A 113199-nucleotide genomic window follows, 5' to 3' on the forward strand; every position below is an offset into this window, starting at 1 on the left:
GCACCGCGGTGAGCCTTCAGATCAGCGCCAGCTCCACCAACAGCGGCACGCTGACCTACGCGGCGACCGGTCTGCCCACGGGCCTGTCGATCAGCAGCTCGACCGGGGCCGTCTCGGGCACACCGACCACCGCCGGTACGTACAGCTCGACCGTCACGGTGACCGACAGCACCGGCGCGACCGGCACCGCCTCCTTCACCTGGACCGTCAACTCCAGTGGCGGCGGCGGCAGTTGCACCTCGACCCAGCTGCTGGGCAACGCGGGCTTCGAGTCCGGCAACACCACCTGGACCGCGACCAGCGGCGTCATCACCAGCTCCAGCAGCCAGGCCGCCCGCACCGGCTCGTACAAGGCGTGGCTGGACGGCTACGGCGCCACCCACACCGACACGCTCTCCCAGTCGGTGACCATCCCGAGCGGCTGCACGGGCACGACGTTCACCTTCTATCTGCACGTCGACACGGCCGAGACCACCACCAGCACCCAGTACGACAAGCTGACGGTCACCGCCGGTTCGACCACCCTGGCCACCTACTCGAACCTCAACGCGGCCTCCGGGTACGTCCAGAAGTCGTTCAGCCTGTCCGCCTTCGCGGGCCAGACCGTGACGCTGAAGTTCTCCGGTGTCGAGGACTCCTCGCTCCAGACGAGCTTCGTCGTCGACGACACCGCGGTCACCACCAGCTGAGCCCCACGGTTCAGTGGCGTGCGAACTGGACGCCGGTCTGCTGCACGGCGTCCGGTCGCACGGCGATCCCCTCCACCGTCAGCTGCTCCCCGTAGATGTCGGTGATCCGGATCGCGGCGCCGCACCCCGCACCACCCTCGGACAGGAAGTAGTTGAACTCGGCCCGGGGCAGAACGGTCCAGCCGCTACCGGCGCGCACCTCCAGTCGCGCCACCGGATTCCGGTGGCCGAGCACCTGGATGCCGCACCAGTAGCGGCTGGACCCCGTCTTGTAGCGGACGGAGAGCGCGGCGGGAGCGTCGGCCGGGCTCAACAGGCTCCAGGTGATGGGTATTTGGCCCTTCACGGGCGCGGCGAGCTTCGCGAAGGCCGGGGCGCTGAGGTCGATGTGGCCGGGCTTGCACTCCGGGCACTCGTTGGTGACGCGTACGGTGATCGAGGCCCCGTCCGCCGCCCTGACCCGCACATACGCGCCGCACGCCTTGGCCGTCTCGTAGTCGGTGTGGTTCATCGCGGCGGTCATGACGTCGCTGGTCGGGCCGAAGGTGCAGGCGCCGTCGCCGTTCCCGGCGTCGTAGAAGGTGGCGATACCGGTGTAGGTGACGCCGGGCTTGATGCGTCCGGCCGACGACCCGCCGGAGACGGGTGACTTGGGGGCACTCGTGGTCTTCGGCCGCTTGGCCGCGGTGGCCTTGGGCGTGGCCTTCTTGCTCGGCGAGGCGGACGCCGAAGCCGTCGGAGTCGCCGACGGTGACGGGCCGGCGGACGACGTGCCCGTCACCGCCCTGGACCCGGCGGTCGCCGAACCGCCCCCGTCCGCCACGGACACCGCCTCCCCCGACCCCCCGCCGGAGCCGCCGCCGGGCCGGAACGCCACGATCACGGACGCGATCAGCGCGACCGCCCCCACCGCGACAGCGATGAGAAGGGCACGCGACTTGCGAGGACGTCGATGCGAGGAGGGATGCGCCACGGCTCAGGTCCTTGTGTGTCGGGTGGGGCTTCGGTGCCGGAAGCCTTCGACGTACAGTCGCCGCAGGATCCCAGAAGGTTGCCGGGCGGGAGGCGCGAATGACGACAACGGTGACGCTCCTGCATCCGGGGGCCATGGGCGCCCCGGTCGGCGGCCAGGCGACCCGCACCGGAACCCGCGTCCTGTACGTCCCGACCGGCCGCGGCCCGGCCTCCGTCGAACGGGCACGTCAGGCGGGCCTGGAGGCGGCCGACTCCCTCGAATCGGCCCTGTCCGTCAGCGACTTGGTCCTCTCCGTCTGCCCTCCGCACGCCGCGGAGGACGTCGCCCACGAGGTCCTGGAGCACGGCTTCCGGGGCGTCTACGTCGAGGCCAACGCCATCAGCCCGGACCGTACGATCCGCATCGGCAAGGCCTGTGCCGAGCGCGGCGCGGTGCTGGTCGACGGCTCGATCATCGGCGGCCCTCCGGCCGGAGGGAGCGGCCCCCGTCTCTATCTGAGCGGCGACGCGAGGGCGGTGGCGATGACGGCCGCGCTCTTCGAGGGCACCGACGTCCCGGCCCGCCCGCTCGACGCCGGGATCGGCGCGGCCTCGGCGCTCAAGGCGGCGTACGCCTCGTTCCAGAAGTCGGCACGTGTCCTGGCGGCCGTCTCGCACGCCCTCGCCGCGGGCCATGGCGTCGGCGACGAACTGATGCGGGAGGGGCGGGAGTTGACGGCGCGCATCCTCGCCGAGGCCGACCACTTCCCCAGCGTGGCCGCCCGTGCCTGGCGCTGGGCACCGGAGATGGAGGAGATCGCCGCCGCCCTGGACGCCGTAGGACTGCCGCCGGACCTGGCTCAGGCGTCGGCGGCGGTGCTGCGGCGCTGGAGCGGTGACAAGGACCGGCTCGATCTGCCGCTGGAGGAGGTGTTCGCGCATCTGCGCACGCCCGTGGGCCCCGCCACGGACGACGCGACGGGGCCCACGGGATGACGGGAACGGTGTGTCACCGGTGGTGCGGTGACGTCAGGTAGTGCTGCCTGAGGAGCTCCCTTCCGTAGTCGTTGCCGTTGGGGGTCCGGATGATCGAGTGGACGTGCAGCTGGGTCGCGCCGCCGCCCTGTGTGGCGCCGTACGCGCCCGCCAGCGGGCCCGGGCCCTGGCAGTCGACCTCCACCCATACGACGGGGCTGTGCACCCGCACGTAGAAGGCGTCGTCGTCGCCGGTGCCGCCGGCCCAGGTGACATAGGTGTCCGAGAGGTGCTGGGCGACCTCGGACATCCGCACCTTCGCGGCGTCCGCCTTGGCACGGCCCACGAAGGCCTCGACGATCGCGAGGAGCTTCTTCTTCTGGGCGGCGTTCAGCTTGTTGCCGCGCAGGCCCGTGTACTCCTGGACCGCGTTGTCGGAGAAGGCGCCCGCCTTCATCGACTCGTTCGACTTGGTGGCCGACTCGACGGCGACCGCCTGCTGCGCCGAGGTGAGGGAGTTGATGAAGGCGAGGGAGGCGACGACCTCCTCGTGGCACACGGTCACGGTCTCGCCGTCGATCTCCATGGTCGTCGGCTCCGAACCCCAGAAGCAGGGGCTCATCACGACCTGGTCGCCGAGGACGAAGTAGTTGACGACCAGGTGGTGCCCGTCGAACTGGAAGCCCCAGGGCTCGGTCGCGGACGGAGTGCCCATGACGGTCCAGTAGTAGGCGTCCTCGTTGAAGGCGGTGGTGTTGCCGATCGCCTCGCCCGCCGCCTGGTTGATCTTCCGGATCTTCTCCGTGGTCTCCAGACCGTCGGCACTGAGCGCGGCCTTCAGCAGGGCGGTGCCGAGGGCCTTCTGGTCGTCGCTCAGGTCGGCGAGCGAGACACCCTGGCGCTCGTAGGAGTCGACGTTGCTCCACAGCCGCCACTCGGTGGAGTGCACGGTGAAGACGGTCGAGGTCTTCTGGTCGTCGCTCAGTCCGGCGAGGAAGGCGTTCGCGGCGGTGATGACGGGGGCGGTCGCCACGCCCGTCGAGTGGATCGTGAACAGGTCGTCGATCCGGTTGCCGTCGGTGGTCAGACCGAAGAACTCCTCGGTGATCGACTGGTTGCCGGGACCTCCGGTGCCCCCGCCGGGGCCGCCGCTGGGCGCACCGCTGGGCGTGGCGCTCGCGTCGGCCGTCCCCGTGCTGTCGTCGGCCAGCGCGGCCCAGGCACCGGCGCCACCCATCGTGGCGACGGCCGTGGCACCGGACGCGAAGAAGACCTTGCGCATGAAGTTGCGGCGGCTCGCGTGGGCGCGCCGCGCGACCTCGGCCTCCTGCTGCGGCTGCCCACCGGTGTCGAGCTCGGCCATCGTGGTCCGCTCCCTTCGTCCTGGCCACGTCCCCTGCGGACCGGCCACCGGACAACCACCCTGAGGGCCCTAACTGAGGCTCCGCTGAAGCGAGTTCGCCGACCGGGCCGTACACAGCCGCTACGACGGCACTGACCAGGCTTTCTATGAGGAAGCCGTGGATCGTGCGCCGGCCGTGGGCAACGTCACCCTGAACTCCGTGCGCCCCGCCTCGCTCGCCACCTCGATCCGTCCGCCGTGCGCCTCCGTGAGCGCCGCGGCGATGGCGAGGCCGAGCCCCGAGCCGCCGCCCTGACCGGGGGCGCGGGTGCGGGAGGCGTCGGCGCGGGTGAAGCGCTCGAAGACGGCCGGGAGGAGCTCCGCCGGGATGCCGGGCCCGTCGTCCCGGACGACGACCGCGCACGCGGTACGGCTCGCCGCCACCTCCACCTCGATCCGGGTGCCGGGCGGGGTGTGGGCGCGGGCGTTGGCGAGGAGGTTGGCGACCACCTGGGTCAGCCGGGCGGTGTCGCCGGTCACCACGGCCGGTTCGTCGAGGCGCAGCGCGAGCTGCCAGTCGTGGCCGGCCCCGGCGGCCCGCGCGTCCCACACCGCCTCGGCGACCAGCGTCGCGAGGTTGACGTCGGTCTCCTCCAGGGGCCGTCCCTCGTCGAGGCGGGCCAGCAGCAGCAGGTCCTCGACCAGCCCGGTCATGCGGGCGGACTGGGCGGAGACCCGCTGCCAGACGAGCGCGGGCTCGATCCGCGCGGCGCCCTGGTCCATCAGCTCCGCGTATCCGGCGATGGAGGCGAGCGGGGTGCGCAGTTCGTGGCTCGCGTCGGCGAGGAAGCGGCGCATCCGGTCCTCGCTGCGCCGCAGTTCGGTGAGGGAGGACTCGACGCTGTCGATCAGGACGTTGAGAGCGGCGCCCACCTGGCCGACCTCGGTGCCGGTGTCGGGGTGCGGGACGCGGGTGAGTTCGCCGGTGCCGAGCGGTCCGTCGGCCACCTCGACGGCGATGGCGGCGACCTGCCCGAGGGGCCGCAGCTGCCGCCGTATGACCCAGGCGCAGACCGTGCCCACGCCGGCCAGGCCGACGACGGCGATCACGGCCTCCGCCACGACGAGGTCGTCCACGGTGTCCTTGAGTTCGGCGGCGGGCAGTCCGGCGAGCACCGCGGGGCCGTCGCCGCTCGCGACGGTGAGCCGGTAGGTGCCGAGGCCGGGGATGGTCCGGGTGTACAGCCTGCCCGCCTCGGTGAGCCCGGCGAGGGCCGCGCGCTGGGCGGCGGTGAGGACCCGCTGGCCGCCCTCCTCGGTGACCACCTCGGCGGCGACCACCTTCCCGTCGGTGAGCCGGGCGGCGACGGTCCCGGTGGGCTGGCCGCGCTCGTTGAGGAACCCGAGGTCCGTGGCGTCACCGGGACGCCGTTGCAGGCCGCCCTGGCTGCGGTCGGCCGTGTCCCGGACCCGCTGGTCGAGATCCGCCTGGAGGTGCGCGCCCTGGACGAGGACGGTGGCCACCGCCATCGTCGTACAGACCACGACGAGGGCCAGGGACACGAACAGCACCAGGCGGGCCCTCAGGGTCTTCATCTGCCTTCGCCCGCCGCCCTGATGACATATCCCGCGCCGCGCACGGTGTGGATCATCGGCCGGCGCCCTTTGTCGAGCTTCCCGCGCAGGCTGTACACGTACACCTCGACCAGGTTCCCCTCGCTCTCGAACGAGCTGTTCCACACGTGGTCGAGGATCTGCGTCTTGCTGAGCACCTGGCGGGGGTGGCTCATCAGGAAGTGCAGCAGGTCGAACTCCTTGGCGGTGAGCGCGATCGGCTCCCCGCCGCGCCGCACCTGACGGGTCTTCTCGGCGAGGACGAGATCGCCGAGCACGCGCACGGACTCGTCGGCGGCGGCCTCCTCGGCGCCGGAGCGGCGCAGCAGTCCGCGCAGCCGCAGCATGACCTCTTCGAGGGAGAAGGGCTTGGTGACGTAGTCGTCGGCACCGGCGGACAGCCCGTCGATACGGTGCTCCAGCCCGTCGCGGGCGGTGAGCATCAGCACGGGCAGTCCGGCGTTCTCGTAGCGCAGCCTGCGCAGCACCTGGACGCCGTCGAGGTCGGGCAGCATGCCGTCGAGGACGACGGCGTGCGGGGCGCAGCCGCGGGCGAGGTCGAGTGCGCCGTGGCCGTCCGCGGCGAGGAACGGCTGCCAGCCGGCCTCGGTGACGGCCCACGACAGCAGTTCGGTGAGTTCGGGTTCGTCATCGACGATCAGGACCCGGACCGCGCCCTGACGGGCTGCGGGTACTTCACGGCCTTCACGGACTTCGCGGACGGCAGACATGCCGTGAGCGTGCCGGGTGCGGCTGGGAGATTCCTGTGAACCGGCTGGGCGGAAGCCAAGACGCCGTCGATGGATCGTTTCTTCGACCACATCGAGTGGTGGGGCGGGTGGGACTCGAACCCACGGCCGACGGATTATGAGTCCGCTGCTCTAACCGGCTGAGCTACCGCCCCATAGCGGCGTGTCGCGTACAGGTGTGCGCGCCGTCTGCCGCAGCATAGCCGCTCATACGATCTCCTGCTTCGTATGGTCGACTTCGCATGCCCTGAAGGACTCCGCCGTGACCTGCGCGGTTCCCGGTTCAGGGGTGATCACATGAAAAAGGACCCCTTCGGGGGTCCTTGTCCAAGACGCTCTCCCGACTGGACTCGAACCAGTAACCTGCCGGTTAACAGCCGGCTGCTCTGCCAATTGAGCTACGGAAGATCGAAGCTCCCCCGACTGGACTCGAACCAGTAACCTGCCGGTTAACAGCCGGCTGCTCTGCCAATTGAGCTACGGAGGAATGCCTCGTTGCATCGAACGTACCTCCCTGGGTATTCGCCAGGGGGCGGGCGTCCGCTGCGACACATACATTAGCGCAAGCAGGGGGGTGCTCCGCCAATCGGTTCCCCCCGGCACCGACGCCGCACCGCATACCTACGCAAGGGAAGGGTGGCAGCCATGCGCTACAAGCTCACTTTCGTCGCCGGGCTGACTCTGGGTTACGTGCTGGGCACGCGTGCCGGGCGCGAGCGTTACGAGCAGCTGAAGAAGTCCGCGCGGCAGGTCTCGCAGAACCCCGCGGTCCGCAACACCGCCGAGTCGGCCGCCCAGCAGGGCCGCCAGTTCGCGGGCAAGGCGTACCACGTGGTGAGCGACAAGGTGGGCGACCGGGTGCCGGACTCGGTGGCCCAGCGGGTGCGTTCCCTGCGGGACCGGAACACCAACGGCGCCGCCGAGGACGACTGGGGAACCAGCAACACTTGAGTGCCGGGCGGGGTGACGTCGTCCGGCCCATAGAATTTTCGCCATGGGGATAGTCGCCGGGTTGGACAGTGCGCCCGATTTCACTCGTATCGTCGTCTGCGACGCGGACACGGGCGCCGTGCTCCGGCAGGGCTATGCCCCGCACCCGGTGGAGGGCCGCCCCTCCGACGTCGACCCCCAGGCCTGGCTGCTGTCTCTTGGTGAGGCCGCGGGCGGCGGGCTGCTCGAAGGCGTGCAGGCCATCGGCGTGTCCGCGCAGCAGAACGCCGTCGTGCCGCTGGACGCCCAGGGCAACACCGTCCGCCCCGCCCTCGTCGGCAGTGACAAGCGGGCCCAGGTCGCGGCGGCCGACCTCATCGACGCGCTCGGCGGGCGCGAGGCGTGGGCGCAGGCCGTGGGCTGTGTGCCGCAGGCGCCGCAGCCGGTGACCAAGCTGCGCTGGCTGGTGAAGAACGAACCGGACGCGGCCCTGCGCACCGCCGTGCTGCTCCAGGCCCACGACTGGCTGGTCTGGCAGCTCCTCGGGCGGCCCGTACGCCGGACCACCGACCGCGGCGGCGCCTCCGGCACCGGCTACTGGTCCGCCGCCACCGGCGCCTACCGCACCGACCTCGTCGAGCTGGCGCTCGGTCACCAGGCCATGCTGCCCGAGGTGATCGGCCCCTCGGAGGCGGCCGGTACGACCCCGGAGGGGCTGCTGATCTCCGCCGGGACCGGCGAGACCATGGCCGCCGCCTTCGGCCTCGGCATCGGGCTCGGCGACGCCGTCGTGTCGCTCGGAGCCTCCGGCTCCGTCATGGCCGTGCACCCCGAGGCGCTCGTCGACAGCTCCGGGATGATCACGTCGCTGGCCGACGCGACCGGCATGCACCTGCCCGTCGTCACCACCCTGAACGCCGTACGGACCCTGCGCGGCACCGCCGAGCTGCTCGGGCTGGCCGATCTGGAGGCCCTGTCCGAGCTGGCGATGAAGTCGACGCCGGGCTCGCACGGTCTGGTGCTGCTGCCCTATCTGGAGGGCGAGCGGACACCGAGCCTGCCGCACACCGCGGGGACGCTCGCCGGGCTGCGGCGGGAGTCGATGAAGCCCGAGCATCTGGCGCGGGCCGCGTTCGAGGGCATGCTGTGCGGGCTCGCCGACGCGCTCGACGTGCTGCGCGGTCGGGGCGTGGAGGTGCGGCGGGTCTTTCTGCTGGGGGCCGCCGCCGAGCTGTCGGCCGTGCAGGCCGCCGCACCGGCGATATTCGGCGCGCAGGTCGTCGTACCGCAGCCCGCGGACTACGCGGCGATCGGCGCCGCCCGGCAGGCGGCCTGGGCGCTCGGCGTGTCGCAGGGATCGCTCGACCCGCGCACCCCGCCGGCCTGGCAGGGCGCGGCGGCGCAGATCCTGGAGCCCGGCGAGGAGCTGGCGGTGGGGCAGGCGGTGCGGCAGCAGTTCGTGTCGGTCCGTGAGCAGACCCACCCGAACGCCTTCCGCGGCTGACCACGTGGGCGCACCTTCCGCCCATAAGACGGTAAAGAGCACTGCTGTCGGCTTAATCGGTTGAGGTAACGCGGGGGGAGTGTCCGACGATAGGGGCCAGGGGCAACCACCTCCGGCCCCTGTCGCCGACTCCGAGAGACGTAGCGTGCTCATACGACTTCTGCGGACCTATCTCAGGCCCTACAAGAAACCCATCACCGTCCTGGTGCTGTTCCAGTTCCTCCAGACCTGCGCCACCCTCTACCTGCCCACGCTCAACGCCGACATCATCGACAAGGGCGTGGTGAACGGGGACACGGGCTACATCCTGTCCTTCGGCGCCCTGATGATCGGGATCTCGCTGGCGCAGGTGGTGTGCAACATCGGGGCCGTCTACTACGGCGCCCGAACGGCCGCGGCACTCGGGCGGGACGTGCGGGCCGCGGTCTTCGACCGGGTGCAGTCGTTCTCGGCCCGCGAGGTGGGCCACTTCGGCGCGCCCTCGCTGATCACCCGGACCACGAACGACGTCCAGCAGGTGCAGATGCTGGCCCTGATGACGTTCACCCTGATGGTGTCGGCGCCCATCATGTGCGTGGGCGGCATCGTCCTCGCCCTCGGCCTGGACGTGCCCCTGTCGGCGGTGCTGGTCGCCGTCGTACCGACGCTGGGCATCTGCGTGACGCTGATCGTACGGCGGCTGCGACCGCTGTTCCGGACGATGCAGGTGCGCCTGGACACCGTGAACCGGGTGCTGCGCGAGCAGATCACCGGCAACCGGGTGATCCGCGCCTTCGTCCGGGACGGGTACGAGGAGGAGCGCTTCCGCAGGGCCAACGGCGACCTCACCGCGATGTCGCTGGCCACCGGCAACATGCTGGCGCTGATGTTCCCCGTGGTGATGACGACGGTGAACCTGTCGTCGATCGCCGTGGTGTGGTTCGGCGCCCACCGCATCGACAGCGGCGGGATGCAGATCGGTGATCTGACCGCGTTCCTCGCCTATCTGATGCAGATCGTGATGTCCGTGATGATGGCCACCTTCATGTTCATGATGGTGCCGCGCGCGGAGGTGTGCGCCGAGCGCATCCAGGAGGTCCTCGACACGGCGTCGAGCGTGGTGCCGCCGGTGGCGCCGGTCGTGGAGCTGCGTCGGCACGGGCACCTGGAGATCCGGGACGCGGGCTTCCGCTACCCCGGGGCCGAGGAGCCGGTGCTGAAGGCGGTCGAGCTGGTGGCCCGGCCCGGTGAGGTGACGGCCGTGATCGGCTCGACCGGCAGCGGCAAGTCGACGCTGCTGGGGCTGGTGCCCCGGCTGTTCGACGCGACCGAGGGCGAGGTGCTGGTCGACGGGGTCCCGGCCGCGGACGTCGAGCCGACGCTGCTGGCCAAGACCGTCGGGCTCGTGCCGCAGAAGCCGTATCTCTTCGCCGGGACCGTGGCGACCAACCTGCGCTACGGCAACCCGGACGCCACGGACGAGGAGCTGTGGCACGCGCTGGAGGTGGCGCAGGCCAAGGACTTCGTGGCGGGTCTCGAGAACGGCCTCGACTCCCCCATCGCCCAGGGCGGGACGAACGTCTCCGGTGGTCAGCGGCAGCGGCTCGCGATCGCCCGGACGCTGGTCCAGCGGCCCGAGATCTATCTCTTCGACGACTCCTTCTCCGCGCTCGACTACGCCACCGACGCGGCGCTGCGCGCGGCGCTCGCGGCGGAGACGTCGGAGGCGACCGTGGTGATCGTCGCCCAGCGGGTGGCGACCATCCGCGACGCCGACCGGATCGTCGTCCTGGACGAGGGCCGCGTCGTCGGCACCGGCACCCACCGTGAACTGATGGCGGACAACGAGACCTACCGGGAGATCGTGCTCTCCCAGCTGACGGAAGCGGAGGCTGCCTGATGGCCGGGCCCATGGGGCGGATGATGGCCGGGGGCGGCCCGGACAGCCGTTCGCTGGACTTCAAGGTGTCGGGCCGCCGGCTGATCGGCCAGTTCCGGCCGGAGCGGTTCACCATCTACGGGCTGCTGGCCTGCGTGGTCGTCAGCGTCGGCCTGAACTCGATCGGGCCGTGGATCCTCGGCAAGGCCACCGACCTGGTCTTCGCCGGCATCATCGGACGGCAGATGCCGGCCGGGGCCTCGAAGGAGGAGGTCCTCGCCGGGATGCGCGAGCGCGGCGACTCGGCGATCGCCGACATGCTCGGCAGCACCGACTTCACCCCCGGTGAGGGCATCGACTTCACCGCCGTAGGACATGTCCTGCTCCTCGCCACCGGCGCGTTCCTCGTCGCGGGGCTGCTGATGGCGGTGGCGACCCGGCTGGTGAACCGGGCCGTCAACCGCACGATGTTCCGGCTGCGGGAGGACGTGCAGACGAAGATGTCGCGGCTGCCGCTGTCGTACTTCGACAAGCGCCAGCGCGGCGAGGTCCTGTCCCGGGCGACCAACGACATCGACAACATCGGGCAGACCCTCCAGCAGTCGATGGGCCAGCTCATCAACTCCCTGCTGACGATCATCGGTGTGCTCGCGATGATGTTTTACGTCTCCTGGCTGCTGGCGCTGGTCGCGCTGGTGACGGTGCCGCTGTCGTTCGTCGTCGCCACCCGCGTCGGCAAGCGCTCGCAGCCGCACTTCGTGCAGCAGTGGCGCACCACCGGCAAGCTCAACGCGCACGTGGAGGAGATGTACACCGGGCACGCCCTGGTGAAGGTGTTCGGACGGCAGGAGGAGTCGGCGCAGCAGTTCGCCGAGCAGAACGAGGCGTTGTACGAGGCCGGGTTCAAGGCGCAGTTCAACAGCGGCGTCATGCAGCCGCTGATGATGTTCGTGTCGAACCTCAACTACGTCCTGGTCGCGGTCGTGGGCGGTCTGCGGGTCGCCTCGGGCGCCCTGTCCATCGGTGATGTGCAGGCCTTCATCCAGTACTCACGCCAGTTCTCGATGCCGCTGACGCAGGTCGCGTCCATGGCGAACCTGGTGCAGTCCGGTGTCGCCTCCGCCGAGCGCGTCTTCGAACTGCTCGACGCCGAGGAGCAGTCGGCGGACCCGGAGCTGGCCGAGCGGCCCGAGGAACTGCGCGGCCGGGTCGCGCTGGAGAACGTGTCCTTCCGGTACGACCCCGAGAAGCCGCTGATCGAGGGCCTCTCCCTGAAGGTGGAGCCGGGTCACACGGTCGCGATCGTCGGCCCGACGGGCGCCGGCAAGACCACGCTGGTCAATCTGCTGATGCGGTTCTACGACGTCTCCGGCGGCCGGATCACCCTGGACGGGGTGGACATCGCCAAGATGTCCCGGGACGAACTGCGGGCCGGCATCGGCATGGTGCTCCAGGACACCTGGCTGTTCGGCGGCACCATCGCGGAGAACATCGCCTACGGGGCGTCCCGCGACGTCACCCGCGGCGAGATCGAGGAGGCCGCGCGCGCCGCGCACGCCGACCGGTTCGTCCGGACGCTGCCCGACGGGTACGACACCGTGATCGACGACGAGGGCACGGGCGTCAGCGCGGGTGAGAAGCAGCTCATCACCATCGCGCGGGCGTTCCTGTCCGACCCGGTGATCCTCGTCCTCGACGAGGCCACGTCCTCCGTCGACACCCGCACCGAGGTGCTGATCCAGAAGGCGATGGCCAAACTCGCCCACGGCCGCACGTCGTTCGTGATCGCCCACCGCCTCTCCACCATCCGGGACGCGGACACGATCCTGGTGATGGAGAACGGCGCGATCGTGGAACAGGGGGCGCACGGGGACCTGTTGGCGGCGGATGGCGCCTACGCACGGTTGTACAAGGCGCAGTTTGCGCAAGCGGTAGCAGAGGTGGACTGATCAGGGCGGGGGGCTGGACCCACCTAGGGGCGCGGGGCTGTGTCAATGTGCGGCTCCGCCGCGCGGGCGCGACCAGCCCCCACCCACCCGCACCCGGCATCAGTCGAGATATCCCCTCAGCTGATCCGCGAAAGCGTGATCCCGCAGCTTGTTGAGCGTCTTCGACTCGATCTGCCGAATCCGCTCCCGAGTCACGCCGAAGATCCTGCCGATCTCCTCCAGGGTCCGGGGACGACCGTCAGCCAGCCCATACCTCAGCTGTACGACCTTCCGCTCCCTCTCCCCCAGCGTCGACAGCACCGCCTCAAGGTGCTCCCTGAGCAGCAAGAACGCCGCCGACTCCACCGGTGACGTCGCGTCGCCGTCCTCGATCAGGTCGCCCAGTGCGACGTCGTCCTCCTCGCCCACCGGCGCGTGCAACGACACCGGTTCCTGCGCCAGCCGCAGCACCTCGCTGACGCGCTCCGGCGGGAGGTCGAGGTGGCCGGCCACCTCCTCCGGCGTCGGTTCGTAGCCGCGTTCCTGCAACATGCGGCGCTGGACGCGGACGACCCGGTTGATCAGCTCGACGACATGGACCGGCACGCGGATGGTGCGGGCCTGGTCGGCGAGGGCGCGGGACATGGCCTGGCGGATCCACCAGGTGGCGTACGTCGAGAACTTGTAGCCGCGGGCGTAGTCGAACTTCTCGACCGCGCGGATCAGACCCAGGTTGCCCTCCTGGACCAGGTCGAGCATGGTCAGCCCGCGGCCGACGTACCGCTTGGCCACCGAGACGACCAGCCGCAGGTTCGCCTCGATGAGGCGGCGCTTGGCCATGCGGCCCATCACGACGAGGCGGTCCAGGTCGAGGGCGAGCCCGCTGTCCAGGCCGGGGGTGCCGAGCCTCTCCTCGGCGAACAGGCCCGCCTCGACGCGTCGGGCGAGTTCGACCTCCTCGGCCGCGGTGAGGAGCGGGATGCGGCCTATCTCGCGGAGGTACTGGCGGAACAGGTCGGAGGACGGGCCGCTGGTGTCGGGGCGGGTGCGGGCGGCCGGTTCCGGAGCCTCGACCGGCTCGGGCGCCTCCGCGGCCTCAGGGGCCTCCGGGGCTTCCGGGGCGTCCAGGGCGTCGGCGGGCGGCTCTTCCGACTCGGTCTCGGGGTGGTGCACGACACGGTTCTGCGGGGGGACCGCGACAAGAACGTCGGTCTCGGCGTCCGGCTCCGTGGCGTCCGTACTGTTCTCGGTCTGGGTCAGGGTCTGCACGGGGGCGACCTCCAGGATGATCGCTGCAGAGGAGTGCGGCAGCGCTGTTTCGGGGGCGGAGTCGGCGGCCTCGCCGCTGTCCGTCCCGCACGCGATGAGCGGAACCGCGGGGGTCTGGGACCCGCTGGGGACGGATCGGCCGCGCTCCGAGGACTCAGGCACCGGAACCCAGTGTGGAGTACGACACATCACCGCCACGAGGGGCGTGCGGTGACTTTTTGAGTCCGGTCCGTGACCGGGTGGTTACCCTGGCGGACGCGACACGCTCAGAGAGCTGCGGCTCCGTGCTCGCGCAGCGCCTGGTCGTACTGCTGGAGCACCCACAATTCGTTCTGCACGGCGGCCAGTTCGGCCGGGTCTCCGTGGGTGCCGAGGCGGGTGAGGGTGCTCTGGATGTCGCGGACGCGGCGCTCCACGGCCCGGCGGCGGACCGCCACCAGCTGGATGCCCGCGTAGATCTCGTCGACGGTCTTGCGCATGATCGCCTCGACGGCGAGCTCCGTGACCATCGCGCGCACCGCGTCGTCGGGGGCGGCCTCGCGGACCCGGACGAGATAGTCCTGCGCGTCCTGAGTGCCGTACTCGGCGCCGCCCGCCTCCATGATCGCCAGGCGTACGGCGGCATAGGGCGCGGCGGTGAACTCGTCGATGCCGTAGGCGTCGAACGCCGGGGAGACCAACTCGGGGCGCTGGAGGGCGAGTTTGAGGAGTTCTCGCTCGGTGGCGTAGACGGGGTTGCGGAGCTGGAGTGCCGGGCCGCCGGCGGTGGGGCGCTGGGTGGGCTCGTACGGCTGCTGCGGGCCGCCGCGGGAGGGGGCGGGGGCACCCTTGCCGCCGCGGTCGCGGGCCCAGCGGGCCAGCTGGGCGACGCGCTTGACGACGAACTGGGTGTCGAGGATGCCGAGCATGCCGGCGAGCTGGACGGCGACCTCGTGCTGGGCGCCGCTGTTCTTGATGCGGGCGACGATCGGGGCGGCCTCGTCCAGCGCCGAGGCACGGCCCGCCGGGGTGTCGAGGTCGTAGCGGACGACGATCTGGCGGAGCGCGAACTCGAAGAGCGGGGTGCGGGGCTCCACGAGGTCGGCGACCGCCTCGTCGCCCTTCGCCAGGCGGAGTTCGCAGGGGTCCATGCCGTCGGGGGCGATGGCGATGTAGGTCTCGGCGGCGAACTTCTGGTCGTCCTCGAAGGCGCGCAGGGCCGCCTTCTGGCCGGCCGCGTCGCCGTCGAAGGTGAAGATGACCCGCGCGCTGCCGTTGTCCATCAGCAGTCGGCGGAGGATCTTGATGTGGTCGCCGCCGAAGGCGGTGCCGCAGGTGGCGATGGCGGTCGTCACCCCGGCGAGATGGCAGGCCATGACGTCGGTGTAGCCCTCGACGACCACGGCGCGGCTGGCCTTGGCGATGTCCTTCTTGGCGAGGTCGATGCCGTAGAGGACCTGGGACTTCTTGTAGATCGCCGTGTCGGGCGTGTTGAGGTACTTGGGGCCGTTGTCCGCCTCGTACAGCTTGCGGGCGCCGAAGCCGACGACCTCTCCGCCGATGTCTCGGATCGGCCACATCAGCCGGCCGCGGAAGCGGTCGATGGGGCCGCGGCGGCCCTCCTGCGACAACCCCGACAGCAGGAGTTCCTTGTCGCTGAAGCCCTTGCCGCGGAGGTAGCGGGTGAGGTGGTCCCAGCCCTGGGGGCTGTAGCCGACGGAGAAGTGCTCGGCGGCGGACTGGTCGAAGCCCCGCTCGGCGAGGAACTTGCGGCCGGTGTCGGCCTCCGGGCTGGTGGCGAGCTGTTCCACGTACCAGTCGGCGGCGATCTTGTGGGCCTCGACCAGGCGGATGCGTTCGCCGCGCTGGTGGGCGGGGTTGTAGCCGCCCTCCTCGTAGCGCAGCGTGATGCCGGCCTGGGCGGCCAGGCGCTCGACCGACTCCGAGAAGGTGAGGTGGTCGACCTTCATCACGAACGTGATGGTGTCGCCGCCCTCCTGGCAGCCGAAGCAGTGGAAGAGTCCCTTGCTCGGGCTGACCTGGAAGGACGGCGACTTCTCGTCATGGAACGGACACAGGCCCTTGAGGTTGCCACCGCCCGCGTTGCGCAGCTGGAGGTACTCGGACACCACGGCGTCGATCGGGACCGCGTCCCGTACCGCCTTCACGTCCTCGTCGTTGATCCGTCCTGCCACGCGTGAATTCTACGGGGACGGACTGACAGCTAAGGGACCAGGTTTTCGAGCGGAACGTGTGGGTCCGCCAGCGCCTCCGTGTCCACCTGGGTCTTCGTGCGGATCAGCTGCTGGATCGGGTCCGTGACGTCCCACACGTTCACGTTCATCCCGGCCAGCACCCGGCCCTCCTTCACCCAGAACGCGATGAACTCACGCTTTCCGGCGTCCCCGCGGATCACCACTTCGTCGTACGACCCCGGGGGCGCCCAGCCGCTGTACTCCATCCCCAGGTCGTACTGGTCGGAGAAGAAGTAGGGCACACGGTCGTAGACGAGGTCCTGGCCGAGCATCGCGCGGGCCGCGGCGGGGCCGCCGTTGAGGGCGTTGGCCCAGTGCTCCACGCGCAGCCTGCTGTCGAAGAGGGCGTGGTGGAAGGAGGCGACGTCACCGGCCGCGTGGATGTCGGGGTCGGAGGTGCGCAGCCGTTCGTCGACCGCGACGCCGCCGCCGTGCGCCCGGTCGGCGAGTTCCAGTCCCGCCGCCTCCGCGAGGGCGGTGCGCGGGGCCGCGCCGATGGCCGCGAGGACGTCGTGCGCCGGGTGTTCCTCGCCGTCGTCGGTGCGGGCGGCCAGCACCATGCCGTCCTGGCCGACGATCTCGGTGAGCTGGGCACCGAAGTGGAAGCGGACGCCGTGCTCCCGGTGGAGGTCGGCGAAGAGGCCGCCGAGCTCGGGGCCGAGGACGTTGTGCAGCGGGGTCGCGGAGGGCTCGATGATCGTGACCTCGGCGCCGTACTCCCGGGCCGCCGCCGCGACCTCCAGGCCGATCCAGCCGGCTCCGGCGATCACCAGATGGCCGTTGTCCCGGCCGAGCGCGGCGAGGACCCCCTTGAGGCGTTCCGCGTGGGCGAGGCGGCGCAGATGGTGGACGCCCGCGAGGTCGGTGCCGGGGATGTCCAGGCGGCGAGGTTCGGCGCCGGTGGCCAGAAGCAGCTTGTCGTAGTGGACGAGCGTGCCGTCGTCGCCGAAGCGGACCGTCTTCGCCGCGCGGTCGATCGCGTCGACCGTCTGGCCGAGGTGCAGCTCGATGTCGTTGCGCGCGTACCAGGCCGGTTCGTGGACGAAGACGCTGTCGCGTTCCTCCTTGCCGAGCAGGTAGCCCTTGGAGAGGGGCGGGCGCTCGTAGGGGTGGTCGCGTTCGTCGCAGATCAGTATCACGCGACCGGTGAAGCCCTCCGCTCGGAGCGTCTCGGCCGCCTTGGCGCCGGCGAGACCGCCTCCGACGATCACGAATGTCTGGTCCGCGTCGACCACTTGATGCCTCCTACCGGGGGGTCTGGGGAGTGTCGCCCCAGAGAACACAGCGGGTGCCGCCACATGGGAGCGTCCCGCACGCAGCGTGATGGGGGAAGAGGGAGTGGCCCGATCAGGCCACGGAGGGTCACATTCGGGCGCGTTTCGCTTCACCCATGGCACATCTGTCTCACATATGCCCTGTCAGACGCGCATGAAGCGACCTCGCCGACGCGTCCGTGAGGGACGCGATCTGGTCGACGATCACGCGCTTGCGGGCGCGGTCGTCGGGCGCCTGGTCGAACAGCGCGCGGAACTGCGGGTCCAGCCCGTCCGGGGCCCGGGCCGTGAGCGCCTCGGCGAGTTCCGCGACCACGATCCGCTGGTCGGCCCGCAACCTCTCCTGCTCGGCGCGCTGCATCACGTACCGGTCGGCGACGGCCTTGAGGACCGCGCACTCCAGCCGCGTCTCGTGCGGTACGACGAGCTCGGCGGCGTACCGCGTGAGCGGGCCGGCGCCGAACGCCGCGCGCGTGGCGCCCTCGGCGGCGAGGCAGAAGCGGCCGATGAGCTGGCTGGTGGCGTCCTTCAGCCGGGCCTGGGCGACGGCCGTGCCGTCGTAGCCGTGCGGCCACCAGGGCTGGTCCTGGAGCCGGTCGAGGGCCGCGGCGAGTTCGGCGGGGTCGGTGTCCTCGGGCACGTACCGGCCGAGGGCGACCTCGAAGACGGCCTGCCGTTCCGGTTCCGCGTGCAGGCAGTTGGGGTCGATGTGGCCCGCGTGCAGGCCGTCCTCCACGTCGTGGACCGAGTACGCCACGTCGTCCGACCAGTCCATGACCTGCGCCTCGAAGCAGGTGCGGGTGCCGGGGGCGTCCTTGCGGGCCCAGTCGAAGACGGGGCGGTCGTCCTCGTAGACGCCGAACTTGGGCGAGGCCTGCGCTCCCGCTCCGCGGGGCCAGGGGTACTTGGTGGCCGCGTCGAGGGTGGCGCGGGTGAGGTTCAGCCCCACCGAGCCCTCCTCGGTGAAGCGTTTGGGTTCGATGCGGGTGAGGAGGCGCAGGGACTGGGCGTTGCCCTCGAAGCCGCCGCAGTCCTCCGCGAACTCGTTGAGGGCCTGTTCGCCGTTGTGACCGAACGGGGGGTGGCCGAGGTCGTGGGCGAGGCAGGCGGCTTCGACGAGGTCGGGGTCGCAACCGAGGGCCGCGCCGAGCTCTCGGCCCACCTGGGCGCACTCCAGGGAGTGCGTGAGGCGGGTTCTGGGGCTGGCGTCCCAGGCTTGATTGCGGGTGCCTGGCGTGACGACCTGCGTTTTGCCGGCGAGCCTTCGGAGCGCGGCGGAGTGGAGGATGCGGGCGCGGTCTCGTTGGAAGGCGGTGCGGCCGGGGCGCTTGTCCGGCTCTGGGGCCCAGCGGTCTGTTGAGGGCAGGTCGTACGACATGACTCGACAGTACGGGCAGGGACTGACAATTCGCCGGTTCGTCCGCGTTGTTCTGTCAGACGGCGAGTGCGGGTTGTGTGGGGCTGGTCGCGCAGTTCCCCGTGCCCCTGAGGCCGATCATCTGGTCGTACCTGTGAAGGATCAGGTCGGCCATCGAGGGGTGCGTGCCCAGTGGGGCCGACGCCATCCACGGTGCTGCCTCCGCGCACTCCGTTGCGAAGCGGCCGGGAGCCGTGAAGTACGAGGCGACTGCTACTCGGGCGAAGCCTCGGGCGGTCAAAGCCTCTATGGCCGCGGGGACCGTGGGGGCCGCCGTCGTTGCGTAGGCCGGGACCACCGGGACCTCCAGGCGGGTCGACAGCAACGACGCCATACGGGCCATGTCGACCTTCGACTCGGGGTCGCGGGAGCCCGCCGCCGCCAGGACCACCGCGCTGCCCGCGCGCGGCGACTCCTCCCAGCCCGCCTCCACCAAGCGAGCGTGCAGGGCCTCCACCAGCAAGGGGTGCGGGCCCAACGCCGGCGCCACGCGTGCGCGTACCTCTGTCTCGGCGGCCATCTCGGGGATGTCCCGCTTCACGTGGTAGCCACGGCTGAGCAGGAGCGGGACGAGGATCGCCTCGCGGTTGCCGAGGGTCTTGAGGGTGTCGGTCAGCAGTGGGGCGTTGAGCTCGATGTGGCCCAGGTGGACCGCGAGGCCGGGGCGCTGTTCGCGGACCTTGTCGAGGAGGCTGCTCACGGTGCTCAGGGCACGCGGGTCGCGGCTGCCGTGGGCCACGACGACGAGCGCGGGCGGTTCGGAGCGTCGTCGGCCGTCGAGCGAGACGAGGCTGAGCTGGCTGGCGAGCTGGCTGCTGATCCGGTTCATGAGGTGCGCCGTACTGTCGAAGTGGACCGTCTTGGACTCGTCGGGTAGAGAGTTCGACGCTGTCATGAACCGATGGTGGCGGGGGGAGGTTGCCGTCCCGTTGCATGAAGATAACGGGGATTTTCCGTGGGTTCACCGCGCCCCGGTAGGCCGGTGTGAGGTGGGCTGACCTGCGTTTTCCTGCGTGTGCGTGAGGCTGGTCACGTCGGCGGCGGCGAACCGCGGCGGCTTACGGCACGTCCCTGACTGTCGAAGGACGACCTGGGAGGGACCCCGTGAGACTGCGCAGACCCCGTCTGCCGCGCACCCGTACCGGGCAGCGGCGGCTGGTGCAGGCCGTGATGGCCGGGTGCGTGCTGGCGCTGCTTCCGGCGACCTGGATGTACGTCGTCACGGGCGACCGGCTGCGGACGACCGCGGACGTGCCGCGCACCGAGGTCGCCGTCGTCTTCGGGGCCGGGCTGTGGGACGGGGAGCCGTCGCCGTATCTCGCGCACCGGCTGGACGCGGCGGCGAAGCTGTACCGGGAACAGAAGATCAAGGTCGTCCTGGTCACCGGCGACAACAGCCGGAAGGACTACGACGAGCCGGACGCCATGCGGACCTATCTGACCAGGCACGGGGTTCCCGACTCCCGCATCGTCAGTGACTACGCCGGGTTCGACACCTGGGACTCCTGCGTCCGGGCCAAGAAGATCTTCGGCGTGGACCGGGCCGTGCTGATCAGCCAGGGCTTCCACATCCGGCGGGCGGTCGCGCTGTGCCAGGCGGCGGGCGTGACGTCGTACGGCGTCGGCGTGGACGCCAAGCACGACGTCACCTGGTACTACGGGGGCACCCGCGAGATCTTCGCCGCCGGCAAGGCCGCCCTGGACGCGGTCTTCGAGCCCGATCCCCGGTTCCTCGGGCCGAGGGAACCGGGGGTGAGCAAGGCGCTCGCTAGCGGCCGGTGAAGCGAGGCGGGCGCTTCTCCAGGAACGCCGTCATGCCCTCCTTCTGGTCGTGCGTCGCGAACAGGGCGTGGAAGACCCGGCGTTCGAAGCGGATGCCGTCGCGCAGGCCCGTCTCCAGGGAACGGTCGACGCATTCGCGGGCGGCCCTGACCGCCGTACGGCCGTAGGAGGCGATCGTCTCCGCCGCCGTCAGGGCCTCGGGGAGCGTCCGGTCGTCGGGAACCACCCGGGACACGAGCCCCGCGCTCTCCGCCTCCCTCGCGTCCATCGCGCGGCCGGTGAGGACCAGGTCCATCGCCTTGGCGCGGCCGATCAGCCGGGTGAGGCGCTGGGTGCCGCCGATGCCGGGGATCACGCCCAGCTTGATCTCCGGCTGGCCGAAGACGGCGGACTCCCCCGCGATCACCAGGTCGCACATCATCGCCAGCTCGCAACCGCCGCCCAGGGCGGGGCCGTTGACCGCGGCGATCTTCGGGGTGCGCAGGTCGGCGAAGTCCTCCCAGGCCGCGAAGTAGTCCTCCGCCGCCATGTCGACGGCCGTCATCCGGGCCATCTCCCTGATGTCGGCGCCGGCCGCGAAGCAGCGGTCGCCGCCGGTGACGACGACGCAGCCGACCCCGGGGTCCGCGTCCAACGGGCGGAGAACGGAGAGGAGTTCGGCCAGGAGTTCACCGCTCAGCGCGTTGCGGACGTGTGGGCGGTGCAGGCGTACGGTGACGATCGCGCCGTCGCGTTCCAGCTTCAGGTTGTTCATGCGCATCCCCTTCTACGAGTCCCAGATCGCGCCGTACGCCGGGATCCCCCGCCGCTCCAGGCCGTGCACGACCTGCCAGGTCAGCTTCTTGTTGGAGATGCAGATCACCGCCTCGGCCCCGAAGTCGCGGTAGGCCTCGTGGGCGAGGCGGACCATGTCGGGCTTGCCGTGCCGGGAGGTGTCCCAGATCAGGGCGTGCGGCTGGACGGAGAGGATCTCGTCGACGAGGGCGTCGCCGTAGGTGGTGCGGGGGTCACGGGTAGCCCAGACCAGGCGGGAGGGAACCTCGGCGGCCAGCAGGTGGGGCAGGCAGGGGCCGATGCCGCTGCCGGTCGCGACGTAGACGACCTTGGTGAACAGGGTCTCGATGTTGGCGACGCCGGCGGTGGTGATGCCCTTGACCCAGACCCGTTCCGGCAGGTCGTCGATGAAGGCGCCCGTCCAGTCGCCCGCCCGGGAGATCGTCAGACGGAAACCGGGCTCCCCGGGCGCCGGAACGTTGGCGAAGGAGTGCCACTCCTTGAGCGGGTTGCGGCTGATCGCCGTGGAGGAGCCCGCGAAGGGGGTCTCGCCGTGGTCGAAGCGGGCCAGCACGACGTGTGGGGAGGGGCGTTCCAGGCGTACGGCGACCTTGCGCAGCCTGAGCCAGGGCAGGGCGACGCTGAAGGTGACGATCGCGAGGACCGTGACCGGTACCGGGCCCGGGGATCCGAGGAGGGTGTGCGTCCAGAACAGGGCCAGGGCCGTCCAGCCGCCGAAGCGGTGGATCTTCTCGAAGTGGTCGTGCCGGCGGGAGCGGAAGGGGGGCAGGGCGGTCGCGATGATGAAGGCGAGCAGGGCCAGGAGGGCCCAGCCGACTGTTGCCTGAAGCGTGTTGTGCGTGCTGATCGTCGCCGCCAGGAACCAGGCCGTGCCCGCCAGCGCACCGCCCACGTGCAGGCCGCCGAAGTGGTAGACCTTGCCCAGCGTCCAGCGGATCTTCAGCGGCCAGCTCGTCGGTGCCCAAGTGGCCAGCCTGAAGAGGAGGTTGACGACGTACTGCTGACGGACGAGGACGGCCAGGGCGAGGTTCGCGAGGGCCGCGTGACCCATCGTGCGGGTGGGTGGGGCCCAACTCACCCACAGCCAAACGCTGTTGGCCAGGAGCACCAGCGCCCACAGGCGGTTGTAGTGCATCAGGCGCGGGTGCTTGAGCAGGCGGCGCAGGCGGGAGGTGAGCGGGGGCAGGTCCACCGACTGCCGTTCCAGGGACGTCGTCATCGGGACACCGCCGTGATCCGTTCCTGCGCCAGCCTCAGCAGCGCCGGTTTGTCGATCTTGCCGCGGTCGGTCTCCGGTAACCGGGTGAGCGGCAGGACGCTCTCGGGGACGCAGTAGTACGGCAGCGCGTCCGCCACCGCGCGCCGGGCCCGGTCGGGGTCGACGTCCGCCGGGGTGACGAAGGCGACCAGGGTGCGGGCGTCCCGTTTCAGGGTCACCGCACGGACGCAGCCGTCGACCGACTCCAGCACCGAGGAGACGGAGTCGAGTTCGACACGGAAGCCGCGCACCTTGACCTGGTCGTCGGTGCGGCCGAGGTGTTCCAGCTCACCGCCGGGGGTCCAGCGGCCCAGGTCGCGGGTGCGGAACATCCTGCGGTCGCCGCCCAGGAAGGGGTCGGGGGCGTAACGCTCGGCGTTCAGGGCGGCGTTGCCCAGATAGCCCGCCGAGACGCAGTCGCCGCCCGCCCACATCTCGCCGACCTCGCCGACCGGGAGGGGACGGCGGTCGGCGTCGAGGACGTAGACCGTGTTGTTGGGGGTGGGGCGGCCGATGGTGAGGAGCGGGGCGGCCGGGGCGTGTCGGCTCATCGTGTTCACGATGGTCGTCTCGGTCGGGCCGCAGCAGTTGAAGAAGGTGGCCCGGCTCGCCCAGCGGTCGGCGAGCGGGCGCGGGCAGGGCTCCCCGGCCACGGCGACCGTGCGGACGCGGGGGCAGGCGGCCGGGTCGAGGCCGGACAGGACGGTCGGGGTGGCGATGACGACGTCGGCGGTGCGGGCCGCGGCCGCGATGTCCCTGCCGCGGATGATCAGGGTGCCGCCGTGGGCGAGGCAGCCGAGGATCTCCCACGCGGCCATGTCGAAGGCGATGTTGAGCAACTGGGCGACCCGGTCGCCGGGGCGGATGCCGAGGTCGCCGGGGGCGGTGAGCAGGATGTTGGCGACGTTGCGGTGGGTGACCTTCACGCCGTTGGGGCGGCCGGTGGTGCCGGAGGTGAACAGGACGTAGCAGCCGTCGTCGGGGGTGACGGGGACTTCCCGGCGGGGCTCCGGGGCGCGGGGCCTCGGGATGTACGGCAGTGGCTCGTCGAGGGCGATCAGCCGGTGACCGGCGGGCAGTGGGACGCGGTGGGCGTGCTCGGCGACGGTGATCACGACCCGGGTGCGGGCGGCGCGGATCACATGGGCGAGCTGGGTCGCGGGGGCGAGGGCGACGTCCTGCGGGACATAGGCGGCGCCCGCCTTCAGGATGCCGAGGAGGCCGACGACCATCGGCAGGGAACGGCGGACGAAGAGGCCGACGTGGTCGCCGGGGCGCACGCCCTCGCGGATCAGGCGGGTGGCGACGGCGTCGGCGTGGCGGTCGAGTGCGCCGTAGGTGAGCCGTACGCCGAGGTGTTCCGCGGCGACGGCGTGGGGAGTGGCCGCGGCCTGGCGTTCGACGGCTCTGTGGAGGAGCGGGTCCGGGACGGGGACGGCCGGGCCGACGCCGTACTCGAAGAAGAGATGCTGGTCGCGTGGGCTCAGATGGCGCAGAGGCATGCTGGGGGAACCTCCTGGCTGGCTTCTTCGCGTGAGGGATTTGCCTGGCGCCAAGCTGGATCCGGGCTCGACTGTAGTCGCGGTTTTTCAACTCTCAACAAGGTGTGACCGGCCAACCACGGAACGGAACACGCCACATGTGGCGTCTTTCACAACAAGGGCAACTTCGGCCCCGTCCGGTGGCGACTCATGGGTGGCCCCGTGTGCGCCTGACCAGGGTCGGGGCAGGTGGCCTCACCGGGGCCGGGAGGCGGCGGGGAGGTCGCCGTCCCGGCCGTGTAACAGGGGGCCGCCGCGCACGTAACACGGCGGAAGCACGCTGAAAGGCATGCAGAACTCCGCGACGCCCACCCACTGCCCCTACTGCGCCCTGCAGTGCGGGATGAATCTCACGCCCGTCCCGGACGGGGGCGTGGAGGTCACCGAGCGCGCGGACTTCCCGGTGAACCGGGGGGCGCTGTGCGGCAAGGGCCGGACAGCGCCCGCGGTGCTCTCGTCGAGCGTCCGCCTGACCTCCCCGTTGGTGCGCTCCGGGGGCACGCTGGTGCCCGCGACGTGGGACGAGGCGCTGGACCGGATCGCCGGGGAACTGCTGCGTACGCGGACGGAACATGGTCCGGACGCGTGCGGGGTGTTCGGCGGGGGCGGCCTGACGAACGAGAAGGCGTACACGCTGGGCAAGTTCGCCCGGGTCGTCCTCGGCACCTCGCAGATCGACTACAACGGACGTTTCTGCATGTCCTCGGCCGCGGCCGGCGGCATCAAGGCGTTCGGCCTGGACCGCGGGCTGCCGTTCCCGCTGGAGGACATCCCGCGGACGGGGTGTGTGATCCTCGTCGGCTCCAACCTCGCCGAGACCATGCCGCCGTCGCTGCGCTTCTTCACCGAGCTGAAGGAGAACGGCGGCACCCTGATCGTCGTCGACCCGCGCCGGACGAGGACCGCCGACCAGGCCGACCTGCATCTGATGCCCCGCCCCGGCACCGATCTCGCCCTGGCTCTCGGCCTGTTGCACCTCATCGTCGCCGAGGGGCGGGTCGACGAGGCGTACGTCGCCGAGCGCACCGCCGGCTGGGAGGAGGCACGGGCGGCGGCGATGGCGCACTGGCCGGAGTACGTGGAGCGGATCACCGGCGTGCCGGTGCCCCGACTCCGGGAGGCGGTGCGGATGTTCTGCGAGCCGGAAGCCGCGATGGTGCTGACCGCGCGCGGCCCCGAGCAGCAGTCCAAGGGCACCGACACCGTGGGCGCCTGGATCAACCTGTGCCTGGCGACCGGGCGGGCGGGCAGGCCGCTGTCCGGGTACGGCTGTCTCACCGGGCAGGGCAACGGACAGGGCGGACGCGAACACGGGCAGAAGGCCGACCAGTTGCCCGGTTACCGCAAGCTCGACGACCCGGCGGCGCGACGCCATGTCGCCGAGGTGTGGGGTGTGGACCCGGACGCGCTGCCCGGACCGGGGCGCAGTGCCTACGAGTTGCTGGACGCGCTGGGTACGGACATCAAGGCACTGCTGCTGATGGGGTCCAACCCGGTGGTGTCGGCGCCGGCCGCCGCGCACATCGAGGAGCGCATCAAGTCCCTGGACTTCCTGGCCGTCTGCGATGTCGTCCTCTCCGAGACGGCCGCGCTCGCGGACGTCGTCCTGCCGGTCACGCAGTGGGCCGAGGAGACGGGGACGACGACCAGCCTGGAGGGCAGGGTGCTGCTGCGCCGGCAGGCGGTCACCGCACCCGAGGGGGTCCGCAGCGACCTGGAGGTCATGCACGAACTCGCCGACCGGTTCGGCGTGGAGAAGGGCTTCCCGACCGACCCCGAGGAGGTCTTCGAGGAGCTGCGCCGGGCCAGCGCGGGCGGGGCGGCGGACTACTCCGGGATCACCTATCGCCGGCTGGCGGAGGAGAACGGGGTGTTCTGGCCGTGCCCGACACCGGAGGCCGGTGGGGCGGAACACCCCGGCACTCCCCGCCTCTTCCTCGACCGTTTCGCCACCGCCGACGGCCGCGCCCGCTTCGTACCGGTCTCGCACCGGGCGTCGGCGGAGGAGCCGGACGACGAGTACCCGGTGCTGCTGACGACCGGCCGGGTCGTCGCCCAGTACCAGTCAGGCGCGCAGACCCGCAGGGTCGACGAGCTGAACGCCGCCGCGCCCGGTCCGTTCGTGGAGCTGCACCCGCGGCTCGCGGCACGGCTCGGCGCGGCCGAGGGCGACCCGGTGGCGGTGGTGTCCCGGCGCGGCCGGGCGGTGGCGCCGGCCCGGATCACCACCGGCATCCGCCCCGACACGGTCTTCATGCCGTTCCACTGGCCCGGCGAGGGCCGCGCCAACACCCTCACCAACCCGGCGCTCGACCCGACCTCACGGATGCCGGAGTTCAAGACGTGCGCGGTGCGGGTGGAGACGGTCGAGTCCTGAGCGTGCGTCAGCGCAGGGCCAGCCAGTCGCCGGTCGCGATGCGGCTGCCGTAGCGGCGGAGCCCCTCGGCCACTGCGGGGGCGGCGACGTACGTCCAGGCCCGCACCGGCGTTCCGTCGGCCTCCCGGACCACCTCGCGTTCGACCCGTTCGTAGAGGTTCCGGGGGTCGCCGGGCGCGTACTCCTCCAGGCGGTCGAGGGCGACGAGCAAGGCGCCGTACTCCTCGGGGCGGGCGGTGACGAGGTCGCCGCGGACGATGCCGGGCTCCTCCACCGCGTACGGGTATCCCGGGCCGTCGTACAGGGCCGCGCCCCGGAGCAGCGCCGGTTCCTCGGCCGTCGTGCGGCCGCGCAGGAAGTGGTCGTGGTTGGGCTCACCAGGGCGAAGGGTGCCGTAGACGAAGAACGGGAGGGAGGGCGGGGGCAGGGGGGTGAGGCTCACAGAAACGATTCTCTCTCCACACACACCGGCACAGCGGCGGTATGGACATGACAGGCCTGTGCCCTTTGAATCTCCTCCAGCACGAGCGCCTCCCCCACGCGCCCAAGGCGCCTTTCTGAGGAGACAGATGAGCCGAATACGCTCAATTCGTCCTGTCCGCTCCATCCGCTCCCCCCGGGGTTCCCGGCTCGCCGCCGCCGGTGTCGCCGTCACCAGCACCGCCCTGCTGGCGGCCGCTCTCGTCCCCGCCGCCGACGCGGCCGACAGACCGACCCGGGCCACCGCGATCGACAACGCGGCCTCGGCGCTGGTCGACCAGGCCGCCGCGCTGGGTCTGACCTCCGCGCAGGACACCAAGGTCCGGGACGTCGTCGTCGACAAGAACGGCACACAGCACGTCCGTTACGACCGCACCTACCGCAACCTGCCGGTGCTGGGCGGCGACTTCGTCGTCCACCTGGCGTCGGACGGGTCGTACAAGGGCGCCGACCGCGCGACGAAGAAGGCGATCTCGCTGGCCGGCGTGAAGCCGGCCCTGTCCGCGCCCAAGGCCGCCGACCTCGCCGCGAACGCGCTGCGCGCCGCCAACCTCGGTGAGACGCTGAAGAAGCTGACGGCCAAGCCGCAGCTGGTCGTCGACGCCCTGCACGGCACGCCGAGGCTGGCCTGGCGCACCGAGGCGGTGGCCCAGGACTCGCTGGGCAACCCGGTCGCTCGCGTCGTGCTGACCGACGCGGGCTCGGGCGCCCAGATCGACGCCTGGGACTCGCTGGAGTCGGCGACGGGCGACGGCAAGTCGCTGTACGGCGGGACGGTTCCGCTGGAGACGACGCTGTCGGGGTCGACGTACCAGCTCAAGGACGCGACGCGCGGGAACACGTACACCGGCGACGCGGCCAACAAGACCGACCTGTGCATCCTCGGCATCTGCTTCAGCCGCGCCCCGGCGACGCTGTTCACCGACGCCGACAACCACTGGGGGACGGGGACGACTTCGGACCGGGCGACGGCCGCGGTGGACGCGCAGTACGGCACCAACGTCACCTGGGACTACTACAAGAACGTCCACGGCAGGAACGGCATCGCCGGTGACGGCAAGGGCTCGTACAACCGCGTCCACTACGGCAACAGCTACAACAACGCCTTCTGGGACGACAGTTGCTTCTGCATGACCTACGGCGACGGTGACGGGACGCAGCTCGGCCCGCTGGTGTCGCTGGACGTGGCGGGGCACGAGATGTCGCACGGTGTGACGTCGAAGACGGCGGCGCTCACGTACTCGGGTGAGTCCGGCGGGCTCAACGAGGCGACCTCCGATATCTTCGGCACCCTGGTGGAGTTCTACGCGGGCAACTCCTCCGACGCCGGGGACTACCTGATCGGCGAGAAGATCGTCCGGTCGGGCTTCGGACGGGACGCGCTGCGCTACATGGACAAGCCGTCCAAGGACGGCAACTCGGCCGACTGCTGGAGCTCCTCGGTCGGGAACCTCGACGTGCACTACTCGTCGGGCGTCGCGAACCACTTCTTCTACCTGCTGTCCGAGGGCAGCGGCGCGAAGACGGTCAACGGCGTCAGCTACAACTCGCCGACATGCAACGGCAGTTCGGTGTCGGGCATCGGGCGGGACAAGGTGGGCGCCATCTGGTACCGGGCGCTGACCGTCTACATGACGTCCTCGACGAAGTACGCGGGCGCCCGCACGGCGACGCTGAACGCGGCGAAGGACCTGTACGGGGCGGGCAGCGCGGAGTACAACGCGGTGGCCGCGGCCTGGAGCGCGGTGAACGTGGCCTGACCCGCGGGCGGATGTCCTGCGGTGGCGGTGCGGTGGCGGGCCCGAACGGGGCTTCGCCACCGCACCGCCGACGTTCCGGCAAGCGGCGCGCCCGGCTCACCTCAGGGTGGCGCGTCCGGGGCGGGTCCCCCGGTGCCGGGGGACGCGGGCAGGGTCGCCAGCACTTCCGTCACCTGTTGTCTCATGCCGTCGGGGAGCCCTCCGTCCCGTGCCGTGCCCACCAGTTCACCGGCGAGCACATGCAGCTTGGTGTTGGTGTTCTGGGAGATCCTGACCAGTACGTCCCAGGCGTCCTCGGGGCTGAGCGCGAACGTCGCCATCAGGATGCCCCGCGCCTGGTCGATGGCGGGCCGCGTCTGCATGGCGCGGCGCAGCTGGACGACCTCGTTGCGCAGTTCCTGCTCGTCGTGGTTCAGGGCGTGCTCCCCCGGTGTGAACAGTGGCCAGGTGCCGGTCACGGTCAGCAGGCGCCGTACCGCGGGACCGGCGGATCGGATGGTGAGCGTCCTGCCGTGTTCCAGCGCGCGCCGCCGGGCGGCCAGCAGGACGTTGAGACCCGAGCAGTCGCAGAACGTCGTCCCGCCCAGGTCCAGGTCCACGCCCCGGGCGGCACACCGCAGGGCCCGCCGCAGGGTTTGCTCCAGCGCCGGGGCCGCGCTGATGTCGAGTTCGCCGCGGACCGTGACCCGTACACGTCCGTCCGGGGACGGTGCGTCCATGGCCAGGTGCGCCGCGCTGTCGTCGACCACGAGGGGTGCGTGCATTTCGCTGTCCTTGTCGAGTCCGCTCGCTCCGGTTCCAGCTTCCGCACCACTCCTTCACACGTCAAGAGATACAGGAAATTTATTTCATGCTTTTGGTTACGCGAACCACAGGTCGTATTCTGAGCGCATGGGAGAAGTGCCGGAACCACACTCGGGGTGGACGTTTCTCACCAGTCACGCCCGCGTACTGGCAGCGATCGCCGAGGACCACACCACCCGCATCCGCGACATCGCGGCCCGGTGCAGGCTGACCGAGCGCGCCGTCCAGAAGATCATTTCCGATCTGGAGGCCGACGGGTATCTGACCCATCGGCGCGAGGGCAGATCGAACACGTACCGGATCGAGCCGGGAACCATCCTGCGCCACCCGGCGGAGTCCGGCCTGACCGTGGCGGAACTCCTCAACCTGCTGGCCAACCACGAGGCGCGGCGCGAGACCGCCGACGGGTGACACCGGTACGACCGCGTCACCTTCGGCGAATTCCCTGAGTTCCCGGGGCGGCGGGGCTACGCCCCGTAGGGACGTTTCGCCCTCGCCTCTCGCAGGCTCCTCCCCCACCACACCAACTGGTCCAACATCGCCTTCGCCGCCGCCTCCGGGCCCGACGAGTCCTTCGGACGGCCGGTGTCGTCGAACGACGCCCCCGCGTGGTGGAAGGACACCGTGTCGCGCACCGTCACCGCGTGCAGTTCCGCGAAGACCTGCTTCAGATGCTCGGTCGCCCGCAGGCCACCGGCCTGGCCGCCGTACGAGACCAGGGCGACCGGCTTGGCCTGCCACTCGGTGAAGTGCCAGTCGATGAGGTTCTTCAGGGCCGCCGGGAAGGAGTGGTTGTACTCGGGGGTGAGGACGACGAAGGCCTCGGCGCCCTCCAGCTTCGGGGTGACGTCGGCGAGGGCGGCGGTCGCCTCGGGGGTCGGGGTCAGGCTCGTGGGGAGGTGGACGTCGGCCACGTCGACGACCTCGGGGATCAGGTCGTCCCGGCCGCGGAGACGGTCGAGGAGCCAGTCGGCGACGACGGGGCCGAAACGGCCGTGCCGGTTGCTGCCGACGATGAGGGTGACATGGAGCGGGGCGTCTGCGACGAGCGCGTCTGGGTTGGGCATGCGGCACAGCCTGATACCTCAAGTTTGGTCGAGGTCAAGCGGTTGCCGCGACGGACGGGTCACCCGGTCGCACGCGCGCTCTGCGCCCTTCGGGTTCTCTTCCGCGACACACCTGCCGTACGCCGGTGACCTGCCGAAACTCTGAACTCATGGGCACCTTTCAGCCCGACCTGACACCCATTCAGCACATTTCTGACGCACGCTCAGGAAGCGCGCTCGGCCGGCTGCGACTTACCTCGGAAGGGCAGGGGACACCGAATCGCTCGAAGGAGCACCGATGCGCCGTACCGCCCGTCTGCTCACCGGCACCGCGCTCGCCGTCGCGGCCGCCGGGCTGGCAACCGCGCCGGTGTACGCCGCGGACTCGGGCAGCCTGGAGGTGTACCCCTCCTCGGTGGTGCCGGGCGAGCAGGTCACGGTGAACACGGCGGCGTGCGGCGACGGCGCCACCGCGGAGGGCGACGCGAGTGCGGTGGGTGCCGGGCGGTTCACGCTCGCGCCGAGCACGCACGAGCAGGACGCGATCGGGCAGTTCAAGGTGCCGGAGAGCGCGCAGCCGGGGACGTACGAGATCGTCGCGACCTGTGCGGAGAACGGGCGGCGGGTCACCGGTGACCTCATGGTCACGATGACGTCGACGCGGCAGCAGGTGTATCCCCGAGGAAGTGTGAAGACGGGGGTCGGTGGCGCTCTGGGCCCCGATCCCGTGCAGACCGCGGCCGGCGTGGCGGCTCTCGCCGTCGCCGCCGCGGGCGGTACCTGGCTCCTGCATCGCCGGGCGAGAGGCGACGGGATCTGACGGACACCCTCCGCTGTCCGTCCGCCGGTACCGCATGTCCCTCCCCCTCCGGGTCCGACGCCCCTCGCGGCCCGGAGGGGGGCGGGTCCACCGCGTCCATCGCGTAGGAGGCTCGTGTGCGCAGATTCATCAGGGCCGGCAGGGCCGGCAACGTCGTCATAGCGGCCGTCACCCTCGTCGCCCTGTGCACGGGTGCGTGGCTGCTGCGCAATGGCGCCGAGACACATGCCCCGCCGCAGCCGGCGCCGTCCGAGGCCCGCGCCGGTCACGCCGACCCGCGCTCGGCACCCGCCCTGCCGCCCTCGCCGCCCGATCGCATCCGGATCCCGTCGATCGGGGTGGACGCGCCCCTGATGGGCCTCGGGCTCACCCCTACGGGCAGCCTCGACGTCCCGCCGGCCGAGAAGAAGAACCTCGCCGGCTGGTACGAGGCCGGCACGACGCCCGGTGAGACCGGCACCGCGATCATCGCCGGACACGTCGACAACGCCGACGGCCCCGCCGTCTTCTACGACCTCGGCGCCCTGAAGAAGGGCAGCCGCATCGAGACGCAACGCCGCGACGGCACGACGGCCGTCTTCACCGTCGACTCCGTGGAGGTCTACGACGCCCGCCACTTCCCCGACAAGAAGGTCTACGGCGCCGCCCACCGCCCCGAACTCCGGGTCATCACCTGCGGAGGCGGCTACTCGAAGTCAACGGGCTACCAGGGAAACGTGGTCGCTTTCGCCCACCTGACGACCAGCCACTGACGGGGCCTGCGGCGGCCCCGCGCCTGTAGCCAGCGTCCCCCTCACCCCACCCCGCCCACCACCTTCCGCCCGATGATCCGCGCGCACTCCAGTGACTCGGTGTCGGCGGTGTCGACCTCCACGTCGTAGGTCACGCCCTCGTGGACCACGTGCGCCTGTTGTTCGGCCATCCCCCGTACCCGGTCACCGCGGGCGATCTCGCGGCCCGCGGCCACCGCCGGATCGCAGTGGACGCCGACCCAGAGGACGTCGAGGCCGTCGAGGACACGGCGCCAGCGGTCCTGTGTGGCCGCGCCGCCGAGGAAGACGTCGTCGATGATCAGTCGGGCGCCGGAGTGTGCCATCGTGGCGATCCCGCGGGCCCAGGCCGCTTCCAGGGCCATGAACGCGGGGCCCACGTCCACCCCGCCGTCGGGGGCGAACTCGATGCCGACCCCCTCACCCGGCATCGCCTCGATCAGCGAGTCGACACCGAAGGTCAGCCACGGGTCCGGCAGAACCGCCTGAAGACACCGCGCGATGCCTGACTTGCCGGAGCTGGAGCCGCCGTTGAGCACGATCACCTGGGTCGCCATCGGGCCAACGTAGCGTCAGGCCACCCACTGCTCCCACGCCATTTTCGCCACCAGAGCGAACACCACCGTCAGCAGGACGACCCGACCGCGCCCTGCCAGGCGAACATGGCCAGCGCGCCGGCGATGGGGGTCCCCTCGGACGTCCACCGGCGCCTTACTGGCGTATGTCACCGCCGCGCCCGACGTGCCGACGACGGCCTCCGCCTTGTTGGTGCCGAGGAGGAGGGCGGGCAGCAGGAGCAGGCCGCCGCCACCGACCACGGCGTCGATCCAGCCGGGCGCCAGGGCCGCGAGGCACAGGACGACCACGGTGGTCAGGGGTATCCCGCGCATGAGCGCTACCTGATGGATGGGATACGTGCACCGTCCAATCACCTGGGGCGCGTAGAGGGCTCCGGCCGCTCCTCTGTGGCCCACGACACCCTCCTCACAGCGCACCCCCGGCGCCCGTCCCGAACCCTCACACCCGCACCCCGGCGGTGGGGAGGGCAGCGTTCCTCGTGGGAAACAGATGCGATGCGGTCGGGAAACACCCGCACCGCACGCTCCTAGGCATGACCTCGAATACGCGTGTGGTGGTGATCGGCGCCGGCCTCGCGGGCGTCCGTCTCGCCCGGCGGCTCGGCGAGCTCGGCACGCCCGTGACGCTGATCGGCGAGGAGGAGCACCGCCCGTACAACCGGGTGCTCCTCGCCGATGTGCTGGCCGGACGGTACAGCCCCGACGTGATCGCGCTGCCGGCCCCGGCGGAGCTCACCCGCGCCCGGGTCACCGGCATCGACCGCGAGGCGCGGACCGTCGAGTGCGCGGACGGTTCGAAGATCGCATACGACACGCTGGTCCTCGCGACCGGCTCGAACCCGGTGCTGCCGCCGCTGCGCGGACTGTTCACGCCCGACCACGTCCTGCCGGAGGGCGTCCACGCCTTCCGCACCATGGACGACTGCCTGGGCCTGTCCAAGCAGGTACGGCCGGGTGTGAAGGCGGTCGTGATCGGCGGCGGGCTCCTCGGGGTCTCCGCGGCCCGGGCCCTCGCCCAGCGCGGCGCCCAGGTCGTCCTCGCCCAGCAGGGCGAGCGGGTCATGGAGCGCCAGCTCGACCCGAGCGCCTCGAAACTGGTCCAGCGGCACCTGAAGGACCTCGGGGTGGAGATCCACACCGAGTGCCGGGTCCGTGACGTCCGCGTCGTCGGCGGCGCGGTCCGCTCGGTCGAGATGGCCGACGGCTACGCCCTCGACGCCGACCTCGTGGTCCTGGCCTGCGGCGTCCACCCGCGGGCGGGCCTCGCGCAGAGCGCGGGGCTGGAGGTCCGCAAGGGCATCGTCGTCGACGACGAACTGCGCACCTCCGACCCGCACATCCACGCCATCGGCGACTGCGTCCAGCACGACGGTGTCCTGTACGGGCTGGCCACTCCGGCCCTCGAACAGGCCGACGTGCTGGCCGAGTTGCTGGCCGGTCGGGCGAAAGCCCGCTACACCGGCACCCGTTCGCTGACCCGGCTCACGCTGGCCGGTGCGAACTCCCCCTTCGATCTCGCCGCGTTCGGCGAGACCGAGCCGCGGCCCGGGGACGACGTCGTCCAGCTCACGGACGCCACCCGCGGCACCTACCGCAAGGTCGTCGTCCGCGACGACCGCCTGGTCGGCGGGGTTCTCGTCGGCGAACTCGGCACCGTCGGCGCGCTCGCCCGCGCCTGGGAGGGAGCAGAGCCGCTCCCCGACAACGGCCCGCTGCTCCACCTGCTCACCAACGATGGAGGCTCCTGATGACCGCCAGCCCGGAGGCCACGGAGGCCACCCCCACGATCGTCCTCGTCGGCCACGGCATGGTCGGCCAGCGTTTCCTGGAGGCGCTCGCCGACCGCGGCCTGACCGGCACGCACCGCGTGGTCGTGCTGTGCGAGGAGCCGCGTCCGGCCTATGACCGCGTCGCCCTCACCTCGTACTTCTCGGGCAAGACGCCCGAGGACCTGTCCATGACGGACCTGGAGTTCATCCAGGCGCACGGCATCGAGCTGTACGTCGGCGACCCGGCTGAGACCATCGACCGCGAGGCGAAGAAGGTCACCGCGAAGTCCGGCCAGGTCTTCGAGTACGACATCCTCGTCCTGGCCACCGGCTCCTTCCCGTTCGTCCCGCCGGTCCCGAACAAGGACGCAGCCGGCTGCTTCGTCTACCGCACGATCGAGGACCTCCTCGCGATCGAGGAGTACGCGAAGACGGCGACGACGGGTGCCGTGGTCGGCGGTGGTCTGCTGGGACTTGAGGCCGCCGGCGCGCTCAAGGGTCTCGGACTCACCTCCCACATCGTGGAGTTCGCGCCGCGGCTGATGCCGGTGCAGGTCGACGACGGCGGTGGCGCGGCCCTGCTGCGGACCATCGAGGAGATGGGCCTGAGCGTCCACACGGGCGTCGGCACGCAGGAGATCGTCGTCGACGAGGCGGGTGCCGTCACCGGCATGAAGCTCTCCGACGGCTCCGAACTCGCCACCGACCTCGTGGTGTTCAGCGCCGGTGTCCGCCCCCGCGACCAGTTGGCCCGCGCCTCGGGCCTCACGGTCGGCGAGCGCGGCGGCATCACCGTCGACGAGCAGTGCCGCACGGTGAACGACCCGAGCGTCTTCGCCATCGGCGAGTGCGCGCTGGCCGCAGACGGCCGGGTGTACGGCCTGGTCGCCCCGGGTTACGAGCAGGCCGAGACGGCCGCCGCGACCATCGCCGCCGACGAGGCGGCCTTCACCGGCGCCGACCTCTCCACCAAGCTGAAGCTGCTCGGCGTGGACGTCGCCTCCTTCGGTGACGCGCACGGCGCGACCGAGGACTGCCTGGACGTCGTCTACTCCGACTCCCGCGCGGGCCTGTACAAGAAGCTGGTCATCGGCCGCGACGGCACGCTGCTCGGCGGCATCCTGGTCGGCGACGCGGAGGCGTACGGCACGCTGAAGGCGTTCACCGGCTCGATCCCGCCGGTGTCCCCCGAGTCGCTGGTGCTGCCGGCCGGTGCCGGGGAGTCGGTGCAGCTCGGCCCGAGCGCGCTGCCGGACGACGCGATCATCTGTTCCTGCAACAACGTCCGCAAGGGCACCATCCGGGCCGCGGTCACCGACCACCGGTGCACCACCGTGCCCGAGGTGAAGAAGTGCACCAAGGCCGGTACCACCTGCGGCAGTTGCGTCAAGGTCCTCGGCCAGCTGGTCAACGCCGAGCTGGAGGCGTCCGGCGTCGAGGTCGACAAGGGCCTGTGCGGCTGCTTCGGGCAGACCCGCGAGGAGCTGTACGAGATCGTCCTCGCCCTGCGCATCAACACCTACCAGGACCTGCTCGACCGGTACGGCCGCGACGAGGCCAGGGGCGGTGACGGCTGCGAGGTCTGCAAGCCGGCGGTCGCCTCGATCATCGCCTCCCTCGCCCCGACGATCGGCGCCGACGTCTACGTCCTGGACAGCGAGCAGGCCGCCCTCCAGGACAGCAACGACCACTTCCTCGCCAACCTCCAGAAGAACGGCTCCTACTCGGTCGTCCCGCGCATCCCCGGCGGTGAGATCACCCCGGAGGGCCTGATCGTCATCGGTGAGATCGCCCGCGACTTCGGCCTCTACACGAAGATCACCGGCGGCCAGCGGATCGACATGTTCGGCGCCCGCGTCGAACAACTCCCCCTGATCTGGACCCGCTTGGTGGACGCCGGCTTCGAGTCGGGCCACGCCTACGGCAAGTCGCTGCGCACGGTGAAGTCCTGCGTCGGCCAGACCTGGTGCCGCTACGGCGTCCAGGACTCGGTCCGCATGGCGATCGACCTGGAGCTGCGCTACCGGGGACTCAGGTCACCGCACAAGCTGAAGTCGGCGGTCTCCGGCTGCGCCCGTGAGTGCGCCGAGGCCCAGTCGAAGGACTTCGGCATCATCGCCACCTCCGGCGGCTGGAACCTGTACGTCGGCGGCAACGGCGGCGCCACCCCGCGCCACGCAGACCTCCTCGCGCAGGACCTCTCCGACGCCGAACTCATCCGGCTCATCGACCGGTTCCTGATGTTCTACATCCGCACCGCCGACCGCCTGGAGCGCACCTCGACCTGGCTGGAGCGCATCCCCGGCGGCCTGGACCACGTCCGTGACGTGGTCGTGGAGGACTCGCTCGGCATCTGCGAGGAGCTGGAGAGCCTGATGACGGCGCACGTCGCGCACTACCGCGACGAGTGGGCCGACACCATCAACGACCCCGAGAAGCTCGCCCGGTTCGTGTCCTTCGTGAACGCCCCCGACACCCCCGACCCGGTCGTCGGCTTCGTCCCCGAGCGCGACCAGATCAAGCCCGACCTGCCGCTGCTGTCCATCGGCATCCGCCCTGCTGAAGACGTCCTGGAAGGAACCGCCCAGCGATGACCCTGGCACCCGAGACCACCGACCTGAAGGTCCAACTCCAGCTCGACGACAGCTGGTTCACGGTCTGCGACCTGAACGTCCTGCTGCCGGGCCGCGGCGTCGCCGCCCTGCTGCCCGACGGCCGCCAGGTGGCCCTGTTCCGCGACCGCGCGGGCAAGCTGTACGCCATCGACAACCGCGACCCGTTCGGCGGCGCGGCGGTCCTCTCCCGCGGCCTGACCGGCTCTCTCCAGGGACGGCCGTTCGTGGCCTCGCCCCTGCTGAAGCAGCGCTTCGACCTGGAGACCGGGGAGTGCCTGGACGACGAGGCGGTACGGATCACGACGTACGAGGTCCGCGCCGCCTGAGACACGGCGGACGGTTTCTTGACTGATCGTTCCAGACGGTCCTAGGCTGCTTCCCATGGCCAGGACCAAGGAGTTCGACCCCGAGGCCGCGCTGCAGGCAGCTCTGGAGCTGTTCTGGCGGCGCGGCTACGAGGCGACCTCGATGGCCGACCTGGTCGAGCACCTCGGCATCGGCCGCGCGAGCCTCTACGCGACCTTCGGCAGCAAGCACGAGCTGTATCTGAAGGCACTGGAGCGCTATCAGGAGCGACTCCCCGACCTGCTCGGGGAGTTGTCCCGGCCCGGCCCGGTCCTGCCGGCCGTCCGGGCGCTCGTCCGGCGCTACGCCGACGAGGCCACCGCCGAGAACCTGCGCCTGAACGGCTGTTTCATCACCAACACGGCGGCCGAGCTGGCCCCGCACGACCCGGCCGCGGCCCGTCAGGTCGAACGGAACTGGGACCACCTGGAGACGGTGCTGCACTCGGGCCTGGCCCGTGCACGGGCCCAGGGCGAACTGCCCGCCGACCGGGACCCGTTGGCGCTCGCCCGTATGCTGCTGGTGCTGCTCCAGGGCCTCAAGGTCGTGGGCAAGGCCTCGCCCGACCCGGCCCGGGTGCGGGACGCGGCGGAACAGGCGCTGACACTGCTGGACTGAGGTCCGCTGTTTTTTATTTGCCGCCATACTGAACCGATCGGTCAAGAAAAAGGGGAGATCATGACCGCCAGGACGCGTTTCACCGACAAGACCGCTCTCGTCACCGGCGCGGGCTCCGGCATAGGCCGGGCCATCGCTCTGGCGCTCGCCACCGAGGGGGCTCGGGTGGTGGTCGCCGGTCGCCGCCAGGAGCCGCTGGAGGAGACCGTGCGGCTGATCGAGGAGGCGGGCGGCAAGGCCCTGGCGGTCACGGCGGACGTCGCGGACGCCACCGACGTACAGGCCCTGGTGGCCGCCGCCGTCGACCACTTCGGCTCGCTCGACGTGGCCGTCAACAACGCGGGCGTCTTCCGGGGTGGGCAACCCCTCGCCGACCTGCCGGAGGCCGACTGGCACGAGCAGCTCGGCATCAACCTCACCGGCGTCTTCCTCGCCCTTGCGGCCGAGGTCCACCAGATGCGCACCCAGCCCTCGGGCGGCGCGATCGTCAACATCGCCTCGATCTTCGGCGTCCACGCCCGCCACCCCGGTGCCGCCGCCTACGCCGCCACCAAGGCCGCCGTGTCGGTGCTGACGCGGGGCGCGGCCCTGGACCACATCCGCGACGGCGTCCGGATCAACGCGGTCAGCCCCGGCGCGGTCGAGACGCCGATGTCGCTGCGCCCGGGCGAGACGGAGGCGCAGCGCGCCGAACGGGCCGAGGGCACCCTGCCGTTGGGCCGTGTCTCGACCACCGACGAGATCGCCGCGGCGGTCCTGTATCTGGCGTCGGACGACGCGTCGTCGGTGGTGGGCACGGACCTCGTGGTGGACAGCGGGGCGGCGGCCTGAGAGATCAGCCCCTCAGCTCCTCGTACGCCACCGGTGAGCCGCGCAGGCCCGCGAGGGAGGGGCCGGTGAAGGAGTCGGGCGGGACGCCGGGGGCGGTGGCGGCGTACAGGGTGGGAAGCGCGCCGCCTTCCGCGGACTGGGCGAAGAACCTGTTGCCGACCGCCATGAACCGCTCCACGAACCGCCGCCCGGCCATCCGTGGCCCCGCCTCCTGGAGGTTGGTGGCGGCGTATCCCGGGTGGGCCGCGGCGGCGACGACGTCGGCCCCGTGCCCGGCGGGCCTGCGCTCCGGCTCGTGGGTGAAGAGCAGGTTGGCGGTCTTGGAGCGGGCGTAGGCGACCCAACGCCGGTAACGGCGCTCGCTGTTGAGGCCATCACGCCCGCGTTGTCGACGAGCAGATCGAGCCGGTCGTACGGGAAAGCGCGCGCGAAGTCCCTGACGGAGGCGAGGTCGCCGAGGTCGAGCCGGATGAACTCCACGTCGGCACCCGGCACTTCGCTGACGAGCCGGTCCCCGGCCTCGGTGCCGCGCGGTGACGTGGCCGAGGCCGCTGTTGGCGCCGGTGACGACAGCCCGGCCTACGAGCGGGGGCACTCCTGGTCATGCGAGCCGTACGCCCGATTCACGCCTTGTCCATGACACGTCAATCCCATGGCCCTAGGGTCCGACAGCGCGCGACCCCGACGCCGACCGGTGGCGGGGCTGTCACGACACCCCTATGGAGTGAGCGTGGAACGTCGTACCTTCCTCCGTGCGACCGTCGTCGGCGGGGCCTCCGCCGCTTTCGGCGGCTCCCTGTGGCACGGTGCCGCATACGCCGCCCCCGCCCAGCCGGGCACGGGCCCGTACGGGGCGTTGGGTTCGCCGGACAGCAACGGCATCCGGCTGCCGAGCGGCTTCACCAGCCGGGTCGTCGCCCGTTCGGGGCAGACGGTGAGCGGGACGTCGTACAGCTGGCACAGCGCCCCGGACGGCGGCGCCTGCTACGCCGACGGCAGCGGCTGGATCTACGTCTCCAACTCGGAGATCAACCCGAGCGGTGGCGCGAGCGCGGTGAGGTTCTCGTCGTCCGGGGCGATCACGGGCGCGTACCGCATCCTGTCGGGCACCCGGCAGAACTGCGCGGGCGGAAAGACGCCCTGGAACACCTGGCTGTCCTGCGAGGAGGTGGATCGCGGCTACGTCTACGAGACGGACCCGTGGGGTGTGAAGGCGGCGGTGCAGCGGCCGGCGCTGGGCCGTTTCAAGCACGAGGCGGCGGCCGCCGACCCGGTGCGCAAGGTGATCTATCTGACCGAGGACGAGACGAACGGCCGCTTCTACCGCTTCGTGCCGACCACTTGGGGCGACCTGTCGGCCGGCACGCTCCAGGTACTGGTGGCCGGCACGGCCACGTCCGGTTCCTACACCTGGACGACGATCCCCGACCCCGACGGCTCCCCCACGACCACCCGCACCCAGGTCTCGGGCTCCAAGTCCTTCAACGGCGGCGAGGGGTGCCACTACGCCGACGACAAGGTGTGGTTCACGACCAAGGGCGACAACCGGGTCTGGCAGCTCAACCTGACCTCCGGCACCTACGAGCTGGCCTACGACGACTCCCTGGTCACCTCCGGCACGGCCCCGCTCACCGGCGTCGACAACGTCACCGGCTCCTCCTCCGGCGACCTCTACGTCGCCGAGGACGGCGGCAACATGGAGATCTGCCTGATCACCCCGGACGACGTGGTCGCCCCGTTCCTGCGCATCGACGGCCAGTCGTCCTCGGAAATCACCGGCCCGGCCTTCTCCCCCGACGGAACCCGCCTGTACTTCTCCAGCCAGCGGGGGACGACGGGCAGTTCCTCGGGCGGGATCACCTACGAAGTAGCGGGCCCGTTCAGGCAGTAGCCACATCAACCCGTACACCGCACCGTCCGCTTCCGGCCCCGCACCCAAGTGGGCCCGGAAGCGGTACGTACTGCCCGCCCTCGCACTCGCTCTCATCATCGGCGCCGGCATAGGCGCAGGCCGAGGCGGACACCGATTCCGGCTCCGGTTCCGACTCCGGCAGCGTCTACTACGCCAACTGCAGCGAAGCCCGGGCCGCCCGCTCCGCCCCCATCCACCGTGGCGATCCCGGCTACGCCTCTCACCTGGACAGGGACAACGACGGCGTCGGCTGTGACAGTTGACCGGACGTCAGGTTCGCGGAGAGCTACCGCCCGGTCACGTCACGTTCGTGTCACAGGTCCTTCATACCGCCTCCACAAGTGAGGTCCCTCAATAGGTTCGTCACCTCATATCTGACCGGTCGTCACTTCTTGATCACGCGTCCGGAGATCCGCACCACCCCGGAGGGACCCGCAGTGAAGCTGCTCCGTAAGCCCGGCGCCATCGTCGTCGCCGGGCTGGCCCTGGCCGTACTCCCGGCGGCCGCCTCGGCCCACGACGGCGACCACCCGTTCGACAACTGCACCGAGGCCTACGCCGCCGGATACGCGAACATCGAAAAGGGCGACGAGCATTACGGCACCCATCTGGACCGCGACGGCGACGGCGTCGGCTGTGACCGGCCGCCCGCGGGCTTCATGCCGGCCGACGACAAGGCGGCCGGGACGGACGCGGAGGAGAAGACCGACGGGAAGCAGGACGCCTCCGACGACCTGGCCGAGACCGGCGGCGACGACACCACCCCCTATCTCGCGGCCGGGAGCGTGGTCGCCCTCCTCGCCGGCAGCGGAGTCCTCCTGCTGACCCGCAGGCGCCGGGCCCCGGCGGGACGCTCGTAGGAGAGGCCGAAGGGGCGGGACCCCCGCACAGGGTCCCGCCCCTTCTTGGTGATCCGGAGTCGCCGCCCATCGGTGTTGAGGGTCGGGGACGGACGACGACTCCGGCGTCTTGGTGGATCAGCCGTGGATCAGCGGTGGTCGCTGCCCGCCGATTCCGAGGCCGCTCGGCCCGCTTCCAGGCGGGCGACCGGGATGCGGAACGGGGAGCAGGAGACGTAGTCCAGGCCTACCTCGTGGAAGAAGTGGACCGACTCCGGGTCGCCGCCGTGCTCGCCGCAGACGCCGAGCTTGAGGTCGGGGCGGGTCTTGCGGCCCGCCTCGGCGGCCAGCTTCACCAGGGAGCCGACGCCGTCCTTGTCGATCGTCTCGAACGGCGACACCCCGAAGATGCCCTTCTCCAGGTAGGCCGTGAAGAACGAGGCCTCCACGTCGTCCCGGCTGAAGCCCCACACCGTCTGGGTGAGGTCGTTCGTGCCGAAGGAGAAGAACTCCGCCGCCTCGGCGATCTGACCGGCCGTGAGCGCGGCCCGCGGAAGCTCGATCATCGTGCCGATCGCCAGCTTGAGCCTGGTGCCCGTCGCCGCCTCGACCTCCGCGATGACCTGGTCGGCCTCCTCGCGGACGATCTCCAGCTCCTGGACCGTGCCGACGAGCGGGATCATGATCTCGGCGCGCGGGTCGGCCTTGCCGTTCTTGCGCTCGGCGGCGGCCTCGGCGATGGCACGGACCTGCATGGTGAACAGACCGGGGATGACCAGACCGAGGCGTACACCGCGCAGGCCCAGCATCGGGTTCTGCTCGTGCAGCCGGTGGACGGCCTGGAGCAGCCGCAGCTCGTTCTCGTGCGGCTCCTGACGGGACTCCGCCAGCGCCACCCGGACCGACAGCTCGGTGATGTCCGGCAGGAACTCGTGCAGCGGCGGGTCGAGGAGGCGGATCGTCACCGGAAGGCCGTCCATCGCCGAGAACAGCTCGACGAAGTCCTGCTTCTGGAGCGGGAGCAGTTCCTTCAGGGACTCCTCGCGCTCGGCCTCGGTGTCGGCCAGGATCAGCCGCTCGACCAGCTCACGCCGGTCGCCGAGGAACATGTGCTCGGTACGGCACAGACCGATGCCCTGAGCGCCGAAGCGACGGGCGCGCAGCGCGTCCTCGGCGTTGTCCGCGTTGGCCCGCACCCGCAGCCGGCGCTTGCGGTCGGCGAACGCCATGATCCGGTGCACGGCCTCGACCAGCTCGTCGGCGTCCTGGGCACCGGCGTGCATCCGGCCCTCGAAGTACTCCACGACCGGGGACGGGACGACCGGGACCTCACCGAGGTACACCTTGCCGCTGGACCCGTCGATGGAGATGAGGTCGCCCTCCTCCACCACATGACCGCCCGGGACGGTCATCCGGCGCCGCTTGGTGTCGACCTCCAGCTCCTCGGCGCCGCAGACACAGGTCTTGCCCATGCCGCGCGCGACGACGGCCGCGTGGGAGGTCTTGCCGCCGCGCGAGGTCAGGATGCCCTCGGCCGCGATCATGCCGTCGAGGTCGTCGGGGTTGGTCTCGCGGCGGACGAGGATGACCTTCTCGCCGGAGCGCGACCACTTCACGGCGGTGTACGAGTCGAAGACCGCCTTGCCGACCGCGGCCCCCGGCGAGGCCGCGATGCCCCGGCCGATCTGCTCGACCTTCGCCTCCTCGTCGAACTTGGGGAACATCAGCTGGGCGAGCTGGGCGCCGGTGACGCGCTGGAGCGCCTCGGCCTCGTCGATGAGCCCCTGGTCCACCAGCTGGGTGGCGATGCGGAAGGCAGCACCGGCCGTCCGCTTGCCGACGCGGGTCTGGAGCATCCACAGCTGACCGCGCTCGATGGTGAACTCGATGTCGCAGAGGTCCTTGTAGTGGTTCTCCAGCGTCTCCATGATCTGCATCAGCTGGTCGTACGACTTCTTGTCGATCTGCTCCAGCTCCGCGAGCGGCACGGTGTTGCGGATGCCGGCGACGACGTCCTCGCCCTGGGCGTTCTGGAGGTAGTCGCCGTAGACGCCCTGGTGGCCGCTGGCCGGGTCGCGGGTGAAGGCGACGCCGGTGCCGGAGTCGGGGCCGAGGTTGCCGAAGACCATGGAACAGACGTTGACGGCCGTGCCCAGGTCGCCGGGGATGCGCTCCTGGCGGCGGTAGAGCTTGGCGCGGTCGGTGTTCCAGGAGTCGAAGACCGCGTGGATGGCGAGGTCCATCTGCTCGCGCGGGTCCTGGGGGAAGTCCCGGCCGGCCTCGGTCTTGACGATCTTCTTGAACTTGGTGACGAGCTTCTTGAGATCGGCCGCCTCCAGGTCGGTGTCGACCACGACCTTCTTGAGGGCCTTGGCCGCGTCGAGGGCCTCCTCGAAGAGCTCGCCGTCGACGCCGAGGACGGTCTTGCCGAACATCTGGATGAGGCGGCGGTACGAGTCCCAGGCGAACCGCTCGTCGCCCGCCTGCTCGGCGAGGCCCTTCACCGACTTGTCGGAGAGGCCGATGTTCAGGACCGTGTCCATCATGCCGGGCATGGAGAACTTGGCGCCGGAGCGGACCGAGACGAGGAGCGGGTCGTCGGCCTGGCCGAGCTTCTTGCCCATCCGCGTCTCGAGGGCGTCGAGGTGGGCGCTCACCTCGTCACGCAGTGCCACCGGCTCCGCGCCGCTCTCCAGGTAGACCTTGCAGGCTTCGGTCGTGATGGTGAAGCCGGGGGGAACGGGAAGCCCCAGGTTGGTCATCTCGGCGAGGTTGGCGCCCTTGCCGCCCAGGAGGTCCTTGAGGTCCTTGTTTCCCTCGGTGAAGTCGTAAACGAACTTCGCTGCGTGGGTCTCTACGTTTTCCGACACGGTTCTCGACTCCCTCGAGGACGCGGTGGCTGCCCTGACGGCGAGGAACATACCCAGATCAAAGGCTTCTGGGTACGTCTACTCCTGCGTCATGAGCCCTTAACCACCCGTCCGCCAGCGGATCGAAAGTCAAAGCTTGGCAAGCATTCGCGACTTGATGTGTTCACTTCCTGAACGCAACCCCCTCCACCCTCGCCCCTATTCGCTCATCTGAGCACGATTCCATACGTCTGAGTTCGATCGATGAACGATCAAGGGGTGGCACTGGGTGCCACCCCTTGGAGAAGTGCAGTCGCTCAAGATCCGCTCATCTGAGCGTAACCCTTATCAGAGGTGGCGAGAATCACGCCGTCACAGAGGGCCGGGTACCACCATCCGGACGTCACACACCGAGCGCCAGCAAGCGTTCCTCCACCCGCCCGGGCGCGTACAGATGCTCCACCACCAGGGCACCCGCCCCCACCAGCCCGGCCCGCTCCCCGAGCCGTGAGGTGACGACGTCCAGATGAGCGGTGGAGCGCGGCAGCGCCCGCTGGTACAGCAGCTCCCGCACCCCGGTGAGGAAGGGAGTTCCGGCCAGATCCCCGGCGATCATCAGCACCCCGGGGTTCAGCAGCGTCACGACGGTCGCCAGCACGTCCCCCACCTGCCGCCCGGCCTCCCGGGCGAACGCGGCGGCCCCCGGATGCCCGGCGGTGAGCAGATCCCGTACATCCGATCCGGAGGCGGCGGGCACGCCGCTCTCCGCCAGCCGCCGCGCCACCGCCCCACCACTGGCGACGGCGGCGAGACAGCCGTACGAACCGCACCGGCACAGCGCGTCGGCGCCGACCCGGATGTGCCCGATGTCCCCGGCGCCCCCGTCGATGCCCCGGTAGATCGACCCGTCGACCACGACCCCCGCGCCGATACCGGTGGACACCTTGACCAGCACGAAGGCCGAGCACTGCGGATACCCCGTGCGCTGCTCGCCGTACGCCATGAGGTTGGCGTCGTTGTCGACGAGGACCGGCACCCGCCCGGCGCCCGTGTGCTCGTCGAAGGCTCTGGCAAGCCGTTCTCTTATGTCGTAGCCGTCCCAGCCCGGCATGATCGGCGGCTGGACGACCCGGCCGGTCTCGCTGTCGACCGGCCCCGGCACGGCGAGTCCGATGCCGCACACCTCGTCGGCCCGGTGCCCCGCCTTCTCCAGCAACTCGGCGAACCAGTGGCCCAGCTCGCCCAGCACCACGTCGGGGCCGTCCTCGATGACGAGGGTGCCGCTGTGCTCGGCGAGGAGGTCGCCGGTCAGGGAGAGGACGGCGGCGCGGGCGTGCCGGGTGTCGAGGTCGGCGGCGAGGACCACGGCATGGGAGTCGTCGAACTCCAGGGTGATGGAGGGCCGTCCGCCGAGCGGCGAGTCCACCGGACCCCCCGCCCCCTCCCTCAGCCAGCCGGCCCGGAACAGCCGGTCCAGACGCTGGCCGACGGTGGCCCGGGACAGTCCGGTCACCTGTTGCAGGGCACCACGAGTCGTCGCTCGTCCGCTTCGCACCAGTTCGAGCAGTTCGCCGGCGCTCGCTTGAGCACGACCACTCATGCGCACCCCCTTGTGTTTCTCAAGCTTGCATTACATATTGAGTTTTGCGTGTTAAATAGACGTAACTCTACGGTGGCCACGACCGAACCGGTCGGGCCGAACGTCTTCGGGGAGCCCCGAGTGGATCGCACCGCCCAGCTGACCTCGTACGGCCTGACCCGTCCCTTCGTATACGAAGCGGACGTCACCACCCATTCTCTGCACGTCAGGGCGGCGCGAGTACTGGAGGCCAACTGGACGGGCACCTCCACGGTCCCCTCCCGCAGCCTGTACCCGCACCAGTGGTCCTGGGACTCGGCGTTCATCGCCATCGGACTGCGGCACATCTCGCCGTTACGGGCCCAGACGGAACTGGAGACGCTGCTCGACGCCCAATGGGGTGACGGCCGCGTCCCGCACATCGTCTTCAACCCCTCGGTCCCCCTCGACGCGTACTTCCCGAGCCCCGACTTCTGGCGCTCCTCGACCGCGGGGCGCGCTGCGGGCGCCCCGCGCACCGTACAGACGTCCGGCATCGTGCAGCCACCGGTGCACGCGCTGGCCGCCTGGCTGGTGCACCGCTCCGACCCGGGCCTGTCCCGGGCACGCGGCTTCCTCACCCGGGTCTACCCCCGCCTGGCGGCCTGGCACCGCTATCTCCTGCACCGCCGCGACCTGGGCGGCGCCGGCCTCGCGTCCGTGGTCCACCCCTGGGAGCAGGGCATGGACAACAGCCCTTGCTGGGACGCCCCGTTGAGCCGGGTGACGCCCGCCCCGGCCCGCTCCTTCCGCCGCGCCGACCTGGCCCACGGCGCCCCGGAGGACCGCCCGACGGACCTGGACTACGGCCGTTACGTCCGCCTGGCGACGGACTACCGGGACAACCAGTACGCGGACGGATCAAGCGAGTTCGCGGTCGAGGACCCGTCCTTCAACGCCCTCCTCATCGCCTCCGAGCACGCACTGGCCCGGATCGCCCAGGAGTTGGGAGCACCGGGCACGGCCCGCCACGCCCGAGCCGAACGCCTGACCACGGCATTGATCGACCGCCTGTGGAACCCGGCGGAGGGCATGTTCTTCTCCCGGGACGTACGCACCGAGACCCTGATCCCCGAGCGCAGCGTCTCCGGCCTCCTCCCCCTCCTCCTCCCCACACTCCCCCGCCCGGTCGTCACGGCCCTGGTCCGCACCACCGCCTCCAAACACTTCGGACTGGGCGGCACCACCCGTCTCGCCCCCAGCTACGACCTGCTCGGCGAGGCCTTCGACCGGCACCGCTACTGGCGCGGCCCGGCCTGGTTCAACACCAACTGGCTGCTGGAGCGGGGCCTGCGCACCCATGGCGAACGGGGCCGGGCCGCCGCCCTGCGCAGAGCGGTTCTGCACCTGGCCGACACCTCCGACTTCGCGGAGTACGTCGACCCGTACACCGGCGAGGCCTGCGGGGCGACCGGCTTCGGCTGGACGGCCGCGCTCTCGCTCGACCTGCTCCACAGCGCCACCACACTCACGGGAACCAAGGGAGGGGACCGGGAATGACGGACCGGCATCATCTGCTCGTACGCGGCGGGACGTTCGCGGCCGTGGGCGACAGCGGGGACATCACCGGAGTCCGGGGCGGCAACAGCCCCGACGGCTTGTTCGTACGCGACGCCCGCCACCTGAGCCGCTGGCAGCTCACCGTGGACGGCGCCGTACCCGAAGCACTGACCCCCGTCGCGGACGGTGACACGGCCCGCTGTGTCCTGGTCCCCCGAGGGGGCCGCAACGAGCCGCCCGCGTACACGATCTTCCGTGAACAAGCGGTGGGCGACGGCTCCTTCGTCGAATCCGTCCGCCTGACCAGCAACCGCCCGGTCCCCACCACCCTTCGCCTCGCGATCACGGCGGACGCCGACTTCACCGACCAGTTCGAACTCCGCTCCGACCACCGCACCTACACCAAGCCGGGCGCCACCCGCTCCCGCGAAGTCCTGGACACCGGAGTGGAGTTCACCTACCAGCGAGGCGAATGGCGCTCCTGTACGACGGTGACGGCGGAACCCGCCCCCGACGCGGTGGAGGAGACCGGCACCGGAGCCCGCCGCCTGACCTGGACCCTGGACCTGGCCCCGCACGGCACGGCCGAGCTGACCCTCCGGGTCATGGCCCGCCCGCACGGCGACAAGCGCGCCCTCCGCGTCCCGCAGTCCCCCAGTTCTCTCAACGCCGAACTCCTCGCCCTGGAAGGCGAGTTCGTGGAAGGCGTGGCCTTCCCGACCGGCTGGCCCGAACTGGCCGCCGCGTGCGCCCGCGGCCTCGCCGACCTGGCCTCGCTCCAGGTCCCGGCGACGGGCCCGGACGGCGAGACCCTGCGCGTCCCGGCGGCGGGCGCTCCCTGGTTCCTGACCCTGCTGGGCCGGGACGCCCTGCTCACCTCCCTCTTCGCCCTCCCCTACCGCCCCCAGCTGGCGGCAGCCACCCTCCCCGCCCTGGCCGCGGCCCAGGCGACGGAGACCGGCACGGACCCGGTGACCCAGCCGGGCAAGATCGTGCACGAGGTACGGCACGGCGAGCTGGCGCACTTCGGCCAGGTCCCCTACGGCCGTTACTACGGCTCGGTGGACGCGACCCCGCTCTTCCTCGTCCTCCTGGGCGCCTACGTCGAACAGACCGGAGACCTGGCCCTCGCCCACCGCCTCCAGCCCCACGCCCGCGCGGCGATCGGCTGGATGCTGGACCACGGCGGCCTGACCTCCCGGGGCTACCTCGTCTACCGCGCCGACCAGGGCGGCCTCGCCAACCAGAACTGGAAGGACTCCCCCGGCTCGATCTGCTCCTCGGACGGCACGCGGGCCTCCGGCGCGGTGATGGCGGCGGGCGCGCAGGGCTACGCCTACGACGCGCTGCGGCGCACGGCGTGGCTGGCGCGGACGGTCTGGAGCGACGAGACCTACGCCGCCCTCCTCGAACAGGCCGCCGCCGACCTCCGCGACCGCTTCCAACAGGACTTCTGGATGCGGGACCGCTCCTTCCCCGCCCTCGCCCTGGACGGCCAGGGCCGCCAACTCGACGCGCTCGCCTCGGACGCCGGCCACCTCCTGTGGTCGGGGCTGCTGGACAAGGAGTACGGCGAGGTGGTGGGCCGGCGTCTGCTGGAGCCGGACTTCTTCTCAGGATGGGGCGTCCGCACCCTCGCGGCCGGGCAGCCGGCGTATCACCCGCTGTCGTACCACCGGGGTTCGGTGTGGCCGCACGACAACGCGCTCATCACCCTGGGCCTGGCGCGCTACGGGCTCCACGACGAGGCGCGTTCGGTCGCCCACGGCCTGGTGGACGCGGCGACGGCCGCCGGGCATCGACTCCCGGAGGTCATCGCCGGGTACGGCAGGGACACGCACCGGGAGCCGGTGCCTTATCCGCACGCGTGTGTGCGGGAGGCCAGGTCCGCGGCGGCGCCTCTTGCCTTGTTGACGGCGGTCGGAGGCGCCTAGAGGTGCGTTGAAGAACCGTTTGCTTGGTGTTTGCCCGGAACCACTGAACACCCACCCACGGGACCCCGTACCCCGAGGTGGCGGGTCCGAGACCCCATGTCGGACCCGCCACCACCTCACCACGCCACCGGGTCCCGCACGGAAGGTCCTTCGGGTGTCCGTCTCCACCAGCACGCCCCCGCCGACCGAGGACGCCGTCCTCGACGCCCCCGCACCACAGCGCCCCCCGATCCTCCGCTGGACGGTCACCGCCCTCGCCGCCCTGCTCGTCCTCGCCGCGCTCCTGCTCCCCAACACCCTGCCCGCCCTCAAGCCCAACCGGTTCACCCGCCTCCCGGTCGAGGCGATCATCGGAGCGGCGGTGGCGCTGTGGCTGCCGAGGCGCCCCAGGATCATCGTGGCGGCGGTCTCCGGCGTCGGCCTGGGGGTCCTGACGGTCCTGAACCTGCTGGACATGGGCTTCCGGGACTATCTGGGCCGGGGCTTCAACATGATCCTCGACTGGGAACTGCTGGACGACGCGCAGTCGTACCTGAAGGACTCGATGGGCGGCACGGTGACGGTGTTCGCCACCATCGGCGCCGTCCTCCTCGTACTGCTCCTGCTGTCACTCACCGCACTCTCGATGATCCGGCTGAGCAACGTGCTGGTGGCGAACCGGGCGACGGCCACCCGGGGCACCCTGATCGCGGCGATGGCGTGGATCACCTGTTACGCGCTGGGGCTCCAGCTCGCCGGCATGCCGATCGCCGCGGACCGGGCCGCGGCGGCGCTGAAGATCCAGGCGACGCGGGTGACGGACACGATCCGCGACGAGGCGGCCTTCGCCCGCGAGGCCAAGTCGGACACCTTCGGAGCGACCCCCGGCAGCGAGCTCCTCCCCGACCTCCGGGGCAAGGACGTGATCTTCACCTTCATCGAGAGCTACGGCCGCAGCGCGATCGAGGACCCGGTCATGGCACCGGGCGTGGACCAGACCCTCACCTCCAGCACGGCGGCCCTCAAGAAGGCGGGCTACAGCGCCCGCAGCGGCTGGCTGACGTCGGCGACGTACGGCGGCAGCAGCTGGCTGGGCCACTCCACCACCATGTCCGGCCTGTGGATCGACAACCAGCAGCGCTACCGCACGGTCATGGCCAGCGACCACCTCAGCCTCACCAAGGCCTTCCAGAAGACCGGCGCCTGGGACACGGTGGGCGTCATGCCGGGCATCCAGAAGGGCTGGCCCGAACAGCGCTACTACGGCCTGGACAAGGTCTACAACGCCTTCCAACTCGGCTACGAAGGACCCAAGTTCAGCTGGTCGACGATGCCCGACCAGTACGCCCTGGAGGCCTTCCAGCGCCAGGTCCACGGCAAGAAGCGGGACAAGCCCCTGATGTCGGAGATCATCCTGACCTCCAGCCACCAGCCCTGGGCCCCCATCCCCAAGATGGTCGACTGGAACGACCTGGGCGACGGCAAGGTCTTCAACCCCATCCACCAGGCCGGCAAAAACCCCTCGGACATCATCACCGACCCCACCAAGTCCCGCGAGGAATACGGCAAGTCCATCCAGTACTCGGTCACGGCCCTCACCCAGTGGCTGGAACGCTACGGCACCGACAACACCGTCCTCGTCTTCCTCGGCGACCACCAGCCCATCGCCCGCGTCAGCGGCGACCACGCCAGCCGCGACGTCCCGATCTCCATAGTCGCCAAGGACCCCAAGGTCCTGGACAAGATCAGCGACTGGAACTGGACAGCGGGCCTGAAGCCCTCCCACAACGCCCCGGTCTGGAAGATGAGCTCCTTCCGAGACCGCTTCCTGAAGGCCTACGGCTCAACCCCACACCCCTCAACAGACTGACCGCACCCCCGCCACCCGCCTGCGGGTCCGCCGTGGCTGGTCGCGCAGTTCCCCGCGCCCCTGGGCAAGCCACCCGCACCGGCATACAAAGCCAAGGGGACACCCGCGCCCCCGTCCCCCCGCCTGCGGGCGCGTCGTGGCTGGTCACGCAGTTCCCCGCGCCCCTGAGCGGCACGAACCGCACCGGCCTATGAGGCGCGCCCCCGCGGCGCGGCAGCCGCGTTCGGACGTGAGGGGACGTGTCGGGGGGTGTCCGCCCGCAGCGGTTGGCGCGTCAGCACGGGTGCCCCTTATCGAGGACCGATTCCGCGCCGTTCCGAGGACGGACACCCCCCGGCGCGGCCCCGACCCCCACCGCACCCGACGCGCCCGACGGTCAGCCGCCGGACGTGTCCAGCTCGGCGTCCTCGCTCACGCCTGCGCAGTCGTACGGGTCCTTCAGCCAACCGTCCGGCAGCACAACCCGGTTGTTCCCCGACGTCCGCCCGCGAGGCCCGTCCGCCCCCGTCGGCCACGCCTGGTCCAGGTCCAACTCGTCCAGCCCCGCCCGCAGTTCCTCCAGCGACGACGTGATCGCCAGCCGCTTGCGCATCTCGCTGCCGACGGCAAAGCCCTTCAGATACCAGGCGACATGCTTACGGAAGTCGACAACACCCTTGGACTCACTGCCGATCCACTCGCCGAGCAGCGTGGCATGGCGGACCATGACGCCCGCGACCTCCCGCAACGACGGACGCGCGATGTCCTCGGCCCGCCCCTCGAACGCAGCCACCAGATCCGCGAACAGCCACGGCCGCCCCAGGCAGCCCCGGCCCACGACCACACCGTCGCACCCGGTCTCGCGCACCATCCGCAGCGCGTCCTGCGCCGACCAGATGTCCCCGTTGCCCAGCACGGGAATCTCCGGCACATGCTCCTTGAGCCGCGCGATGGCATCCCAGTCGGCGGTCCCGCCATAGTGCTGCGCCGCCGTACGCCCATGCAGCGCGATCGCCGTCACGCCCTCCTCGACCGCGATCCGCCCGGCGTCGAGGTACGTGATGTGGTCGTCGTCGATGCCCTTGCGCATCTTCATGGTCACCGGCAGATCACCGGCCCCCGTCACCGCCTCCCGCAGGATCGCCCGCAGCAGCGGCCGCTTGAACGGCAGCGCGGACCCGCCACCCTTCCGCGTCACCTTCGGCACCGGGCACCCGAAGTTCAGGTCGATGTGATCGGCGAGACCCTCCTCCGCGATCATGCGGACGGCCTTGCCGACGGTCGCGGGATCGACGCCGTACAGCTGGATCGACCGAGGCTTCTCACTCTCGTCGAAGTGGATCAGCTGCATGGTCTTCTCGTTGCGCTCGACCAGCGCCCGCGTGGTGATCATCTCGCTGACGAACAGCCCCTTACCTCCGCTGAACTCCCGGCACAGGGTCCGGAAGGGCGCGTTGGTGATCCCGGCCATGGGGGCCAGAACGACGGGCGGCTGAACGGTGTGCGGCCCGATCTCAAGGGGCGCGGGGGTCGTGGACATTCCCCCATTGTCGCGTACGCCAAAGAGTGCCCCCGCTCGAATGCCGCTCGAATCCCCCTCGAATCCCACTCGATCATGTACCGACCATTAGTTAGACGCACTATCGAAATCGGCGTACGCTGGACCCCATGCCCCACCTCAGCCATCGCCGACGCCTCCTCGTCCTCGCGATCTGCTGTATGAGCCTGCTGATCGTGAGCCTGGACAACACGGTCCTCAACGTCGCCCTGCCGTCCATGCAGCACGACCTCGACGCCACCACGTCCGGCCTCCAGTGGACGATCGACGCGTACACCCTCGTCCTCGCCTCACTGCTGATGCTGGCCGGCTCGACAGCCGACCGCATCGGCCGCAAGCGCGTCTTCATGGCGGGCCTGGTCGTCTTCACGATCGGCTCGGTGCTCTGCTCCCTCGCCCCGAACCTGGACGCGCTCATCGCCTTCCGCATGGTGCAGGCGGTCGGCGGCTCGATGCTCAACCCGGTCGCGATGTCGATCATCACGAACACCTTCACGGACCCGCGGGAACGCGCTCGCGCGATCGGGGTGTGGGGCGCGGTGGTCGGGATATCCATGGCCGCCGGCCCGATCGTGGGCGGCCTCCTCGTCGACTCCGTCGGCTGGCGCTCGATCTTCTGGATCAACCTCCCCGTCGGCCTCGCCGCCCTCCTCCTCACCCTCCGCTACGTCCCCGAGTCCCGCGCCCCCAAGGGCAAGCGCCCCGACCCGCTCGGCCAGATCCTGGTGATCGTGCTGTTCGGCGCGCTGACGTACGCGATCATCGAGGCCCCGAACGCCGCCTTCACCTCGACGCTGCCGTACGCCGTACTCGCGCTGACCGCACTGCTCGGCATCCTCTGGTACGAGCCCCGGCGCGAGGAGCCCCTGATCGATCTGCGGTTCTTCCGGTCGGTGCCGTTCAGCGGGGCGACGGTCATCGCGATCAGCGCGTTCGCGGCGCTGGGCGGCTTCCTGTTCCTGTCGACGCTGTATCTGCAGAACGTCCGGGGTCTGGACGCCCTGCACGCCGGATTGTGGATGCTGCCGATGGCGGTGCCGACGTTCCTGTGCGCCCCGCTGTCGGGTCGGCTGGTCGGCAGCCGGGGGCCGCGCATCCCCCTGCTGATCGCCGGGTTCGCGATGACGGCGAGCGGCGTGATGTTCGCGGCGTTCGACGCGGAGACCTCGAACGTCACGCTCTTCGCCGGGTACGTCCTGTTCGGCATCGGCTTCGGCTTCGTGAACGCCCCCATCACCAACACCGCGGTGTCCGGGATGCCGAGGGCGCAGGCGGGGGTGGCGGCGGCGGTCGCCTCGACCAGCAGGCAGCTGGGGCAGACGCTCGGCGTCGCGGTGATCGGCGCGGTGCTGGCGGCGGGCGTGGGCTCGTCGTCGTACGCCGAGGGCTTTGTGTCGGCCGCGGGCCCCGGCTGGTGGATCCTCGCCGGGTGCGGTTTCGCGGTGCTGGTGCTGGGCGCCCTGAGCAGCGGGGTGCGGGCCCGGCGCAGTGCCGAACGGGTCGCCGAGCGACTGTCGACGACCGAGGTGCGGGAAGCGGCGAAGGTGTCCGCCTAGAAACCGGAGCCCCTCAGCTCACCGCGCCCGGCCCACCTCAGCCGACCCGCGACAGAGCCATCTCCTGCAACCGCTCCAAGCGCTCCTTCGACTCCTCGTCCGCCGGTGCGTAGGTCACCAGCCGCGGCCCCGCCTCCGGCCCCAGCCACATGTCGGTGTGCTCCACGGTGATGCGGCCGACGTACCGGTTGTGGAACTCCTTGCGCTTGGTGCGGTGGGCGACGACCTCGTGGCGTTCCCAGATCTCACGGAACTCCGGGGACTCCGTGCGCAGTCGCTTGAGCAGCATCTTCCAGGCGGGCTCGGCGAGATGGCCGGCCATGGTCGCGCGGAAGCGGGCGGCCATGAGGCGCTGGGTCTCCTCCAGGTGGACGATCGAGGCGCGCCACGGCTCGTGGGTGAAGGACAGGACCATGCAGTTGCGGTCCTCGGGCGGCAGGGCGTCGAGGTCGCAGAGGAGCAGGCCGTAGGTGCGGTTGTAGGCGAGGATGTCGTACCGGCTGTTCTGGACGCAGGCGGGGAGCGGCTCCAACTGTTCGAGGACCTGGCGCACGGCCGGGGTGACCGTCCGGCAGGTGGTCGCCGGGGTGGGGTCCACCGCGCCCGCCAGCTGGAAGAGGTGGGCGCGCTCGCTGGGGTCGAGGAGCAGGGTGCGGGCCAGCGCGTCCAGGACCTGGACGGAGACCTGGATGTCGCGTGCCTGTTCCAGCCACGTGTACCAGGTGACGCCGACCGCCGAGAGGTGCGCGATCTCCTCGCGGCGCAGACCCGGGGTGCGGCGCCGGCGGCCGCGGGGCAGGCCGACCTGCTCCGGGGTGATGTGCTCACGGCGGTGGCGCAGAAACGCGGCCAGCTCGTGCCGCCGGATGTCCGTGGCACCCTGGGTCATGGTCGTCATACCTCCAGCGTGCCGTCACCCGGACCCTGTTTCCAGGTACTCGTTGTACCAGGATAAAGACACTCTGGTACCCGTCTGAGCGGAGGCGGACGCTGGAGCACGTGACCACCGAAACCATCACCTCACGTCACGTCCGCACCGCCGAGGAATCACCCCGGCTCGGCGGCCTCGGCCTGTTCACCGTGCTGCTCGCCGCGGCCCTCCCCCTGATCGACTTCTTCATCGTCAACGTCGCCCTGCCGAGCATCGGCGCGGACCTGTCCGCGAGCGAGTCCGTGCTCGAACTCGTCGTGGCGGGCTATGGCCTGTCCTACGCCGTGCTGCTCGTCCTCGGCGGCCGGCTCGGCGACCTCTTCGGCCGGCGCCGCCTCTTCCTCGGGGGTATGGCGGCCTTCGGCCTGACGTCGCTGGCGTGCGGGCTCGCGCCGACCGCGTGGACGCTGGTCGCGGCCCGGGTCGCGCAGGGCGCGGCGTCGGCGGCGATGCTGCCGCAGGTGCTCGCGACGATCCAGTCGACGACCACCGGCTCCCGGCGCGCCAAGGCGATGAGCCTGTACGGCGCGACGGCCGGCCTGTCCATGGTGGCGGGCCAGATCCTCGGCGGGGTGCTCGTCTCCGCGGATCTGTGGGGCACCGGCTGGCGTTCGGCGTTCCTGGTGAACGTGCCGGTCGTCGTGGTCGGCCTGGTCCTGGCGGCCCGCGCCGTCCCGGAGACCCGGGCACGGCGTCCGGAGCCGGTGGACGGTCCCGGTACGGTCCTGCTGGCGGCGTCGCTGCTGGCGTTGCTGGCCCCGCTGACCGAGGGCCGCGCGGCGGGCTGGCCGCTGTGGACGTGGCTGTCGCTGGCCGCGTTCCCGGTGCTGGCGGCGGCGTTCTACACGGTGGAGCGCCGGGCGGACCGGGCGGGCCGTACGCCGCTGGTCCCGCCGAGCCTGTTCGCACTGGTGTCGCTGCGCCGGGGCCTGGTGCTGATCCTGCCGTTCTCGATCGGGTTCAGCGGCTTCATGTTCGTCATCGCGGTCGCCCTCCAGAAGGGCGCGGGCCTCGGCCCGGTGCAGGCGGGGCTCGCGCTGTTCCCGCTGGCGGTGACGTTCCTGGTCACGTCGATCGCCGGGCCGCGGCTGATCAACCGGTTCGGCACGCGGGTGGTGACCGCGGGCGCCCTGGTCCAGGGCGTCGGGCTGACCCTGATGGCGCTGGCCGCGTGGCGCGACTGGCCGGACCTCGGCCTCGTCACGCTGCTGCCGGGCGGGGCGGTCGCCGGGGTGGGCCAGGCTCTCCAGCTGCCGGTGATCTTCCGGATCGTGCTGTCCGAGGTGCCGCCCGCGCGGGCCGGCGTGGGCAGCGGGGTGATGGTCACCACCCAGCAGTCGGCGCTGGCGCTCGGTGTGGCCACCCTGGGCACCCTGTTCCTCTCCCTGACGCCCGCTCTGGGCATGCGGGACGCCCTGATCGTCACCCTCCTCGTCCAGCTGGCGACCGTGGCGCTGACGGGCCTGCTGAGCCTGCGCCTGCCGCGGACCGTCGGGTGAGGACTGTTCACGCTTCAGCGAACTCACCGTGAAGAAACCCCTGTTGATGTTGTTCTTGCTGCACACTGCCTGACCGGAGGCGAGGTGTCATGGTGCAGCAGATCAACACGAGCAAGGTGAGTCGATGGGACCAGCACGGGCGGGAGCATGTCGTCCATGTGCTGCGCAAGGGCCCGCAGCGCACGATCAGATGCGACACCTGCGGCTGGAAGCAGGCCGCGCAGTTCCTGCCCTGGCTGAAGGCGGAGGAGCATCTGACGGAGGCCCACCAGGCGACGGTGAACCCGAAGAACGACTGACCGGGTCAGGCCCGCAGCCCTCGCACCAGCAGATCCACGACCCCGTCGAACTCGGCCTGGATGTCCAGCCGTTGCCAGGCCGCGGCGTAACCGGGGTCGTGGAAGCGGCCGGTGGCGTGGAAGACGGCGCGGGCGGTGGCCTCGGGGTCGGCGGCGGCGAAGACACCGGCGTCGACCCCGTCCTGGACGATACGGGCCAACTGGCCGGTGAGGTCGTCGAGATGGGCGGTGACCGCCTCGCCGTTCTCCACGGCCAGGACCTGGTAGGTGGCGAACAGCTCGGGGTCGTCGCCCGCCTTGCGCCGCTTGGCCGCGAACAGCGCGGCGAGCCAGTCGCGCAGCCGGGTCTCCGGGTCGGCCTCCTCCGTGACGACGCCGGACAGGGCGGCCGTCGTACGGTCCAGCCAGCGCTTGGTCACCGCCTCCCGCAGCGCCGCCTTCGTCCGGAAGTGGCGGTAGAGGCTGCCGTGGCTGACGCCGAGCGCCCGCGCCACGTCGACCACGGTGGCCTTCGCGGGGCCGTGGCGGCGCAGCACCTCCTCGGTGGCTTCGAGGATGCGCTCGGCGGTCAGGGATTCGCTGGTCGGGGCCATGGAGAAGACCGTACCCGGAGCCGGGATCAGCGCTCGCTGTCCAGGTGTGCCATCTGTGCCGTCGCGTAGCGCTCGCCCGCCGCCGCGTCCGCCGGGACGGCGTCCTCGATCAGCGCGAGGTCGGCCGCGTCCAGTACGACGTCCAGGGCGCCCAGCGACTCCGTGAGCCGCTCGCGGGTGCGGGCGCCGACCAGCGGCACGATGACCGTGTCGTGCCGCGGGCCCTGGGACAGCACCCAGGCGATGGCGAGCTGGGCGACGCTGACGCCCTTCTGCTCGGCGAGCTTGCGCAGGGCGTCGACGAGGTCGAGGTTGCGCTGGTAGTTGTCGCCCTGGAAGCGCGGCGAGAACCCGCGGAAGTCGTTGGCGGCGAACTGCTTGTCCCGCCCGAAGTGGCCGGAGATCAGCCCGCGGGAGAGGACGCCGTACGCGGTGATGCCGATGCCCAGCTCACGGGTGGTGGGCAGGATCGACTTCTCGATGCCGCGGGTGATCAGCGAATACTCGATCTGGAGGTCCGCGATCGGGGCGGTGGCGGCGGCCCGGCGGATCGTCTCGGCGCCGACCTCGCTGAGGCCGACGTGGCGGACGTGGCCCTGCTCGATCAGTTCGGAGATCGCGCCGACCGTCTCCTCGATCGGGACGTCCGGGTCGAGGCGGGCGATCCGGTAGACGTCGATGTGGTCGACGCCGAGGCGCTGGAGCGAGTAGGCGGCGAAGTTCTTCACGGCGGCGGGGCGGCCGTCGTAGCCGATCCAGGAGCCGTCGGGGCCGCGCAGCGCGCCGAACTTCACGCTGGTGAGCGCCTGTTCGCGACGGGCGGCGGGGGCGCTGCGCAGGGCTTCGCCGATCAGCAGTTCGTTGTGGCCCATGCCGTAGAAGTCGCCGGTGTCGAGGAGGGTGACGCCGGCCTCCAGGGCGGCGTGGATCGTGGCGATCGACTCGGCGCGGTCGGCGTCGCCGTACAGCGCGGACATGCCCATGCAGCCGAGACCGAGGGGGGCGACCTGGAGGCCGGTGGTGCCGAGGGTGCGGGGGGTCTGTGTCGTCATGCGCTCCAGCCTGACATGACAGATGACAGATTTCAATATCTGTCATCTGTCAGCCATGGCCAGCTTCGCCCCGAGCAGCACGAAGGACCCGGCGAAACTCCGCCGCAGCCACGCCATCACCCGCGGCCGGGAGATCACCTGGCGCCGGACCGACGCCGCGAGCACCCCGTACCCGGCGAAGACCACGAAGGTCGCCAGCATGAAGACCCCGCTCAGCAGCAGCATCCGCGGCAGCGCGGCCGCGGCGTCCACACTCACGAACTGCGGCAGGAACGCGAAGAAGAAGATCGTCAGCTTCGGGTTGAGGAGATTGATCAGCACACCGCGCACGAGGACCCGGCTCACGGAGGCGGGCTCACCGGCGCCCCGCTCGACGACGAGCGCGTCCCGGTCCCGCAGGCTCGCCCACGCCATCCACAGCAGATAGGCGACACCGGCGTACTTGAGGACCTGGAAGGCGGCGGCGCTCGCGTTGAGCAGCGCGGCGAGCCCGGTGACGGTGGCGAGGACGTGCGGCACGATCCCGAGCGTGCAGGCGAAGGCCGCGACGACGCTCGCGCGGCGGCCGTGGGAGAGCCCGGCGGCGAGGGTGTAGACGACGCCGGTGCCGGGGGTGGCGACCACGACGAGCGTGGTGAGGAGGAAGGCGAGGCTCATGCCCTCGACCCTGGAAGCACAGAGGCCCCCGATACAGGTCCACTACGGGACCCGCATCAGGGGCCAATGCGGCGAGAGGTGTCCTAGCAGCCGATCAGACGGCCGGCCAGGTAGCCCTCGATCTGGTCGAGGGACACGCGCTCCTGCTTCATCGAGTCACGCTCGCGGACGGTCACGGCGTTGTCGTCCAGCGTGTCGAAGTCGACCGTCACGCAGTACGGCGTACCGATCTCGTCCTGACGGCGGTAGCGGCGGCCGATGGCGCCGGCGTCGTCGAAGTCGATGTTCCAGTGCTGGCGCAGCGCCTGGGCGAGGCCCTTGGCCTTCGGCGACAGCTCGGGGTTGCGGGAGAGGGGCAGGACCGCGACCTTGACCGGGGCCAGGCGCGGGTCGAGCCGCAGCACGGTCCGCTTCTCCATCTTGCCCTTGGCGTTGGGCGCCTCGTCCTCGACGTAGGCGTCGAGCAGGAACGCCAGCATCGCGCGGCCGACACCGGCCGCGGGCTCGATGACGTACGGCGTCCAGCGCTCGCCGGCCTCCTGGTCGAAGTAGAGGAGGTCGTGGCCGGAGGCCTTGGAGTGGGCGTTCAGGTCGTAGTCGGTGCGGTTGGCCACACCCTCCAGCTCGCCCCACTCGTTGCCGCCGAACTGGAAGCGGTACTCGATGTCAGCGGTGCGCTTGGAGTAGTGGGAGAGCTTCTCCTTCGGGTGCTCGTACCACCGCATGTTCTCCTCGCGCAGGCCCAGGCCGGTGTACCAGTTCCAGCGCTGCTCCATCCAGTACTCCTGCCACTTCTCGTCCTCGCCCGGCTTGACGAAGAACTCCATCTCCATCTGCTCGAACTCGCGGGTGCGGAAGATGAAGTTGCCGGGCGTGATCTCGTTGCGGAAGGACTTGCCCATCTGGGCGATGCCGAACGGCGGCTTCTTGCGCGAAGTGGTCAGCACCTGGCCGAAGTTGGTGAAGATGCCCTGCGCGGTCTCGGGGCGCAGGTACGCGACCGAGCCGGAGTCCTGGGTCGGGCCGAGGTGCGTGGAGAGCAGACCCGAGAACTGCTTGGGCTCGGTGAACTGGCCCTTGTTGCCGCAGTTGGGGCAGTTGACGTCCGCCAGGCCGTTCTCCGGGAGGCGCTTGTGCTTGGCCTCGTAGGCCTCCTCCAGGTGGTCCGCGCGGAACCGCTTGTGGCAGGAGGTGCATTCGGTCAGCGGGTCCGTGAAGGTGGCGACGTGACCGGAGGCGACCCAGACCTCGGAGGCGAGGATCACGGACGAGTCGATACCGACGACGTCCTCGCGCGACGTCACCATGTAGCGCCACCACTGGCGCTTGAGGTTCTCCTTGAGCTCGACACCCAGCGGCCCGTAGTCCCAGGCGGCGCGCTGACCGCCGTAGATCTCACTACAAGGGAAAACGAAGCCACGGCGCTTGCTCAGGCTGACGATGGTGTCGATCTTGTCGGCGGCCACGGTGCTCTCTTCATGACGGGTGTACGGCAGCGAATGCCTCAGGTTACCGGCGGGGCCACCCCCGGTATCAAATCGGTTCGGCTCCGCACCACTCTCACCGGCCCCTTACCCAGGCTTGTTGACAACGGTTTCCATATTTGTTGAAAATGACTGTCATGAACGTACGACGACAGCACATATCCGGGATCGCCCTCGCGGCCGTCACCGCCCTCGGTCTCGGGACCCTCTCCGCGTGCTCCGGCGCGAGCGCCGCCGGCAACACCGACAAGTTCGACGTCGTCGCCTCGTTCTATCCGATGGCCTTCCTCGCCGAGCAGATCGGCGGGGACCACGTGAACGTCTCCAGCCTCACCGAGCCCGGCCAGGAGCCGCACGACCTGGAGATCAGCGCCAAGCAGACCGCGCAGCTCCAGGAGTCCGACGCGGTGCTCTACCTCAAGAACCTCCAGCCCTCCGTCGACGACGCCGTGGCCCAGTCCGAGGTCAAGACCAAGATCGACGCCGCCTCCCTCACCACGCTGGAGAAGCACGGCAACGAGGTCGGCGGCCACGCGGCCGAGCACGACGACCACGCCAATGAGGAGCTGGCCGGTCTCGACCCGCACATCTGGCTCGACCCGGTGCGCTACGCCCAGGTCGCCGAGGGCGTCGGCAAGGCCTTCGAGAAGGCGGACCCGGACCACGCGGCCGACTACAAGAAGAACACCGCGGCCCTGGTCAAGCGGCTCGACGGCCTCAACACCCAGTTCAAGGACGGGCTCGCCGACACCAGGACCAAGGTGTTCATCACCACCCACGCCGCCTTCGGCTACCTCGCCGAGCGCTACGGCCTGACCGAGGAGGCCATCAACGGCCTCGACCCCGAGTCGGAGCCCAGCGCCAACCGCGTCAAGGACCTTGAGAAGATGGCCAAGGCCGACGGCGTCACCACCGTGTTCTACGAGACGCTCGTCAGCGACAAGACCGCGAAGACCATCGCCTCCGACGCCGACCTGAAGACGGACGTCCTCGACCCGATCGAGGGCATCACCGCCAAGTCCAAGGGCGACGACTACTTCCAGGTCATGGAGTCCAACCTCAAGGCGCTGCAGAGCGCGCTAGGCGCCAAATGATCCACCCGGAGGAGTCTGTGTCCGAGCCCGTCATCTCCCTGCGCGGTGTCCGCGCCGACCTGGGTTCGCGGCCCGTCCTGCGCGGCATCGACCTCACCGTGAACCGCGGTGAGGTCGTCGCGCTGCTCGGCGCCAACGGCTCCGGCAAGTCGACGGCCATCCGCAGCATCATCGGCCAGGTGCCGCTCGCCGAGGGCGAGATACGGCTGTTCGGCACCCCGCGCAAGGCGTTCCGGGACTGGGCGCGTGTCGGCTACGTCCCGCAGCGCACCACGGCCGCGGGCGGCGTCCCGGCGACGGTCACCGAGGTCGTCTCCTCGGGCCGTCTGTCCCGCGCCCGCTTCGGCGTGCTCCGCAAGGCCGACCGCGAGGCCGTGCGCCGGGCCCTGGAGCTGGTCGGCATGGCGGACCGCGCGAAGGACTCGGTGGACGCGCTGTCCGGCGGCCAGCACCAGCGCGTGCTGATCGCCCGCGCCCTCGCCGCCGAACCCGAACTCCTGATCATGGACGAGCCGATGGCGGGCGTCGACCTGGCCAGCCAGGAGGTGCTCGCGCACACCCTGGAGGAGCAGGTCGCGGCCGGTACGACCGTCCTGCTGGTGCTGCACGAACTGGGCCCCCTGGAGCCCCTGATCGACCGCGCGGTCGTCCTGCGCGACGGCTGCGTCCTGCACGACGGACCACCCCCGAAGGCCGTCGGCCAGCACGCGCTGCCCGGCCACGACCACGTCCACCCCCACGAGCACGACCACGCGCCGATCCACACGGGACTGCTGAGCTGATGGAGATCCTCGACTACGCCTTCATGCAGCGGGCCCTGCTCGCCGCCGTCCTGGTCGGCATCACCGCCCCGGCCGTGGGCATCTACCTCGTCCAGCGCCGCCAGGCCCTCATGGGCGACGGCATCGGCCATGTGGCGATGACCGGCGTCGGCCTCGGCTTCCTGCTGAACACCTCCCCGGTGTGGATGGCGACCCTCGTCTCCGTCCTCGGCGCGGTGCTCATGGAGCTGATCCGCTGGTACGGCAGGACCCGCGGCGACATCGCCCTCGCGATGCTCTTCTACGGCGGCATGGCCGGCGGCGTGATGTTCATCAACCTCGCGCCCACCGGCTCCAACGCCAACCTCACCTCGTACCTCTTCGGCTCCCTGTCGACGGTGTCGCAGTCGGACGTGACGGCGATCTGTCTGCTCGCGGCCTTCGTGGTGTTGGTCACCCTGGGCCTGCGCCGGCAGCTCTTCGCGGTCAGCCAGGACGAGGAGTTCGCCCGGGTCACGGGTCTGCCGGTGCGCGCCCTGAACCTGCTGACGGCGATCACGGCGGCCGTGACCGTCACGGTCGCCATGCGGGTGGTGGGCCTGCTGCTGGTCTCGGCGCTCATGGTCGTCCCCGTGGCGGCGGCGCAGCAGCTCAGCCGCAGTTTCGCGGCGACCTTCGCGATCGCGGTCGCCATCGGCGTCACGGTCACCATCAGCGGCACGGTCACCTCGTACTACCAGGACGTCCCGCCCGGCGCGACGATCGTCCTGCTGACCATCGCGGCGTTCATCCTGACCACCGCCCTGGCCACCCCGCTGGCCCGCCGCCGGGCCCGGGCGGCAGCCGCGGCCCGAGCCGCCGGGGACCCCGCGGAGTGTGTGATTCCGGCCAGCCGGGAAGCGGATGGGAAGGTCGGCGTCTGACTGGGCACAGTCGGGGCTGGCACAATGGCCCGGCAGACGCAGTAGGTGTGGAGGAGGCAACCGGTGACGACCGCTGGACCGCCCGTGAAGGGCCGTTCGACCCGGCAGCGGGCTGCCGTCGCGGCGGCCCTGGACGAGGTCGACGAGTTCCGCAGCGCGCAGGAACTCCACGACATGCTCAAGCACAAGGGCGACTCGGTCGGCCTGACCACGGTCTACCGCACGCTCCAGAACCTCGCCGACGCAGGTGAGGTCGACGTCCTGCGCACCTCCGACGGCGAGTCCGTCTACCGCCGCTGCTCCACCGGCGACCATCACCACCACCTGGTCTGCCGCGTCTGCGGCAAGGCCGTGGAGGTCGAGGGACCCGCGGTGGAGAAGTGGGCCGAGGCCATCGCGGCGGAGCACGGCTATGTCAACGTGGCGCACACCGTGGAGATCTTCGGTACGTGCGCCGACTGCGCGGCGGCGGCCGCCGGCTGACGGCTCGGACCCCGGTCAGGTTCCGGTCGAGGACCCCCCGCAGCCGGCCCACGTCGGCGACGCCCCGCTTGCGCAGCACCGCTGCGGGTGGCGGCCTTCAGGACCGCAGGAACATGTTGGTGTCCCCGCCGTCTACGACCGTCCGAAGCACCTCTCCAGTTCGTCCAGGTCGTAGAACTTGCTGCCCTTGGCGATGGGCGTGCAGCCCGCCTTGAACGCGGTCTCCTTCTCGTTGTAGAGCATGCGCACCAGCAGGCGATCGCCCTTCTGGAAGACGTCCCACTGGATGTTCGCGCCGAGCGGGGAGACGGCGGCACCACGCCAGGGGTTGGCCGCGTAGGTGTACGGCCGCTGCGCGGTGACCGGCTCCGTGCTGCCCGGCAGGCCCATCAGGGCGGCCAGCGGGATGATCTCCTCGGCGTGGCTGAAGCGGAGTTCGGCGCCCAGCGTGCTCGTGCCCGCCTTCTTCGCCTCGACCTGGCGGAAGAAGTCGTCCAGCAGGACGTCGGCCATCTTGTACGTGATGTCGCTGTCGGCGAAGCCGGGGCCCTTCTCGTAGAAGTCCTCGGCGTCGGAGAGGTAGCCGAACCAGGCGGCGTCGGTGGTCGAGATGTACCGCTGCATCCCCCAGCCCCTGCCGTCCGGGCTCTCCTCGCTCATCGCGGGGGCGATGGCGTACAGGTTGTAGACGGCCTCGGCGGCGGCGACCTGGTCGGCGGCGCTCAGCCGCGCCACGAAGGCGTCCGCGAAGAGCCGGCGCAGGACGCTGCGAGCGGCCTCATGGGTGCGGGACTGGTCGGTGATCGACTTCAGCGTGGCCGCGAGCCGCTGGTCGTTGTCGATGTAGTCCCGGTAGGCGGCGCCCCCGGCCGCCTTGTGGAAGTAGAGCAGGTCCTTGTCGGTACGGGTCTCGCCGATCAGCGGCTTCAGGGCCGGGTCGACGGCGGCCAGCTCACCGGCGTACTCGTTCGCGCTGTCGATGGCGCGGCCCTGCCCGGAGCTGACGACGTCGATCTTCTCGCCGTCGGCGGCGATCCTGTCGAAGAGCGAGGGCAGCCGCTGGTGCATCCGCGCGGCGGTGTCCCGCATCTCCTGCTCGCCGCGTCCGCTGAGGTTGCCGTAGCCGACCTTCGCCATGGCGGCCTGGAGGGCGCGTACCGTGGGGCCGAACTCCTTGCCCTTGCCGGTGAGTTGACCCGCTGTCCGGGCCTTGTCCCACAGGGCGAGGATCAGGTCGCCGTCCTCGCTGTCGGAGGCGGCTCGGGAGCCGTGCCGGGAGACGTTCTCCGTGAAGACCGGGGTGAAGCCGGCGGGCGGGCGCTGGTAGGAGTGGGCGCTCTGCCGCGGGCTGTACGTGGCCTTGGTGCCGTAGCTCGTGGTGTGGGCGGGCTGGTGCGCGGCCTGCGCGGGCAGGGCCGCGACCAGCAGGGTCCCCAGGGCGAGGGCGGCGGGTGTGGCGCGGTGCGTGACCTTCATGGCCGGATCGTGCGCGACCCCCGTGAACGCCGGGTAGCCACAAAGTGGCCACGTTTCCCGTCTACGGGTTGGTCTGCCTGCCCTCCATGGCCAGCAGCTCCTCGTTGGGCAGGGCGCCGCCGAAGCGGCGGTCGCGGGAGGCGAACTCGACGCAGGCCCGCCACAGGTCGCGGCGGTCGAAGTCGGGCCACAGGACGTCCTGGAAGACCATCTCCGCGTAGGCGCTCTGCCACAGCAGGTAATTGGAGGTGCGCTGCTCGCCGCTGGGCCGCAGGAACAGGTCGACGTCCGGCATGTCCGGGTAGTACAGGTACTTGGCGAGGGTCTTCTCGTTGACCTTCGACGGGTCGAGACGGCCCGCCTTCACGTCCTCGGCGAGCGCCTGCGCGGCGTCCGCGATCTCGGCCCGGCCGCCGTAGTTCATGCAGAAGTACAGGGTCAGCTTGTCGTTGCCCTTGGTCTGCTCCTGGGCGATCTGGAGCTCCTTGGCGACCGACTTCCACAGCTTGGGCATCCGGCCCACCCAGCGGACCCGGATGCCGAGCTCGTCGAGCTGGTCGCGGGTCTTGCGGATGAAGTCGCGGTTGAAGTTCATGAGGAAGCGGACCTCGTCGGGCGAGCGCTTCCAGTTCTCGGTGGAGAAGGCGTACAGCGAGATGGCCCCGACGCCCATCTCGACGGCGCCCTGGAGGACGTCGAGAACACGCTCGGCGCCGACCTTGTGGCCCTCGGTGCGCGGCAGCCCGCGCTCCTTGGCCCAGCGGCCGTTGCCGTCCATGACGATCGCCACATGGTTCGGGACGAGTTCGCCGGGGAGCTTCGGCGCGCGGGCGCCGGAGGGGTGCGGCTCCGGCGTCTTGTAGTCGCGGCGCTGGCGCCCCAGGATCCCACGTACGACCATGTTGCTTCTCGTTCCTCTCCGGCTTACTTCTCTACGTAACGCAGCGAGCGCAGCCCGCGTTCCAGATGCCAGTGCAGATAAGCGGAGACGAGTCCGCTGCCCTCCCGCACGTACCGCGGTTCACACGCGTCGGCCGTGCCCCAGTCTCCCGTAAGCAGCGCGCCGAGGAGTTCCAGGGTCTGTGGAGAGGGTACGACGCTGCCGGGCACCCGGCAGTCCACGCAGACGGAGCCGCCGGCGCCGACCGAGAAGAACCGGTTCGGCCCGGGAAGGCCGCACTTGGCGCAGTCGCCGAAGCTGGGGGCGTAGCCGTTGACGGCGAGGGAGCGCAGCAGGAAGGCGTCGAGGACGAGATGCGGGGCGTGCTCCCCGTTGGCGAGGGTCCTGAGCGCCCCGACGAGCAGCAGATACTGCTGTACGGCGGGCTCGCCCTCATGGTCGGTGAACCGCTCGGCGGTCTCCAGCATCGCGGTCCCGGCGGTGTAGCGGGCGTAGTCGGAGACGATCCCGCTGCCGTAGGCGGCGATGGTCTCGCTCTGCGTGCACAGCGGCAGCCCCCGCCCGATCAGCTCGCTCCCCCGCGCGAAGAACTGCACGTCGACATGGGAGAAGGGTTCGAGCCGCGCCCCGAACTTGGACTTGGTCCGCCGCACCCCACGAGCGACGGCCCGCACACGCCCATGGCCGCGGGTGAGGAGGGTGATGATGCGGTCCGCCTCGCCCAGCTTCTGGGTGCGCAGCACGATGCCGTCGTCGCGGAACAGACTCATCGCGCGCCCCCGCGAGCGTGCGGCCGGGGGTACGGGGGGTGCCCCCCGGGAGGACACAGCATGATGCGGTCCGCCTCGCCCAGCTTCTGAGTGCGCAGCACGATGCCGTCGTCCCGGAACAGACTCATCGCGCACCCCCGCGGGCGTCCGGCCGGGGGTACGGGGGGTGTCCCCCGGGAGGACACAGCATGATGCGGTCCGCCTCGCCCAGCTTCTGGGTGCGCAGCACGATGCCGTCGTCGCGGAACAGACTCATGGGGTCATTGTCCCGTACGTCGAGGGCCGACGGGGCCGGTCGGGGTGGCTGATGAGGGTCCCGGGGGTCAGCGGGCCCGGTCGGGGTGGCTGATGGTGGTCCAGGGGGCCTGGTTCCACGGGCTGGAGCGGTTGGCGGGGTCGAGGAGGGCGCGCAGATGCGCGTCGGCGGTGGCCTGCGGGGCGGGCAGGTCGGTGTCCCCGTCGGCCCTCAGGTCGTCGCGCCACACCTGCCGACCCAGCAGATAGTGGTCGGCGTACTCGCGCCAGGAGCCGTACGCCGACACCACCGAGGGCACGATGTTCTTCAGGGCGGTCCACGCCTCGGCCTCGGTGATCAGCCCGCAGCCGAAGCCGCGCCGGGAGATGTCGACGTACAGCGCGGCGTCCCAGGCGAGCGGCGAGACGCCGTAGCGCTGCGCGGCACGCGCCCGGTAGCCGCTGCGGTGCAGCTCGTCGAGGCGACCGGCCAGCTGGTCGCGGGTGGTGATGCCCCACTGCTCGGCGAGCCAGTCGCGGGCCCGCTCGTCGTCGATCCGGGTGAACGGGTAGAGCGTGCCGCGGGAGGCGTCCCGGTCTCTGCTCACGGGCGCGCTCAGCGACACCATCCACAGCTGGTGAGCGGAACGCGGTGGCGGCTCGTCGCCCTCGGCTTCGTCCATCTCCGTATGCTCCACAGGCCCATGGGACCCGCACCTTACGACAACGGCGTCAAGGCACCTCGCCCCGGCTGCGCGCGTTGGCGTACGCGGTCGCCGCGCTGAGCCGCTCGGCGGGGGTCGCGTGACGTACGGCGTCGGGGGCGACGTCCCATTCCTTGCCGCCGCCGTAGGGTCTGAGCTGGAGGTAGGGGCCTTCGTGTCCCATGACGATGCCCAGCCTTCCGGTGCGGGTGTCCACGACGTAGCTGCCGACGGGGGTCTTCACGTCGTGTGGTTCCCCCGCCCCGCCGAGTTTCACGCTTTGTGCATGGCCGGCGGGGTGTTGCTTCTAGACTCTCTGGTTGCTCCCGTCACGGGGTGCGCGCGCCGTCCCTTACTGGACCCGGTGGGGTAAACCCCCCTACCGACAAGGCAGTTGGCCGGATGGGGCGGGTCGGGAAGATCCGCGAGGCTCAGGGCATGAAGCAGATGACCAAGAGCCTCGCCCTGATCGCCGCCGCCTCCGGGATCGTCTTCGGGGTGCTGACGCCCCTCACCGCGTCGGCCGCGCCCGCCGCCGCCCTCGACTGGGGGCCGTGCACGGGCACCGGGCTCGACCCGCGCCAGCAGTGCGCCACGCTCGACGTGTCCATGGACTACGCCGATCCCGGCGGCCCGACGATCGAGATCGCCGTCTCCAGGATCGTGAGCGAGAACCCGGCCGCCCGGCGCGGGACGCTCTTCCTCATTCCGGGCGGCCCCGGCGGGTCGAGCCTCAACGACCCTTCCAGGAAGGGGCAGAAGCTCCCGCAGGAGGTCCGGGACGCCTACGACCTCATCGGCTTCGCACCTCGTGGCCTCGCGCCCTCCACCTCCGTCGACTGCGGGCTGGCGCACGAGGACCTCGCGCTCTCCCGGCTGCGGCCCTGGCCCGCCGCCGACGGTTCCGTCGACGACGCCCTGGTCACCGCCCGGCGGATGGCGGACGCCTGCGCGGCCAACGGGGGCGAACTGCTCAAGCACCTCAGCACCCGCAACGAGGCCCGCGACCTCGACCGGCTGCGGGCCGCACTGGGCGAGCGGCGGATCTCCGCGTGGGGGGTGTCGTACGGGACGTATGTCGGCTCGGTCTACGCCCAGTTGTTCCCGGCGCGCACGGACCGGTTCGTGCTGGACAGCAATGACAACCCGGACCCGACGCGGGTCTCGCGCGCCTGGCTCGCCGGGCACGAGCAGGGCGTCGAGGACACCTTCCCCGAGTTCGCCAAGTGGGCGTCGGAGACCGGAAATCCGTACCGGCTCGCAAAGACCGCCGCCGAGGTACGGCCGCTGTTCCTGCGGCTGGCCGAGCGGCTCGACCGGGAGCCGCTCCCGTGGCCCGGCGCCAACCCCGAGGAGCTGAACGGCAACGTACTGCGGCAGACCATGCTGGACACCCTCTACGACCCCGACGACTTCCCCGCCCTCGCCCGGTTGATGCTGGCCGCCGAGAGCGGCACGCTGCCGCCGGCACCGGCCTCGCCGCCCGACGCCGTGCTGCAGAACGTGGCCGCGGTCGGCGCCGGGACGCTGTGCAACGACGTGGCCTGGTCGACCTCGACGGCCGTCTATCAGAAGGGAGTTGACGAGAGCCGGGCCAAGTACCCGCTCACCGCCGGCATGCCCCGCAACGCCATGGTCTGCGCCGCCTGGCCCTACGCGCCCCAGGAGCCGCCGGTGCGGATCACCGACCGAGGGCCTTCCAACATCCTCCTCGTGCAGAACGAACGGGACGTCGCCACCCCCGTGAGCGGCGCCCTCAAGCTCCGCGAGGCCCTCGGCCGGCGAGCCGTCATGGTGACCGTGAACTCGACGGGCCATGACGCCTATCTCGACAACGGCAACGCGTGCGGTGACGCGACGGTGTCCCGCTTCCTGGCCACCGGCGAGCGTCCCGCCACCGACCTCTACTGCCGCTGACACGCCCTGCCGTAGGCCCGGGCCACGGCATGGAACGCCTCCTTCGGCTCCCGGTGCCAGCCCGGGTCCGGGGCGCCGGGGTGGTTCTGGACCGCCTTCGTGATGCCGTAGCTCGCCAGGTCGAGGTCGTGGCGCGGGTCGCCGGGGCGGTGCGGGGCGTCGGCGGTGAGGAACTCGAAGACCATCGCCCCGTAGAGGTTCATCGACGTGAAGACGTCCAGCAGGTCGGCGACATAGCCAGCTTGGACGCGTTCGCTGCGGACCGGGATCGGGTCCTTGATCTCCTCGGGATCCTTGCCGTGGTCGACGATGTCCCAGCCCATGCCGCCCGCCTCGGGGGCCCCGACGTAGGCGCAGGTGCCGAACTCGGTGATGACGAGGGGCTTGCCGTGGCGCAGGTACTTCCTCAACTCCCGCACATGCTCCGAGCGTCGGGGGAAGTACGCGTAGTAGTCGACGCCCACGATGTCGAAGAGGCCCCAGTCGACCTGGTCGATCTCGGGGGCGGACGCGTAGCTGAGGCGGCCGTGGAAGACCCGGCGACCCAGCCTCGCCGCCTTCGCGGTGAAGCGGGCGAGGCGGCGCTGCATCGCGGACCGGTCGACGTTGCCGCTCCGGAGGTTCTCGATGCGCTCGAAGACCGTGTCCCCGGGGATGATCCCGGGGACGAACAGCCAGAACTCGCAGCCCACGCTGAGCTCGACGCTCGCGCCCTGCCGCCGCAGCCGCTCCGCGAACCGGCCCGTCTCCGCGAGGTGTTCGAGGATGTCCCGCTCCGGCGCATCGCCGAGGGTCGGCTGAAGCCAGACGTGCAGCCCGAGTTCGGCGGCCTCGGCGGCGGTGGCGGTGAGGCGTCCGACGCCGTCGCCGGTGACGTCGACGGTGTTCGCGTGCAGGTCGTCGCGGATCACACGGAGGTCTCCGCGCATCCGGGCGGCGCTCCAGGCCGTGGCCGGCGTCTCGCCCGCGCCGACGGTGTAGACGACACCGCGACGGGCGAGTCCCTTGCGGGGCGCCGCCCGCCCGGTCGCCGACGCCGCCCCCGCGGGCAGCACCGCCGCCCCCGCCACCCCCGTGAGGAACCGCGCCCGGCTGATCCCCTTGGCCTTCCCGGTCATCTCCATAAGGCCACTGTGCCGAGCCCCCGCCCGCACCGCCGTCCCCCGAAGGTCTACGCCCCCGCAACCAAGGAATGACGTACGGCGTCGATCACTACGGAGATCGTCCCCCACCCACCGACCGAAGGAGAGCGCGATCTTAGCCCGACGAACCCTTCTGACCGCAGCCACCGCCACCGCCCTCATGACGAGCGCGCCCGCGCACGCCTCCACCCACCCGGGGCTGCGTGAGCTGGAGGATCGACACGGCGCCCGACTGGGCGTGTTCGCCCGCAACATCGCCACCGGCAGGACCGTCCGCCATCGCGCCGGCGAACTCTTCCCGATGTGCTCGCTGTTCAAGACGCTCGCGTCCGCCGCGGTCCTGCGCGACCTGGACCGCGACGGCGAGTTCCTGTCCCGCCGTATCCACTACACGGACGCCGACCTGCCGAAGGAGGGTTCCGACAAGACGCGGGAGCACCTCGCCGACGGCATGACGGTCGCCGAACTCGCCGAGGTGGCCATCACGTTCAGCGACAACGGCGCCGGCAACCTCCTCCTGCGCGAACTCGGCGGCCCCACCGCCATCACCCGCTTCGCCCGCTCCCTGGGCGACCGGGTGACCCGCCTGGACCGCTGGGAGACGGAACTCAACTCGGCCGAGCCCTGGCGGATCACGGACACGACGAGCCCGTACGCCATCGGCCGGACCTACGGCCGGCTGGTCCTCGGCGACGCCCTGGACCGCCCGGACCGCGCCCTGCTCACGCACTGGCTGCGCGGCAACACCACGAGCGGCACCCGGCTGCGCGCCGGTCTCCCGCCCAGCTGGACGGTCGCCGACAAGACGGGCGGCGGTTCCTACGGCACCAACAACAACGTGGGCATCGCCTGGACCGAGGACGGCACCCCGCTCCTGCTGGCCGTCCTGACGACCCTGCCCGCGCAGGACGCCGCCCGGGACGACGCGCTGATCCGCGACACGGCGGCCCTGCTGGCGCGAACCCTCACGGGACAGCCCTGAACCGCCGCACATAGCGCCGCTGCCACGGCGTCTCCACCGCACCCCGGTGGTAGTGCGCGCGGACGTACGCGACGGCCTCGTCGGGCGGTACGCCGTCCAGCACGGCCAGACACGCGAGCGCGGTCCCCGTACGCCCGCGTCCGCCTCCGCACGCGACCTCGACGCGCTCGCCCGCGGCCCGCTCCCACACCTCGGCGAGCGCGTCGCGGGCGTCCGCGCGATCGGCGGGCAGCCGGAAGTCGGGCCAGCGCAGCCAGCGCGACTCCCAGGGAACGGGCGGGGGCCGGTGCCCGAGCAGATAGAGACCGTACGAGGGGACCGGCGCCCCCGACGGCAGGGGATGCCGCAGACCCCGCCCCCTCACCAGCCTGCCGGACGGCAGCCGCAGCACCCCGCTGTCGTCCTCGCCCCACTCAGCTTCTCGCACGCCCCTCCGCCTCCCTCAGCGCCTCGTCCAACAGCGCATCACGTCCTTCACCTCGGCGGGGTCGAGTTCGCGGAAAGGGGAAGATCTCCCGCGTAGGACCGACGACAGGGAGCCTCCATGACCGTCCCCGCCCCGCTGACCGGCGTCGTACCACCCGTGTGCACCCCGCTGACGCCGGACGGCGAGGTGGACGTCCCGTCGCTGCTCAGCCTGGTCGACCATCTGCTCTCGGCCGGGGTGCACGGGCTGTTCGTGCTCGGTACGTCGTCGGAGGCGGCGTATCTCACGGACAGGCAGCGGGAGTTGGTGGTGCGGGCGGTCGCAGACCAGGTGGGCGGGCGGCTGCCGGTACTGGCCGGGGTGATCGACATGACCACGCCGAGGGTCCTGGAACATGTCCGGGCGGTGACGGTGGCGGGAGCGGACGCGGTGGTGGCGACGGCGCCCTTCTACACCCGCACCCACCCGGCCGAGATCGCCCGCCACTACCGCCTCCTCGCGGCGGCGAGCGAGGTCCCGGTCGTCGCGTACGACCTCCCGAGCGGCGTCCACACGAAACTGCCGACGGACGTGGTGCTGGAGCTCGCGGCGGAGGGGGTGCTGGCGGGCCTGAAGGACTCCAGCGGCGACCTGGCGGCGTTCCGTGACGTCCTGCGGGGCGTACGGGGCCACGCCGACCTTACGGGCTTCTCGGCCCTCACCGGTTCCGAGCTGTTCGTCGACTCGGCACTGGCGGCGGGGGCGCACGGGGCGGTGCCGGGTCTGGCGAACGTGGACCCGGAGGGCTACGTCCGGCTCTACCAGCTGTGCAAGGCGGGCGACTGGGGCGCGGCCCGGGTCGAACAGGAGCGGCTGTGCGGGCTGTTCGGGATGGTGAAGGTCGGGGACCCCGGGCGGATGGGAGGCTCCTCGGCGGCACTGGGGGCGTTCAAGGCGGCGCTGTATCTGCGGGGGGTCATCGCGTGCCCGGTCACTGCTGCGCCTCAGGTGGGGTTGTCGGAGGGGGAGGTGGGGAAGGTGGGGGAGTTCTTGGCGGGGGCGGGGTTGTTGTAGCGGACTACTGGGGGGATGCGTCGGCGGGGTCCAGACACGCAAGGTTGTTGGCGACGCGCAGCGTGCTCGGATGGTTCTCACCCAGCACCCGGCGACAGCGGGTGAGGGTGTCCTCGTACAGGTGCCGGGCCCGCTCCGTCTCCCCCAGCTCGGCCAGCCGGTTGGCAAGGTTGTTGGCAATGGTCAGGGTGTCGGGGTGGTCCTCACCCAGCACCCGGCGACGGCGGGCGAAGACATCCTCGGACAGGACGCAGGACCGCTCCGTCTCACCCAATTCGGCCAGTCGGATTGCCAGACCGTTGGCGGTGTTCAGGGTGTCGGGATGGTCCTCACCCAGCACCGGGCGTTGTCTGGCCAGGGTGTCCTCGCTCAGGGCGCGAGCCTGCTCCGTCTCCCCCAGAGCGGCCATTCGGATGGCGAGGTTCGCTGCCGTCTTCAGGGTCTCGGGGTGGTCATCACCCAGCAGTTGTCTCCGCCGGGCGAGCGTCTCCTCGTCCAGACGGCGGGCTTCCGCGTAGTTGCCGATGTCGTGATAGGCGCGGGCCAGGTAGTTGACGGCCCACAGCGTGGCCTGGGCCCCCGCGCCGAACCGCCGCAACCAGATGCGGTGCAAGCCTTGCAACCGCGGCAGCACGGTACTGGCTGCCCCGCGGTCCATCAGGTACCAACAGGCCTCGCAGGCTGCGTACCGGGCGTCACTGGAGGCGAGGTCCCCTGGGGAAAGGGCCAGGAGGTGCGGCAGCATGGCGGGCCAGCGCGGCCACGTGGCCGGATCGGCCGCGGAAACGGGGGCACAGCCGGCCAGTAGGAGGCTGGCCCGACGGGCTGCCAGGGCCCGTTGTTCAGGAGTGAGCTGGTCGCGCAACACCGCCTGTGTCAGCCGGTGCATCTGGATGCTGCCACCGGCCACCCGGGCCAGCCCGAACCGCTCCACCGACCCCAGCACCCGCCGGAAGGCCCTCGGTTCGGACAACACCCGCAAAAGGCCGTCGCCCTCTTCGTCGTCGACCTTGTCCGGATCACACGCATGCAGCGGAAACGGCTCCGGCGCCAACAACGCCAACGCCCTCAGCAGATCAGCCGCCTCGCTGTCCTCCACCTCCAGCCGCTCCATGCTCAACCGCACCGACGCCGCCAACGACCGCGGATAGTCCGGCGGCGTACCGTCCTCCGTCGCCGTCCCCGGACTGCGCGCCAGCAAGGTCAGATAGCGGTCCGGGCTGAACGCCGTCAACGCCTCCGCCGCCTGCACCAGCGCCAACGGCAGATCGTCCAGCGCCTCCGCCAGCCGGTCCGCGTCCTCCTTCCCCAACCCCCGGCTACGGGACCGCAGCAGCGCCACGGACTCCGCGCGCGCCAGCACATCGACGTCCACCGGCGTGGCCACGTGGTGCCACTGCGGGTTCCGGGAGGTGATCAGCACATGTCCGGCCCCGGCCGGGAGATGCGGCCGCAGCGCCGCCGGGTCCTCCGCGTTGTCGAACACCAGCAGCCAACGCTGCCGCGTCCGCAGCTCCTCCCCCAGCGCCCGTACCGCCTCGGCCTGCGGGACATCGGCCTGCGCGCACCCCGTGGCCACCGCGAGCCCCGCCAACTGGTCCGGGATCAGCGCCGCGTCCTCCGCCGCGACCCACCACGCCAGTTCGTACTCCCCGCTGAACCGATGCGCGTACTCGATCGCCAGCTGGGTCTTGCCCACACCGCCCCGGCCGTCCAGCGCCAGCACCGCCACCGCCCGCGCCCCGGCCAACCCGGTCCGTACCTCGACCAGTAGGTCGTCCCGGCCCGTGAACCCCGCGTTGCGCGCCGGGATGTTCCACACGCGCGGCAGGCTTCCCGGCAGCCGGGGCCCGGTCGCGCCCATCGACCGCAATCGACCGGGGCGGCGGCCCGCCTCAGGGAACTCCGGCGCCCGCCCGGGCGTCCCCGGCGGTCCCGCCACCGCCCGCAGCAGTACGGAACGCGCCTCGTCCTCCCCCAGCCCGAACAGATCCGGCGCCAGCAGGGAGCGCAACAGCGGAGGCGCCTCGGCGTCCTCCACCCGCACGGGAACCCAGTTCTCCCGCGCCCCCAACACGTCGGTCCACTCCTCCGTCGTGAACCGGCCCGTGTCGAAGTACGCCCGCGAGAACAGGGCGACCATCCGCCCTCGTTCCAGCGCCTGACGCATCCTCAGGACGAAGTTGTCCCCGGCGCCCCAGTGCCAGACGTCCAGTTCGACCTCGTACCCGACGTCCTGCAACTGCCAAGCCACCCACTCGGCCCAGGCCCGGTCCGCCCCGGCATGCGAGACGAACAGCCTCTCCCCGTCACCCACGGCTACACACCCCCGGGTGTAACCATCCCAGACTCGTACGCCACGATCACCAACTGTGCCCGATCCCTGGCCCCCAACTTGCCCATGATCCGGCTGACATGGGTCTTCGCGGTCAGCGGGCTCAGCCCCAACGCGTCGCCGATCTCCGTGTTGTTGAGCCCCCGCCCCACCAGCGTCAGCACCTCCCGCTCCCGCTCGGACAGGGAGTCGGGGGCCGGCCTCGGCCACAACAGTCCGCACCACGCCCGGACTGCTCAGCAACCGCGCGATCATCCGCGCCGTCGGCCCCGGTGACAGCAGGGACTCCCCCGCCGCCACCGTCCGGATCGCCTCCAGCATCTCCGCCGGTCTCGTGTCCTTGACCAGGAACCCCGACGCCCCCGCCCGGAGCGCCTCCACGATGTTCTCGTCCGTGTCGTACGTCGTGAGGACCAGCACCTTCACCCCGGCCAGGTCGGGATCCGCCGCGATCAGCCGGGTCGCCTCGATGCCGTCCAGGTCCGGCATCCGGATGTCCATCACGATCAGGTCCGCACGCGAGCCCCGGGCCAGTTCCACCGCCTCCCGGCCGGTGCCCGCCTCGCAGCCGGGCCGCCTCCACGAGGTCGGGAACCCCGTCCAGACCCGGCAGCGGCCCGCGCACCTCCACGGTGGCGCCCTGCTCGCGCAGCACCTCCAGCGTCGTGCGCAGTTCGCCCCGCGCGGAACGGCAGGTGTCCGCGATGTCCTCCAGCGCCTTCGCCACCGTCTCCCGGTCCAGGCGTTCGGGGTCGGCGGCCAGCACATGGGCGGCGACCGAGGTCTGCACGCCGATCAGCGTGATGCTGTGGGCCAGCAGGTCGTGCAGGTCGCGGGCGATCCGCAGGCGTTCCTCGGCGACCCGGCGCCGCGCCTCCTCCTCGCGGGTGCGTTCGCCCGCTCGGCGCGTTCGACGAGGGAGGAGGCGACGTACTGACGGTATTGACATGCTCCTCGCCCTGGAGGGCGTGGATTGTGGCCTTCCCTGACGGGTTGCTGTGCCGCTACGCGGCACGGTTTCCGGTCGGGAATCCGTGGCTTCCTGTTTCTTCGCGCTGTGCCGGGATCGCTCCTGGTCTTACCGGCGCTCCGCAGGCCGATGCCGCCAGTCCGGCGGCCGTCTTGACGTTGATCGCTGCATTGGTGTCCCGGTCGTGGACGGTGCCGCAGGCACGGCAGGTCCATTCCCGCACGCTCAGGGGTTTGGGTCCGTCTTTGGTGCCGCAGGTGGAGCAGGTCTGGCTGGTGGGCTCGTACCGGCCGATGGTGACCAGGGTGCGGCCGTACCGTTCGGCCTTGTACTTGAGCATGGTCACGAACGATGCCCAGCCCGCGTCGTGGACGGACTTGGCCAGCCTGGTGCGGGCCAGTCCCACAACCGACAGGTCCTCCACGGCGATCCCTTGGTTCTCGGAGATCAGCTTGGTGGAGAGCTGGTGGTGGAACTCACGGCGTGCGTCGGTGACCTTGGCGTGGGCACGGGCGACCTTCAGGCGGGCCTTGGCCCGGTTCTTCGATCCCTTCTGCTTGCGGGACAGCTCCTTTTGGGCCTTCTTCAGCTTCTTCTCCGCGCGGCGCAGGAAGCGCGGGGAGTCGATCTTCGTGCCGTCGGAGAGGACGGCGAAGTGGGTCAGGCCGAGGTCGATGCCGATGGTGTTCTCGGTCTGCGGCAGACGTTCCGCGTCGGTGGCGGGATCGGTGTCGATGACGAAGGAGGCGAAGAACCGTCCCGCCGCGTCCTTGACCACGGTCACCGAGGACGGTGTGACAGGCAGGGCGCGGGACCATTTCACCTTCACCGCGCCGATCTTCGGCAGGTCGAGGCGGCCCGCGTCGGTGATCTTCCAGCGGGCATTCGCGGTGAACCGGATCGACTGCCGGTGGTCCTTGCGGGACTTGAAGCGGGGCGCTCTCAGTCTCGGGCCCTTGCGGGTGCCGTCCAGGGAGGCGAAAAAGTTGCGGTACGCCCTCTCGGCGTCCCGCAGGGACTGCTGGAGCACCACGGCGGAGACCTCGCCCAGCCAGGAGCGTTCCGGGGTGGTCTTGGCCTGGGTGATCAGCCGTGTGGACAGTTCCCCGATCTTCGGGAACGGCTGCCCGGCCGTCCGGGCGTCCTCGCGGGCGCGGACCGCGTCGTTGAACACGACGCGGGCGCACCCGAACGCCCTCGTCAACGCCGCCTGCTGGACGGCGTCCGGGTACAGGCGGAAGCTGTACCGAAGCTGCATGACCGTCACCCTACATACTTGGGTTATGGGTGAGATGCAGAAGATCAGGACTGGTCGTCACTGTACGTTCGTGATGCATGTCCACTTGGTCTTCGTGACCAAGTTCCGGCACAAGGTGTTCGCCGATGCCCACCTGAGGCGGATGGAGGAGATCATGCGGTCGGTGTGTGCGGACTTCGAGTGCGAGCTGGTGGAGTTCAACGGCGAGGACAACCACGTCCGCCTGCTGGTGAACTTCCCGCCCAAGGTCGCCGTGACCAAACTGGTCAACTCCCTCAAGGGCGTCTCCTCCCGCCGCCTGCGCAGCGAGTTCCCCGACCTGGTGCGCCACTACTGGCGGGCCAACAAACTCTGGTCCGGGTCCTACTTCGCCGGAACCGTCGGCGGTGCCCCGCTGTCCGTGGTCAGGCAGTACATCGAGCAGCAGAACCGGCCGGGGTGAGCCGCGCCCGGCTCCGCCGGGATGCCTCGCAGCGCTCCGCGCCGCAGGCGGCATATCTCCGACCCGTCGCGGTGACGCTCCGCGTCACACCGGCAGATTCGCTTCACCCCCGGCCTGAAGGCCGGAGCACTGCGAATAGATCCCGGTAGCGGGAGACGAGCAGCAGCGCGTAGTCGGTGCCCGCGCCGAACACGAGGATGGTCATGATGCCGGAGCCGGCGCCGGTCACGGCGGTGCCGAACCACTGGTGGAGGCCGTACGCCACGGCCATCGACAGATAGTCGGCGAGGCCCGCGACGGCGAGCGGCACCAGCCACAGGACCGGGCTGCGGTAGATCAGGATCAGCAGCAGCGCGACGACCCCGGCCGTGGTGTAGAGCAGCGGCCCGCCGAGCGCGTTGTACACCTCGGCGGCGTCGGTCTGGAGGGCTCCCGCGCCGCCCACGTCGACGCTCATCCCGCCGTCGTCGTGCGCGATGTCCCGTACGTCGTTGACGAGGGCGTCGCGCGCCTTCTCGTCGGTGCCCGGCTCGGTGCTCGCCACCGGGTACATCAGGGTGGTGCCGTCCTTGGAGGGGACGCCCTGCGGCCGACCGGTGAGCTGGTGCGCGCCGGCGATCCGTTCGATCTGCGCGGCGGCGGTCGCCTTGTCGGCCGCGGTCAGCCCACCGGCACGGTGATAGACGACGACCATCTCGGTGGCCTCGCCGCCGGGCAGCCGGTCCTGGATCCTGGCGACCTGCGTGGAGTCGGCGCTGCCGGGCAGATAGTCGACGGCCCGGTCCCGCTGGACGTCGGCGAGCTTGGCGGCGAACGGTGAGGCGAACGCCAGCACGGCGATCCAGAGCCCGAGCAGCACCCAGGGCACGGTACGCCGTCGCGGTGAAGATGTCCTTGCGGCCCCCATCGACGGGCCTCCCTCCGGTCGGGTGTCTGGGTCGTGTCCAGACTCCCGGCGCGGAACGGCCGAATCGTCGCGCGGAAGGGCGAGTTGGCGGTTACTCCGGAGGGCGGCATACGGCCGCGGTTACTCCCCGGGGAGTAACGGAAGGGTCTTACGACGGTGTCCGTGCCGCCGCCAGCAGCCGTGTGACGTCGTCCGCGCAGATGGTGAGGGCGGCGCCCACCGTGGCCAGCGCGTCCCGCTCGGCCGGGGTGTAGGGCCCGTCGGCGAGCGCGATCCGCGCGCCCTGGAGCAGGACGGACTCCCGCCCGGCCGGGGCGAGGTGCGGCGCCAGCGGATCGAGCGCCTCGTGCAGCTCTATCGCCAGGCCGGCCCCGCAGGGTTCACCGAAGACCCGCCCCGTGTCGGCCGCCAGCGCCTCCACCAGCGCGCCGAGCTGGTCCTCCGTGCAGTCGTCGAACCCCGCGGCGCGCACCGCGCAGGCGGCCGCCTCCAGCGCCGCACGCGAACAGGTGCCGCCCGCGGCGAGGACGGCGAGGGCGACGGTGTGGACGGCGTCGCGGAGCATCGCGGAGAAGCGGGTGGTGGTCGGGTGGTCGAGGACGTCGGTGCCGAAGTGGCGGCGACAGGCGGCGCATTCGACGACCGGCCCGGTCGCGCCGCGCGGCAGGACCGGAACCCCGAGGAGGGTGAAGCGGCGGCGCCCGGTCAGCCGCTGGTAGTTGCGGTCCCCGCCGCATCCCGGGCAGAAGAACTCCCCGTCGCCCACGGGCGTCCACGCGGTACGCGTGCCCAGCATGCGCGCAGGCCTGGCGGCACGGTCGTTTCGTCCCCGTCCTGGCAGCACGTCACACCTCCGCGTAACCGCACGGCAACATCGCCGCGCTGGCGTGATGTTAGCCACATCGGAGACCCCCAGTCAGCACCCTGGACGAGACCTTTCCGTGACCTGCACAGAGAGATGGCCGGAAACGAACGGGCCCCGCCCGCGGAAGAACCGCGGACGGGACCTGGAAAACGCCGGTGGGGGTGGTGCCCTCAGGGGCGCGGGGAACTGCGCGACCAGCCACAACGAACCCGCAGCCGAAACACGACCCCGCGCGGCCCCCTCTTAGCGCGCAGCCCTGTTAACAGCGGACACAACCGCCTTCAGCGACGCACGCGTCGTGTTCGCATCGATCCCGATCCCCCACAGAACCTTGCCGTCGATCGCGCATTCGATGTACGACGCGGCCTGCGCCGACGCACCCTCGCTCATCGTGTGCTCCTGGTAGTCCAGCAGCCGCGCATCGATGTCGACCTTGGCCAGCGCGTCGAAGAAGGCCGAGATCGGACCGTTGCCGGTACCGGTCAGCACCGTGTCGACGCCATCGACCGTGGCCTCCACCTTCAGCGTGTCCACGCCGTCCGTGTCGGTGGTCGACTGCCCGTTCTTGACCTGGATTCGGCCCCACGGGTTCTCGGGGTTCGGCAGGTACTCGTCCTGGAAGACGTTCCAGATGTCACCGCCGGTGACCTCGCCGCCCTCGGCGTCGGTCTTGGCCTGGATGAGCTTGGAGAACTCGATCTGCATCCGGCGCGGCAGGTCCAGCTTGTGGTCGTTCTTCAGGACGTACGCGATACCGCCCTTGCCGGACTGCGAGTTGACGCGGATGACGGCCTCGTAGGAGCGGCCGACGTCCTTGGGGTCGATCGGCAGGTAGGGCACGGCCCACTCGATGTCGTCGACCGTGACGCCCTTGGCGGCCGCGTCGGCCTCCATCGCGTCGAAGCCCTTCTTGATGGCGTCCTGGTGGGAGCCGGAGAAGGACGTGTAGACCAGGTCGCCCACGTACGGGTGGCGCGGGTGGACCTCCATCTGGTTGCAGTACTCCCACGTACGACGGATCTCGTCGATGTCGGAGAAGTCGATCTGCGGGTCGACGCCCTGGGAGAACAGGTTCATGCCCAGGGTGACCAGGTCGACGTTGCCGGTGCGCTCGCCCTGGCCGAACAGACAGCCCTCGACGCGGTCGGCGCCGGCCATCAGCGCCAGCTCGGCGGCCGCCACCGCCGTACCGCGGTCGTTGTGCGGGTGGACGGAGATGACCACGTGCTCACGGCGGGAGAGGTTGCGGCTCATCCACTCGAAGCGGTCCGCGTGCGTGGACGGGGTCGAACGCTCCACCGTGGCGGGCAGGTTGAGGATGATCTCGCGGCCCGGACCCGGCTGGTAGACGTCCATGACCGCCTCGCAGACCTCCAGGGCGAAGTCCAGCTCGGTGTCGGTGAAGATCTCGGGGCTGTACTGGTAGCCGAACTCGGTCTCCGGGCCCAGCAGCTTCTCCGCGTACTCCATGACCAGGCGGGTGCCGTCGACGGCGATCTGCTTGATGTCGTCCTTGGAGCCGCGGAACACCACCCGGCGGAAGACGGGGGCGGTGGCGTTGTACAGGTGGACGGTGGCCCGCTTGGCGCCCTTCAGGGACTCCACGGTCCGCTCGATCAGGTCCTCGCGGGCCTGGGTCAGTACGGAGATGGTGACGTCGTCCGGGATCGCGCCCGGCTCCTCGACGATCGAGCGGACGAAGTCGAAGTCCGTCTGGCCCGAGGCCGGGAAGCCGACCTCGATCTCCTTGTAGCCCATCTTGACCAGCTGGTCGAACATCCGGCGCTTGCGCTCGGGCGACATGGGGTCGATCAGGGCCTGGTTGCCGTCACGCAGGTCGGTGGAGAGCCAGCGGGGGGCGGCGGTGATCCGGTTGTTCGGCCACGTGCGGTCCGCGATGTCGACCTGCTCGTACTGGCCGTACTTGTGGATCGGCATGGTGCTGGGCTGCTGGCGGTTCGCCATGATGCGGGGGCTCCTCAGGGTGTCCGGAAGGACGGCCGACGACGCAACGCCAAGCTCCGCGGGGAGGGAGTCGACCTGGACTACAGGCCCTCGCCGCGGCAGCTAAGAAGAAGCAGCCCGAAACGCATGATGCGAAGCATGCTAGCCGAGCCGGTTCGGATGCGGGGCGCTGTATCAGCATGCGGGACCCGGGGGACGAATAACAGGGAACCGGACAAAAAGTGCGCCACGCCACTTCGTCATACCACTTCGTCACGGAGAGTGCGCCTACCTGTCCGCATATTTCACCAATCATGGTTGCGGGTAGTGACACCGGCATAACACAGTGCAAGGGTGCCGGGCATGACGAAGACCAACGGGGGCTTCGAGCCCGTCTTCTGCACCGTCGTACCGCCTCACGTCCTCGACAAGCTCGCGCAGCACGAGGACCCCGCGCTCGCCGATCCCGCGCGCAGGACCCTGGAGCGCGACGCCTTCGAGCGCACCCACCGCCGACTGACCACGGTCGTCGGCGCCCCCTCCGTCGCCGCGCCGCTCGGCGCGGAGGCCGGAAAGCCGCACCGCACCCTCTACGACGCCAAACACCGCACCGAGCTGCCCGGGAAGAAGGTCCGCGCCGAGGGCTCGGAACCAGGCAAGGACGCCACGGTCAACCGCGCCTACGCGGGCCTGGGCGCCACCTTCGAGCTGTATCTGAAGGCGTACGAGCGCGACTCCATCGACGGAGGCGGCCTCCCGCTGGACGCGACCGTCCACTACGACCGGGACTACAACAACGCCTTCTGGAACGGCGAGCAGATGGTGTTCGGCGACGGGGACGGCGAGATCTTCCTCGACTTCACCATCCCGATCGACGTCATCGGCCACGAGCTCACCCACGGCGTCACGCAGTACACCGCCAACCTGACCTACTTCGGCCAGCCCGGCGCGCTCAACGAGTCGATGTCCGATGTCTTCGGCTCCCTCATCAAGCAGTACACGCTCGGCCAGACCGCCGCCGAGGCCGACTGGCTGATCGGCGCCGGCCTGCTCGCCCCGCGCGTCACGGGCACGGCCCTGCGCTCCATGAAGGAGCCGGGGACGGCGTACGACGACGATGTCCTCGGCAAGGACCCGCAGCCCGCGACCATGGACGACTACGTCCGCACCGGCCGCGACAACGGCGGCGTCCACATCAACTCCGGCATCCCCAACCACGCCTTCTACATCGCCGCCACCACCCTCGGCGGCCACGCCTGGGAGCGGGCGGGACAGATCTGGTACGACGTCCTGACCGGCGGCGAGCTGAAGAAGGACGCCCTGTTCACGGACTTCGCGACCCTGACGGTGGCGGCGGCCAAGGCCCGCTACCAGGACGGCGAGGAGCTTCAGGCCGTACTGAAGGCGTGGGAGCAGGTCGGGGTGCGCACGGCGTAATTCCGTACTACACACGGTCCCATGCGTATTCGAGTGAGGCGCACGGGCGGATTCGCGGGCATCGAGCGCAGCGCCGAGGTGGACACCTCGGGGCGGCCCGACGCACACGAATGGCGCGCCCTGGCCGAGAAGGCGATCACCGACGGGCGGCACACCCCGCCCGTCGGGGTCCCCGACGGGTTCAGCTACGAGATCACGGTGGACGGGAGGACGGTCTACGCGGCCGACCCCCGGCTCACCGAGGAGCAGCGCGGGCTGATCTCGCGGGTACTCAAGGAAGGAGCGTAACGGGCAGTTCACGCTGGGGCGTTGACTTCCCTTACCGGCGGTAAGGATGATCCCGCCCATGGCGACCAACGCGATACCGACGTTCCCGGCCGACTTCCTGTGGGGCGTCTCGACCTCGGCCCATCAGATCGAGGGCGCGGCGGACCTGCGCGAGCCCTCCGTGTGGGACGCGTTCACGGCCGAGCCGGGCCGGGTGAAGGACGGCTCGACGGCGGCGACGGCCTGCGACCACTACCACCGCTACCGCGAGGACGTGGCGCTCCTCGCCGACCTGGGCGTGGACGCGTACCGCTTCTCGGTCTCCTGGCCGCGGGTGCGCGCGGAGGGCGGACTGGACTTCTACGACCGGCTGGTCGACGAACTCTGCGCGGCGGGCGTCCGCCCGGTCCCGACCCTCTTCCACTGGGATCTACCGGTCGCCCTCGACTGGCTGGAGCGGGACACCGCGGCGCGCTACGCCGAGTACGTCCAGGTCGTCGCCGAGCGGCTCGGCGACCGCGTGAAGAAGTGGATCACGATCAACGAGCCCGCCGAACACACCCTGTTCGGCCATGCGCTGGGCGCCCACGCCCCCGGCAAGCGGCTGATGTTCGACGCGCTCCCGGTCGCCCACCATCTGCTCCTCGCACATGGTCTGGGCGTCCAGGCGCTGCGCGCGGCCGGTGCCACGGACATCGGCATCGCCAACTCGCACGGCCCGACCTGGCCCGCCTCGCAGGAGCAGCCGGACCTGGAGGCGGCGGCGTTCTACGACCTGCTGCTCAACCGCCTCTTCGCCGAGCCGATCCTGCTGGGCGCATACCCGGACGGGCTGGGCGAGTTGATGCCGGGAGACGTGGCAGCGGACCTGAAGACCATCTCCGAGCCCCTGGACTTCTACGGTGTCAACTACTACGCGCCGACCCGGGTGGGCGCCCCGCAGGGCGCCGACATCGAGTTCGGCGGGCTGACGATCCCGGCCGAACTCCCCTTCTCCGTCCAGGAGATCGAGGACGTCCCGGTCACGGACTTCGGCTGGCCGGTGGTCCCGGAGGGCCTGACGGAGCTCCTCACGACCTTCCACGAGCGCTACGGCGACCGGCTGCCGCCCGTGGTCATCACGGAGAACGGCTGCTCGTACGGGGGTGTCCACGACCGCGCCAGGATCGACTACCTCGACGGCCATGTGCGGGCCCTGCACCGGGCGTTGGAGGCCGGGGTCGACGTCCGCGGGTACTTCGTGTGGTCGTTGATGGACAACTTCGAGTGGGCCGAGGGATACGCCCAGCGGTTCGGCCTGGTGCACGTGGACTTCACGACGCAGGCGAGGACGAGGAAGGACTCGTACGCCTGGTTCCGGTCCCTGCTGCGGGCCCAGAGGTGACGACTCCGTCAGCGGCCCTGGACGAGCCCGTCGAACGGGTCGCCCGGGGCTGGACGGCCGCGCTGTCGCTGGCCAACGTGGCGATCTGGGTGGGCTGGTACGGCCCGCTGCAGATCCTGCTGGCCCGGCAGGCGGAGGACTTCGCGCCCGGCACCGGCATGTCGAAGGAGACGCTGCTGGCGTGGGTGACCGGCGTGGGCGCGGTGGTGTCCCTGGCCGCGAACCCGTTCTTCGGCGCCCTGTCGGACCGCACCACCGCGAGCCGGGGCCGCCGTACGCCGTGGATCGTGGCGGGAGCGGCGGGCGGCGCCCTGTCCCTGCTGCTGCTCGCGGGGGCGGACGGGCTGTGGCTGATGACGCTGGGCTGGTGCCTGGTCCAGCTCACCCTGAACGCCTCGTTCGCGGCGGTGACGGCGGCGGTGCCGGACCGGGTGCCGCGCCCGCAGCGGGGCGTGGTGGGCGGGTGGTTGGGGGCGGCGCAGATCCTGGGCGCGGTCGCGGGTACGGGACTGGCGACGGCGGCGGGCGGGATCGCGGCGGGCTATGTGGCGTGCGCGGTCTTCACGGTGGCGGGGGTGCTGCCGTACGTCCTCCGCCACCCCGACCTGCGACTGGCGGTGGCGGACCGTCCGCCGTGGGACGGCCGGTCCTTCGTCCGCGGCTTCTGGCTGAGCCCGCGCCGCCACCCGGACTTCGGCTGGGCCTGGCTGACGCGGTTCCTGATCAACCTCAGCAACGCGCTGGTGATCCTGTACTTGCTGTACTACCTGCGGGACCGACTGCGGTACGACGACCCCGAGCAGGGCGTGCTGATCCTCACCGCGGTGAACAGCGTGACGCTGCTGGCCACGGTGGTGGTGGGCGGCGTGTGGTCGGACCGGCTGGGCCGCCGCAAACCGTTCGTACGGTGGTCGGGGGCGCTGATGGCGGCGGCCACGGCACTGCTCGCCGTCTGGCAGACCTGGGCGGGCGCGATCGTCGTGGCGGCCCTGCTGGGCCTGGCGCTCGGGGTGTTCATGTCGGTCGACTTCGCGCTGATGACGGACGTCCTCCCGAAGGCCCTGGACCGCGGAAAGGACCTCGGCGTCATCAACATCGCCAACGCCCTCCCCCAGGTCGCCGCCCCCGCCGTCGCCGCTCCGATCGTCACCCACCTGGGCGGCTATCGGACGCTGTATCTGGTGGCGGCGGTGCTCGGGCTGGCGGGGGCGGTGCTGGTGGGGCGGATCAGGAGCGTGGACTAAGGGCTCTAGAGGGCTCCGGCGTCGCGGGCGGTGTAGACGGACGGGTACATCGGCCGGTAGCCCAGCTCGCGGCGGATGCGGTCGGTGGAGGTGATCGCCAGCCACGGGTCCGGGTCGGTACGGGTGTACAGCTCCTCGGGAACCTCGGCCCCGTTCAGCTGGTGCAGTTCCACCGCCGTGACAGGGGTGTCGTCGGCGATGTTGTAGATCCGGCCCGCGATGCCGGGCGCGTGCAGGATCCGCAGCAGCCCCTGGGCGACGTCGGCGTGATGGCCCATGTGCAGGCGCTGGCTTGCCGCCCAGTTCTTGGCCCACATCAGGGACTGGGCGAGATGGGGGTCGCCCTCGCCGTAGACGAAGGGGAGGCGGCCCACCCGTACGTCCAGCCCTTCCAGCGCGAGCAGTTCCCGCTCGGCCCGGGCCTTGGACTCGGGGTAGGCGCCCCACATCGCCCCGCCGGGCCGGCTCTCGTCGTCCTCGGTCAGCGGCCGGCCTCGTCCGGTGCCGTACACGAGCCCCGTGCTGACCTGTACGAACCGCCGCACCCCCGCCGCCTGTGCGGCGCGGCCCAGCTCGATGGCCGCCTCATGGTTGACCGCCCGTGCCTCCTCGTCCGACACGCCGCGGAAGGAGGCGGCGACGTTGACGACGGCGTCGACGCCGGCGACGGCCTTGCCGAGGGTGTCGATGTCGCGGAGGTCGCCGACGACGACGTCCGCGCCGAGGTCGGCGAAGGGCTCACCTCGGGCGGCGTCCCGTACAAGGACCCGCACCCGTTCGCCGCCCCGTGCCTGTGCCAGCAGTCGCGGCACGAAGCGCCGTCCGACCTGACCTGTGGTTCCGGTGACCAATGTCAGCACGATGTGCTCCTCTCGTCCCCACCAGCCTTGGGCAGCGGCGTCGGCGCCGGGAGAGACCCGTCGATCGGGGGATCGGCGGTCCCTGGATAAGCCGGGCGGACTGACGCACGCTTGACGGGTGAACCGATCCGAACTGGCCGACTTCCTCCGCCGTGGCCGCGCCCGCCTCTCCCCGTCGGACGTGGGCCTGACACCGGGGGCGAGACGGCGTACGCCGGGCCTGCGGAGGGAGGAGGTGGCGTCGCTGGCGGGCATGTCGGTGGACTACTACACGCGTCTGGAACAGTCCCGGGGCCCGCGCCCGTCCCGCCAGATGCTGACGGCACTGTCCCGCGCGCTGCGTCTGACGGACGTCGAGCAGGACCACCTCTTCCACCTGGTGGGCGAGGAACCCCCGCGCCGCGAGACGGCGTCGTCCCACGTCCGCCCCGGTCTCCTGCTGATCCTCGACCGCCTCCACGACACACCGGCGCAGGTCCTGAACGACCACGGCGACGTCCTGGCGCAGAACGCGATGGCGAAGGCCCTGGTGGGCGACGTGATGTCACGGCCCCCTCGGGAGCGCAACCTCACCCGCCGCTTCTTCCTGGACCCGACGGCACGTGACCTGTTCCCGGCGGAGGACCTGGAAGCCCACGCCCGCGCCCACGTCTCGACGCTCCGAGCGGTGACGGCAGCCCGCCCCGACGACCCGGAACCGGCGGCCCTGGTCGCCGAACTACGCGCCGCGAGCCCGCAGTTCGCCACCCTCTGGCAGGAACACGAGGTGTCGCTGCGCAACCGAGCGACGAAACGCTTCGTGCACCCCCTGGTGGGCCTCCTGGACCTCGACTGCGAGGTGATGCTCAGCCACGAACACCACCACCTCCTGATAGTCCACTCGGCCCGCCCGGGCACCGAGGCCTACGAACGCCTGCAACTCCTGAGAGTGGTGGGCCTACAGGACCTGTCACCGTCAGCAGCCCGGACGCCGTAGCCACAGCCAATCAGAACCCCAGCTTCCGCAACTGCCGAGGATCCCGCTGCCAGTCCTTCGCCACCTTCACGTGCAGGTCCAGGAAGACGGGTGTGCCCAGGAGTGCCTCGATCTGCTTGCGGGACTTGATGCCGACCTCCTTCAGGCGCTTGCCCTTGGGGCCGATGATGATGCCCTTCTGGCTGGGGCGCTCGATGTAGACGAAGGCGTGGATGTCGAGGAGGGGCTTGTCGGCGGGGCGGTCCTCGCGGGGGAGCATCTCCTCGACGACGACGGCGATGGAGTGCGGCAGCTCGTCGCGCACGCCCTCCAGCGCGGCCTCACGGATCAGCTCCGCGATCATGACCTGCTCCGGCTCGTCGGTGAGGTCACCCTCGGGGTAGAGGGCGGGCCCTTCCGGCAGCAGCGGGACCAGCAGGTCCGCCAGCAGATCCACCTGCTTGTTCGCCGTCGCCGACACCGGCACGATCTGCGCCCACTCGATCCCCAGCTCCTTGCCGAGCTGGTCGATGGCGATCAGCTGCTCGGCGAGGGCCTTGGAGGAGACGAGGTCCGTCTTCGTGACGATCGCGACCTTCGGCGACTTCTTGATCCCGGCGAGTTCCTTCGCGATGAAGCGGTCACCGGGACCGATCTTCTCGTTCGCCGGCAGGCAGAAGCCGATCACGTCGACCTCGGCCCAGGTCGTACGGACCACGTCGTTGAGCCGCTCGCCGAGCAGTGTGCGCGGCTTGTGCAGCCCCGGGGTGTCCACCAGGATCAGCTGGGCGTCCTCCCGGTGCACGATCCCGCGCACCGTGTGCCGAGTGGTCTGCGGCTGGTCGGCGGTGATCGCCACCTTCTGCCCGACCAGAGCGTTCGTGAGGGTGGACTTGCCCGCGTTGGGGCGGCCAACGAAGCAGGCGAAGCCGGCGCGATGGGGAGCCCCGGACGGCTCAGACGGCTCGGATGACTGACTACGAACGCTCATGGCGCCCATTCTCCCTGATCCACAGAGCCCTGCCGTACAACAGACCGATCACCGCCCCGCACGTGAGCTTCCGGAAACCCTCACGCAACGAAACCTCGCCGAAACACACCCGTACACATCCGGAAACGCACGCCGGTGACCCTCTGACGAGCCCCCACCTCGTTGGAGACCACCGTGACCCTCTCCGCCACGCAGGCCGCAGCGCACATCGACACCGGCGACACCGCCTGGCTGCTCGCCGCCACCGCCCTCGTCCTGCTGATGACCCCGGGCCTGGCCCTGTTCTACGGCGGCATGGTCCGCACGAAGAGCGTCCTCAACATGCTGATGATGAGCTTCGTGTCGATCGCGCTGGTGACGGTGGTGTGGCTGGCGGCCGGCTACTCCCTCGCCTTCGGCGACGACGCCTTCCAAGGCCTCGTCGGGAACCTCGACCACGCCGGCATGGCGGGCCTCGGCCCCGACAGCGTCCAGGGCACGGTCCCCACCCTCCTCTTCGCCACCTTCCAGCTCACCTTCGCGATCATCACGGCGGCCCTGGTCAGCGGCGCGGTCGCGGACCGCGCGAAGTTCGGGGCGTGGCTGGTCTTCGTCCCCGTCTGGGCGCTCCTCGTATACGTTCCCGTCGCCCACTGGGTCTGGGGGCCCGGCGGCTGGATCCTCGACAAGCTGGGCGCGCTGGACTTCGCGGGCGGTCTGCCGGTCGAGATCACCTCCGGCGCCTCGGGCCTCGCCCTGTGCCTGGTGCTCGGCCCGCGGCTCGGCTTCAAGAAGGACGCGATGCGTCCGCACAACCTCCCGATGGTCGTGCTGGGCGCCGGACTCCTCTGGTTCGGCTGGTTCGGCTTCAACGCCGGCTCGGCGCTCGGCGCGAACGGTCTCGCCGCGGCGGCCTTCCTCAACACCCTCGCGGCGGGCTGCACGGGCCTGCTGGGCTGGCTGTTCGTGGAGCAGAAGCGCGACGGCCACCCCACCACGCTGGGCGCCGCGTCCGGCGCGGTGGCGGGCCTGGTCGCGATCACCCCGTCCTGCGGCTCGGTCTCCCTCCTCGGCGCCCTCGTCGTCGGCCTCGCCGCGGGCGTGATCTGCTCCTACGCGGTGAGCTGGAAGTTCCGGTTCGACTACGACGACTCGCTCGACGTCGTGGGCGTCCACTTGGTCGGCGGCATCGTCGGCACCCTCCTCATCGGCGTCTTCGCGGTCGAGGAGATGACCGGCGGCACCGAGGGTCTGCTGTACGGCGGCGGCCTCACCCAGCTCGGCAAGCAGCTGGTGGCCGTGGTCGCCGTAGGGGCGTACGCCTTCCTCATGACGTACGGCATCGGCAAGCTGCTCCACCGTACGATCGGCTTCCGCGCGAGCGAGGAGCAGGAGCACACCGGCCTGGACCTTACGGTGCACGCCGAGACCGCATACGATCACGGCGTCCTGGGCCACGGCGCCCCGGTCAGCGCGTCCTCCGTCCACTCCGCCCAGAAGGCCAAGACCCAGGCATGAAGCTCATCACCGCGATCGTCAAGCCCTACCGCCTCGACGAGGTGAAGACCGCTCTCCAGGAGCTGGGCATCCACGGCCTGACCGTGAGCGAGGCCAGCGGCTACGGCCGTCAGCGCGGCCACACCGAGGTGTACCGCGGCGCCGAGTACCAGGTCGACCTGGTTCCGAAGGTCCGCATCGAGGTCGTCGTCGAGGACGCCGACTCCGACGCCGTCATCGACGCGATCGTCAAGGCCGCGCAGACGGGGAAGATCGGGGACGGAAAGGTCTGGGCCCTGCCGGTCGAGACGGTCGTACGCGTGCGGACGGGCGAACGCGGCCCCGACGCGCTCTGACCACGAGGACGACGCCCACCACCACGACGACCACCAGCACCACCGCCATCAGCCACGGCAGTGCGAGGAACGAGGCGGCCGCGGACTCGCGGGTGTCCTTCGCGCTCGCCGTGAGCGTCACCTCGCCCCAGTCCAGCTGAGGCGCGCCCCGCCACGGCTCGGTCAGCCGGACGCTCTGCCCCGGCAGCAGCTCGGAGGGGATCCTCGTCAGATCGCGGGCGAGGAGCGTACGGCCGAAAAGCCCCGTCGCGCGCAGCTCCACCTTCGGGTTCAGGGTGACATTGCCGGTGTTGTGCAGGGTGTACGAGATCGTCGCGCCGCTGTCGCCCAGTCCCGGCACCAGCGGCTGGTGGTGGCCGACCCGGACGTCCTCGACGGAGATCGCCGGCAGCGTCGGGCCGCCGACCCGGAGATAGACGCGGGCGGCGACGGCCCGCTGGACGCCGAGCGCCACGGAACCGTCGCCCCGGTCGATCCGCTCGTCCAGCGCCACGATCGCACCGGCGTGATCGCCGGGTTCGGCGCCCTGCGGCACCCGCATCGTGACGGGGACGGTGACCTTGCCGTGCGCGGGAACGGTGACCCGGGACCTCGCGGGCTTCGCCCAAACGCCGACCCCGCGCATCCTCTCTTTCATGGTCCGTACGGCGAACCCGCCGTCGCGGGCGGTGTTGTAGGCGTCGGCGGCGTACAGCCGGAAAGTCAGCGGCTTCCCCGTCTTGTTGGCGACGACGACCTTGTCGGTGATCGTCTGCCCGGGGTCGGCGGAGAGGTAGAAGTACGGGCGTACGGCGACCTTCGACGAGAGCGGGTACACAGACCAGCTGCCGTTGTCGGCGGCGTGCGCGGAGGGGGCGCAGAGGGCGAACAGGCACCCCAGGACAAGGGCGTAGAACGTACGGCGCATGGGTGCGGACCCCCACTTGAACGAGGCGACACGGGCGGGTGCGGACGCCCGTACGGTCAGCTGAGCGTGAGGGTGAGGACGCCGGAGTACGTACCCGGAGGCGTGAACGCCGGTACGTTCAGGGAGAGTTTCGCGTCCACGGTGAACTCACCACCGGTGAGCGTGCCGTTGGGAGCGGACGCGAGGGTCGCCCCGGCCGAGCCCACGGTGCCCGCGGAACCGGCCTGGCAGGTGCTGGGGCTGCCCGCCTTGGTGGTGCAGGCGGGGGTCCAGCTGAGCGCCCCGGCATCGATCTTGGCGCCGGGACCGGTGAAGTCGGTGACCTTGCCGGTCAGGGACCAGCCCGCGACACCGCCGCGGAAGTCCTTGACGCTCACGGTGTTCAGGTCGCCGCCCGAGGCGCCGCCCTTGCCGTAGTCGACCGCGCCCAGGGAGACGGTGTCCCCGGCCTGGGTCATGGACAGAGTGCCCGCCTTCACCGTGGTGCTGATCTTCTGGGCGTTGTCGGGGACGGGGGTGTTGTCGATGACGGTGTAGGCGGCGGGCCCGGCGCCGGAGGCATCGGTCCAGCTCGCGCCCTCGTACGCGACGACGCCGGTGGTGGTCTTGTCGTTGACGGTCAGCGCACCGCTGAAGGCCCCGTTGCCGTCCGCCGTCACGGTCGCGGTGTCCGCGGTCTGGCTGGAACCGGAGCGTCCGGCGAGGGTGACGGTCGCTCCCGGGGTGAAGTTGCTGCCGCTGACGGTGACGCTGTCACCGGGGTTCCCGGAGGCCGAACCGAGCGTGATGGCACGGGTGTTGGGCTGAGTGGCCGGACTCGCCGTGACGGTCTCGGAGACCGGGGCGGGCCCGTTGGTGACGGTGCAGGGGGTGTCCAGCTCCAGGATGTAGCTGGTGTGGATGTTGTAGTCGCCGGGCGAGAGCGTGATGGCCCCGGCGGTGGTGACGGTGAAGGTGCCGGTCATGCTGAACGACGGGAACGGGGCGTTGCCCGCGACCGGATCGTTCTTCTTCGGCCCGACGACGGTCACGTCACCCGTCTGCGCCCCGCCGAGGGTGACCTTCCCGGACGGCGTCATGATGTCGGCCGGCAGGCTGATCGCGGTGGGGTTGCTGGCCGCGGGCTTGACCACGGTGTAGGTCACGGTGACGGTGTCGCCGACCTTCGGGGCGGCGTTGTCGACCGTGATGAGCGCGGTCGTGGTGCCGTCGATGGGCGGGATGCCGGCGACGGCGGGCGGGATGCAGTGGGTCGCGAAGTCGACGTTGCTCGCGGCGGCGGCCGGACCGGCCAGGCCGCTCGACGCGGCGACCGCCAGCGCGCCCGCTCCGAGCAGTGCGGCCCAGCGGCGTCTTCGTGATGTCGGATCCATGGGGAGTGCCCCCTCTCTGTGACTCGTTGGGGGCATTGATGTGGGGATCGCGTGAGAAGTCAATGGAGATTGAGCCGTGAACTGATGAGCCGTCAGTTCCTGTACTGCACAACGGAACTGAGGGCTCGTCAGTGAACGTTTGCCCGATTCTCAGTCGAACACGAACGGTCCGGGCGACTGCGCCGCGGTCGCCGTGCAGGTGATGGTGATCCCGAAGACCGTCATCGTGAGCGAGCCGCCGTAGGCCTCAAGGCTGTCGCCGGAGGCCACGACACCGGGGAGCGGGCCGACCTGCACGGGGTCGCCGGCGGCCATCGCCGGGTTCTCGGTGGCGGTGAAGGACCTGGTGCCGCCGGAGGCGTTCACCAGAGTGAGGGTCGAGGTGATCGAGTCCTCGGACAGTCCGATGGGTGCGGTGATGGCCGAGGAGTTGACGGTCATGGTCGCGGCGGTGCCGTCCTGCGTGGCGGTGATGGTGGCTTCACCACTGCCGAAGCCGCCGCAGTCGGCGTTGATGGTCGCACTGCCGGGAGCGACGGCCAGGGCCGCGGGCGCGAACACCAGCCCGGCGACCGCGAACGCCCCGGTCACCAGTGCCGCACCTGTCGCTGTTCGTGTGCCTCTCATGGGGTTCCGACTCCCTTCCCGTATTGGGAAACTGCCATGGGGGGATGGACGGGAGAAGCCCGAACGGTCCGCTTGCGAGGCGTGGTGCGGGACGCGTCGCGTGGGGGGTGACGGTGAGAACCTGACGGACCGTCGGAACTACCGATTCCATTGATACGCGAGAGACTGAACACGGCAAGGTTCAATTCCAGCCGACCCGCGAGAGGCAGCGCCGGCCCGCCTCTCTCAGCCCGCCGTCACCGTCTCCCGGACCACCCCGTCCGGCCCCGCCAGCAGCACCGGCGTCGACGCCCCGCCAAGATCCCGCACCGCGGCCCGGTCCGCGACCGAAACCGTCTCCGCCGCCGTCACGACCGCCGCCGCCTCCAGGGACTTCGCCCCGGACGCCACCGCCATCGCCACCGCCGTCTGCAACGCGCTGAGCTGGAGCGAGTCCAGGGCCACGGTCCCCGCCACGTACGTACGGCCGGTGTCGTCCCGTACCGCCGCCCCCTCGGGCACCCCGTTGCGCGCCCGCGCGGAACGGGCCAGGGTCACGATCTTGCGGTCCTCGGGATCAAGCGCACTGTCGGTCATGAGCCGAGGATACGTACCCGTATCCCGCCGGAGCTCACCCGGCCACGGGGTACATCGCGCCCCGCCGCCCCTCCGGCGACGCCAGCCACTCCAGCTTCTGCGCCGTCACCTCGTCCATCGGCGTGTGCAGCACGACCGACAGATCCGGCCGTACCGGCATCTTCAGCACGCTCGACTCGACCTGAAGCAGCCCCACCACCGGATGTTCCAGCTCCTTGCGGATCTGCCCGGCGTCCTCGATGTCCCGCTCGTTCCAGAGCGCGACGAACTCCTCGCTCGCCTCCGACACCTCCGCCAGCACCTGCCGGAACCCCTCGTCGTCGGGGCGCGCGGCCGAGGCCGCCCGGAACTGGGCCACCACCGTGCGCGCGTTCTGCTCCCAGCTCTTGGAGCGGGACCGGTACATCGGGTCGGTGAAGAAGTCGACGAGACAGTTCTGCGTGATGTCGGGCCGCATCCCGAGGACCATCGCGGCGGCGTCGTTGTAGAGCACGCAGTTGTAGTAGAGGTCCATGATGTGCGCCGGATACGGCATCCACGCGTCGATCATCCGCCGCAGCCCGTCGCACATGTCCCGCCGGTCCGGCTCCACCTCGGGCACGGGCGGGTTGAGCCCGGCGAGGACGTACAGATGCCGTCGCTCGGCGCCGCTCAGCCGCAGTACGCGTGCCACGGAGTCCACGACCTGCGGCGAGACCGAGATGTCCCGGCCCTGCTCCAGCCACTGGTACCAGGACGCGCCCACCCCGGCCAGCACCGCGACCTCCTCGCGCCGCAGTCCCGGCGTCCGGCGCCGCGCGCCGCCGTCCGGAAGTCCGGCCTCGGCCGGCGTGACCCGGGCCCGCCGGCTCATCAGGAACTCCCGCAGCTCCTGCCGCCGCTGGACAGCCTCCGCCACCACGAACTCGTCCCCCTCGTACCGCCGCCGTTGCCTGGTGGTGCCACCACCAGCACAACTTCCGTCTCCCCACGGCTATTCCGCCGCCGCGAGGCTCTTGCCCATGGCGATCGACACCGCATCCTCAACCACCACCGACACCGGGACCCGCACCGGGACCGCCCCCGCGGCACGGCTCTCGCACCGCGACAAGCTCGTTCTCTTCGTCCTGTGCGCGGCCCAGTTCATGGTCGCCCTCGACTTCTCCGTCCTGAACGTCGCCCTCCCCGTCCTCGGCGCCGACCTCGGCATGAGCCAGTCCGCACTCCAGTGGGCGGTCACCGCGTTCGCGCTGCCCTCCGGCGGCTTCCTGCTCCTCTTCGGCCGGATCGGCGACCTGTACGGCCGCCGCAAGCTGTTCCTCAGCGGCCTCGCCCTGTTCGGCGCGGCCTCCCTGCTGGCGACGTTCGCCTGGGACCCGGCGTCGTTCCTCGCCGGACGCGCACTGCAAGGTGTGGGCGCGGCGGCCATCGTGCCCACCGGCATGTCCCTGCTCACCACGACCTTCCCCGAGGGCCCGGCGCGTGACCGCGCGCTCGGCATCTCGGGCACGCTGCTGTCCCTCGGCTACACCGTCGGCATGGTGGCCGGCGGCGTCCTCACCGACGCCTTCGGCTGGCGCTCCACGATGGGCCTGCTGACCCTGTTCGCGCTGCTCGTCCTGCCGCTCGCCCCCGGCCTGCTGCCGGAGTCCCGCACCCCGGACCGCCCCCGCCTGGACATCCCCGGCGCGATCACCGTCACCGGCGGTCTGCTCTCGTTGATCTACGCCCTGTCGACGGCCGCCGACCACGGCTTCGCCCGCACCGACGTCCTCGTCACCCTGGTCGCCGGTCTCGTCCTGCTCACGGCGTTCGTCCTCGTCGAGTCCCGCGCAGCGGCCCCGCTGGTGTCCCTGCCGATGCTGCGCCGCCGCACGGTGGCGTGGGGCAACCTGGGCGGTCTGGTCACCTTCTCGATGATGTCGACGATCGTCTTCGTGCTGACCCTGTACCTCCAGGAGGTCCTGCACCTGTCGGCCTTCGAGACGGGCCTCGTCTTCGGTGTGCAGGGTGTGCTGTCGGTGGTGGCGGGCGTGTACACCCCGCGGGTCATCGGCCTGCTCGGCGGCGCCCGCCGCACGCTGGTCGTCTCCCTCACCGGCCAGGGCGTCCTGGTCGCCGCGCTGCTGGGCCTGGGGGCGGGCAACGCCTCGGTCTGGCTGGCCGTCGCGGCGGTCTCGCTGGCCAGCATGTTCCACCTCGGCGCGATCATCTCGTACGGCCTGACCGTCACCTCGGGCGTGCCGGACGAGGAGCAGGGCCTGGCGACCGGCCTGGTCACCTCGACCCAGCAGGTCGGCATCACGATCGGCATCCCGCTGCTGGGCGTCCTGGCGACGACCGCCGGTGACCTGCTCTCCGGGGTCCGCACGGTCGTCGCGATCGACGCGGCGGTCGTCCTGGTCACCGCCGCGCTGGTCGCCGTAGGCCTCCGGGTACGGCGCCCCCAGGCGTCAGGGGCGGTCGAGGCGGAGGCGCTCGGCGCGCGGTAGACCGGCCACGACCAGGTCGTACGAGTCCTCCACGAGCTCCCGGACCAGCCGGTCCGGGAGCTCGCCGTCGACCGTGACGGTGTTCCAGTGGCGCTTGTTCATGTGGTAGCCGGGGATGATCAGGCCCTCGTACTCGCCCCGGAGCCGGACCGCGTCCTCCGGGTCGCACTTGAGGTTCACCGTCAGCGGGCGGTTGTCCAGCCAGGACAGCGCGAACATCTTGCCCAGCACCTTGAAGACCGAGATCTCCGGCGAGAAGGGGAAGTCCTCCACGGCCGCGTTGAAGGAGAGGCAGAGAGTGCGCAGTTCCTGCGGGGTCACTCGTCCTCCTCGGGGACCTCTACGGGCTCCACCAGCACGGTCACGATCTTGTTCCGCCGTCCGGCCGCGGCCTCCGCGGTCAGCCGCAGCGCACGCTCGTCGGGCAGGTCCACGACGGCCGAGGCGCCGGCGATCGGGACGCGGCCGAGGGCTTTCGCGAGCAGCCCGCCGACCGTCTCCACGTCCTCGTCGTCGTACTCGTCGAGGCCGTACAGCTCGCCCAGGTCGGTGATGTCGAGGCGGGCGGTGACCCGGAAGCGGTCGTCGCCCAGTTCCTTCACCGGCGGCAGTTCACGGTCGTACTCGTCGGTGATCTCGCCGACGATCTCCTCAAGGATGTCCTCGATGGTGACGATGCCGGCCGTGCCGCCGTACTCGTCGATGACGACGGCGACGTGGTTGCGGTCCCGCTGCATCTCGCGCAGCAGGTCACCGGCGTTCTTGGTGTCGGGCACGAACGCGGCGGGCCGCATGGCCGTGGAGACCAGCTCGCTCTCCGCGTCCCGGTTGATGTGCGTCTTGCGGACCAGGTCCTTCAGATACACGATCCCGACGATGTCGTCCTCGCTCTCCCCGGTCACGGGTATGCGCGAGAAGCCGGAGCGCAGGGCGAGGGTGAGGGCCTGACGGATCGTCTTGTAGCGCTCGATGACGACGAGGTCGGTGCGCGGCACCATGACCTCCCGCACGAGGGTGTCGCCGAGTTCGAAGACGGAGTGCACCATGCGGCGCTCGTCGTCCTCGATGAGCGACTCCTTCTCGGCGAGGTCGACCAGCGCGCGCAGCTCGGCCTCGGAGGCGAAGGGGCCGCGGCGGAAGCCCTTGCCGGGGGTGAGCGCGTTGCCGATGAGGATCAGCAGGTTGGGGATCGGGCCCATGATCCGCGCGAGCGGCAGCAGGACGTACGCCGCCGCCGTCGCGGTGTTCAGCGGGTGCTGGCGGCCGATGGTGCGCGGGGAGACCCCGACGGCGACGTACGACACCAGCACCATGACGCCGATCGCGACCAGCAGGGCCTGGGTCGTGCCGTCGAACTCCTGGAGGCAGGCGTAGGTGACCATCGCGGCCGCCGCCATCTCACAGGCGACGCGGACCAGCAGCGCCACGTTGAGATAGCGGGTCGGGTCGGCGGCGATCTGCGCGAGTTTGGCGCTGCCGCGCCGGCCGCCGCGGACGGCCTCCTCGGCGCGGAAGCTGGAGACGCGCGCGAGGCCCGCCTCCGCGCAGGCGGCGAGCCAGGCGACGACGACCAGGGCGATCGCGCCGGAGACGAGGGGAAGGCTCATGAGACGGTCGGAGCCGGCGACGGACCGGTGTGGCCCTTCTCCGCACGCCACCCGTCCACGATGGCGGCCTGGAGACCGAACATCTCGGCCTTCTCGTCCGGCTCCTCGTGGTCGTAGCCGAGCAGGTGCAGCACGCCATGGACGGTCAGGAGCTGGAGCTCCTCGTCCATGGAGTGCTGCGTCGGCGCGTCCTCGCCCTGCTTCTTGGCCACCTCGGGACAGAGCACGATGTCACCGAGCAGCCCCTGCGGGGGCTCCTCGTCGTCCTTGCTGGGCGGCCTGAGCTCGTCCATGGGGAACGACATGACATCGGTCGGCCCGGGCAGGTCCATCCACTGGATGTGGAGCTGCTCCATGGCGTCGGCGTCCACGACGATCACCGAGAGCTCGGAGAGCGGGTGGATGCGCATCCGCGCGAGTGCGTAGCGGGCGATGTCGAGGATCGCCTGCTCGTCGACCTCGGTTCCGGACTCGTTGTTGACGTCGATCGACATGGTGCTGGTCTGTCTACTTCCGCTTGTTGCGGCCGCCCTTGTGGGTGCCGTTCTCCGTGCCGTGGTGGCTGTCGTACTTCTCGTACGCGTCGACGATACGGCCGACCAGCTTGTGCCGGACGACGTCCTGCGACGACAGGCGGGAGAAGTGGACGTCGTCGAGGCCTTCGAGGATGTCCTGGACCTGACGCAGACCCGACTTGGTGCCGTTGGGCAGGTCGACCTGGGTGACGTCACCCGTGATCACGATCTTCGAGTCGAAGCCGAGGCGGGTGAGGAACATCTTCATCTGCTCGGGGGAGGTGTTCTGGGCCTCGTCGAGGATGATGAAGGCGTCATTAAGCGTTCTACCGCGCATGTATGCCAGGGGCGCGACCTCGATGGTCCCCGCGGCCATGAGCCTCGGGATGGAGTCCGGGTCGAGCATGTCGTGCAACGCGTCGTAGAGCGGGCGCAGGTAGGGGTCGATCTTCTCGTAGAGCGTGCCCGGCAGGAACCCCAGCCGCTCGCCCGCCTCGACCGCGGGGCGGGTCAGGATGATGCGGTTGACCTGCTTGGACTGGAGGGCCTGCACCGCCTTGGCCATGGCGAGGTAGGTCTTGCCGGTGCCGGCGGGGCCGATGCCGAACACGATCGTGTGCTTGTCGATCGCGTCGACGTACCGCTTCTGGTTCAGGGTCTTGGGCCGGATCGTGCGGCCACGCGAGGAGAGGATGTTCTGGGTGAGGACCTCGGCCGGGGTCTCCTGGCCGTCCCCCTCGCCGTTCTGACTGGCTCTGAGCATCGCGATCGAGCGTTCCACTGCGTCCTCCGTCATCGGCTGTCCGGTGCGGAGCACCAGCATCATCTCGTCGAACAGGCGCTGGATGAGGGCGACTTCAGCGGCGTCGCCGACCGCGCTGATCTCATTGCCCCGGACATGGATGTCGGCCGCCGGGAAGGCCTTCTCGATCACGCGCAGCAGGGAGTCGCCGGACCCCAGCACGGTCACCATGGGGTGCTGGGCGGGGACGGTGAACTGTGCTCTCGCCTGTCCCTGCGCGGGTGTGCGATCTGTGGGTGTCTGAGTCATGGGCCGGCTCTGTAGGCCTTGCTCGTCCTCCTCGATACGACTCGCCCGCCACATGGGCGGCCTGGCGATTTCCAGGGTACGCCGGGGCACTGACAACACCGAAGGCCTTTTCCGCTCACCGCGGCCGAGGGGGAGAGCGCCCTGAGTGCAGCGGTGAGCCCTGCATACGCCCCCGGCGTGCGTGGGGAGAATGCGCGCCGACGGCGCGTTCCCGTCGTCGTGAGTCCGGGGAAAGCAGGTCGGCCGTGCTCTTGCGTCTGCCCACGTCCGTGTCCGAGGCACAGCAGTGCCTGTCCGAGGGAGCGATACCCGTCGGCGGTGCCACCCTCCAGTGGGCCGTCTGGCAACGGGACGGCTTCCCGGAGCAGGCGATGAGCCTGCGCGAGGTGCCCGAGGCCAATGTCCTGGACGCCGAGGCGCTGGGGGCGGCGGTGCTCCTGCACCGGATCGACGACCGGGTGCCGGAGGTGCTGCGCCGGGCGGCGGCGGGGATCGGCACCGGTGCCGTGCGCCGGAGTGCGACGGTCGGCGGGAACATCGTCGGCAGCACCCTGCGCTGTCTGCTGCCCGCGGCCGTCGTCCTGGACGCGCGTGCGGTGGTGCTGGACGCGGAGGGCCCCGTCGAGACGGACCTCGCCGAGCTCACGGCGAAGCGTCCGCTGCTGCTGAGCCTGCGCTGGCGCACCCCGGTGGCGAGCGCCTACCGCAAGCTGTCGGAGGCCCCCGGCGGCCCGCCGCCGTTGGTGGTGGCGACCGCCGTCCACGCCCCGGCGGGCGCCCGCCCGGTGCTGCGGATCGCCGTCCGCGACGGCTACGACGTACTCGCGGAGACCGCCGAGTGCGACACGGGTCCCGGGTCGGTGCTCGACGCCCTGTCCGGCACGGCGATCGGCGCGCTGCCGGCCGAGGCCCGCGAGGTGGTCCGAGAACAGGTGACGGACCTGCTGGCCAGCCCGCCCACGTAAGACCCCACGGGCCACCCGAACCCGCCAGGTGGCCCGCCAACAGATGACCGACCTGCTGGCCAGCCCGCCCACGTAAAACCCCACGGACCACCCGAACCCGCCAGATGGCCCAGCAACAGGTGACCGACCTACTGGCCAGCCCGCCCACGTAAGACCCCACGGACCCCCTACATCCGCCAAATGGCCCGGGAACAGGTGACCGACCTGCTGGCCAGCCCTCCCACGTAAAACCCCACAGGCCACCCGAACCCGCCAGCTGGCCCAGCAACAGATGACGGACCTGCTTGGCCCACCCACGCGCGTGAAGCCCCGCGGGCGGCCTATGCCGACCGGCGGAACCCGATGGTCGGCACCGCCCGCCGCAGCGGCCACGGCCGGGCCTGTTCCGCCGGTACCAGGTCCGCCAGGAAGCCGTACCGCTCCAGCGCCGCGGGGTCCTGCCCTGCCACCGACCGGACCTTGCGCCACCAGGCGCCGATCTCCGACCAGCCGGGCGCCGAGAGGGAGCCGCCGAACTCCTGGACGGAGAGCGCGGCCGTGAGCCCGGCGAAGGCCAGCCGGTCGGCGAGCGGCCAGCCCGCCAGCGTGCCGGTGACGAACCCGGCGACGAAGACATCACCGGCACCGGTGGGGTCGAGAGCCTCCACCGCGATGGCGGGCACCTCCGCGGACTCCCCGGTCCGCCGGTCCACCGCGTAGGCACCCTCCGCGCCCAGGGTGACGACCGCGAGCGGCACATGGTCCAGGAGGGCGTGGGCGGCCTCGCGCGGGCAGGAGGTGCGGGTGTACCGCATGGCCTCCTCCGCGTTCGGCAGGAAGGCCTCGCAGTGTTCGAGGTCGGCGAGGCCCGCGAGGTCCCACGCCCCGGTGTCGTCCCAGCCGACGTCGGCGAAGACGCGGGTGCCCTCGCCGGCGGCCTGGGCGATCCAGGGGGCGCGCTTGCCGGGCACCAGCGAGGCCACCGCGGCACGCGCACGTGGGGGGCAGTCGGGGGCGGGCTCCTCCGGGGGCGGCTCGTGGCCGTGGGAGACCATCGTCCGCTCGCCCTCGTACGCCATGGAGACGGTGACCGGGGAGTGCCAGCCGGGGACGGTGCGTGACGGCGAGAGATCGATGCTCTCGCCCTGGGCCAGGGCGTCCCAGCAGTACTCGCCGTAGTGGTCGGAGCCGAAGGCGGCGGCGAGGGAGGTCCTGAGCCCCAGCCGGGCGAGCGCGGTGGCCATGTTGGCGACACCGCCGGGGCTCGACCCCATCCCGCGCGCCCAGGACTCGGTCCCGCGCACGGGTGCGGAGTCGAGGCCGGTGAAGATGATGTCGAGGAAGACGGTGCCGGTCAGATAGACGTCCCAAGGGGGGTCGTCGGGGGTGCGCAGCGCGGCGAGCGGATCGACCTGGGCCTGACCCGGCCCGGCCGCTCCGAGGTGCGACGGTCCCTTTCCGACGGATGCGCTGGACGCGATCACGGGGCGCTCCCTGCGAGTGGTGCGGATTCAGCCAGTCTGCACCACACCACTGACAACAGTGTTGTCCACCGGACGCGTCCACGTGTCTGAGCCCATCCGGCACTACCAGCGCGGCACGTCCGGCGTCACCCATCCCGGCTCCGCGACCCGCATCGCCGCCGCGTCGTCCCGCTCCCGCAGCCCCCCGTCGTCATCGAGCCACCGCTGGTGCAGCACCCGCACCTTCTCCCGGTCGACCTCGACCCCCAGCCCCGGCGCGTCCGACACCGCGACCTTCCCGCCCTCGAACACCGGCCGTTCCCTGAGCACGTCCTCCGACTGCCACGGATAGTGCGAGTCACAGGCGTGGTGGAGGTCGGGCACGGTGGACGCCACGTGTGTCATCGCGGCCAGCGAGATCCCCAGATGGGTGTTGGAGTGCATCGACACCCCCACCCCGAACGTCCGGCAGATCGCGGCGAGTTGCTGCGTGTTCCGCAGTCCGCCCCAGTAGTGGTGATCGGAGAGCACCACCTGCACGGCTCCCTTCCGGAACGCCTCCTCGATCTCCGCGAACGTCGTCACGCACATGTTGGTGGCGAGCGGCACCCCGGCCCGCGTGGCCACCTCGGCCATCGCCGCGGTACCGAGCGCGGGGTCCTCCAGGTACTCCAGTACGTCCCCGAGCTCCTGCGCCACCTTCAGCGAAGTCCGCACGGACCAGGCCCCGTTGGGGTCGAGGCGCAGCGGATGCCCGGGAAACGCCTCGGCGAGCGCCCGCACCGCGGCGATCTCCTCGTCCGGCGGAAACACCCCGCCCTTGAGCTTGAACGACGTGAACCCGTACCGCTCCTTGAACAGCCGGGCCTGCGCCACCACCCCGGCCGGATCGACCGCGGCACCCCAGTCGTCCTTCTCCGAGGCGACCTGCGCCGGGTGGTCGGCCCACTTGTAGAAGAGGTACGCGCTGTACTCGACGGCGTCCCGCACCTTGCCGCCGAGCAGCGCGTGCACGGGCAGCCCGAGCGCCTTGCCGAGGGCGTCGAGACAGGCGACCTCGAACCCGGAGACGACGGACAGCCGCAGCTTGTCGGCGGTCTGCACCCCGCGCAGCCCGCCCACGTCGACCTGTCCGGAGACCCGCGCGTCGTCCACGGCCACTTCGTCGGCGACGGTGAACAGGCCGTTCAGATCGGACACCTGACGCCCGATCACCTTCCGCGCGAACGGCCGCGCCAGCTCCAGGTACTTGGTGTCGCCGTACGTCTCCCCGAATCCGACGACCCCGTCCGCGGTCTCCACCTCGACGATCAGCCGGGGCGTGTACGGCTGGTGCACCCCCTGGGTGTTGAGCAGCGGCGGGTCGGCGACGAGGATCGGAGTCAGCCGTACGTCAGTGATCGTGAGGTTCACAGAGCGGCTCCTACGAGGTCGAGTCCGGTGGCGAGCAGGGTCCTGAGGCCGGCGAGGTCGCTGTCCGACGGGTCGGTGAGCGGGGCGCGGACCGGTCCGACGGGTCGTCCGCGCAGCCGGGCCGCGGCCTTGACGAGCGACACGGCGTATCCGGGGACGCGGTCGCGGAGTTCGACGAGCGGTACGTAGAAGGCGCGCAGCAGCAGGTCGACGCTCTTGCCGTCGCCGTCCCGCAGCGCGCGGAAGAAGGCGTCGGCGATCTCCGGGGCGAAGGCGTGGACGGCGGAGGAGTACGCGGGGACGCCTACCGTGGCGTAGGCGCGGGCCTGGATCTCCGCGGTCGCGGCCCCGTTGAAGAAGAGGAAGCCCTGGGGTGCGGCGAGGGTGAGGCGCTGGAGCCGGTCGAGGTCGCTGTGCCCGTCCTTGAGACCGATGACACCGGGGATGGCCGCGACACGCCTCAACGCATCGGCCGTGAAGGCGACTTGGTCGCGCTGGTAGGCGATGAGCGGCAGCGGTGTACGGGCGGCGATCTCCGCCAGTTGCCGGACGAGCCCGTCCTGCGGGGCGGCGACGAGGTAGTGCGGGAGCACGAGCAGCGCGTCGGCGCCCGCCTCCTCGGCGATCCGCGCGAACCGCACGGCCCGCGCCCAGCCGTACCCCACCCCGGCGACGACCGGCACCCGGCCCGCCGCCTCCTGGACGGCGATGGTGACGACCGTCCGGTACTCGTCCTCGTCCAGCGAGAAGAACTCGCCGGTGCCGCAGGCGGGGAAGAGGGCGCCGGGAGCGGCGGCCAACTGTCCGGCCAGATAGGCCCGGTAGGCGTGCGGATCGAGGCTGCCGTCCGCCGCGAAGCTGGTCAGCGGGAAGGACAGCACCCCGGCCGCCATCCCGTCCCGCAGCCGCTGGACGACGCCCGCACCCCGGTCGGTGTCGATCCCCACGTGTTCATCTCCCCATGTAGATGTCATCCACGTATGAAGATGAAGGTTAGACAGGCGAACGACAGGCGTCAATGGCGCCGCCCCGCCGGATTACGATCGGCACATGTCAGAGACAGGGGGCGTCCGCGAGGTGAAGTCGGCCGCGCGCACGGTCGAGCTGCTGGAAGTGCTGGCCGCGCGCGGGGACCGCCCGGCACGGCTGCAAGAGCTGGCGGACGAGCTCCAGGTCCCCCGCAGCTCCATGTACGCCCTCCTCCAGACCCTGATCTCGCGCGGCTGGGTCCGCACCGACATCACCGGCTCCCTCTACGGCATCGGCATCCACGCCCTGCTGACCGGCACCAGCTACCTCGACACCGACCCGCGCGTCCGGGTCGTACGGCCGTATCTCGACGAGGCGTCCCAGGCGTTGGGCGAGACGATCCACATGGGCCGGCTCGACGGCCGGGACGTGGCCTATCTGGCGACCCGCGAGTCCCACGAGTACCTGCGCACCATCAGCCGCGTCGGCCGCCGCCTGCCCGCCCACGCCGGCGCCCTGGGCAAGGCCCTGCTGGCCGAGCGCGGCGACACGGAGCTGCCCGAGGGCCCGTACGAGGCACTCACGCCCCACACCCGCACGACCCGCGAGGAACTGGCGGCGGACCTGGCCGGGACGCGGGCCCGCGGCTACTCCATCGACCGCGAGGAGGGCGTCCTCGGCATCGTCGGTTTCGGCTTCGCCCTGCGCTACGACTCCCCCGCCCAGGACGCCGTCAGCTGTTCGGTGCCGGTGGCCCGCCTGACGCCGTCGCACGAGGAACGGATCGTCGTGGTGATGCGGGAGGTCAGGGCCAAGATCGAGGCGACGGTACCGGCGGCGAGCGGCGCGGCGGTCCACTGGCGCTGAGCCACAGAAATCGGCTCGTCTACCCGCCCTCCCCCACCCCAAACACGACGTGCCCCACATCACACCCCCCGCTCTTCTTCTCGAACCGCGTGCTTGATACAAATTTCCCGCGCGTTCCTGTCCGTCGACGGTCGTCGCCCAACCCCCTTTCCTGAACCGCTTCTTCCGCATGCCCTGGGAACGCCCGTGTCCGCCCCCCGCTCCACCACGCCCTGGCCCCTGATTGCCCTTTTCACGGCCGGGTACCTCGCCCCGTACCTCCTCCCGACCACCGTCGGCAGGCTCGACTCGGGACTGCCCCTCTCCGCCACCCAGGCGGGCGCCGTCGGCAGTGCGCTGCTGCTGAGTTCGGCCGCGGCGGGCTTCCTGCTCGCCTCCCGGGTCGACCGGATCGGCCCCCGCCTCCTGGCCCGCATCGGCCTCGTCCTCGCCGTCCTCGGCTACGGCGGCGCCGCCCTCACCCACACCGTCCCCGCCGTCATCGCGGGCGTCCTGGTCGGCGGCTTCGGCTCCGGTACGGCGACCGCGGTGGCCGCCACCGGGATCGCCGCCCAGCCCGACCCGCACCGCACCACCACGTTCGGTCTGCTGGGCGTCTCCGCGCTCGCCGGCGCCGTCTATCTGACGGTCCCGCACCTCGGCCCGGGCCACGGCCAGCCCCTGGCGGCGATCGCCCTCACCGCACTGGCGGTCTGGCCCCTGACCGCCCGCCTCTCCGCGTCCACGGCCCCCCGCCGCACCCGGCACCAGCCCAAGAGCCCCCTCCCGCACCGGCGCGCCGGACTGCTCCTCGCCCTCACCCTCCCGTGCTGGTCCCTCGCCCAGAACTCCCTCTGGGGCGTCAGCGGCCGCATCGGCCTCGACCAGGCCCACCTCACCGAGGCCACGGTCGGCGCGGTCTTCGCGATCGCCCTCGGCGCCGGACTGCTCGGCGTCATCGGCGCGGGCGCCCTCGGCCCCCGCCTCGGCAGGGCCCTCCCCATCGGCGCCAGCACGGCCCTCATCGCCGCCTGCATCGCCCTGAGCGCCTCCGCGACCGACCTCACCACGTTCGCGACCGGCGAGATCGCCTGGAACACGCTCTACCCGATCGTCCTGTCGTACGTCATCGGCCTCGCCGCCTCCCTCGACCCACGAGGCCGCTGGGCGGTCCTGGTCGGCTCGGCGTCGTCCCTGGGCACGGCGGCGGGCCCGTTGGCGGGAAGCCTGCTGTCGGCGCAGGCGGGCTTCGCGGCGATGGGCTGGGTGCTGGCCGCGGGCCTCCTCCTGATCGCCGCCCCGATGACGGCGGTGGCGCTGGGCGCGGGCAGGCGCCCCCTGCCGGTGGTGGAGGTACCGGTGGAGACGCCGGTCTACGACAGAGCAACGGCTGCGTAAAGGCTTTTAGGGGCGCGGGGCTGCATCGATTTGCGGCTCCGCCGCGTGGGCGCGACCAGCCCCCACCGCCCCGCAGCCGACCGTCAAAACCGATACGCCTCAACCTCCGCGAGATACCGAGCCCGCCGCTCCTCGTCATGCTCAAGAAAACTCGCCACGAACGAGTTCCGGGCCAGCTCCCGCAACCGCTCCTCCCCCAACCCCAACGCGGACCCCACCGCATCAAAGTTGTCCCCCACATACCCCCCGAAATAGGCAGGGTCGTCAGAGTTCACGGTGCACAACAGACCGGCGTCCAACATCGCCGGCAACGGATGATCGCCGAGCACGTCGACCGTCCGCAGCCGCACATTCGACAGCGGACACAAGGTCAACGGCACCCGCTCCCGCACGAGCCGCTCCACCAGCTCCGCATCCTCCATGCACCGCAGCCCATGGTCGATCCGCTCCACCCCGAGCACGTCCAGCGCCTCGGTGATGTACTCCGGCGGCCCCTCCTCCCCCGCATGGGCGACCCGCCGCAACCCCAGCGCGGCGGCGGCCTCGTACACCTCGCGGAACTTCACCGGCGGATGCCCGACCTCGGCGGAGTCGAGCCCGACGCCGACGATCCGGTCGAGGTACGGCTTCGCGGCCTCCAGCGTCTCCAGGGCCGACTCGGCGGACTCGTCCCGCAGGAAGCACATGATCAGCTGCGTGGAGACACCGTGCCGCGCCTCGCTCTCACCGAGCGCCCGCCACAACCCGTCCACCACCGTGCCCATGCCCACACCGCGCGCGAGGTGCGCCTGCGGATCGAAGAAGATCTCCGCGTGCCGCACGCCCTGCGCGGCGGCGCGGGCGAGATAGGCGTTCGCCAGGTCCTCGAAGTCGCGCTCGGTGCGGAGCACGGCCATGAGCTCGTAGTACAGGTTCAGGAACGACTGGAGGTCGTCGAAGTCGTACGCCTTGCGCAGCTCTTCGGTGTCCGCGTACGGCAGCTCGACGCCGTTGCGCGCGGCCAGCTCAAACGCCAGCTCGGGCTCCAGCGTGCCTTCGATGTGCAGGTGCAGTTCAGCTTTGGGGAGGGGCATCAAAGCATCGTACGACCGCTTTACCGCCGTTTCGGAACCGGCACCCGCAGCAGGTCGTGCGCCACCGTCAGCTCCCCCTCGAACCCGGCCGCCCGCGCCTGCCGTTCGAACTCGTCGGGGTCGGTGTAGCGCTGGCTGAAGTGGGTGAGGACGAGATGCCGTACGCCGGCGTCCCGGGCGACCGTCGCGGCCTGCCCGGCGGTGAGGTGGCCGTGCTCGACCGCGAGGTGTGTGTCCTCGTCGAGGAACGTCGACTCGATGACGAGCATGTCGCAGCCGTCGGCGAGCGCGTGGACGCCGTCGCACAGCCGGGTGTCCATGACGAACGCGAACCGCTGCCCGCGCCGGACCTCGCTGACGTCCGCCAGCGCCACACCGCCCACCGCACCCTCGCGCTGGATGCGTCCTACGTCCGGGCCCTTGATGCCGTGCGCGGCGAGACGGTCGGGCAGCATACGGCGGCCGTCGGGTTCCACGAGGCGGTAGCCGTACGACTCGACGGGGTGGGAGAGTTTGCGCGCCTCCAGCGCATAGGAAGAAGCCACGGCCAGCACGCCGTCCGCGCTCACCGGCGCCTCGGTGATCCCGACCGTCTCCCGGTACGCCGTCGCGTACCGCAGTCGGTCGAAGAAGCGCTGCCCCGACTTCGGGTAGTGGGCGGTGATCTCGTGCGGGACGCGGTCGAGGTTGATGCGCTGGAGGACGCCCGCGAGACCGAGGGAGTGGTCGCCGTGGAAGTGGGTGACGCAGATCCGGTTCAGGTCGTGCGCGGCGACCCCGGCGCGCAGCATCTGGCGCTGGGTGCCCTCGCCCGGGTCGAAGAGGATGCCCTCGCCGTCCCAGCGCAGGAGGTAGCCGTTGTGGTTGCGGTGCCGGGTGGGGACCTGGCTGGCGGTGCCGAGGACCACCAATTCACGTACGGACACGGTGACTTACCCGGGGGGCCAGGCGAGGCCGCGGCCACCGAGGACGTGCGCGTGGGCGTGCCAGACGGTCTGGCCCGCGCCGGCGCCCGTGTTGAAGACGATGCGGTAGCTCTCCAGCTTCTCCTCGTCGGCGACGGTCTGCGCCTCGCGCAGCACGTCGGCGGCGATGACGGGCTCCGCGGCGGCGAGTGCTGCGGCGTTCTCGTAGTGGACCTTGGGGATGACCAGGACGTGCGTGGGCGCCTGGGGGTTGATGTCCCGGAAGGCGACGGTGGTGTCCGACTCACGGACGATGGTCGCCGGGATGTGACCCTCGACGATCTTGCAGAACAGGCAGTCCGCCTGCGGCTCCCCTGGCATGTTCGTCCTCTCGCCCTGTCGCCGATGTCTCGGGGCATCGTATCGAGCAGGTCAGGGAAGCGACGGAGGCACCTTCGCCGGAGTCCCCTCCAGCGCCTCCAGCGCCAGCCTGATCGCCTCGTCCAGTTGGGGGTCCCGGCCGGCCGCGTGGTCCTGCGGGCGCTGGAGGACCTCCACGTCCGGGTCCACGCCGTGGTTCTCCACGCCCCACTCGTAACCCTCCAGCCAGAACGCGTACTTGGGCTGGGTGACGAGCGTGTCGTCGACGAGGTGGTAGCGGCTGTCGATGCCGATCACCCCGCCCCAGGTGCGCGTGCCGACGACCGGACCGATGCCGAGGGCCTTGATGGCCGCGTTGACGATGTCGCCGTCGGAGCCGGAGAACTCGTTGGCGACGGCCACCACCGGGCCGCGCGGGGCGTCCTGGGGGTAGCTGTAGGCGCGCATGCCGCGGGGGCGGGCCCAGCCGACGATCCGGCGGGCCAGTTTCTCCACCACCAGCTGGGAGGTGTGGCCGCCGCGGTTCTCTCGGACGTCGACGACCAGGCCCTCGCGGGCCACCTCGACACGCAGGTCGCGATGGATCTGGGCCCAGCCGGGGGCCTGCATGTCGGGGACGTGGAGGTAGCCGAGGCGGCCGGCGGAGCGCTCGTGGACGTAGGCCCGGCGGTCGCTCACCCAGGCGTGGTAGCGCAGCGGCTCCTCGTCGGCGACCGGGACGACGACCGCGTGCCGTACGTCTCCGCCGCCCGCCGGCGAGATCGTCAGCTCGATCGGCTTGCCCGCCGTGCCGACGAGCAGCGGCCCCGGGCCCGTCACCGGGTCGACCGGTCGTCCGGCGACCGCGACGATCGCGTCCCCGGCGCGGACCGCGACGCCGGGGGCGGCGAGCGGGGAACGGGCGTCGGGGTCGGAGGTCTCCGAGGGAAGGATGCGGTCGATGCGCCAACTGCCGCCCTCGTGCCGGGAGATGTCGGCACCGAGCAGACCCTGCCGGGCGCCGTTGCCGTGGCCGCCGCGCGGGACCACGTAGGCGTGCGAGGTGCCCAACTCGCCCTGGACCTCCCACAGGAGGTCGACCAGGTCGTCGTGGGTGGCGACGCGGTCGAGGACGGGGCGGTAGCGGTCGAGGACGCCGTCCCAGTCGGCGCCGCCGAGGTCGGGGAGCCAGAAGTGGTCGCGCAGGAGGCGGCCCGTCTCGTCGTACATCTGCCGCCACTCGGCCGCCGGGTCGATCGTCTGGCGGACACGGGAGAGGTCGACGGTGATGTTGGTGTCGCTGTCGTCGTCGTTCGAGGCGCGACGGTCGCTCGGTACGACCTTGATCCGGCCGTCGGTCCACAGCAGGACCCGTTTGCCGTCGCCGCTGACGGCGAAGTGGTCGGCGTCGGCGGCCAGATGCTCGATGCGCTGCTGGACGAGGTCGAAGCGCTCCAGCTCGGTCTTGGGGTCCGGGGCGTCGGGCGTGGCCCGGGAGGCGCCCAGCACCCCGCGCACCGGGTGGCGCAGCCACAGGACGCCGTCCTTGGCGGTGCGCAGGTCGGAGTAGCGGGCGGCCTCCACCGGGAACGGCACGATCCGGTCGGCGAGCCCGTCGAGGTCGATGCGGGTGGCGGGGGTGCCCTCGCTGTCGGGGGTCTCGTCCTTGTCGGGCGCGTCGAAGGGTCGGCCGTGGCGCTGCGGGCCGAAGGGCGAGGGCGTGGTCGCGGCGAGGGTGATGAGGTGCGGGCGGGCGCCCTCCACGAAGGCCAGGTCGAAGACGTGCTCGTCGTAGACCGGGTCGAAGGAGCGGGTGGAGAGGAACGCCAGGTGCTTGCCGTCGAGGGTGAACGCGGGGGCGTAGTCCTGGAAGCGCAGCGGGGTCGCCTCGGTGACCGACAGGTCGGTGGTGTTGGCGAGGCGGAGCTGGCACAGCGGGCGCGGGCCGGGGTGGGACCAGGCGAGCCAGGCGGAGTCGGGGGAGAAGACCAGCCCGGAGGCGTCGCCGTCCTCGCTGCGGTCGACCTCGCGGACCTCGCCGGTCTCGCGCTCCACGAGGAGGACGCGCCCGTCGTGCGAGGCGACGGCGGCCCGGCTGCCGTCGGGCGCCATCGTCAGGTCGAGGACCCGGCCGAGCTGTCCGGCGGCGAGCCGGCGCGGGGTGGCGCCGGGGGCGAGGCCGGTGGCGGGCCCGAACTCCAGGGCGTCGTCGCCCTCGGCGTCCGTCACCCACACCACCCACTCCTCGCCGTCGGCCCGGAAGGCCTGCGGCAGCCGGGACCGCACACCGGGCCGCGCGGCGAGCGCACGGGCCGGACCGGAGCGGTGGGTGACCCAGTGCACGGCACCGCGCACACAGACGGCACTGCCGCGCGCGGTGTGGTCGGGGGAGGCCGACTCGACCCAGCGGGAGGCGTTCAGGGTGTACGGCTGGAGGTCGGCCCGCGACCCGCCGAGCCGGATGTCCAGCCGGCGCGGCTCCGCCCCGTCCAGGTCGTCGAGGACCCACAGCTCACCGGCCGAGGCGTAGACGACCCGGGTGCCGTCCCCGGCCGCGTGCCGGGCGTAGAAGCCGTCGACCGGTGTGTGCCGGCGCAGATCGCTCCCGTCGGCTAGGGAGGAGTAGAGCGCCCCCACACCCTCGTGGTCGGAGAGAAACGCGATCCGCTCCCCCGCCCACACCGGGAACTCGATGTTCCCGTCGAGCTCCTCATGCAGCCGTACGAACTCCCCGTCGCCTCCGTCGTCGATCCACAACTTGCCCGCGGTGCCGCCCCGGTACCGCTTCCACCAGGCCGCCTCCCGCCCCATGGGCGCCGACAGCAGCACGGTGGACGGCCCTTGGGCGACGGCGCCGACCGGGCCGTACGGCAGGACGGTGGACGGCCCGCCGTCGAGCGGCACCGCGTGCGCCCAGGAGCGGCGCAGGCTGGCCTGGCCGTGGGTGGTGAGGGCGAGGACCTCCCCGTCCGGGGTCCAGCCGCGCACCTGGGTCCGCCAACTCCCCCAGTGGGTGAGCCGTTTCGCGGGCCCGCCGTCGACCGGCGCGATGTGCACCTCGGGTGCCCCGTTGCGCGTCGAGGTCCAGGCGACGGTCGTGCCGTCGGG

Annotated in this window: 100 protein-coding genes, 3 tRNA genes and 5 pseudogenes (2 of these 108 cut by a window edge); 45 read left to right on the forward strand and 63 right to left on the reverse strand. The window is 71.0% G+C overall.

Annotation, left to right across the window (positions count from 1 at the left end):
* On the forward strand, positions 1-689 hold the 3' portion of the coding sequence (locus tag ACIHIX_RS16530; protein WP_399955872.1) for a M4 family metallopeptidase. Its footprint begins 1714 nt before the window's first position; the window shows 689 of its 2403 coding nt (coding positions 1715-2403); its start codon lies beyond the left edge, outside the window; the stop codon is at positions 687-689.
* 10 nt (positions 690-699) lie between these two features.
* On the opposite strand, the gene ACIHIX_RS16535 is transcribed toward ACIHIX_RS16530, so the two are convergent.
* On the reverse strand, positions 700-1662 hold the full coding sequence (locus tag ACIHIX_RS16535) for an expansin EXLX1 family cellulose-binding protein (protein ID WP_399955875.1): 963 nt from the start codon (positions 1660-1662) through the stop codon (positions 700-702).
* Positions 1663-1760: 98 nt separating this feature from the next.
* On the opposite strand from ACIHIX_RS16535, the gene ACIHIX_RS16540 reads away from it, so the two are divergent.
* Positions 1761-2639 (forward strand): DUF1932 domain-containing protein, encoded by an 879-nt coding sequence (locus tag ACIHIX_RS16540; RefSeq protein ID WP_399955877.1) that lies wholly within the window; start codon positions 1761-1763, stop codon positions 2637-2639.
* 13 nt (positions 2640-2652) lie between these two features.
* On the opposite strand, the gene ACIHIX_RS16545 is transcribed toward ACIHIX_RS16540, so the two are convergent.
* The 6 genes from ACIHIX_RS16545 to ACIHIX_RS16570 all read right to left on the reverse strand — a co-directional run bounded on the left by ACIHIX_RS16545 (position 2653) and on the right by ACIHIX_RS16570 (position 6810).
* Entirely contained in the window at positions 2653-3981 is a 1329-nt protein-coding gene (locus ACIHIX_RS16545; RefSeq protein WP_399955880.1) for a DUF3500 domain-containing protein, read from the reverse strand.
* A gap of 144 nt (positions 3982-4125) precedes the next feature.
* Positions 4126-5556, reverse strand: coding sequence for a sensor histidine kinase (locus ACIHIX_RS16550; protein WP_399955883.1), 1431 nt, complete (start codon positions 5554-5556; stop codon positions 4126-4128).
* Positions 5553-6305, reverse strand: coding sequence for a response regulator transcription factor (locus tag ACIHIX_RS16555; RefSeq protein WP_399955886.1), 753 nt, complete (start codon positions 6303-6305; stop codon positions 5553-5555). The genes ACIHIX_RS16550 and ACIHIX_RS16555 overlap by 4 nt, the downstream gene beginning before the upstream one ends.
* 96 nt (positions 6306-6401) lie before the next feature.
* A tRNA-Ile gene (locus ACIHIX_RS16560) sits at positions 6402-6478 on the reverse strand.
* A gap of 180 nt (positions 6479-6658) precedes the next feature.
* Positions 6659-6731, reverse strand: a tRNA-Asn gene (locus ACIHIX_RS16565).
* A gap of 6 nt (positions 6732-6737) precedes the next feature.
* Positions 6738-6810, reverse strand: a tRNA-Asn gene (locus ACIHIX_RS16570).
* A gap of 158 nt (positions 6811-6968) precedes the next feature.
* On the opposite strand from ACIHIX_RS16570, the gene ACIHIX_RS16575 reads away from it, so the two are divergent.
* The 4 genes from ACIHIX_RS16575 to ACIHIX_RS16590 all read left to right on the forward strand — a co-directional run bounded on the left by ACIHIX_RS16575 (position 6969) and on the right by ACIHIX_RS16590 (position 12564).
* A complete protein-coding gene (locus tag ACIHIX_RS16575) occupies positions 6969-7274 on the forward strand; it encodes a YtxH domain-containing protein (RefSeq protein ID WP_329339521.1) in 306 nt (101 codons plus the stop codon).
* 43 nt (positions 7275-7317) lie between these two features.
* Positions 7318-8757 carry an FGGY-family carbohydrate kinase gene (locus ACIHIX_RS16580; protein ID WP_399955889.1) on the forward strand — a complete coding sequence of 480 codons (1440 nt, stop codon included), beginning with the start codon at positions 7318-7320 and terminating at the stop codon, positions 8755-8757.
* Positions 8758-8902: 145 nt separating this feature from the next.
* Entirely contained in the window at positions 8903-10636 is a 1734-nt protein-coding gene (locus ACIHIX_RS16585; RefSeq protein WP_399955892.1) for an ABC transporter ATP-binding protein, read from the forward strand.
* Entirely contained in the window at positions 10636-12564 is a 1929-nt protein-coding gene (locus ACIHIX_RS16590) for an ABC transporter ATP-binding protein (protein ID WP_399955894.1), read from the forward strand. The genes ACIHIX_RS16585 and ACIHIX_RS16590 overlap by 1 nt, the downstream gene beginning before the upstream one ends.
* A gap of 99 nt (positions 12565-12663) precedes the next feature.
* Here the strand turns inward: ACIHIX_RS16590 and ACIHIX_RS16595 are convergent, their stop codons facing one another.
* From ACIHIX_RS16595 to ACIHIX_RS16615, 5 genes are all read right to left on the reverse strand, one after another.
* On the reverse strand, positions 12664-13974 hold the full coding sequence (locus tag ACIHIX_RS16595; protein WP_399955897.1) for an RNA polymerase sigma factor: 1311 nt from the start codon (positions 13972-13974) through the stop codon (positions 12664-12666).
* A 104-nt stretch (positions 13975-14078) separates the two neighbouring features.
* Positions 14079-15986 carry a DNA primase gene (dnaG, locus tag ACIHIX_RS16600; protein ID WP_399955900.1) on the reverse strand — a complete coding sequence of 636 codons (1908 nt, stop codon included), beginning with the start codon at positions 15984-15986 and terminating at the stop codon, positions 14079-14081.
* A 29-nt stretch (positions 15987-16015) separates the two neighbouring features.
* Positions 16016-17281, reverse strand: coding sequence for an NAD(P)/FAD-dependent oxidoreductase (locus ACIHIX_RS16605; RefSeq protein ID WP_399955902.1), 1266 nt, complete (start codon positions 17279-17281; stop codon positions 16016-16018).
* 169 nt (positions 17282-17450) lie between these two features.
* Positions 17451-18698: a deoxyguanosinetriphosphate triphosphohydrolase gene (locus ACIHIX_RS16610; RefSeq protein ID WP_399955905.1), complete on the reverse strand. Its 1248-nt coding sequence runs from the start codon at positions 18696-18698 to the stop codon at positions 17451-17453.
* A 55-nt stretch (positions 18699-18753) separates the two neighbouring features.
* Positions 18754-19632, reverse strand: coding sequence for a sirohydrochlorin chelatase (locus ACIHIX_RS16615; RefSeq protein ID WP_399955907.1), 879 nt, complete (start codon positions 19630-19632; stop codon positions 18754-18756).
* A gap of 209 nt (positions 19633-19841) precedes the next feature.
* Here ACIHIX_RS16615 and ACIHIX_RS16620 point away from each other — a divergent pair, with 209 nt between their 5' ends.
* A complete protein-coding gene (locus ACIHIX_RS16620; protein WP_399955910.1) occupies positions 19842-20519 on the forward strand; it encodes a vancomycin high temperature exclusion protein in 678 nt (225 codons plus the stop codon).
* Here ACIHIX_RS16620 and ACIHIX_RS16625 read toward each other — a convergent pair.
* From ACIHIX_RS16625 to ACIHIX_RS16635, 3 genes are read right to left on the reverse strand one after another with little or no spacing between them, the layout of a single operon-like run.
* Positions 20506-21273 carry an enoyl-CoA hydratase-related protein gene (locus tag ACIHIX_RS16625; RefSeq protein ID WP_399955913.1) on the reverse strand — a complete coding sequence of 256 codons (768 nt, stop codon included), beginning with the start codon at positions 21271-21273 and terminating at the stop codon, positions 20506-20508. The two genes, ACIHIX_RS16620 and ACIHIX_RS16625, sit on opposite strands and share 14 nt — an antisense overlap.
* A gap of 12 nt (positions 21274-21285) precedes the next feature.
* Positions 21286-22533, reverse strand: a complete 1248-nt coding sequence (locus ACIHIX_RS16630; RefSeq protein WP_399955916.1) for a hypothetical protein — start codon at positions 22531-22533, stop codon at positions 21286-21288.
* Complete coding sequence (locus ACIHIX_RS16635; protein WP_399955920.1) at positions 22530-24074, reverse strand: amino acid adenylation domain-containing protein; 1545 nt, start codon at positions 24072-24074, stop codon at positions 22530-22532. Before ACIHIX_RS16635 ends, ACIHIX_RS16630 begins: the two co-directional genes overlap by 4 nt.
* 328 nt (positions 24075-24402) lie before the next feature.
* On the opposite strand from ACIHIX_RS16635, the gene ACIHIX_RS16640 reads away from it, so the two are divergent.
* Positions 24403-26490, forward strand: a complete 2088-nt coding sequence (locus tag ACIHIX_RS16640) for a molybdopterin oxidoreductase family protein (protein WP_399955923.1) — start codon at positions 24403-24405, stop codon at positions 26488-26490.
* A 7-nt stretch (positions 26491-26497) separates the two neighbouring features.
* Here ACIHIX_RS16640 and ACIHIX_RS16645 read toward each other — a convergent pair whose 3' ends face one another.
* Positions 26498-26917, reverse strand: coding sequence for a gamma-glutamylcyclotransferase family protein (locus ACIHIX_RS16645; RefSeq protein WP_399957275.1), 420 nt, complete (start codon positions 26915-26917; stop codon positions 26498-26500).
* Between the two features lie 142 nt (positions 26918-27059).
* On the opposite strand from ACIHIX_RS16645, the gene ACIHIX_RS16650 reads away from it, so the two are divergent.
* Positions 27060-28730, forward strand: a complete 1671-nt coding sequence (locus ACIHIX_RS16650) for a M4 family metallopeptidase (protein WP_399955926.1) — start codon at positions 27060-27062, stop codon at positions 28728-28730.
* A gap of 101 nt (positions 28731-28831) precedes the next feature.
* Here ACIHIX_RS16650 and ACIHIX_RS16655 read toward each other — a convergent pair whose 3' ends face one another.
* Positions 28832-29494, reverse strand: coding sequence for an STAS domain-containing protein (locus ACIHIX_RS16655; RefSeq protein ID WP_399955928.1), 663 nt, complete (start codon positions 29492-29494; stop codon positions 28832-28834).
* A gap of 127 nt (positions 29495-29621) precedes the next feature.
* Here ACIHIX_RS16655 and ACIHIX_RS16660 point away from each other — a divergent pair, with 127 nt between their 5' ends.
* Positions 29622-29945, forward strand: a complete 324-nt coding sequence (locus ACIHIX_RS16660; RefSeq protein WP_399955930.1) for a MarR family transcriptional regulator — start codon at positions 29622-29624, stop codon at positions 29943-29945.
* A 56-nt stretch (positions 29946-30001) separates the two neighbouring features.
* Here the strand turns inward: ACIHIX_RS16660 and ACIHIX_RS16665 are convergent, their stop codons facing one another.
* On the reverse strand, positions 30002-30601 hold the full coding sequence (locus ACIHIX_RS16665) for an NADPH-dependent FMN reductase (protein ID WP_399955933.1): 600 nt from the start codon (positions 30599-30601) through the stop codon (positions 30002-30004).
* Positions 30602-30878: 277 nt separating this feature from the next.
* Here ACIHIX_RS16665 and ACIHIX_RS16670 point away from each other — a divergent pair, with 277 nt between their 5' ends.
* Both ACIHIX_RS16670 and ACIHIX_RS16675 read left to right on the forward strand, forming a co-directional pair.
* Positions 30879-31400 (forward strand): hypothetical protein, encoded by a 522-nt coding sequence (locus ACIHIX_RS16670; RefSeq protein WP_399955936.1) that lies wholly within the window; start codon positions 30879-30881, stop codon positions 31398-31400.
* A gap of 116 nt (positions 31401-31516) precedes the next feature.
* Positions 31517-32152, forward strand: a complete 636-nt coding sequence (locus tag ACIHIX_RS16675; RefSeq protein WP_399955939.1) for a class F sortase — start codon at positions 31517-31519, stop codon at positions 32150-32152.
* 41 nt (positions 32153-32193) lie between these two features.
* Here the strand turns inward: ACIHIX_RS16675 and cpt are convergent, their stop codons facing one another.
* Positions 32194-32727: a chloramphenicol phosphotransferase CPT gene (gene cpt, locus ACIHIX_RS16680; protein WP_399955942.1), complete on the reverse strand. Its 534-nt coding sequence runs from the start codon at positions 32725-32727 to the stop codon at positions 32194-32196.
* A gap of 135 nt (positions 32728-32862) precedes the next feature.
* Positions 32863-33060, reverse strand: a pseudogene (locus ACIHIX_RS16685) (sulfite exporter TauE/SafE family protein); the annotation flags it as partial.
* 221 nt (positions 33061-33281) lie between these two features.
* Here ACIHIX_RS16685 and ACIHIX_RS16690 point away from each other — a divergent pair.
* Genes ACIHIX_RS16690 through ACIHIX_RS16710 form a run of 5 tightly spaced genes read left to right on the forward strand, consistent with a single transcriptional unit; the run spans position 33282 to position 38926 of the window.
* A complete protein-coding gene (locus tag ACIHIX_RS16690; RefSeq protein WP_399955945.1) occupies positions 33282-34496 on the forward strand; it encodes an NAD(P)/FAD-dependent oxidoreductase in 1215 nt (404 codons plus the stop codon).
* Complete coding sequence (gene nirB, locus ACIHIX_RS16695) at positions 34496-37111, forward strand: nitrite reductase large subunit NirB (RefSeq protein ID WP_399955948.1); 2616 nt, start codon at positions 34496-34498, stop codon at positions 37109-37111. Before ACIHIX_RS16690 ends, nirB begins: the two co-directional genes overlap by 1 nt.
* On the forward strand, positions 37108-37458 hold the full coding sequence (gene nirD, locus ACIHIX_RS16700; protein WP_399955951.1) for a nitrite reductase small subunit NirD: 351 nt from the start codon (positions 37108-37110) through the stop codon (positions 37456-37458). Before nirB ends, nirD begins: the two co-directional genes overlap by 4 nt.
* Positions 37459-37513: 55 nt before the next feature.
* Positions 37514-38095, forward strand: a complete 582-nt coding sequence (locus ACIHIX_RS16705; RefSeq protein ID WP_399955954.1) for a TetR/AcrR family transcriptional regulator — start codon at positions 37514-37516, stop codon at positions 38093-38095.
* A 60-nt stretch (positions 38096-38155) separates the two neighbouring features.
* A complete protein-coding gene (locus ACIHIX_RS16710; RefSeq protein WP_399955957.1) occupies positions 38156-38926 on the forward strand; it encodes an SDR family NAD(P)-dependent oxidoreductase in 771 nt (256 codons plus the stop codon).
* A gap of 31 nt (positions 38927-38957) precedes the next feature.
* Here ACIHIX_RS16710 and ACIHIX_RS16715 read toward each other — a convergent pair.
* Positions 38958-39521, reverse strand: a pseudogene (locus tag ACIHIX_RS16715) (short-chain dehydrogenase); the annotation flags it as partial.
* Positions 39522-39656: 135 nt separating this feature from the next.
* Here ACIHIX_RS16715 and ACIHIX_RS16720 point away from each other — a divergent pair.
* The 3 genes from ACIHIX_RS16720 to ACIHIX_RS16730 all read left to right on the forward strand — a co-directional run bounded on the left by ACIHIX_RS16720 (position 39657) and on the right by ACIHIX_RS16730 (position 41698).
* Positions 39657-40817, forward strand: a complete 1161-nt coding sequence (locus ACIHIX_RS16720; protein WP_399955960.1) for an alkaline phosphatase PhoX — start codon at positions 39657-39659, stop codon at positions 40815-40817.
* Between the two features lie 212 nt (positions 40818-41029).
* Entirely contained in the window at positions 41030-41101 is a 72-nt protein-coding gene (locus tag ACIHIX_RS16725; protein WP_399957278.1) for an excalibur calcium-binding domain-containing protein, read from the forward strand.
* Positions 41102-41275: 174 nt separating this feature from the next.
* Positions 41276-41698 carry an LAETG motif-containing sortase-dependent surface protein gene (locus ACIHIX_RS16730; RefSeq protein ID WP_399955963.1) on the forward strand — a complete coding sequence of 141 codons (423 nt, stop codon included), beginning with the start codon at positions 41276-41278 and terminating at the stop codon, positions 41696-41698.
* Between the two features lie 128 nt (positions 41699-41826).
* Here ACIHIX_RS16730 and ppdK read toward each other — a convergent pair whose 3' ends face one another.
* The gene (ppdK, locus tag ACIHIX_RS16735; protein WP_399955966.1) at positions 41827-44598 is read right to left on the reverse strand and encodes a pyruvate, phosphate dikinase; all 2772 of its coding nucleotides are present in this window, start codon (positions 44596-44598) and stop codon (positions 41827-41829) included.
* Positions 44599-44929: 331 nt separating this feature from the next.
* Positions 44930-46126 carry an ROK family protein gene (locus ACIHIX_RS16740; RefSeq protein ID WP_399955968.1) on the reverse strand — a complete coding sequence of 399 codons (1197 nt, stop codon included), beginning with the start codon at positions 46124-46126 and terminating at the stop codon, positions 44930-44932.
* 120 nt (positions 46127-46246) lie between these two features.
* Between ACIHIX_RS16740 and ACIHIX_RS16745 the strand changes: the two genes are divergently transcribed.
* From ACIHIX_RS16745 to ACIHIX_RS16755, 3 genes are all read left to right on the forward strand, one after another.
* Complete coding sequence (locus tag ACIHIX_RS16745; RefSeq protein WP_399955973.1) at positions 46247-47644, forward strand: MGH1-like glycoside hydrolase domain-containing protein; 1398 nt, start codon at positions 46247-46249, stop codon at positions 47642-47644.
* Positions 47641-49578, forward strand: a complete 1938-nt coding sequence (locus tag ACIHIX_RS16750) for a glycogen debranching N-terminal domain-containing protein (RefSeq protein ID WP_399955976.1) — start codon at positions 47641-47643, stop codon at positions 49576-49578. The genes ACIHIX_RS16745 and ACIHIX_RS16750 overlap by 4 nt, the downstream gene beginning before the upstream one ends.
* 154 nt (positions 49579-49732) lie before the next feature.
* Positions 49733-51427 (forward strand): CDP-alcohol phosphatidyltransferase, encoded by a 1695-nt coding sequence (locus tag ACIHIX_RS16755; protein ID WP_399955979.1) that lies wholly within the window; start codon positions 49733-49735, stop codon positions 51425-51427.
* 376 nt (positions 51428-51803) lie between these two features.
* On the opposite strand, the gene dusB is transcribed toward ACIHIX_RS16755, so the two are convergent.
* Positions 51804-52946, reverse strand: coding sequence for a tRNA dihydrouridine synthase DusB (dusB, locus tag ACIHIX_RS16760; protein ID WP_399955982.1), 1143 nt, complete (start codon positions 52944-52946; stop codon positions 51804-51806).
* A 128-nt stretch (positions 52947-53074) separates the two neighbouring features.
* Here dusB and ACIHIX_RS16765 point away from each other — a divergent pair, with 128 nt between their 5' ends.
* On the forward strand, positions 53075-54520 hold the full coding sequence (locus ACIHIX_RS16765; RefSeq protein ID WP_399955985.1) for an MFS transporter: 1446 nt from the start codon (positions 53075-53077) through the stop codon (positions 54518-54520).
* A gap of 37 nt (positions 54521-54557) precedes the next feature.
* Here ACIHIX_RS16765 and ACIHIX_RS16770 read toward each other — a convergent pair whose 3' ends face one another.
* Positions 54558-55418, reverse strand: a complete 861-nt coding sequence (locus tag ACIHIX_RS16770; RefSeq protein ID WP_399955988.1) for a helix-turn-helix transcriptional regulator — start codon at positions 55416-55418, stop codon at positions 54558-54560.
* Between the two features lie 101 nt (positions 55419-55519).
* Between ACIHIX_RS16770 and ACIHIX_RS16775 the strand changes: the two genes are divergently transcribed.
* Both ACIHIX_RS16775 and ACIHIX_RS16780 read left to right on the forward strand, forming a co-directional pair.
* On the forward strand, positions 55520-56950 hold the full coding sequence (locus ACIHIX_RS16775; RefSeq protein WP_399955990.1) for an MFS transporter: 1431 nt from the start codon (positions 55520-55522) through the stop codon (positions 56948-56950).
* A gap of 92 nt (positions 56951-57042) precedes the next feature.
* Positions 57043-57249, forward strand: coding sequence for a hypothetical protein (locus tag ACIHIX_RS16780; protein WP_399957281.1), 207 nt, complete (start codon positions 57043-57045; stop codon positions 57247-57249).
* Between the two features lie 5 nt (positions 57250-57254).
* On the opposite strand, the gene ACIHIX_RS16785 is transcribed toward ACIHIX_RS16780, so the two are convergent.
* From ACIHIX_RS16785 to ACIHIX_RS16800, 4 genes are all read right to left on the reverse strand, one after another.
* A complete protein-coding gene (locus tag ACIHIX_RS16785; RefSeq protein WP_399955993.1) occupies positions 57255-57842 on the reverse strand; it encodes a TetR family transcriptional regulator in 588 nt (195 codons plus the stop codon).
* 26 nt (positions 57843-57868) lie between these two features.
* Positions 57869-58894, reverse strand: a complete 1026-nt coding sequence (locus tag ACIHIX_RS16790; protein ID WP_399955996.1) for an aldo/keto reductase — start codon at positions 58892-58894, stop codon at positions 57869-57871.
* Positions 58895-58936: 42 nt separating this feature from the next.
* Positions 58937-59551, reverse strand: a complete 615-nt coding sequence (locus ACIHIX_RS16795) for a LysE family translocator (protein ID WP_399955999.1) — start codon at positions 59549-59551, stop codon at positions 58937-58939.
* An 83-nt stretch (positions 59552-59634) separates the two neighbouring features.
* On the reverse strand, positions 59635-61017 hold the full coding sequence (locus ACIHIX_RS16800; RefSeq protein WP_399956002.1) for a glycine--tRNA ligase: 1383 nt from the start codon (positions 61015-61017) through the stop codon (positions 59635-59637).
* Positions 61018-61172: 155 nt separating this feature from the next.
* Here ACIHIX_RS16800 and ACIHIX_RS16805 point away from each other — a divergent pair, with 155 nt between their 5' ends.
* The 4 genes from ACIHIX_RS16805 to ACIHIX_RS16820 all read left to right on the forward strand — a co-directional run bounded on the left by ACIHIX_RS16805 (position 61173) and on the right by ACIHIX_RS16820 (position 64296).
* Positions 61173-62129: a metal ABC transporter substrate-binding protein gene (locus tag ACIHIX_RS16805; RefSeq protein WP_399956005.1), complete on the forward strand. Its 957-nt coding sequence runs from the start codon at positions 61173-61175 to the stop codon at positions 62127-62129.
* Entirely contained in the window at positions 62126-62911 is a 786-nt protein-coding gene (locus ACIHIX_RS16810) for a metal ABC transporter ATP-binding protein (protein ID WP_399956007.1), read from the forward strand. The genes ACIHIX_RS16805 and ACIHIX_RS16810 overlap by 4 nt, the downstream gene beginning before the upstream one ends.
* Complete coding sequence (locus ACIHIX_RS16815) at positions 62911-63813, forward strand: metal ABC transporter permease (RefSeq protein ID WP_399956009.1); 903 nt, start codon at positions 62911-62913, stop codon at positions 63811-63813. Before ACIHIX_RS16810 ends, ACIHIX_RS16815 begins: the two co-directional genes overlap by 1 nt.
* 63 nt (positions 63814-63876) lie before the next feature.
* The gene (locus tag ACIHIX_RS16820; protein WP_399956011.1) at positions 63877-64296 is read left to right on the forward strand and encodes a Fur family transcriptional regulator; all 420 of its coding nucleotides are present in this window, start codon (positions 63877-63879) and stop codon (positions 64294-64296) included.
* A 132-nt stretch (positions 64297-64428) separates the two neighbouring features.
* Here ACIHIX_RS16820 and ACIHIX_RS16825 read toward each other — a convergent pair whose 3' ends face one another.
* The 6 genes from ACIHIX_RS16825 to ACIHIX_RS16850 form a co-directional block, all read right to left on the reverse strand.
* The gene (locus ACIHIX_RS16825) at positions 64429-65772 is read right to left on the reverse strand and encodes a histidine-type phosphatase (RefSeq protein ID WP_399956013.1); all 1344 of its coding nucleotides are present in this window, start codon (positions 65770-65772) and stop codon (positions 64429-64431) included.
* A gap of 61 nt (positions 65773-65833) precedes the next feature.
* The gene (locus ACIHIX_RS16830; protein ID WP_399956015.1) at positions 65834-66673 is read right to left on the reverse strand and encodes an isoprenyl transferase; all 840 of its coding nucleotides are present in this window, start codon (positions 66671-66673) and stop codon (positions 65834-65836) included.
* A 23-nt stretch (positions 66674-66696) separates the two neighbouring features.
* Positions 66697-67443: a DNA repair protein RecO gene (recO, locus tag ACIHIX_RS16835; RefSeq protein WP_059191671.1), complete on the reverse strand. Its 747-nt coding sequence runs from the start codon at positions 67441-67443 to the stop codon at positions 66697-66699.
* A 124-nt stretch (positions 67444-67567) separates the two neighbouring features.
* Positions 67568-67699 (reverse strand): hypothetical protein, encoded by a 132-nt coding sequence (locus ACIHIX_RS16840; RefSeq protein ID WP_399956018.1) that lies wholly within the window; start codon positions 67697-67699, stop codon positions 67568-67570.
* Between the two features lie 67 nt (positions 67700-67766).
* A complete protein-coding gene (locus ACIHIX_RS16845; protein WP_399956020.1) occupies positions 67767-68360 on the reverse strand; it encodes a DUF1266 domain-containing protein in 594 nt (197 codons plus the stop codon).
* A gap of 49 nt (positions 68361-68409) precedes the next feature.
* Positions 68410-68625 carry a hypothetical protein gene (locus tag ACIHIX_RS16850; RefSeq protein ID WP_399956023.1) on the reverse strand — a complete coding sequence of 72 codons (216 nt, stop codon included), beginning with the start codon at positions 68623-68625 and terminating at the stop codon, positions 68410-68412.
* A 194-nt stretch (positions 68626-68819) separates the two neighbouring features.
* Between ACIHIX_RS16850 and ACIHIX_RS16855 the strand changes: the two genes are divergently transcribed.
* Complete coding sequence (locus ACIHIX_RS16855) at positions 68820-70298, forward strand: alpha/beta hydrolase (protein WP_399956025.1); 1479 nt, start codon at positions 68820-68822, stop codon at positions 70296-70298.
* On the opposite strand, the gene ACIHIX_RS16860 is transcribed toward ACIHIX_RS16855, so the two are convergent.
* Complete coding sequence (locus ACIHIX_RS16860) at positions 70286-71422, reverse strand: abortive phage infection protein (protein ID WP_399956027.1); 1137 nt, start codon at positions 71420-71422, stop codon at positions 70286-70288. The two genes, ACIHIX_RS16855 and ACIHIX_RS16860, sit on opposite strands and share 13 nt — an antisense overlap.
* Positions 71423-71600: 178 nt before the next feature.
* Between ACIHIX_RS16860 and bla the strand changes: the two genes are divergently transcribed.
* Positions 71601-72422: a class A beta-lactamase gene (gene bla / locus ACIHIX_RS16865; RefSeq protein WP_399956030.1), complete on the forward strand. Its 822-nt coding sequence runs from the start codon at positions 71601-71603 to the stop codon at positions 72420-72422.
* Here bla and ACIHIX_RS16870 read toward each other — a convergent pair.
* A complete protein-coding gene (locus ACIHIX_RS16870; RefSeq protein WP_399956033.1) occupies positions 72406-72849 on the reverse strand; it encodes a protein phosphatase in 444 nt (147 codons plus the stop codon). The two genes, bla and ACIHIX_RS16870, sit on opposite strands and share 17 nt — an antisense overlap.
* Before the next feature lie 117 nt (positions 72850-72966).
* Between ACIHIX_RS16870 and ACIHIX_RS16875 the strand changes: the two genes are divergently transcribed.
* Complete coding sequence (locus ACIHIX_RS16875; protein WP_399956036.1) at positions 72967-73902, forward strand: dihydrodipicolinate synthase family protein; 936 nt, start codon at positions 72967-72969, stop codon at positions 73900-73902.
* A gap of 4 nt (positions 73903-73906) precedes the next feature.
* Here the strand turns inward: ACIHIX_RS16875 and fxsT are convergent, their stop codons facing one another.
* The 5 genes and pseudogenes from fxsT to ACIHIX_RS16900 form a co-directional block, all read right to left on the reverse strand.
* Positions 73907-76219, reverse strand: coding sequence for an FxSxx-COOH system tetratricopeptide repeat protein (fxsT, locus tag ACIHIX_RS16880; protein WP_399957284.1), 2313 nt, complete (start codon positions 76217-76219; stop codon positions 73907-73909).
* Positions 76220-76221: 2 nt separating this feature from the next.
* Entirely contained in the window at positions 76222-76449 is a 228-nt protein-coding gene (locus ACIHIX_RS16885; protein WP_399957287.1) for a response regulator transcription factor, read from the reverse strand.
* 151 nt (positions 76450-76600) lie between these two features.
* A pseudogene (locus tag ACIHIX_RS16890) lies at positions 76601-76777 on the reverse strand (response regulator); the annotation flags it as partial.
* A gap of 18 nt (positions 76778-76795) precedes the next feature.
* Positions 76796-77179, reverse strand: a pseudogene (locus tag ACIHIX_RS16895) (histidine kinase dimerization/phosphoacceptor domain-containing protein); the annotation flags it as partial.
* Between the two features lie 62 nt (positions 77180-77241).
* Positions 77242-78465 (reverse strand): RNA-guided endonuclease InsQ/TnpB family protein, encoded by a 1224-nt coding sequence (locus tag ACIHIX_RS16900; RefSeq protein ID WP_399956039.1) that lies wholly within the window; start codon positions 78463-78465, stop codon positions 77242-77244.
* Positions 78466-78490: 25 nt separating this feature from the next.
* On the opposite strand from ACIHIX_RS16900, the gene tnpA reads away from it, so the two are divergent.
* Positions 78491-78907, forward strand: coding sequence for an IS200/IS605 family transposase (tnpA, locus tag ACIHIX_RS16905; protein ID WP_399956042.1), 417 nt, complete (start codon positions 78491-78493; stop codon positions 78905-78907).
* A gap of 139 nt (positions 78908-79046) precedes the next feature.
* Here tnpA and ACIHIX_RS16910 read toward each other — a convergent pair.
* From ACIHIX_RS16910 to leuA, 3 genes and pseudogenes are all read right to left on the reverse strand, one after another.
* Positions 79047-79814 (reverse strand): annotated as a pseudogene (locus tag ACIHIX_RS16910) (MMPL family transporter); the annotation flags it as partial.
* A 148-nt stretch (positions 79815-79962) separates the two neighbouring features.
* Complete coding sequence (locus tag ACIHIX_RS16915; protein WP_399956045.1) at positions 79963-80658, reverse strand: TerB family tellurite resistance protein; 696 nt, start codon at positions 80656-80658, stop codon at positions 79963-79965.
* Between the two features lie 264 nt (positions 80659-80922).
* Positions 80923-82644 carry a 2-isopropylmalate synthase gene (gene leuA, locus ACIHIX_RS16920; protein WP_399956048.1) on the reverse strand — a complete coding sequence of 574 codons (1722 nt, stop codon included), beginning with the start codon at positions 82642-82644 and terminating at the stop codon, positions 80923-80925.
* A gap of 342 nt (positions 82645-82986) precedes the next feature.
* On the opposite strand from leuA, the gene ACIHIX_RS16925 reads away from it, so the two are divergent.
* The 4 genes from ACIHIX_RS16925 to ACIHIX_RS16940 are packed head-to-tail and all read left to right on the forward strand — an operon-like array spanning position 82987 to position 86955.
* Positions 82987-84060: a M4 family metallopeptidase gene (locus tag ACIHIX_RS16925; protein WP_399956051.1), complete on the forward strand. Its 1074-nt coding sequence runs from the start codon at positions 82987-82989 to the stop codon at positions 84058-84060.
* 21 nt (positions 84061-84081) lie between these two features.
* Positions 84082-84348, forward strand: a complete 267-nt coding sequence (locus ACIHIX_RS16930) for a protealysin inhibitor emfourin (protein WP_329339416.1) — start codon at positions 84082-84084, stop codon at positions 84346-84348.
* 46 nt (positions 84349-84394) lie between these two features.
* Positions 84395-85711, forward strand: coding sequence for a GH1 family beta-glucosidase (locus tag ACIHIX_RS16935; RefSeq protein ID WP_399956054.1), 1317 nt, complete (start codon positions 84395-84397; stop codon positions 85709-85711).
* The gene (locus tag ACIHIX_RS16940; RefSeq protein WP_399956057.1) at positions 85708-86955 is read left to right on the forward strand and encodes an MFS transporter; all 1248 of its coding nucleotides are present in this window, start codon (positions 85708-85710) and stop codon (positions 86953-86955) included. The genes ACIHIX_RS16935 and ACIHIX_RS16940 overlap by 4 nt, the downstream gene beginning before the upstream one ends.
* Before the next feature lie 5 nt (positions 86956-86960).
* Here ACIHIX_RS16940 and ACIHIX_RS16945 read toward each other — a convergent pair whose 3' ends face one another.
* The gene (locus ACIHIX_RS16945; RefSeq protein ID WP_399956061.1) at positions 86961-87815 is read right to left on the reverse strand and encodes an NAD-dependent epimerase/dehydratase family protein; all 855 of its coding nucleotides are present in this window, start codon (positions 87813-87815) and stop codon (positions 86961-86963) included.
* A 118-nt stretch (positions 87816-87933) separates the two neighbouring features.
* Here ACIHIX_RS16945 and ACIHIX_RS16950 point away from each other — a divergent pair, with 118 nt between their 5' ends.
* Complete coding sequence (locus ACIHIX_RS16950) at positions 87934-88791, forward strand: helix-turn-helix transcriptional regulator (protein ID WP_399956064.1); 858 nt, start codon at positions 87934-87936, stop codon at positions 88789-88791.
* Between the two features lie 10 nt (positions 88792-88801).
* Here the strand turns inward: ACIHIX_RS16950 and era are convergent, their stop codons facing one another.
* Complete coding sequence (gene era / locus ACIHIX_RS16955) at positions 88802-89761, reverse strand: GTPase Era (protein WP_399956067.1); 960 nt, start codon at positions 89759-89761, stop codon at positions 88802-88804.
* Positions 89762-89935: 174 nt separating this feature from the next.
* Here era and ACIHIX_RS16960 point away from each other — a divergent pair, with 174 nt between their 5' ends.
* Positions 89936-91258 (forward strand): ammonium transporter, encoded by a 1323-nt coding sequence (locus tag ACIHIX_RS16960; protein WP_399956070.1) that lies wholly within the window; start codon positions 89936-89938, stop codon positions 91256-91258.
* Complete coding sequence (locus tag ACIHIX_RS16965) at positions 91255-91593, forward strand: P-II family nitrogen regulator (protein ID WP_059191692.1); 339 nt, start codon at positions 91255-91257, stop codon at positions 91591-91593. Before ACIHIX_RS16960 ends, ACIHIX_RS16965 begins: the two co-directional genes overlap by 4 nt.
* On the opposite strand, the gene ACIHIX_RS16970 is transcribed toward ACIHIX_RS16965, so the two are convergent.
* From ACIHIX_RS16970 to ACIHIX_RS16990, 5 genes are all read right to left on the reverse strand, one after another.
* Positions 91487-92500 (reverse strand): WxL protein peptidoglycan domain-containing protein, encoded by a 1014-nt coding sequence (locus ACIHIX_RS16970; protein WP_399956073.1) that lies wholly within the window; start codon positions 92498-92500, stop codon positions 91487-91489. The genes ACIHIX_RS16965 and ACIHIX_RS16970 overlap by 107 nt on opposite strands.
* Before the next feature lie 56 nt (positions 92501-92556).
* A complete protein-coding gene (locus tag ACIHIX_RS16975) occupies positions 92557-93873 on the reverse strand; it encodes a beta-xylosidase (protein WP_399956076.1) in 1317 nt (438 codons plus the stop codon).
* Between the two features lie 150 nt (positions 93874-94023).
* On the reverse strand, positions 94024-94500 hold the full coding sequence (locus tag ACIHIX_RS16980) for a hypothetical protein (protein WP_399956079.1): 477 nt from the start codon (positions 94498-94500) through the stop codon (positions 94024-94026).
* A gap of 225 nt (positions 94501-94725) precedes the next feature.
* The gene (locus tag ACIHIX_RS16985) at positions 94726-95076 is read right to left on the reverse strand and encodes a cytidine deaminase (RefSeq protein WP_399956082.1); all 351 of its coding nucleotides are present in this window, start codon (positions 95074-95076) and stop codon (positions 94726-94728) included.
* Positions 95077-95110: 34 nt separating this feature from the next.
* Positions 95111-95929, reverse strand: coding sequence for a helix-turn-helix transcriptional regulator (locus tag ACIHIX_RS16990; RefSeq protein ID WP_399957290.1), 819 nt, complete (start codon positions 95927-95929; stop codon positions 95111-95113).
* Positions 95930-96077: 148 nt separating this feature from the next.
* Here ACIHIX_RS16990 and ACIHIX_RS16995 point away from each other — a divergent pair, with 148 nt between their 5' ends.
* Positions 96078-97547: an MFS transporter gene (locus ACIHIX_RS16995; RefSeq protein WP_399956085.1), complete on the forward strand. Its 1470-nt coding sequence runs from the start codon at positions 96078-96080 to the stop codon at positions 97545-97547.
* On the opposite strand, the gene ACIHIX_RS17000 is transcribed toward ACIHIX_RS16995, so the two are convergent.
* The 4 genes from ACIHIX_RS17000 to ACIHIX_RS17015 are packed head-to-tail and all read right to left on the reverse strand — an operon-like array spanning position 97509 to position 100720.
* Positions 97509-97868, reverse strand: coding sequence for an MmcQ/YjbR family DNA-binding protein (locus ACIHIX_RS17000; protein WP_399956087.1), 360 nt, complete (start codon positions 97866-97868; stop codon positions 97509-97511). The genes ACIHIX_RS16995 and ACIHIX_RS17000 overlap by 39 nt on opposite strands.
* Positions 97865-99154, reverse strand: coding sequence for a hemolysin family protein (locus ACIHIX_RS17005; protein WP_399956090.1), 1290 nt, complete (start codon positions 99152-99154; stop codon positions 97865-97867). The genes ACIHIX_RS17000 and ACIHIX_RS17005 overlap by 4 nt, the downstream gene beginning before the upstream one ends.
* On the reverse strand, positions 99151-99648 hold the full coding sequence (gene ybeY / locus ACIHIX_RS17010; RefSeq protein ID WP_399956093.1) for an rRNA maturation RNase YbeY: 498 nt from the start codon (positions 99646-99648) through the stop codon (positions 99151-99153). Before ybeY ends, ACIHIX_RS17005 begins: the two co-directional genes overlap by 4 nt.
* Before the next feature lie 13 nt (positions 99649-99661).
* Entirely contained in the window at positions 99662-100720 is a 1059-nt protein-coding gene (locus tag ACIHIX_RS17015) for a PhoH family protein (protein ID WP_399956096.1), read from the reverse strand.
* Between the two features lie 245 nt (positions 100721-100965).
* Between ACIHIX_RS17015 and ACIHIX_RS17020 the strand changes: the two genes are divergently transcribed.
* Positions 100966-101685, forward strand: a complete 720-nt coding sequence (locus ACIHIX_RS17020) for an FAD binding domain-containing protein (RefSeq protein ID WP_399956099.1) — start codon at positions 100966-100968, stop codon at positions 101683-101685.
* Positions 101686-102005: 320 nt separating this feature from the next.
* Here ACIHIX_RS17020 and ACIHIX_RS17025 read toward each other — a convergent pair whose 3' ends face one another.
* The 3 genes from ACIHIX_RS17025 to ACIHIX_RS17035 form a co-directional block, all read right to left on the reverse strand.
* The gene (locus ACIHIX_RS17025; RefSeq protein ID WP_399956102.1) at positions 102006-103148 is read right to left on the reverse strand and encodes a carbohydrate kinase family protein; all 1143 of its coding nucleotides are present in this window, start codon (positions 103146-103148) and stop codon (positions 102006-102008) included.
* 102 nt (positions 103149-103250) lie between these two features.
* Positions 103251-104540, reverse strand: coding sequence for a glucarate dehydratase family protein (locus ACIHIX_RS17030; protein WP_399956105.1), 1290 nt, complete (start codon positions 104538-104540; stop codon positions 103251-103253).
* A complete protein-coding gene (locus ACIHIX_RS17035; protein WP_399957293.1) occupies positions 104537-105433 on the reverse strand; it encodes a 5-dehydro-4-deoxyglucarate dehydratase in 897 nt (298 codons plus the stop codon). The genes ACIHIX_RS17030 and ACIHIX_RS17035 overlap by 4 nt, the downstream gene beginning before the upstream one ends.
* A 157-nt stretch (positions 105434-105590) precedes the next feature.
* Between ACIHIX_RS17035 and ACIHIX_RS17040 the strand changes: the two genes are divergently transcribed.
* Entirely contained in the window at positions 105591-106376 is a 786-nt protein-coding gene (locus ACIHIX_RS17040) for an IclR family transcriptional regulator (protein ID WP_399956108.1), read from the forward strand.
* Positions 106377-106562: 186 nt separating this feature from the next.
* Entirely contained in the window at positions 106563-107753 is a 1191-nt protein-coding gene (locus ACIHIX_RS17045; protein ID WP_399956111.1) for an MFS transporter, read from the forward strand.
* Between the two features lie 83 nt (positions 107754-107836).
* On the opposite strand, the gene ACIHIX_RS17050 is transcribed toward ACIHIX_RS17045, so the two are convergent.
* The 4 genes in view from ACIHIX_RS17050 to ACIHIX_RS17065 are tightly spaced (at most 51 nt apart) and all read right to left on the reverse strand, a layout consistent with a single transcriptional unit that may run on beyond the window.
* Entirely contained in the window at positions 107837-108826 is a 990-nt protein-coding gene (locus ACIHIX_RS17050; RefSeq protein ID WP_399956114.1) for an adenosine deaminase, read from the reverse strand.
* A 20-nt stretch (positions 108827-108846) separates the two neighbouring features.
* Positions 108847-109752, reverse strand: a complete 906-nt coding sequence (locus ACIHIX_RS17055; protein ID WP_399956117.1) for a ribonuclease Z — start codon at positions 109750-109752, stop codon at positions 108847-108849.
* A gap of 6 nt (positions 109753-109758) precedes the next feature.
* The gene (locus ACIHIX_RS17060) at positions 109759-110112 is read right to left on the reverse strand and encodes a histidine triad nucleotide-binding protein (protein ID WP_399956120.1); all 354 of its coding nucleotides are present in this window, start codon (positions 110110-110112) and stop codon (positions 109759-109761) included.
* 51 nt (positions 110113-110163) lie between these two features.
* Positions 110164-113199: the 3' portion of a S41 family peptidase gene (locus ACIHIX_RS17065; protein ID WP_399956123.1), read on the reverse strand. 162 nt of this gene lie beyond the right edge of the window; only the last 3036 of its 3198 coding nucleotides appear in the window; its start codon lies beyond the right edge, outside the window — the gene reads right to left on this strand; its stop codon occupies positions 110164-110166.

This window comes from Streptomyces sp. NPDC051913, assembly GCF_044593635.1.
Lineage (GTDB): Bacteria > Actinomycetota > Actinomycetes > Streptomycetales > Streptomycetaceae > Streptomyces.

Coding starts and splice junctions, on each gene's coding strand:
- ACIHIX_RS16660 (WP_399955930.1), top strand. CDS start 29,622: ATGGGAGAAGTGCCGGAACCACACTCGGGGTGGACGTTTCTCACCAGT.
- ACIHIX_RS16845 (WP_399956020.1), bottom strand. CDS start 68,360: ATGGACGAAGCCGAGGGCGACGAGCCGCCACCGCGTTCCGCTCACCAG.
- ACIHIX_RS17035 (WP_399957293.1), bottom strand. CDS start 105,433: ATGGCGGCCGGGGTGCTGTCCTTCCCGCTGACCAGCTTCGCGGCGGAC.
- tnpA (WP_399956042.1), top strand. CDS start 78,491: ATGGGTGAGATGCAGAAGATCAGGACTGGTCGTCACTGTACGTTCGTG.
- ACIHIX_RS16795 (WP_399955999.1), bottom strand. CDS start 59,551: ATGAGCCTCGCCTTCCTCCTCACCACGCTCGTCGTGGTCGCCACCCCC.
- ACIHIX_RS16770 (WP_399955988.1), bottom strand. CDS start 55,418: ATGACGACCATGACCCAGGGTGCCACGGACATCCGGCGGCACGAGCTG.
- ACIHIX_RS16970 (WP_399956073.1), bottom strand. CDS start 92,500: ATGCGCCGTACGTTCTACGCCCTTGTCCTGGGGTGCCTGTTCGCCCTC.
- ACIHIX_RS16995 (WP_399956085.1), top strand. CDS start 96,078: ATGGCGATCGACACCGCATCCTCAACCACCACCGACACCGGGACCCGC.
- ACIHIX_RS16750 (WP_399955976.1), top strand. CDS start 47,641: ATGACGGACCGGCATCATCTGCTCGTACGCGGCGGGACGTTCGCGGCC.
- ACIHIX_RS16670 (WP_399955936.1), top strand. CDS start 30,879: ATGCGCCGTACCGCCCGTCTGCTCACCGGCACCGCGCTCGCCGTCGCG.
- ACIHIX_RS16790 (WP_399955996.1), bottom strand. CDS start 58,894: ATGACGACACAGACCCCCCGCACCCTCGGCACCACCGGCCTCCAGGTC.
- ACIHIX_RS16930 (WP_329339416.1), top strand. CDS start 84,082: ATGCGTATTCGAGTGAGGCGCACGGGCGGATTCGCGGGCATCGAGCGC.
- ACIHIX_RS16935 (WP_399956054.1), top strand. CDS start 84,395: ATGATCCCGCCCATGGCGACCAACGCGATACCGACGTTCCCGGCCGAC.
- ACIHIX_RS16615 (WP_399955907.1), bottom strand. CDS start 19,632: ATGACAGCGTCGAACTCTCTACCCGACGAGTCCAAGACGGTCCACTTC.
- ACIHIX_RS17005 (WP_399956090.1), bottom strand. CDS start 99,154: ATGAGCCTTCCCCTCGTCTCCGGCGCGATCGCCCTGGTCGTCGTCGCC.
- ybeY (WP_399956093.1), bottom strand. CDS start 99,648: ATGTCGATCGACGTCAACAACGAGTCCGGAACCGAGGTCGACGAGCAG.
- ACIHIX_RS16640 (WP_399955923.1), top strand. CDS start 24,403: ATGCAGAACTCCGCGACGCCCACCCACTGCCCCTACTGCGCCCTGCAG.
- ACIHIX_RS16650 (WP_399955926.1), top strand. CDS start 27,060: ATGAGCCGAATACGCTCAATTCGTCCTGTCCGCTCCATCCGCTCCCCC.
- ACIHIX_RS16630 (WP_399955916.1), bottom strand. CDS start 22,533: ATGACGACGTCCCTGGAACGGCAGTCGGTGGACCTGCCCCCGCTCACC.
- ACIHIX_RS16825 (WP_399956013.1), bottom strand. CDS start 65,772: ATGAAGGTCACGCACCGCGCCACACCCGCCGCCCTCGCCCTGGGGACC.
- nirD (WP_399955951.1), top strand. CDS start 37,108: ATGACCCTGGCACCCGAGACCACCGACCTGAAGGTCCAACTCCAGCTC.
- ACIHIX_RS16765 (WP_399955985.1), top strand. CDS start 53,075: ATGCCCCACCTCAGCCATCGCCGACGCCTCCTCGTCCTCGCGATCTGC.
- ACIHIX_RS16840 (WP_399956018.1), bottom strand. CDS start 67,699: ATGAGTCTGTTCCGCGACGACGGCATCGTGCTGCGCACCCAGAAGCTG.
- ACIHIX_RS16980 (WP_399956079.1), bottom strand. CDS start 94,500: ATGAGAGGCACACGAACAGCGACAGGTGCGGCACTGGTGACCGGGGCG.
- dusB (WP_399955982.1), bottom strand. CDS start 52,946: ATGTCCACGACCCCCGCGCCCCTTGAGATCGGGCCGCACACCGTTCAG.
- ACIHIX_RS16900 (WP_399956039.1), bottom strand. CDS start 78,465: ATGCAGCTTCGGTACAGCTTCCGCCTGTACCCGGACGCCGTCCAGCAG.
- ACIHIX_RS16990 (WP_399957290.1), bottom strand. CDS start 95,929: ATGAGCCGGCGGGCCCGGGTCACGCCGGCCGAGGCCGGACTTCCGGAC.
- ACIHIX_RS16785 (WP_399955993.1), bottom strand. CDS start 57,842: ATGGCCCCGACCAGCGAATCCCTGACCGCCGAGCGCATCCTCGAAGCC.
- leuA (WP_399956048.1), bottom strand. CDS start 82,644: ATGGCGAACCGCCAGCAGCCCAGCACCATGCCGATCCACAAGTACGGC.
- ppdK (WP_399955966.1), bottom strand. CDS start 44,598: ATGTTCCTCGCCGTCAGGGCAGCCACCGCGTCCTCGAGGGAGTCGAGA.
- ACIHIX_RS16590 (WP_399955894.1), top strand. CDS start 10,636: ATGGCCGGGCCCATGGGGCGGATGATGGCCGGGGGCGGCCCGGACAGC.
- ACIHIX_RS16705 (WP_399955954.1), top strand. CDS start 37,514: ATGGCCAGGACCAAGGAGTTCGACCCCGAGGCCGCGCTGCAGGCAGCT.
- ACIHIX_RS16555 (WP_399955886.1), bottom strand. CDS start 6,305: ATGTCTGCCGTCCGCGAAGTCCGTGAAGGCCGTGAAGTACCCGCAGCC.
- ACIHIX_RS17050 (WP_399956114.1), bottom strand. CDS start 108,826: ATGCCCCTCCCCAAAGCTGAACTGCACCTGCACATCGAAGGCACGCTG.
- ACIHIX_RS16625 (WP_399955913.1), bottom strand. CDS start 21,273: ATGAACAACCTGAAGCTGGAACGCGACGGCGCGATCGTCACCGTACGC.
- ACIHIX_RS16965 (WP_059191692.1), top strand. CDS start 91,255: ATGAAGCTCATCACCGCGATCGTCAAGCCCTACCGCCTCGACGAGGTG.
- ACIHIX_RS16830 (WP_399956015.1), bottom strand. CDS start 66,673: ATGGTCGTACGTGGGATCCTGGGGCGCCAGCGCCGCGACTACAAGACG.
- ACIHIX_RS16545 (WP_399955880.1), bottom strand. CDS start 3,981: ATGGCCGAGCTCGACACCGGTGGGCAGCCGCAGCAGGAGGCCGAGGTC.
- ACIHIX_RS16540 (WP_399955877.1), top strand. CDS start 1,761: ATGACGACAACGGTGACGCTCCTGCATCCGGGGGCCATGGGCGCCCCG.
- era (WP_399956067.1), bottom strand. CDS start 89,761: ATGAGCGTTCGTAGTCAGTCATCCGAGCCGTCTGAGCCGTCCGGGGCT.
- ACIHIX_RS16710 (WP_399955957.1), top strand. CDS start 38,156: ATGACCGCCAGGACGCGTTTCACCGACAAGACCGCTCTCGTCACCGGC.
- ACIHIX_RS16975 (WP_399956076.1), bottom strand. CDS start 93,873: ATGGATCCGACATCACGAAGACGCCGCTGGGCCGCACTGCTCGGAGCG.
- ACIHIX_RS16860 (WP_399956027.1), bottom strand. CDS start 71,422: ATGGAGATGACCGGGAAGGCCAAGGGGATCAGCCGGGCGCGGTTCCTC.
- ACIHIX_RS17060 (WP_399956120.1), bottom strand. CDS start 110,112: ATGCCAGGGGAGCCGCAGGCGGACTGCCTGTTCTGCAAGATCGTCGAG.
- nirB (WP_399955948.1), top strand. CDS start 34,496: ATGACCGCCAGCCCGGAGGCCACGGAGGCCACCCCCACGATCGTCCTC.
- bla (WP_399956030.1), top strand. CDS start 71,601: ATGACGAGCGCGCCCGCGCACGCCTCCACCCACCCGGGGCTGCGTGAG.
- ACIHIX_RS16655 (WP_399955928.1), bottom strand. CDS start 29,494: ATGCACGCACCCCTCGTGGTCGACGACAGCGCGGCGCACCTGGCCATG.
- ACIHIX_RS16740 (WP_399955968.1), bottom strand. CDS start 46,126: ATGAGTGGTCGTGCTCAAGCGAGCGCCGGCGAACTGCTCGAACTGGTG.
- ACIHIX_RS16985 (WP_399956082.1), bottom strand. CDS start 95,076: ATGACCGACAGTGCGCTTGATCCCGAGGACCGCAAGATCGTGACCCTG.
- ACIHIX_RS16575 (WP_329339521.1), top strand. CDS start 6,969: ATGCGCTACAAGCTCACTTTCGTCGCCGGGCTGACTCTGGGTTACGTG.
- ACIHIX_RS16635 (WP_399955920.1), bottom strand. CDS start 24,074: ATGCCTCTGCGCCATCTGAGCCCACGCGACCAGCATCTCTTCTTCGAG.
- recO (WP_059191671.1), bottom strand. CDS start 67,443: ATGAGTCTGTTCCGCGACGACGGCATCGTGCTGCGCACCCAGAAGCTG.
- ACIHIX_RS16875 (WP_399956036.1), top strand. CDS start 72,967: ATGACCGTCCCCGCCCCGCTGACCGGCGTCGTACCACCCGTGTGCACC.
- cpt (WP_399955942.1), bottom strand. CDS start 32,727: ATGGCGACCCAGGTGATCGTGCTCAACGGCGGCTCCAGCTCCGGCAAG.
- ACIHIX_RS16925 (WP_399956051.1), top strand. CDS start 82,987: ATGACGAAGACCAACGGGGGCTTCGAGCCCGTCTTCTGCACCGTCGTA.
- ACIHIX_RS16580 (WP_399955889.1), top strand. CDS start 7,318: ATGGGGATAGTCGCCGGGTTGGACAGTGCGCCCGATTTCACTCGTATC.
- ACIHIX_RS16855 (WP_399956025.1), top strand. CDS start 68,820: ATGAAGCAGATGACCAAGAGCCTCGCCCTGATCGCCGCCGCCTCCGGG.
- ACIHIX_RS16805 (WP_399956005.1), top strand. CDS start 61,173: ATGAACGTACGACGACAGCACATATCCGGGATCGCCCTCGCGGCCGTC.
- ACIHIX_RS17015 (WP_399956096.1), bottom strand. CDS start 100,720: ATGACTCAGACACCCACAGATCGCACACCCGCGCAGGGACAGGCGAGA.
- ACIHIX_RS17040 (WP_399956108.1), top strand. CDS start 105,591: ATGTCAGAGACAGGGGGCGTCCGCGAGGTGAAGTCGGCCGCGCGCACG.
- ACIHIX_RS16810 (WP_399956007.1), top strand. CDS start 62,126: ATGATCCACCCGGAGGAGTCTGTGTCCGAGCCCGTCATCTCCCTGCGC.
- ACIHIX_RS16550 (WP_399955883.1), bottom strand. CDS start 5,556: ATGAAGACCCTGAGGGCCCGCCTGGTGCTGTTCGTGTCCCTGGCCCTC.
- ACIHIX_RS16815 (WP_399956009.1), top strand. CDS start 62,911: ATGGAGATCCTCGACTACGCCTTCATGCAGCGGGCCCTGCTCGCCGCC.
- ACIHIX_RS16665 (WP_399955933.1), bottom strand. CDS start 30,601: ATGCCCAACCCAGACGCGCTCGTCGCAGACGCCCCGCTCCATGTCACC.
- ACIHIX_RS16610 (WP_399955905.1), bottom strand. CDS start 18,698: ATGTCGTACGACCTGCCCTCAACAGACCGCTGGGCCCCAGAGCCGGAC.
- ACIHIX_RS16690 (WP_399955945.1), top strand. CDS start 33,282: ATGACCTCGAATACGCGTGTGGTGGTGATCGGCGCCGGCCTCGCGGGC.